This is a genomic window from Klebsiella sp. WP8-S18-ESBL-06, from assembly GCF_014169755.1.
Lineage (GTDB): Bacteria > Pseudomonadota > Gammaproteobacteria > Enterobacterales > Enterobacteriaceae > Kluyvera > Kluyvera ascorbata_B.
In genome coordinates this window covers 4,411,805-4,527,147 of sequence record NZ_AP022256.1, presented here as the reverse complement: position 1 = coordinate 4,527,147, position 115,343 = coordinate 4,411,805, and the positions used below count along the sequence as shown (strand labels likewise).

95 protein-coding genes, 4 tRNA genes and 3 pseudogenes (1 of these 102 cut by a window edge) are annotated in these 115,343 nt (G+C 53.8%); 51 read left to right on the top strand and 51 right to left on the bottom strand.

All coding sequences use genetic code 11. The features are described from left to right. The gene (locus H7R76_RS21690; RefSeq protein WP_148116659.1) for an IS3-like element ISEc27 family transposase occupies positions 1–676 on the top strand; it begins 553 nt to the left of the window's first position. Within the gene, positions 1–676 belong to an annotated coding region that runs on past the window's edge; the region does not span the whole gene. Here the strand turns inward: H7R76_RS21690 and H7R76_RS21685 are convergent. The 8 genes and pseudogenes from H7R76_RS21685 to H7R76_RS21650 all read right to left on the bottom strand — a co-directional run. After that, the gene (locus tag H7R76_RS21685; RefSeq protein ID WP_227673931.1) at positions 568–2,415 is read right to left on the bottom strand and encodes an ABC transporter transmembrane domain-containing protein; all 1,848 of its coding nucleotides are present in this window, start codon (positions 2,413–2,415) and stop codon (positions 568–570) included. The genes H7R76_RS21690 and H7R76_RS21685 overlap by 109 nt on opposite strands. 96 nt (positions 2,416–2,511) lie before the next feature. Continuing rightward, entirely contained in the window at positions 2,512–3,864 is a 1,353-nt protein-coding gene (locus H7R76_RS21680) for a TolC family outer membrane protein (RefSeq protein ID WP_106928454.1), read from the bottom strand. 126 nt (positions 3,865–3,990) lie between these two features. After that, on the bottom strand, positions 3,991–6,858 hold the full coding sequence (locus H7R76_RS21675) for a retention module-containing protein (protein WP_182966450.1): 2,868 nt from the start codon (positions 6,856–6,858) through the stop codon (positions 3,991–3,993). 580 nt (positions 6,859–7,438) lie between these two features. After that, the gene (locus H7R76_RS21670) at positions 7,439–11,362 is read right to left on the bottom strand and encodes a retention module-containing protein (protein ID WP_182966448.1); all 3,924 of its coding nucleotides are present in this window, start codon (positions 11,360–11,362) and stop codon (positions 7,439–7,441) included. Positions 11,363–11,700: 338 nt separating this feature from the next. Next, complete coding sequence (locus H7R76_RS21665; protein ID WP_106927363.1) at positions 11,701–12,042, bottom strand: tryptophan synthase subunit beta; 342 nt, start codon at positions 12,040–12,042, stop codon at positions 11,701–11,703. A gap of 20 nt (positions 12,043–12,062) precedes the next feature. Further along, the gene (gene lapD / locus H7R76_RS21660; RefSeq protein ID WP_106927365.1) at positions 12,063–14,000 is read right to left on the bottom strand and encodes a cyclic di-GMP receptor LapD; all 1,938 of its coding nucleotides are present in this window, start codon (positions 13,998–14,000) and stop codon (positions 12,063–12,065) included. 9 nt (positions 14,001–14,009) lie between these two features. Then, the gene (lapG, locus tag H7R76_RS21655) at positions 14,010–14,708 is read right to left on the bottom strand and encodes a cysteine protease LapG (protein WP_106927367.1); all 699 of its coding nucleotides are present in this window, start codon (positions 14,706–14,708) and stop codon (positions 14,010–14,012) included. Positions 14,709–14,763: 55 nt separating this feature from the next. Continuing rightward, a pseudogene (locus H7R76_RS21650) lies at positions 14,764–16,398 on the bottom strand (Mur ligase); the annotation flags it as partial. 225 nt (positions 16,399–16,623) lie between these two features. On the opposite strand from H7R76_RS21650, the gene H7R76_RS21645 reads away from it, so the two are divergent. Then, positions 16,624–18,042: a UDP-N-acetylmuramoyl-tripeptide--D-alanyl-D-alanine ligase gene (locus H7R76_RS21645; protein WP_182966446.1), complete on the top strand. Its 1,419-nt coding sequence runs from the start codon at positions 16,624–16,626 to the stop codon at positions 18,040–18,042. Between the two features lie 57 nt (positions 18,043–18,099). On the opposite strand, the gene H7R76_RS21640 is transcribed toward H7R76_RS21645, so the two are convergent. Genes H7R76_RS21640 through H7R76_RS21625 form a run of 4 tightly spaced genes read right to left on the bottom strand, consistent with a single transcriptional unit; the run spans position 18,100 to position 22,200 of the window. Next, a complete protein-coding gene (locus tag H7R76_RS21640; RefSeq protein WP_182966444.1) occupies positions 18,100–19,413 on the bottom strand; it encodes a PTS sugar transporter subunit IIC in 1,314 nt (437 codons plus the stop codon). A 6-nt stretch (positions 19,414–19,419) separates the two neighbouring features. Next, positions 19,420–20,109: a 6-phosphogluconolactonase gene (locus H7R76_RS21635; protein ID WP_182966442.1), complete on the bottom strand. Its 690-nt coding sequence runs from the start codon at positions 20,107–20,109 to the stop codon at positions 19,420–19,422. Positions 20,110–20,125: 16 nt separating this feature from the next. Then, a complete protein-coding gene (locus H7R76_RS21630; protein ID WP_182966440.1) occupies positions 20,126–21,448 on the bottom strand; it encodes a 6-phospho-beta-glucosidase in 1,323 nt (440 codons plus the stop codon). Then, positions 21,448–22,200 (bottom strand): MurR/RpiR family transcriptional regulator, encoded by a 753-nt coding sequence (locus H7R76_RS21625; RefSeq protein ID WP_106927379.1) that lies wholly within the window; start codon positions 22,198–22,200, stop codon positions 21,448–21,450. Before H7R76_RS21625 ends, H7R76_RS21630 begins: the two co-directional genes overlap by 1 nt. A 597-nt stretch (positions 22,201–22,797) precedes the next feature. On the opposite strand from H7R76_RS21625, the gene H7R76_RS21620 reads away from it, so the two are divergent. The 11 genes from H7R76_RS21620 to H7R76_RS21575 all read left to right on the top strand — a co-directional run bounded on the left by H7R76_RS21620 (position 22,798) and on the right by H7R76_RS21575 (position 37,844). Further along, positions 22,798–23,175: a hypothetical protein gene (locus H7R76_RS21620; RefSeq protein WP_106927381.1), complete on the top strand. Its 378-nt coding sequence runs from the start codon at positions 22,798–22,800 to the stop codon at positions 23,173–23,175. Between the two features lie 1,176 nt (positions 23,176–24,351). Beyond that, the gene (locus tag H7R76_RS21615) at positions 24,352–27,864 is read left to right on the top strand and encodes an autotransporter family protein (protein WP_182966438.1); all 3,513 of its coding nucleotides are present in this window, start codon (positions 24,352–24,354) and stop codon (positions 27,862–27,864) included. Positions 27,865–28,246: 382 nt separating this feature from the next. Beyond that, positions 28,247–29,617: a pyridoxal-phosphate dependent enzyme gene (locus H7R76_RS21610; protein WP_106927385.1), complete on the top strand. Its 1,371-nt coding sequence runs from the start codon at positions 28,247–28,249 to the stop codon at positions 29,615–29,617. A 10-nt stretch (positions 29,618–29,627) separates the two neighbouring features. Next, on the top strand, positions 29,628–30,773 hold the full coding sequence (locus H7R76_RS21605) for a trans-sulfuration enzyme family protein (protein WP_182968055.1): 1,146 nt from the start codon (positions 29,628–29,630) through the stop codon (positions 30,771–30,773). 163 nt (positions 30,774–30,936) lie between these two features. Then, positions 30,937–31,908 (top strand): coiled-coil domain-containing protein, encoded by a 972-nt coding sequence (locus H7R76_RS21600; RefSeq protein ID WP_182966436.1) that lies wholly within the window; start codon positions 30,937–30,939, stop codon positions 31,906–31,908. Positions 31,909–32,024: 116 nt separating this feature from the next. Then, positions 32,025–32,600 (top strand): hypothetical protein, encoded by a 576-nt coding sequence (locus H7R76_RS21595; RefSeq protein WP_106927391.1) that lies wholly within the window; start codon positions 32,025–32,027, stop codon positions 32,598–32,600. Next, the gene (locus H7R76_RS25060; RefSeq protein ID WP_286187620.1) at positions 32,600–32,731 is read left to right on the top strand and encodes a hypothetical protein; all 132 of its coding nucleotides are present in this window, start codon (positions 32,600–32,602) and stop codon (positions 32,729–32,731) included. The genes H7R76_RS21595 and H7R76_RS25060 overlap by 1 nt, the downstream gene beginning before the upstream one ends. Positions 32,732–32,827: 96 nt before the next feature. Further along, positions 32,828–33,859: an IS630-like element ISEc33 family transposase gene (locus H7R76_RS21590; RefSeq protein WP_003033020.1), complete on the top strand. Its 1,032-nt coding sequence runs from the start codon at positions 32,828–32,830 to the stop codon at positions 33,857–33,859. Positions 33,860–33,907: 48 nt separating this feature from the next. Continuing rightward, positions 33,908–35,155, top strand: coding sequence for a hypothetical protein (locus H7R76_RS21585; protein ID WP_182966434.1), 1,248 nt, complete (start codon positions 33,908–33,910; stop codon positions 35,153–35,155). Positions 35,156–35,832: 677 nt separating this feature from the next. After that, the gene (locus H7R76_RS21580) at positions 35,833–36,810 is read left to right on the top strand and encodes a hypothetical protein (protein WP_001033549.1); all 978 of its coding nucleotides are present in this window, start codon (positions 35,833–35,835) and stop codon (positions 36,808–36,810) included. Between the two features lie 56 nt (positions 36,811–36,866). Next, entirely contained in the window at positions 36,867–37,844 is a 978-nt protein-coding gene (locus tag H7R76_RS21575) for a 5'-nucleotidase (RefSeq protein WP_021544648.1), read from the top strand. Between the two features lie 335 nt (positions 37,845–38,179). Here the strand turns inward: H7R76_RS21575 and H7R76_RS21570 are convergent, their stop codons facing one another. The 17 genes and pseudogenes from H7R76_RS21570 to H7R76_RS21490 form a co-directional block, all read right to left on the bottom strand. Beyond that, a complete protein-coding gene (locus H7R76_RS21570) occupies positions 38,180–39,148 on the bottom strand; it encodes an IS5-like element IS903B family transposase (RefSeq protein WP_000654812.1) in 969 nt (322 codons plus the stop codon). A 17-nt stretch (positions 39,149–39,165) separates the two neighbouring features. Beyond that, entirely contained in the window at positions 39,166–39,432 is a 267-nt protein-coding gene (locus H7R76_RS21565) for a hypothetical protein (protein WP_227673930.1), read from the bottom strand. 221 nt (positions 39,433–39,653) lie between these two features. Next, positions 39,654–42,770, bottom strand: a complete 3,117-nt coding sequence (locus H7R76_RS21560) for an HsdR family type I site-specific deoxyribonuclease (RefSeq protein ID WP_182966433.1) — start codon at positions 42,768–42,770, stop codon at positions 39,654–39,656. Between the two features lie 116 nt (positions 42,771–42,886). Beyond that, positions 42,887–43,348: pseudogene (locus H7R76_RS21555) on the bottom strand (restriction endonuclease subunit S); the annotation flags it as partial. A 19-nt stretch (positions 43,349–43,367) separates the two neighbouring features. Then, positions 43,368–44,065, bottom strand: a protein-coding gene (locus H7R76_RS21550; RefSeq protein ID WP_089569879.1) for an IS1 family transposase whose coding sequence is annotated in 2 segments (ribosomal slippage) — positions 43,368–43,807 and positions 43,807–44,065 — 699 coding nt in all. Because the reading frame shifts where the segments join, the coding sequence is not laid out codon by codon here. Positions 44,066–44,177: 112 nt separating this feature from the next. Continuing rightward, positions 44,178–44,840, bottom strand: a pseudogene (locus H7R76_RS21545) (restriction endonuclease subunit S); the annotation flags it as partial. Beyond that, the gene (locus H7R76_RS21540; RefSeq protein ID WP_182966431.1) at positions 44,837–46,393 is read right to left on the bottom strand and encodes a type I restriction-modification system subunit M; all 1,557 of its coding nucleotides are present in this window, start codon (positions 46,391–46,393) and stop codon (positions 44,837–44,839) included. The pseudogene H7R76_RS21545 and the gene H7R76_RS21540, both read right to left, overlap by 4 nt. Before the next feature lie 203 nt (positions 46,394–46,596). Further along, positions 46,597–48,465 carry a DUF262 domain-containing protein gene (locus H7R76_RS21535; protein WP_227673928.1) on the bottom strand — a complete coding sequence of 623 codons (1,869 nt, stop codon included), beginning with the start codon at positions 48,463–48,465 and terminating at the stop codon, positions 46,597–46,599. A gap of 70 nt (positions 48,466–48,535) precedes the next feature. Further along, entirely contained in the window at positions 48,536–48,847 is a 312-nt protein-coding gene (locus H7R76_RS21530) for a hypothetical protein (protein ID WP_000582609.1), read from the bottom strand. A gap of 58 nt (positions 48,848–48,905) precedes the next feature. Then, positions 48,906–49,619, bottom strand: a complete 714-nt coding sequence (locus H7R76_RS21525; protein WP_182966429.1) for a helix-turn-helix transcriptional regulator — start codon at positions 49,617–49,619, stop codon at positions 48,906–48,908. Between the two features lie 102 nt (positions 49,620–49,721). After that, positions 49,722–50,471 carry a YaaW family protein gene (locus H7R76_RS21520; protein ID WP_000257250.1) on the bottom strand — a complete coding sequence of 250 codons (750 nt, stop codon included), beginning with the start codon at positions 50,469–50,471 and terminating at the stop codon, positions 49,722–49,724. A gap of 142 nt (positions 50,472–50,613) precedes the next feature. Continuing rightward, positions 50,614–51,000, bottom strand: coding sequence for a hypothetical protein (locus H7R76_RS21515; RefSeq protein WP_225088728.1), 387 nt, complete (start codon positions 50,998–51,000; stop codon positions 50,614–50,616). Between the two features lie 74 nt (positions 51,001–51,074). Beyond that, positions 51,075–51,233, bottom strand: coding sequence for a DeoR family transcriptional regulator (locus H7R76_RS25190; RefSeq protein WP_224688858.1), 159 nt, complete (start codon positions 51,231–51,233; stop codon positions 51,075–51,077). 59 nt (positions 51,234–51,292) lie between these two features. After that, positions 51,293–51,757, bottom strand: coding sequence for a lecithin retinol acyltransferase family protein (locus H7R76_RS21505; protein ID WP_023293479.1), 465 nt, complete (start codon positions 51,755–51,757; stop codon positions 51,293–51,295). 58 nt (positions 51,758–51,815) lie between these two features. Next, positions 51,816–52,244, bottom strand: coding sequence for a DUF2787 family protein (locus H7R76_RS21500; protein WP_026080582.1), 429 nt, complete (start codon positions 52,242–52,244; stop codon positions 51,816–51,818). A 47-nt stretch (positions 52,245–52,291) separates the two neighbouring features. Beyond that, the gene (locus H7R76_RS21495; protein ID WP_017382949.1) at positions 52,292–52,723 is read right to left on the bottom strand and encodes a hypothetical protein; all 432 of its coding nucleotides are present in this window, start codon (positions 52,721–52,723) and stop codon (positions 52,292–52,294) included. Then, a complete protein-coding gene (locus H7R76_RS21490) occupies positions 52,716–53,069 on the bottom strand; it encodes a hypothetical protein (RefSeq protein ID WP_182966427.1) in 354 nt (117 codons plus the stop codon). Before H7R76_RS21490 ends, H7R76_RS21495 begins: the two co-directional genes overlap by 8 nt. Positions 53,070–53,587: 518 nt before the next feature. Here H7R76_RS21490 and H7R76_RS21485 point away from each other — a divergent pair. The 3 genes from H7R76_RS21485 to H7R76_RS21475 all read left to right on the top strand — a co-directional run bounded on the left by H7R76_RS21485 (position 53,588) and on the right by H7R76_RS21475 (position 57,302). Beyond that, the gene (locus H7R76_RS21485) at positions 53,588–54,898 is read left to right on the top strand and encodes a site-specific integrase (protein WP_053520774.1); all 1,311 of its coding nucleotides are present in this window, start codon (positions 53,588–53,590) and stop codon (positions 54,896–54,898) included. Between the two features lie 84 nt (positions 54,899–54,982). Beyond that, a complete protein-coding gene (locus H7R76_RS21480; protein ID WP_182966425.1) occupies positions 54,983–56,896 on the top strand; it encodes a DUF927 domain-containing protein in 1,914 nt (637 codons plus the stop codon). A 49-nt stretch (positions 56,897–56,945) separates the two neighbouring features. Further along, the gene (locus H7R76_RS21475; RefSeq protein ID WP_032165636.1) at positions 56,946–57,302 is read left to right on the top strand and encodes an Arm DNA-binding domain-containing protein; all 357 of its coding nucleotides are present in this window, start codon (positions 56,946–56,948) and stop codon (positions 57,300–57,302) included. A 55-nt stretch (positions 57,303–57,357) separates the two neighbouring features. Here the strand turns inward: H7R76_RS21475 and H7R76_RS21470 are convergent, their stop codons facing one another. The 8 genes from H7R76_RS21470 to aspA all read right to left on the bottom strand — a co-directional run bounded on the left by H7R76_RS21470 (position 57,358) and on the right by aspA (position 65,986). Further along, positions 57,358–58,542, bottom strand: coding sequence for a tyrosine-type recombinase/integrase (locus tag H7R76_RS21470; protein ID WP_017382944.1), 1,185 nt, complete (start codon positions 58,540–58,542; stop codon positions 57,358–57,360). A gap of 565 nt (positions 58,543–59,107) precedes the next feature. Next, positions 59,108–59,566 (bottom strand): hypothetical protein, encoded by a 459-nt coding sequence (locus tag H7R76_RS21465; RefSeq protein ID WP_130715227.1) that lies wholly within the window; start codon positions 59,564–59,566, stop codon positions 59,108–59,110. 649 nt (positions 59,567–60,215) lie between these two features. After that, positions 60,216–60,291, bottom strand: a tRNA-Phe gene (locus H7R76_RS21460). A 128-nt stretch (positions 60,292–60,419) separates the two neighbouring features. Next, positions 60,420–60,995 carry a transcriptional regulator gene (locus H7R76_RS21455; RefSeq protein ID WP_106927395.1) on the bottom strand — a complete coding sequence of 192 codons (576 nt, stop codon included), beginning with the start codon at positions 60,993–60,995 and terminating at the stop codon, positions 60,420–60,422. A 45-nt stretch (positions 60,996–61,040) separates the two neighbouring features. Next, positions 61,041–62,732 carry a protein-disulfide reductase DsbD gene (locus H7R76_RS21450; RefSeq protein ID WP_106927397.1) on the bottom strand — a complete coding sequence of 564 codons (1,692 nt, stop codon included), beginning with the start codon at positions 62,730–62,732 and terminating at the stop codon, positions 61,041–61,043. Further along, positions 62,708–63,031: a divalent cation tolerance protein CutA gene (gene cutA, locus H7R76_RS21445; RefSeq protein WP_182928424.1), complete on the bottom strand. Its 324-nt coding sequence runs from the start codon at positions 63,029–63,031 to the stop codon at positions 62,708–62,710. The genes H7R76_RS21450 and cutA overlap by 25 nt, the downstream gene beginning before the upstream one ends. Before the next feature lie 106 nt (positions 63,032–63,137). Beyond that, the gene (locus H7R76_RS21440) at positions 63,138–64,439 is read right to left on the bottom strand and encodes an anaerobic C4-dicarboxylate transporter (RefSeq protein ID WP_106927401.1); all 1,302 of its coding nucleotides are present in this window, start codon (positions 64,437–64,439) and stop codon (positions 63,138–63,140) included. Between the two features lie 110 nt (positions 64,440–64,549). Then, positions 64,550–65,986 (bottom strand): aspartate ammonia-lyase, encoded by a 1,437-nt coding sequence (gene aspA, locus H7R76_RS21435; RefSeq protein WP_106927403.1) that lies wholly within the window; start codon positions 65,984–65,986, stop codon positions 64,550–64,552. A 339-nt stretch (positions 65,987–66,325) separates the two neighbouring features. Here aspA and H7R76_RS21430 point away from each other — a divergent pair, with 339 nt between their 5' ends. Further along, positions 66,326–66,802: an FxsA family protein gene (locus H7R76_RS21430; protein WP_106927407.1), complete on the top strand. Its 477-nt coding sequence runs from the start codon at positions 66,326–66,328 to the stop codon at positions 66,800–66,802. A gap of 155 nt (positions 66,803–66,957) precedes the next feature. Here H7R76_RS21430 and yjeH read toward each other — a convergent pair whose 3' ends face one another. Beyond that, a complete protein-coding gene (gene yjeH, locus H7R76_RS21425; protein ID WP_182966423.1) occupies positions 66,958–68,193 on the bottom strand; it encodes an L-methionine/branched-chain amino acid transporter in 1,236 nt (411 codons plus the stop codon). Positions 68,194–68,445: 252 nt separating this feature from the next. Between yjeH and H7R76_RS21420 the strand changes: the two genes are divergently transcribed. The 3 genes from H7R76_RS21420 to H7R76_RS21410 all read left to right on the top strand — a co-directional run bounded on the left by H7R76_RS21420 (position 68,446) and on the right by H7R76_RS21410 (position 70,906). Continuing rightward, complete coding sequence (locus H7R76_RS21420; protein WP_003855929.1) at positions 68,446–68,739, top strand: co-chaperone GroES; 294 nt, start codon at positions 68,446–68,448, stop codon at positions 68,737–68,739. 33 nt (positions 68,740–68,772) lie between these two features. Then, on the top strand, positions 68,773–70,419 hold the full coding sequence (gene groL, locus H7R76_RS21415) for a chaperonin GroEL (RefSeq protein ID WP_106927411.1): 1,647 nt from the start codon (positions 68,773–68,775) through the stop codon (positions 70,417–70,419). A gap of 133 nt (positions 70,420–70,552) precedes the next feature. Then, positions 70,553–70,906: a DUF4156 domain-containing protein gene (locus H7R76_RS21410; protein ID WP_106927413.1), complete on the top strand. Its 354-nt coding sequence runs from the start codon at positions 70,553–70,555 to the stop codon at positions 70,904–70,906. Between the two features lie 79 nt (positions 70,907–70,985). Here H7R76_RS21410 and epmB read toward each other — a convergent pair whose 3' ends face one another. Continuing rightward, the gene (gene epmB / locus H7R76_RS21405; RefSeq protein ID WP_106927415.1) at positions 70,986–72,014 is read right to left on the bottom strand and encodes an EF-P beta-lysylation protein EpmB; all 1,029 of its coding nucleotides are present in this window, start codon (positions 72,012–72,014) and stop codon (positions 70,986–70,988) included. A 40-nt stretch (positions 72,015–72,054) separates the two neighbouring features. Here epmB and efp point away from each other — a divergent pair, with 40 nt between their 5' ends. From efp to sugE, 3 genes are all read left to right on the top strand, one after another. Further along, positions 72,055–72,621: an elongation factor P gene (efp, locus tag H7R76_RS21400; protein WP_003855940.1), complete on the top strand. Its 567-nt coding sequence runs from the start codon at positions 72,055–72,057 to the stop codon at positions 72,619–72,621. A gap of 171 nt (positions 72,622–72,792) precedes the next feature. Further along, entirely contained in the window at positions 72,793–72,939 is a 147-nt protein-coding gene (gene ecnB / locus H7R76_RS21395; protein ID WP_106927417.1) for a lipoprotein toxin entericidin B, read from the top strand. Between the two features lie 138 nt (positions 72,940–73,077). Beyond that, the gene (sugE, locus tag H7R76_RS21390) at positions 73,078–73,395 is read left to right on the top strand and encodes a quaternary ammonium compound efflux SMR transporter SugE (RefSeq protein WP_106927419.1); all 318 of its coding nucleotides are present in this window, start codon (positions 73,078–73,080) and stop codon (positions 73,393–73,395) included. 129 nt (positions 73,396–73,524) lie between these two features. On the opposite strand, the gene frdD is transcribed toward sugE, so the two are convergent. From frdD to frdA, 4 genes are read right to left on the bottom strand one after another with little or no spacing between them, the layout of a single operon-like run. Further along, positions 73,525–73,881, bottom strand: a complete 357-nt coding sequence (gene frdD, locus H7R76_RS21385) for a fumarate reductase subunit FrdD (protein WP_182966421.1) — start codon at positions 73,879–73,881, stop codon at positions 73,525–73,527. A gap of 10 nt (positions 73,882–73,891) precedes the next feature. Further along, on the bottom strand, positions 73,892–74,287 hold the full coding sequence (gene frdC, locus H7R76_RS21380) for a fumarate reductase subunit FrdC (protein WP_106927423.1): 396 nt from the start codon (positions 74,285–74,287) through the stop codon (positions 73,892–73,894). A 10-nt stretch (positions 74,288–74,297) separates the two neighbouring features. Continuing rightward, positions 74,298–75,032, bottom strand: coding sequence for a fumarate reductase iron-sulfur protein (frdB, locus tag H7R76_RS21375; protein WP_106927425.1), 735 nt, complete (start codon positions 75,030–75,032; stop codon positions 74,298–74,300). Further along, positions 75,025–76,815 (bottom strand): fumarate reductase (quinol) flavoprotein subunit, encoded by a 1,791-nt coding sequence (gene frdA, locus H7R76_RS21370; protein WP_182966419.1) that lies wholly within the window; start codon positions 76,813–76,815, stop codon positions 75,025–75,027. Before frdA ends, frdB begins: the two co-directional genes overlap by 8 nt. Before the next feature lie 311 nt (positions 76,816–77,126). Here frdA and epmA point away from each other — a divergent pair, with 311 nt between their 5' ends. The 3 genes from epmA (at position 77,127) to yjeM (ending at position 81,064) form a co-directional block, all read left to right on the top strand. Then, positions 77,127–78,104 (top strand): elongation factor P--(R)-beta-lysine ligase, encoded by a 978-nt coding sequence (epmA, locus tag H7R76_RS21365; RefSeq protein WP_106927428.1) that lies wholly within the window; start codon positions 77,127–77,129, stop codon positions 78,102–78,104. 298 nt (positions 78,105–78,402) lie between these two features. After that, positions 78,403–79,523, top strand: a protein-coding gene (locus tag H7R76_RS21360; RefSeq protein WP_096147877.1) for an IS3-like element ISSen4 family transposase whose coding sequence is annotated in 2 segments (ribosomal slippage) — positions 78,403–78,661 and positions 78,661–79,523 — 1,122 coding nt in all. Because the reading frame shifts where the segments join, the coding sequence is not laid out codon by codon here. Then, entirely contained in the window at positions 79,520–81,064 is a 1,545-nt protein-coding gene (gene yjeM / locus H7R76_RS21355) for a glutamate/gamma-aminobutyrate family transporter YjeM (RefSeq protein ID WP_227673990.1), read from the top strand. The genes H7R76_RS21360 and yjeM overlap by 4 nt, the downstream gene beginning before the upstream one ends. 55 nt (positions 81,065–81,119) lie before the next feature. Here the strand turns inward: yjeM and mscM are convergent, their stop codons facing one another. The 3 genes from mscM to rsgA all read right to left on the bottom strand — a co-directional run bounded on the left by mscM (position 81,120) and on the right by rsgA (position 86,607). After that, positions 81,120–84,443 (bottom strand): miniconductance mechanosensitive channel MscM, encoded by a 3,324-nt coding sequence (mscM, locus tag H7R76_RS21350; RefSeq protein WP_182929605.1) that lies wholly within the window; start codon positions 84,441–84,443, stop codon positions 81,120–81,122. A gap of 20 nt (positions 84,444–84,463) precedes the next feature. Then, the gene (gene asd / locus H7R76_RS21345) at positions 84,464–85,432 is read right to left on the bottom strand and encodes an archaetidylserine decarboxylase (RefSeq protein WP_106927434.1); all 969 of its coding nucleotides are present in this window, start codon (positions 85,430–85,432) and stop codon (positions 84,464–84,466) included. A gap of 119 nt (positions 85,433–85,551) precedes the next feature. Beyond that, on the bottom strand, positions 85,552–86,607 hold the full coding sequence (gene rsgA, locus H7R76_RS21340) for a small ribosomal subunit biogenesis GTPase RsgA (RefSeq protein WP_181358009.1): 1,056 nt from the start codon (positions 86,605–86,607) through the stop codon (positions 85,552–85,554). Between the two features lie 107 nt (positions 86,608–86,714). Here rsgA and orn point away from each other — a divergent pair, with 107 nt between their 5' ends. The 4 genes from orn (at position 86,715) to H7R76_RS21320 (ending at position 87,729) form a co-directional block, all read left to right on the top strand. After that, positions 86,715–87,260 carry an oligoribonuclease gene (gene orn, locus H7R76_RS21335; RefSeq protein ID WP_106927437.1) on the top strand — a complete coding sequence of 182 codons (546 nt, stop codon included), beginning with the start codon at positions 86,715–86,717 and terminating at the stop codon, positions 87,258–87,260. 180 nt (positions 87,261–87,440) lie between these two features. Continuing rightward, a tRNA-Gly gene (locus H7R76_RS21330) sits at positions 87,441–87,516 on the top strand. Between the two features lie 34 nt (positions 87,517–87,550). Further along, positions 87,551–87,626 (top strand) — tRNA-Gly (locus H7R76_RS21325). 27 nt (positions 87,627–87,653) lie between these two features. Continuing rightward, positions 87,654–87,729, top strand: a tRNA-Gly gene (locus H7R76_RS21320). A 268-nt stretch (positions 87,730–87,997) separates the two neighbouring features. On the opposite strand, the gene queG is transcribed toward H7R76_RS21320, so the two are convergent. Next, on the bottom strand, positions 87,998–89,137 hold the full coding sequence (gene queG / locus H7R76_RS21315; RefSeq protein WP_182966415.1) for a tRNA epoxyqueuosine(34) reductase QueG: 1,140 nt from the start codon (positions 89,135–89,137) through the stop codon (positions 87,998–88,000). Positions 89,138–89,150: 13 nt separating this feature from the next. Here queG and nnr point away from each other — a divergent pair, with 13 nt between their 5' ends. The 20 genes from nnr (at position 89,151) to H7R76_RS21215 (ending at position 111,549) form a co-directional block, all read left to right on the top strand. Continuing rightward, positions 89,151–90,662 carry a bifunctional ADP-dependent NAD(P)H-hydrate dehydratase/NAD(P)H-hydrate epimerase gene (nnr, locus tag H7R76_RS21310; RefSeq protein ID WP_182966413.1) on the top strand — a complete coding sequence of 504 codons (1,512 nt, stop codon included), beginning with the start codon at positions 89,151–89,153 and terminating at the stop codon, positions 90,660–90,662. Then, on the top strand, positions 90,655–91,116 hold the full coding sequence (gene tsaE / locus H7R76_RS21305) for a tRNA (adenosine(37)-N6)-threonylcarbamoyltransferase complex ATPase subunit type 1 TsaE (protein ID WP_106927443.1): 462 nt from the start codon (positions 90,655–90,657) through the stop codon (positions 91,114–91,116). The genes nnr and tsaE overlap by 8 nt, the downstream gene beginning before the upstream one ends. A gap of 16 nt (positions 91,117–91,132) precedes the next feature. Beyond that, positions 91,133–92,488, top strand: coding sequence for an N-acetylmuramoyl-L-alanine amidase AmiB (gene amiB / locus H7R76_RS21300; protein ID WP_182966410.1), 1,356 nt, complete (start codon positions 91,133–91,135; stop codon positions 92,486–92,488). Positions 92,489–92,497: 9 nt separating this feature from the next. Further along, a complete protein-coding gene (gene mutL / locus H7R76_RS21295) occupies positions 92,498–94,345 on the top strand; it encodes a DNA mismatch repair endonuclease MutL (RefSeq protein WP_106927447.1) in 1,848 nt (615 codons plus the stop codon). Then, positions 94,338–95,288 carry a tRNA (adenosine(37)-N6)-dimethylallyltransferase MiaA gene (gene miaA / locus H7R76_RS21290; RefSeq protein ID WP_106927449.1) on the top strand — a complete coding sequence of 317 codons (951 nt, stop codon included), beginning with the start codon at positions 94,338–94,340 and terminating at the stop codon, positions 95,286–95,288. The genes mutL and miaA overlap by 8 nt, the downstream gene beginning before the upstream one ends. Before the next feature lie 149 nt (positions 95,289–95,437). Then, positions 95,438–95,743 (top strand): RNA chaperone Hfq, encoded by a 306-nt coding sequence (gene hfq, locus H7R76_RS21285; RefSeq protein ID WP_052284691.1) that lies wholly within the window; start codon positions 95,438–95,440, stop codon positions 95,741–95,743. Between the two features lie 75 nt (positions 95,744–95,818). Then, positions 95,819–97,099, top strand: a complete 1,281-nt coding sequence (gene hflX, locus H7R76_RS21280; RefSeq protein ID WP_106927451.1) for a ribosome rescue GTPase HflX — start codon at positions 95,819–95,821, stop codon at positions 97,097–97,099. A gap of 156 nt (positions 97,100–97,255) precedes the next feature. Further along, positions 97,256–98,515 (top strand): FtsH protease activity modulator HflK, encoded by a 1,260-nt coding sequence (gene hflK, locus H7R76_RS21275; RefSeq protein WP_182929601.1) that lies wholly within the window; start codon positions 97,256–97,258, stop codon positions 98,513–98,515. Between the two features lie 2 nt (positions 98,516–98,517). Beyond that, positions 98,518–99,522 carry a protease modulator HflC gene (hflC, locus tag H7R76_RS21270; RefSeq protein ID WP_106927455.1) on the top strand — a complete coding sequence of 335 codons (1,005 nt, stop codon included), beginning with the start codon at positions 98,518–98,520 and terminating at the stop codon, positions 99,520–99,522. 70 nt (positions 99,523–99,592) lie between these two features. Continuing rightward, the gene (locus tag H7R76_RS21265) at positions 99,593–99,790 is read left to right on the top strand and encodes a DUF2065 domain-containing protein (RefSeq protein WP_064546860.1); all 198 of its coding nucleotides are present in this window, start codon (positions 99,593–99,595) and stop codon (positions 99,788–99,790) included. A gap of 102 nt (positions 99,791–99,892) precedes the next feature. Next, positions 99,893–101,191, top strand: coding sequence for an adenylosuccinate synthase (gene purA / locus H7R76_RS21260; protein WP_182966408.1), 1,299 nt, complete (start codon positions 99,893–99,895; stop codon positions 101,189–101,191). A 227-nt stretch (positions 101,192–101,418) separates the two neighbouring features. Then, positions 101,419–101,844, top strand: a complete 426-nt coding sequence (gene nsrR / locus H7R76_RS21255; RefSeq protein WP_064546863.1) for a nitric oxide-sensing transcriptional repressor NsrR — start codon at positions 101,419–101,421, stop codon at positions 101,842–101,844. A gap of 38 nt (positions 101,845–101,882) precedes the next feature. Continuing rightward, positions 101,883–104,354 (top strand): ribonuclease R, encoded by a 2,472-nt coding sequence (gene rnr / locus H7R76_RS21250; protein ID WP_182929600.1) that lies wholly within the window; start codon positions 101,883–101,885, stop codon positions 104,352–104,354. 214 nt (positions 104,355–104,568) lie between these two features. Beyond that, a complete protein-coding gene (gene cuyA / locus H7R76_RS21245) occupies positions 104,569–105,573 on the top strand; it encodes a D-cysteate sulfo-lyase (RefSeq protein WP_182929599.1) in 1,005 nt (334 codons plus the stop codon). After that, positions 105,566–106,276 carry a cysteate racemase gene (gene cuyB / locus H7R76_RS21240; protein WP_106927463.1) on the top strand — a complete coding sequence of 237 codons (711 nt, stop codon included), beginning with the start codon at positions 105,566–105,568 and terminating at the stop codon, positions 106,274–106,276. The genes cuyA and cuyB overlap by 8 nt, the downstream gene beginning before the upstream one ends. A gap of 63 nt (positions 106,277–106,339) precedes the next feature. Continuing rightward, on the top strand, positions 106,340–107,347 hold the full coding sequence (locus H7R76_RS21235; RefSeq protein ID WP_182966406.1) for a taurine ABC transporter substrate-binding protein: 1,008 nt from the start codon (positions 106,340–106,342) through the stop codon (positions 107,345–107,347). Next, the gene (locus H7R76_RS21230; RefSeq protein WP_182929597.1) at positions 107,344–108,114 is read left to right on the top strand and encodes an ABC transporter permease; all 771 of its coding nucleotides are present in this window, start codon (positions 107,344–107,346) and stop codon (positions 108,112–108,114) included. Before H7R76_RS21235 ends, H7R76_RS21230 begins: the two co-directional genes overlap by 4 nt. Further along, positions 108,114–108,890, top strand: a complete 777-nt coding sequence (locus H7R76_RS21225) for an ABC transporter ATP-binding protein (RefSeq protein ID WP_106927469.1) — start codon at positions 108,114–108,116, stop codon at positions 108,888–108,890. Before H7R76_RS21230 ends, H7R76_RS21225 begins: the two co-directional genes overlap by 1 nt. 119 nt (positions 108,891–109,009) lie before the next feature. After that, positions 109,010–109,741 carry a 23S rRNA (guanosine(2251)-2'-O)-methyltransferase RlmB gene (gene rlmB, locus H7R76_RS21220; protein ID WP_106927471.1) on the top strand — a complete coding sequence of 244 codons (732 nt, stop codon included), beginning with the start codon at positions 109,010–109,012 and terminating at the stop codon, positions 109,739–109,741. A gap of 185 nt (positions 109,742–109,926) precedes the next feature. Further along, complete coding sequence (locus H7R76_RS21215; RefSeq protein ID WP_182929595.1) at positions 109,927–111,549, top strand: isovaleryl-CoA dehydrogenase; 1,623 nt, start codon at positions 109,927–109,929, stop codon at positions 111,547–111,549. Positions 111,550–111,608: 59 nt separating this feature from the next. On the opposite strand, the gene yjfN is transcribed toward H7R76_RS21215, so the two are convergent. Both yjfN and bsmA read right to left on the bottom strand, forming a co-directional pair. After that, positions 111,609–111,884 (bottom strand): DUF1471 family protease activator YjfN, encoded by a 276-nt coding sequence (yjfN, locus tag H7R76_RS21210; RefSeq protein WP_219906268.1) that lies wholly within the window; start codon positions 111,882–111,884, stop codon positions 111,609–111,611. Between the two features lie 128 nt (positions 111,885–112,012). Beyond that, positions 112,013–112,321 (bottom strand): biofilm peroxide resistance protein BsmA, encoded by a 309-nt coding sequence (gene bsmA / locus H7R76_RS21205; RefSeq protein WP_219906269.1) that lies wholly within the window; start codon positions 112,319–112,321, stop codon positions 112,013–112,015. A gap of 205 nt (positions 112,322–112,526) precedes the next feature. On the opposite strand from bsmA, the gene yjfP reads away from it, so the two are divergent. Then, positions 112,527–113,255, top strand: coding sequence for an esterase (gene yjfP / locus H7R76_RS21200; protein ID WP_182966404.1), 729 nt, complete (start codon positions 112,527–112,529; stop codon positions 113,253–113,255). On the opposite strand, the gene ulaR is transcribed toward yjfP, so the two are convergent. Both ulaR and ulaG read right to left on the bottom strand, forming a co-directional pair. Continuing rightward, entirely contained in the window at positions 113,252–114,007 is a 756-nt protein-coding gene (gene ulaR, locus H7R76_RS21195) for an HTH-type transcriptional regulator UlaR (RefSeq protein ID WP_106927481.1), read from the bottom strand. The genes yjfP and ulaR overlap by 4 nt on opposite strands. A 130-nt stretch (positions 114,008–114,137) precedes the next feature. After that, entirely contained in the window at positions 114,138–115,202 is a 1,065-nt protein-coding gene (ulaG, locus tag H7R76_RS21190) for an L-ascorbate 6-phosphate lactonase (RefSeq protein ID WP_182929592.1), read from the bottom strand. Positions 115,203–115,343: the final 141 nt, after the last annotated feature.

Sequence of the window (115,343 nt, the reverse complement as noted above, 5' to 3'; positions counted from 1 at the left end):
ACAATCAGAAACTGACGACATGGCGGTGATCAATGCCAAACGCGTATACCGCATCATGCGTCAGAATGCGCTGCTGCTTGAGCGTAAACCGGAAATACCGCCATCGAAGCGGGCGCATACAGGGAAAGTGGCCGTTGGAGAAAGTAACCAGCGGTGGTGCTCTGACGGCTTCGAGTTCAGCTGTGATAACGGTGAAAAACTGCGGGTCACGTTCGCTCTGGACTGTTGCGATCGCGAGGCACTTTACTGGGCGGCCAGTAACGGTGGATATGACAGTGAAACCGTGCAGGACGTCATGCTGGGTGCCGTGGAGCGTCGTTTCGGTAACAGCCTGCCGACATCCCCAGTTGAGTGGCTGACAGACAACGGTTCAGCCTACCGTTCTTATCAGACGCGTCAGTTCGCCAGAATGGTAGGACTGGAGCCTAAACATACGGCGGTACGTAGCCCGGAAAGCAACGGGATGGCAGAGAGCTTCGTGAAAACGATGAAGCGCGATTACATCAGCATCATGCCGAAACCCGACGGGTTAACAGCGGTAAAGAACCTTGCGGAGGCCTTCGAACATTACAACGAATGGCATCCGCATAGTGCACTGGGGTATCGTTCGCCACGGGAATATCTGCGGCGGCGAACCAGTAATGGGTTAAGTGATAAAAAGTGTATGGAAATATAGGGGCCAATCCAGTCCTGCGGCGCATAGCCCACGTTGTGGCGCACATCGTTAACGTCGAGCTGACGGGCGTCGATACCGTCGATCAGGATGGTGCCGCCGTCCGGCTGGTAGAAACCTACCAGCAGCTTCGCCAGCGAACTTTTTCCGGAACCGCTGCGGCCGATGATCCCGACCTTTTCCCCGGGCTCGATTTTTAACGAAATACCGTTCAGCGACAGGTACTGGTTTTGCGGGTAGCGGAAGCTGACGTCGCGGAATTCGATGGCGCCGGAGAGCGTTTCGCGCTTCAGCGGCACTTCGTCTTCCTGCACTTCCTGCTCAAGATCCATCATCTTATCGATGGTGGCTTTGGTCATTTTGGCGCGCTGGTAGCGGGTAATCAGGCCGCAGAGGTGGCCGATCGGCATCATCGCGCGGCGGTTGAGCAGGTAGCAGGCAATCAGGCCGCCCATGCTGAGGTTACCGGCGATAATGCTGTACACCCCGGCGACAATCAGCGTAACGCCGCTGATTTGCTGGATCCAGGCGGTAAAGTTGACCGCCACGTAGGACAGTGATTTTACCCGCAGCTCAAGCTTACTGAGCTGGCCGATGATCTGTTCCCACTGATACTGGCGCTCGCTTTGCGCGTTGTTGACCTTGATGGCATCCAGCCCGGTAATGGTTTCAACCAGCATGGCCTGGCGTTCGGTAGAGAGGCGGTAGGTTTTCTGCACCTGCGTCAGCAGCGGGCGCTGAATCATCCAGTTAACCAGTAGTGCAATCGGGTAGCAGAGCAGCGGTACCAGGGAGAGCGGGCCGCCAATAATGCCGATCACCAGAAAAATCAGTAAGGTAAACGGGAAGTCGATCAGCGCCGTCAGGGTCAGCGAGGAGAGAAAATCACGAACCGACTGATACTCCTGGAAGTGCTGCGTAAAGCCACCGACCCGCTGGGGGCGTTCTTTCATTTTCATCCCAAGCAGGCGTTCAAACAGCGCCGCTGAGACGATAAGATCGGTCTTTTTCCCGGCCAGATCGAGGCAGATGCCGCGTAATATCTTCAGGATAAGGTCAAAGATGAACGCAATTGAGATACCGATCGCCAGCACCCAGAGGGTGGCGGTGGCCTGATTGGGCACCACGCGGTCGTAGACGTTCATCACGAAAAGCGGTGTAGCTATCGCGATCACGTTGATGATAAAACTGGCAACGATAGAATCAAGATAGAGGAATTTCGACAGTTTTAACGTGTCTTTAAACCACGAACGCGTGCGAGGGATGGTTGCCGTTGGCTGGCGGTCGAACTCATGCCCCGGCTGAATAAAAATGGTTTTGCCGCTGTAGTTTTCCGCCAGCGCTTCACGCGCCAGCAGGATTTCACCGCCTTCCGTTTCGGTGGACAGCAGCCGCGCCCGGTTTTGTTCATCCCAGCCGATCAGCACCGCCGCCTGCTCATTTTTCAGCAGCACGATGGCCGGTAGCGAGAGGGCGGTGATGTTCTCCAGCGGCCGCTGTAGCACGCGCGCTTTTAGCCCCGCTCGCTGCGCGGCACGCGGAAATGCGCTTAAGGTGAGCCGGTGCGCTTCCAGAGGTAACCCGCTGGTTAGCACGTTGCGGCTAGTGATGACGTTATGCAGTTTGCAGACAATCATCAGCGAATCGAGCAGGGGATCGTCATGGTTTTGGCGCGGGTCGAGTCTGATGGTGTCATCAGTGGAAGGAGTTGCTTGCTCAAGTGGATCAGTATAAGACGCCATAGTCAGACCTTATATACCAGCGAAAAATCGCTAAGGCTAAAGAATATAAGGGGCTATCTCATCTTGTGATGAGATAGCCCGTAGGCCCAAAATCTGTTACTTCAGGTCAGGTAAGTTGCTGTGTGCGGTTTGCTGTACCTCGACCGGCTGCGCGGCAGACGGTGCCTGAATATTCAGCTGTTTTAACAGATCGCCGATGCGTGCGTTGATGCGGTAGGTGGTGAACATCTCCGTAAACTGCATCTCGACATAGCGGCGCTGGGCGTTAAATACTTCGTTTTCGCTGTCCAGCATATCCAGCAGGCTACGCTCGCCGATGCTGAACTGTTCCTGGTAGGCGGTGCGCACCACGGCGCTGCGATCGGCATAATCTTTGGCGATCGGTACCTGCTGTTTGGCGTTCTGCCAGGCGTTCCACGACAAACGCAGCTCTTCATCCAACTGGCGGAGGGCGTTACGCTTCACGTCCTGCGCTTCCTGCATTTTATACGCGTAAGATGACAGCTGAGCTTTATCGCTGCCGCCGTTAAACAGGTTGTAATTCATACGCACCATCGCCTGCCACTCCTGATCGTGGCCGCGGGTACCGTCAGTGTTGTTATCCATGCGGCGCCCCACGTCGATATCTACGCTCGGGTAGAAGCGGGATTTGGCCGCTTCGTACTGCTGGCGAGTGGCCTCAACGTCTGAGTCCGCCTGCTTCAGCAGCGGGCTGTTTTCCAGCATCTGCTTACGCGCTTCGGCCTGCGATCCCGGCAGTTTGGTTGCCATCGGCATCGACAGCCCGCTGGCTTCTTTGCCGACGACGCTGTAGTAGTTAGCCTGCGCATCTTGCAGGTTAGTTTGCTCTGTCAGCAGGTTGTTTTTCGCCTGCGCCAGACGCGCCTGCGCCTGTTCATAGTCGGCGGTACGGCCTACGCCTTGCTCGGTGCGTAAACGAATCTGATCGAAAATACGCTCGTGGCTTTTCAGGTTATCCTGCGCCAACTGCACCATCTTCTGGCGCATCAGTACGTCAAGATAGCTTTGGATAGCATCCAGCGCAGTCACTTCGCTGGTGTTCATGACCGAGAACGCGCGCGAGTTGACGGTAGCCCTCTGGCGAGCCACTTCGCTTGAGGTGGCAAAACCGTTGAACACGTTCTGGCGCAGATTGATGCTCGACTCGCTGCGGTGCAGGTTACGACGGTGGTCGTCAGCCGCACGCGTTGACGCATTGTCGGTCTGTTCCCAGCCGGTACCGGCAGACATGTCCAACGTCGGCAGGTAGCCGCCCTTTGCCGCCCGTAGATCCTGATCGGCCGAATAGCGGCTGTTAACCGACGCACTCACCTGCGGATGCCACAGCAGGCTGTCTTTGACCGCTTGTTCAAGCGTTGCCGCGCTCACGCCGTTAGCAAACAATAATGGCAGAGAGATGCCCGCTAATACCCGAATATGTTTATTCATAATGTCGTCCTTTTCTTTCCTTCATTTCCCTGACTCGTGGTCATCCGCCAGAGGCAATGTCATTAGACAAAACGTAAAATCGATGAAGATGCCATGAGTGCAACGATCGCCTCATGGCGTGATATTTCAGGGCTCGATCTCTGATTTAGCGATGAGATCGTCTAACTGAGCGCTTTCATTGGGAGCCCAGTTTTGTCCGCCTTCCGCGCCGCCGCCCTCTGCCGGAACCGGTATAACGCTATTCTGTACGTCGTTTATTTCTGGATTCTCCGTGGTTTGAATGAGGCTGGAGAGATCCTTATTTTGATCGTCGCTAATGATATCACTGAATGACAAAGGTTCATCCTGACTAATAATGGTGGCTTTAGATTCTACTTCAGCGTCATCGTTATTCAGGCTACTTTCCTCATTGGCTATTTCCGTTTCATGATGTGTCCCGCTATCGATATCTTCCAACAGCGTATCAAGGGGGTTTTCCCCTGAATGACTATTTTCGCCAACAATGACGGCGTGTTGTTCATAGTCGACGCTGTCGAGGGCAAGCGTGCCGCCTTCGACTAAGGGGTTATCAATATTTTCTGCCGCAGTATCCTCTGCGGTATCCCGCGCCGTATTATCCGTGGCATTGGCCGTGATGTTTTGCCCATGGAGATCGTTATCGTCGATATCAGGATGCGTGTCGACCATCGCCATCATGGCGCTTTCATCCCCGAGCCCGTCTGACAGTTCGGTGAGCGCCGATTCCGGGCCGTCGGCGTTATCCGCGAAGGTATATTCCACGCTTTCGCTGAATGACGCTTCGCTGTTGATATCGTCAAAGGTATGTTCGCCCGCGGTGGTGCCCACTTCCATCACGATATCGCCAATGATGTGCTCTCCATCCGGCAGGGTAATGGTCATTTTTCCCGTATAATGCGTGGTTTCCGCGTCAAAGATCAGGGTATAAACGCCATCTTTGTAGCTATAGTCCGCCAGACCGGTCCCTTTAAAATCGGCCCCTTCAGGAATTCCCGTCAGGGTGATTTGCGTGAGGGTATGATCGCCGCTGGTGCTTTCCAGTTGGATATCGAAATTGAGCGTGAGGTTCCAGGTCGCCGTCGTGTCGCCTGGGTGTTCGGACAGACCGTCGCCGTAAATAACCCCTTCAATAAAGTTACAGGTCCCGAGGATCGGCTTCCCTTCGGCGTTCAGTACATTGATAGCCGTGAGTTCGTTAATGCGACCGGTATTGGGGTCGGTCGCGCTCATCTTGTAGTCGTCGCCTGCGCCCTGCAGGAAAATATAATCTTTATATCCCGAGTCGGCGTTTATCTTGTTGCCCTGAACTTTGTTAACGGTTTCGATATTGCCATTTTTTTCGTAACCGCTGCCCTCATGAATCACGAACACATCACTGTATTTATCACCACCTTTGGCGCTGGTGTTATTCCCGTCGTAGTACATGATTTGTTTGGCGGGGTCCGCGCACTCAGGAATATCATCACCTGGGGTTATCCACACGCGGACGTTGTCGCCAATAGCAACGATTTTCCCATCAACCACATCGAATCCCAGGCCGCTCGGGTCAGAAGCACCGCCGTTGACCTGAAAAACCTTATCTTCTGCCGGTTCACCCGGGTTTTCTGATTTTCCACCTGGCGTGACGGAGACTGAGATCTTAATCTGATCGGCGTCGGCGTCGGCGTCGGCGTCGGCGTCGGCGTCGGCGTCTGCATCGGCGTCCGCATCAGCGTCGGCGTCTGCATCAGCGTCTGCATCGGCATCAGCGTCTGCATCGGCATCCGCGTCTGCATCAGCGTCTGCATCGGCGTCTGCATCGGCATCAGCGTCTGCATCGGCGTCCGCATCGGCATCAGCATCCGCATCGGCGTCGGCATCCGCGTCGGCATCAGCGTCCGCATCCGCATCGGCGTCTGCATCGGCGTCTGCATCCGCATCGGCATCAGCGTCTGCATCAGCGTCTGCATCAGCGTCTGCATCGGCATCAGCATCGGCATCAGCATCTGCATCGGCATCGGCATCAGCGTCTGCATCAGCGTCTGCATCGGCATCGGCATCAGCGTCGGCATCTGCATCAGCGTCCGCATCGGCATCGGCGTCTGCATCGGCGTCTGCATCCGCATCGGCGTCTGCATCCGCATCGGCGTCCGCATCGGCATCAGCGTCTGCATCGGCATCGGCATCCGCGTCTGCATCGGCGTCTGCATCGGCATCAGCGTCTGCATCGGCATCAGCGTCGGCATCTGCATCAGCGTCCGCATCGGCATCAGCGTCGGCATCGGCATCGGCATCAGCATCCGCATCGGCATCAGCATCCGCGTCGGCATCCGCATCGGCGTCTGCATCGGCATCGGCATCGGCATCGGCATCGGCGTCTGCATCCGCATCGGCGTCCGCATCGGCATCAGCATCTGCGTCCGCATCGGCGTCCGCATCAGCGTCTGCATCAGCATCAGCGTCCGCGTCTGCATCTGCATCTGCATCACTCTCGGTATCTATGTTCTCATCTGGATTAAGCAGAGTGAGTTCTTCCACAATATTGGTGTCTGGGAAGGTTAGCCCTTCCGTTGGGTAGCCTGCGCTGGGATCGATTCTTTCACCTGTAAGATCGAGAATGACGTGCGTATGTGCGCCGCCGACGCCGGGCTCACCGCCGCTCTCGACGACGGTTTGTGGGCCCGCCGCGGTTGCTTCCAGCGTTTCGGTCGGGTCCTGACCGTCGGCAATAGCCTGCTGTATAGCAGCAATATCGGTTGGGGGGGCTTGAGGTGTGGCGGCAGGGGCGATAAGCGTGCTGTCCCAGAGCGTATCGCGTCCCAGGTCCAGGTTCTTGCCGTTTGCCAGGCCAATGGTGACTGCGCCATCAGGGCCTGTTTCAATTTGTTCACCGGCAACGATTTTGTCTCCTTCCACCAGTAAACGACGACTTCCGTCTGGTGAAATAGCGAAGGCCTGCCCAATAATCGCTTTTATTATTCCGGTTATATCCGCCATAACGAACTCCTTTTATTTGGCTTGAACACTTCCGTTTGCTCATGGCGCATAGAATTTTTGCACGACATAGCTCTATGACCGCACCGTCAACACCAGACAAAGTCACTAATACATTTGTGTGGGCGTTGATAGTATTCCAGAGCCTATACACATAAGGCCAGGTAAATAAAATTCTGGTTAGGGTTATAACGTAATGTGCTGGAAAAAAGCTTTCTTTGATTTTAATGTCGTTTTAGTAAGAATTTTCTGTAAAGAAATTTAATTATGGTGGTTTGTATATCGTGATAAAGCAGTTGTGATATTTTTTTCGTTATATGTGATTGAAATTAATAGTCTATTATTTATTTCAATGGTGGTTTTTTATAAGTGTTTGATATTTTAGTGTGACATTTCCTGCATCCGTAAAATGTATTAGCGATCGCCGTCAGGGGGATTAATGGTCATATCTTTCTGACGTTATTCTCTTTTACCCATAGTCAGGTCAGCTCTCGGCATCCGCGGGATAGCGGATATAATAAGTGGCGTTATGTGTTAGTGCCCATCTGTAAAAAAAGGGCCAGCAAGTGCTGGCCCTTTCGTATTATGCGTCTGTATCCGGCGGTGCGATAAGATGATCCAGTTCGGCAATATCATGCGCGTTCCAGGTCTCTCCACTACCGCCACCCGAGCTTTCAGCCGGTACGTCCTGAACGTGTCCTGCCGCTGGCTCACTGCCCGATGGCCCCGTCACCTGAATGAGCGCGCTAAGATCTTTGGCGTCATCATCATGAATAATGTCGCTGAGATCGATTACGTTCTCGTGATTCGGCTCGTCTGTCTCGGACTGTGCGGATGTCGCCGCCTGTGTCTCCTCTGCCTGCGCGGTATCGGTAGCGTTCAACTGGCTATCGATATCGCCGAGCAGCATGTTGAGCGATGTTTCCGGGCTTTCGTCAGCGCTTTGCTCAAGCGGTGCGTTCTGCTCTACGCTGCTCAAATCAAGGTCATCATGATCTACCAGCAGGATGGCGCCGTCCTGATCCGCCGATGTGTGTTCATCTGCGGTCTCGGCCAGGCTGGCGTCAGCGGTGCGATCGGCTGAGCTATCATCCTCACTATGGTCTATCGCCGTTCCTTTATCGGCTTCTGTACTCTCGTCTAGCGTGTGAGCCGTACTGTCGCTGTCATCAGCGTTATTCGCTAACGCCTCTTGCTGCACGTCATCGTGAGTTTCCTGGGTATCCACGCGATCGTCGAGCGAGTGATGCCCGTCGTCCTCGATGCTCATCAGGCTTACCGTTTCGCTGTCGGCGTGGTTTTCTTCGCCGCCGGTAAGATGGATATCATGATGATCGCCGTTGGCGCTAAGATCGCCAGACGTGTGCGTTGAGCCTTCACCGTTATCGATATTCGTGATGACATCCACTTTAATCGACGTCAGATCGCTTATCTGCGTTTGCGAGGTAAAGGTCAAATCAGCTTTGAGGTCGCTCCCATCGGCTACATCAATAATAATCTGGCCCGTGTTGTCGACGGTATAGCTTTTGCCGTCATAGCTTAACGTGGCGCCCGGCGGCAGGCCGGTCAGTTTAATGGATGTGATGTGATCGCCTTCCGCCGCACCATCAAGGCTGGCATCAAGACTCAGCTTGTACTCCCAGGAGGTGTGGCTATCCGGGTGTGAAGGATCCAGGCCTTCTTTACCATCACCCGAGATCACTTCGCTCACCCGGTTGTTGCCGCCATAGGTTTTGCCGTTGATGGTGACGTTGACGCTTTCGTAATAGTTAATGCTGTTATTGACGTTCGCAGAACCGGCACTTGAGCTCCAGTTCGACGTCCCCGCAACGAAGATATAGTCGTGCGCGTCGCTGGACGTGGGTTCCCGGTTCCCATTGACGGCATTCATGGGCTGCTTATGGCCGTCACTCTGCGTGTAGGTACTTTGATCGTGCAGCACAAAGATATCGGTTTTGCCCGGCGTGCCCTGCGCGTTGCCCTGGTCGTAGACGTGGATATTTTCCGCCGGGATATTACTGGAAACGTATTTCCCTATATCGCCCGCAGAGACCCAAAGCACGACGTTTGAGCCAACGGCGGTGATAACCCCGTTGCTATCGACATCGAAACCGTTCGGATTACCGCTGCCGCCGTTCACCTGCGTGGTTTTAGTCGATTCGGAGGCGGTGAAGTCGACTTTAAGAGTGATGTCGGAATCGGCGTCCGCATCGGCATCGGCATCGGCGTCCGCATCAGCGTCCGCATCCGCGTCTGCGTCGGCGTCAGCATCTGCATCTGCATCCGCGTCGGCATCCGCGTCCGCGTCGGTGTCCGCATCAGCGTCTGCGTCGGCATCCGCATCGGCATCCGCGTCCGCATCCGCGTCGGCGTCCGCATCTGCATCAGCGTCCGCATCCGCGTCTGCGTCGGCATCCGCGTCCGCATCTGCATCAGCGTCCGCATCGGCATCCGCATCGGCATCTGCGTCTGCATCAGCGTCTGCATCAGCATCAGCGTCTGCGTCCGCATCGGCATCTGCATCTGCGTCGGCATCCGCGTCTGCGTCGGCATCGGCGTCCGCATCAGCGTCTGCGTCGGCGTCAGCATCTGCATCCGCATCCGCATCCGCATCCGCGTCGGCGTCCGCATCAGCGTCTGCGTCTGCGTCGGCATCCGCATCGGCATCGGCATCCGCGTCGGCGTCCGCATCTGCATCAGCGTCCGCGTCTGCGTCGGTATCCGCGTCTGCATCAGCGTCCGCATCGGCATTAGCGTCGGCGTCTGCATCCGCATCGGCGTCTGCGTCGGCATCCGCATCGGCATCCGCGTCGGCATCCGCGTCGGCATCGGCGTCAGCATCAGCGTCTGCATCTGCATCAGCGTCTGCATCTGCATCCGCGTCGGCATCCGCATCCGCGTCGGCATCCGCATCCGCATCAGCGTCCGCATCTGCATCAGCGTCGGCATCCGCGTCTGCATCCGCGTCGGCATCCGCGTCGGCATCCGCATCGGCATCCGCGTCGGCGTCCGCATCTGCATCAGCGTCCGCATCCGCGTCTGCGTCGGCATCCGCGTCTGCATCCGCATCGGCGTCAGCATCGGCATCGGCGTCCGCATCGGCATCAGCGTCTGCATCAGCGTCGGCATCAGCGTCGGCATCCGCGTCTGCATCAGCGTCCGCATCCGCATCGGCATCGGCATCGGCGTCCGCATCGGCATCCGCGTCGGCATCGGCGTCTGCATCGGCATCGGCATCCGCATCGGCGTCCGCATCCGCGTCTGCGTCGGCATCAGCGTCCGCATCGGCATCCGCATCCGCGTCCGCGTCGGCATCCGCATCCGCGTCGGCATCCGCATCAGCGTCCGCATCGGCATCAGCGTCGGCATCCGCGTCGGCGTCCGCATCCGCGTCTGCGTCTGCGTCGGCATCCGCGTCTGCATCCGCATCGGCGTCAGCATCGGCATCGGCGTCCGCATCGGCATCAGCGTCGGCATCCGCGTCTGCATCAGCGTCCGCATCGGCATCGGCATCCGCATCGGCATCGGCATCGGCGTCCGCATCGGCATCCGCGTCGGCATCGGCGTCTGCATCGGCGTCTGCATCGGCGTCCGCATCCGCGTCTGCGTCGGCATCAGCGTCCGCGTCTGCATCAGCGTCGGCATCGGCATCAGCGTCGGCGTCTGCATCCGCATCGGCGTCTGCGTCGGCATCCGCATCGGCGTCCGCGTCGGCATCGGCATCGGCATCCGCGTCCGCATCGGCGTCCGCATCGGCATCAGCGTCGGCATCGGCGTCTGCATCTGCGTCGGCGTCTGCATCCGCGTCGGCATCCGCATCCGCGTCGGCATCGGCGTCCGCGTCGGCATCGGCGTCAGCATCGGCATCCGCGTCTGCATCCGCATCTGCGTCGGCATCAGCGTCTGCATCGGCGTCTGCGTCGGCATCAGCGTCCGCATCGGCATCGGCATCAGCATCCGCATCTGCGTCGGCGTCCGCATCCGCGTCAGCGTCGGTATCATCCCGCTCGGCTGCGTTTTCGCTCCGATCAAGAACCGTCAGTTCTTCTTCAATGGGGGTATTCGGGAAGTCGAGCCCCTCGGTGGGGTATCCGGCCGAGGGATCGACGCGCTCGCCGGTGAGGTCCAGAATGACATGCGTATGGGCGCCGCCGGCGCCGGGCTCGCCGCTGCCGGTAGTCGTTTGTGGACCTGCTGCCGTGGCCTCAAGCGTTTGTGTCGGGTCCTGGCCGTCGGCAATTGCCTGCTGGATCGCGGCAATGTCGGTCTGGTCCGTAGCCTGCGGGGTAGCGGCAAGGCTGTGGCTGCCGTCCCAGTGGCTATCGCGGCCGAGATCGAGGTGTTTTCCGTTTGGGAGGGTAAGCGTGACGGCACCGTTTGCGCCGGTTTCAATTTGCTCTCCGGTGAGAATTTTATCGCCTTCTACAAGCAGGCGACGGCTTCCATCTGGTGAAATAGCGAAAACCTGACCGATGATCGCTTTAATTGTCCCGGCTATACCGTTCATCTGGCTCTCCCATTTATCTTGTACCGGCTTTTCCATTGCCGCTGGAGTATGTATTAGATAGGGTCTTTATCTCTGATATTCAGAGTGACAATCAGCTGTATTGATTAATAATACTGATAATTCCTTTTCGGGAATATACCTGTATTTAGTGTGAGTTCACCAATTAACGATACCCTATAACAAATTGAGAATTTATTCTTTGATTTTAATGTCGTTTTAATGCGATGGAACGATAAAAAAACCACCTAATATAGGTGGGTTAATATTAATACTTAGAACGCTAATTATATTTAAGGCAAAGTATTAACATGCCTTAAATAATCAGTTTTCTTGAGCGTTTAAATCAATCTTTCATCGTCATCGCCGATCAGTCCTTCCAGCCCGCTCAGTGCCTGACGCGCCTGAGCACGGTTCAACAGCTTGCTTTGTGCTGCTGGCGGCAGGTCGGTGATGCTAATGATACCTTTGCTCATCAGTACTTCAATCAAGTCTTCCAGTACGCGGACCATATCCAGGTCGCTCTGCTGAAGGCGCTGGAGCGTGGCTGCACGGAGACCTTCAACCTTAAGCCACTCGTTAATTTCTGCCGTGGTCTCCGCGCTTTTTTCGGTCATCCCGCTAAACTCCACGGCTTCAACCCTGACGATCCGTCCTTCACCATCGCGTTCAATAAAATGCATGGCCGTTCTCCTGAAAATGATTATAGGGTGCTGGCATCGCTAAAATAGCGGCCCATAGCGCCGTAGAGGCCAATTTTTTCCAGCACTGCCAGTTCGCCTTCGGTTTCAACCCGCTCGGCGATAAGGGGTAAATTAATCTGCCGCGTTGCCCAGTAAATGGCCTCGATAAAGAGCTTTTTGTCTTCTTCTTTATTGATTTGATGGATATAGCCGCCGTCGACTTTAATCCAGGCAAGCCCCCACTGCGGCAGGTTGCCAATCAGGTGGAAGCGGCCGCCGAAGTGCTGGAGCCCCAGGCCACAGCCCAGTTCTTGCAGTTTTTTCACCAGCAGGTTGACGCGGTCTGGTTCCGGAAGTTCGTTCTCGTCCAGCTCAAGCGTCAGGCGCGACGCCAGATGGCGTGCGGCTTTGAGCGGTTGGAGCAGCGCGTTCAGGCTGTCATCGTCGGCAACGCTTTCACCGCTGATGCTAAGCGCAAAGGCATGGCTGGTGCTTTCCATGGCGCGCAGCGTCTGTTTGAGCATGACGACGTCCATGCGACGGCCGAGCGACAGGCGGCGAACCCAGGGAATAAAGCGGCCTGCTGGGATGATTTCGCCGTCGGCGGTTTTAATGCGAGCCAGTATTTTTCTATGTAAAACAATGTGTTTAGTATTGCATTCGTAAACCGGCTGCGAGTATAGCTCGAAGGCTTCTCTGTCCAGAATGTCCGTCAGACGCTGATGCCAGTGGTGGTGATCTTCGTCGGTCACCTGCTGTGCGTTGGCGTTAGCATCGACGAACGTGCGCATGTCGGCTTCTGCCGCCACCAGGATTTGATCCGCCTGACGCAGCAGATGTTGTGGGGTATCGCCATAGTGGAAAGCGACTTGGGCAAAGTGCGCCACCGGCGTGACGTCGCTCAGGCCGGTTTCGTTCAGTGATTTTAGCTGAGTGCTGAGGGCGCTGGCGAAGCTCTCCATTTCCGTCGGCAGCACCGGCGCGGTGATGATAGCAAACTCACCGCCGCGCACGCGGGCGACGAAGCCTTCTGCGTGGAAGAAGCGCTGCTGGAGGTTGTTAAGAATATCGGCCACCGCTTTAAGCAGGGTGTCGGTGTTGGCGCCGCCAAGACGCTGGTTGAGGCCCATCAGATCCTGGACGCGCAGCAGGATCAGGTTGCCGTCGGCGTGATCTTCATCGCTCAGGCGGGTCTGGAATTTAATGTCAAAGGCGCGGCGGTTGTTCAGGCCAGTGAGGCTGTCGTTATAGGCTTCCTGACGCAGAGACTCGGTCCGTTTAGCCTGTTCGCTGAACAGTGCTTTGAGCTGCGTGACCATCATGTTTGTGGCTTCTACAACCCGGCGCAGTTCCGGCGTTTTTGGCAGCGCGGGCAGGCTCAGGAACTCGCGACGGCTGATGGCGGTGGCCTGTTCAACGATGTAGTTCAGCGGGCGCAGGCGGTTGCGCAGCAGGAACGTGGCGCCCAGAATACACAGCACGCTACAGCCGGTCAGCCACAGGAAGCTGGCGACGAGGCTGCTCCACAGGCGTGAAAGGGCAAACATCGGGTGGCTAACCACCTCCACGCGCGCGGCCTGCGTCCAGCCGCGCATGACGATGGCTTCCCCCTGGCCGGGGTTCAGGTGCACCATCCGGACAAACCAGCCCGGCACGTTAGCGCTGGGCGGAATGTTCTGGCGTTCGATAATTGGGTGGCCGGTTTTGATATCGACGACCTGAATGCGGTAGAAGTAGCCACTGTCAAAAATCGAGTTCACCATCAGCTCCGTCATGACGGGATCGTCGATGTGCGCGGTCAGCGACAGGCCGAGCGCTGTGGCGGCGTCCTGGGCATGGGCGCTCAGCTGGTTATGGTACTGTTCGCGCGAGCTTTCCAGCGTGGCGAAAAAATTCCCGCAGAAGATCGTCAGCGTAAACAGGCAGATGCCAATCAGTAGCTGTTTATAAAGGGACATGACCGCTTCCTATTCATTAATTACAAATCCTTCTGCACGCATCCTGGTGAGAAGATCCTGCCAACGAGAGAGCCTTTTGCTGTCGCCCACGCGCTTGCTGCCGCTGGCCTGTGGGATCCATAAGCCTTCCCCGTTAAAGGAATACACGGGGAGCAGATCGCTGCGGGCGGTAGCGGGTAAGATGGCGGGCTTAAGGTTATCGAGGACCAGCGGAATTGCATCCGGCGTCGAATACCAGGTGACAACCATATGTGCCTGATTTAATTGTAAGGCTTTAACATAGGTAATGCGCAGCTGGCTGGCCGGAACGCCTAATTCACGTAGGGTGAAATACTTCGCCAGCGCGTAATCTTCACAGTCTCCCGCACCTTTACGCAGCGCCTCTACCGGCGTTGCCCAATAATCTTCTTGCCCCCACACCGTCATATCATCGACGAAACGGATCCGCGAATTAAAAAACTGGTTTACGCGGTTCAGCGTGGCCTGAATATTGCCCTGCGTCGGTTGTTTTAGCAACGCCTCCCAGGCGTCAATATTACGCTGTGCGGCAGGCGTCGCCGGGCCATACAGGCGCTGAGTTCGCTGATTGATGGTATTGAAATCCCAGCCTGCGCCCAGCTCCGGAGGCACAAACAGCAGCAGCGCCAGAAACAATGAGAACCATCGTTTCCAGACAAACGGATGCGCGCGATCCCGCAGGCGCTTCATTCAGCGAACGCTCATCATCAGGAGTTTATGCCGTATAGCCATGTTGATGACGCCAGTGTTTTCGGTAAGCGACATAGCCAGACAGGTAATGTTCTACGTCGTCGATGCGTACCCGGAAGCTGTGATGTCGAATGAAAAAGCTGCCCACGATGCGGGCCGGGTTCTTGAAGAACATGGCCAGTTCTGGCCAGAAAAAGCCGTTGGCCAGGTAGCGCGCCCGTGTTTCCAGCGCGAGGTTGAACTGGTCGAGATCAAAACCGTCGAGCAGATGACGATGTTCTGACTCCGCCAGCCGGGCCAGCATACGGGACGCGGCCATCATCAGCTCAAGCAGCGTGGGGTAGGTGGTGACCCGATGCATGACGAAGTCGAGATGATCGCGCACGTTGTCCAGACCAAACTGATAGTAGCGCTCAAGCGGACGGTACAGCGTGAGCTCGTTTACACAGTAGCTTAGCCAGTGGTCGTGAGCCTGCCAGTGTTTCTGCGCGATAAAGTGATCCATGGCGCGTTCCACCATCGCCAGCCAGCGCGGCGCTTTTGTGAGCCCGTACAGACGCATCAGCGCAAAGGCGGCTTCGCCGTCATAGTAGATGATGCGGTGCTCCGCCTTCAGCGACAGGTCCGACGCGTGCAGGACGTGGTTAAAGCCGCCGGTTTCTGGTTTCTGCATAAAGCCGATGCCGTTGGCCAGCCGCTGCATTTGTGCGAGGTAGCGCTCGTCGCCGGTCAGTTCGGTATATTTCGCCATCGCGAGGATGCAAACCGCATTGCCGCCGAGTTTAATTTCACCGCCGGTGTCGATCAGGAAATCGGCGTCGCTGCCGTCCGGTAGCGTGCGGGTGGCAATCAGCTCGGTGGAGAGATCGTTCAGCGCGCGTTCAATGGCGGCAAACTGCGCGGGGGCCTGGGTAACTTCCCAGCCTTCCAGCAGTGCATAGGTTGAACTGGCATGGCGCAGGGCATTGTAGGTTGGAATCGCGCGATCGAAGCAGGGGAACCAGCCGTAATCGTAGCGCCCAGAGGGGGTGACCTGACGCGCCAGGTAGTCCGTTGCGGAGCCGATCATCGGATCGAGCGCCTCTTCCTGCCAGTGTGACAGTTGGCGATAGCCGGCGTTGCGCCCCGTTGACTCGATGGGGTAGACCCGCTCGTCGTCGCAGAACAGGCTGCGGGTCGTAAAACGCCAGATTAGCTGCTCGGGCTTTTCCGGCCAGCGTAAGACAGTGGCAAAGCGCCAGCGAGAATAGTGGGCCAGATTGGCGGCATTGGGCGTTGCAACGCCTTCTGCACCGTGGTACAGCAGCGCGTTGGCGTTAATTTCCTGCTCGAGAATCGGGCGCTGGAAGTCGGGCGTCAGGCTCAGGCCAAAGCGGAAATAATTCCGTTTGGTTTTGCCGAGCTTCTCTTGCAGCGCATCCCAGCGCAGCGTCTGAATTTTGTCGACCAGATCGGCACGTAGCCAGATAGGCTGATGCGGCTGTTGTTGCGCCCAGCGCTGTAGGTCATCCTCGGCGCGCTGCCAGGCCTCTTCCAGAGACTCGGCGCTGGCATAGGCGGTATAGCAGCGGCTCTGGCCATTCGAGGCGCTGAGAAACAGAATATAGCCCGGAAAAGGGGACGGCTGCGCGGCTGCGTTAAGCGCTTCCAGCTTAGGGCGCACATGCGCAAGTAGATGGCTCAGCGACATTTAAGCTCCTTGTCATATTGTGACGCCCTGTCTGAGATGAATCGCATTAAAATACCATTACGTATTGCGATTTATGTATTCTACATTTTTACTATATTGCTCTGAGAATAGAAAGTTACCTTACCGGGAACCGTTAATTTGGGCATAACGTATTGAATCATTACGCGTATCTTCTGCCCGTATCGCTGCGTCAGAATAAAATGTATCTGGAGTAAAAAATTAAAAATGGGTCAGACAAATGAAAAAGGAATTTTAGCGGCGAGCTGTTGGACGCGTGAATCCTTTATGGATGCCGCACCGGGGCGCTGGCTGAACCCACCGCCCGATGGTTGGCAAGCTTCGGGGGTTTCCATTTTTGCGCCCGCCATGCAGCCCGGTAATATGGTTTGCGTGCGGCCGGAGAATGAAACCGGTGGCATCCTGGCAGAACGACTCGAGACGTTGCCGTATCTCCCGACGGCCCTTATCGTCGATGATCCACAATGGCCTGTCGATGGAACTACGCCGGTTTATCTGGTTGAAGACCGAAACGAGACGCTGATGCGTTTAGGACGATACGCGCGTGACAGAATGCAGGGTAACGTCGTCGGCGTGACGGGCAGCGCAGGAAAAACAACCTGCGTCGCGATGCTGACAGCCGCACTGGCCGAGTGGGGACCGGCGCTTGGCAGCCAGCAAAATGCGAACCTGCCGCGCGGTATTGCGTGGAATATAGCGTCAATGCCGTGGAATACGCCGCAGGTGGTCGTTGAGATGGCGATTGGTCGTATGGATCTCAGCGCGCGGATGGTGCGCCCGACCGTGGCGGTGGTGACCAATATTCAGGCCGTCCACCTTCGCGATAACCAGTCGCTGCACGATATCGCGCGCACGAAGGCGATGATTTTTCTCGGTATGAAGCCCGGTGATATTGCGGTACTCAATCGCGATATGCAGGAATGGGACTGTATTTATGCGGCGGCGGTGAAGCAGGGGCTGCGCATCGTGACGTACGGCCAACGGGAAGGCTGTGATTGCCGTCTGCTGACGCACGATCCGGCAACTAACGGGGTCACGGCGCAGATATTTGGCCAGCCGTTTAGCTATGCCCTCCAGGCGGAGGGCCTGCATATGGCTCTCAACAGCGTCGCCGCGCTCGCCGTTGTTTCTGCGCTTGGCTATGACCCCAACGCTGCGCTAACAAGGTTGACGCGTTTTCAGGCGCTACCGGGGCGCGGAGAGGTGAATCACCTGACCGTGGCCGCCCACCCGATCACGGTGATTGATGATGCCTATAACGCCAATCCGGGTTCGATGATGATGGCGGTATCACAGCTCAGTGACTCTGTTCTGCCGGGGCGAAAAGTGCTGGTTCTGGGCGAAATGGCTGAGCTGGGTGATGGATACGATCAATATTATCGTGCGCTGGTGGCACATATTGCCCGCAGCAAGATTGATACCATTTATCTGATCGGTCAAACGTATCAGGACTATGCCGGCGCCATTTCCGGTGCCCAGCGTTGCATCCTGCTTGAGGGCGTTGATACGTTCAGAACCTCGTATCTGCGTGATATCCAGGACGGTGATACCGTTTTATTTAAAGGGTCGCATTCGGCAAATATCTGGAAATTAGTGAACTGGCTGAAGCTACTGGCTTCCCGTTAGCGCCTTCGCCACCGGCGGTGATTCGCCCCTCCTCCGTACGGAAAGAGGGGCGCGTTATTACAGCGGCTGTAGCACGCCGGATGCATTGACCATTTGGTGTTCTTCATGAAGATATTGTTTGTCTAAAATCTTCACGAACGGCAGATAAATGGCGGTCGCGATAATCAAATTCACCGCTTGTAAGATGACCCCGGAAAATCCGGTGGTCAGAAAGCCAGAGACAAAAATCGGCGTCGTCCACGGAATGGAAATACCGGAGGTCGGCGGTACCCATCCGAGGGCAATCACCGCGTAAGTGATCGTGCACAGAACGATCGGCGTAATCAGAAACGGAATCAGCATCAGCGGATTGAGAACGATCGGCAGGCCAAAAATAATCGGCTCATTGATGTTAAAGATGGCCGCAGGTGCCGCCAGCTTTGAGAGCTGTTTTAACCGCGTGCTTTTGGCCACCATAAAGATGCTGATCAGCAGCGCGCCGGTAAAGCCGGTGCCACCGGCGATTAAATACACGTCTCTGAACTGCTGAGTGATGATATTCGTTGCTGCCAGCCCTTCCTGCGTTTGCGCCAGATTTTGCGCGCTGAGCGTCTGCCAGATTGGCCCCATGACGGAGGTCACGATAGAGTCGCCATGGATGCCGAAGAACCAGAACAGGCTGATCATCGTTTCGGCAACCAGCTGTGAGAAGATCGAGTTGCCTAAATACAGCAGCGGTTCTTGCAGCATGACGCTGATGAATTTACCCGGCGTGCCAAAATGGGTGGCTGCAAACAGCGTTTTGACGATGATCCAGAACAACAGCACCACTAAAATGGGTACCAGTGATTTAAACGATTTCGCAATTTCGCTCGGTACGCTCTCCGGCATTTTGATGGTAAAGGCGTGGTTTTCCAGAAACTGAACCATCTTGATGGTGATGACGGTGACGATAATGCCTAAAAACATCGATTCCGAGCTGAAATCAAGCAGCGCGTAGGCATCGGCAACCAGGCCACCCGATTCCGTCGTCACGCTGCCCGGCAGCATCAGGAAGAAAATCGCCACGGGTAAAATCGCGGTACTCTGGCTGAGGTTGAGCTTGTCGACTAGTTCCTTAGAGAAGGTGATTATCACCAGCAGCGTCATCAAACCATAGCTGGCGTTGATGCCGTAGTTGAGTTTATCCAGCGTGCCTTTACCCAGCAGCGAGGTCATCAACTCGTTGTAGCCCGCAATGGGAAAATTGGTGAGCAGCAGGAAAAAAGAACCGACAATCAAAAACGGGATCAGGGCAATAAAGGCGTTCTTAAGCGCCGTCAGGTAGATGTTTGCCGAAATTCTCTCGGCCAGTGGCAACATCTTTTGTTCGAGTAGAGAGGTTATGCTCATCGCCGATTACCCTTCAAGGTTTTTGGTCACGTAATAATGAACGTGCGGGAATTGTTTTAGGTAGATAGCAGGAACCTGAGTCCGTTGAGCATCGCCGTTGACGATAGTCTGATAAATGTCTTTTTTCGCTTCGTGGTTGATGATGACAATCACCTTTCCGGCCTTAATAATTTTGTTCAGCCCTACGGTAATGCCTTCGGTGAGCGTGACCTCTGCCGAGAAATATTTCTGGCTGGCGACGCGAATTGTGACGTCGTCGAGTTGCGTTTGCAGATAATCCGCAGCAAAGGACACGCCCGGTTCGTTTAAGCCGATATGCCCGTTCATGCCCACGCCCAGAATCACATAGTCAAACTCCTGGCCCTCAAGCGCCGCCTGGTAGTGGGCAATATTTTGCGCTGTTGCAGCAAAGGGATCGAAATGCACTAACCGAACCGGATGCGCGCACTTGTGCACAAAGTCCTGATTAATCATGCTTAAGCAGCTGCCGTCAGATTCGTTGGGCACGTTCACCCACTCGTCGAGCGCAAAAAAGGTCAGGCGTTCGGCGATAGGCGTTGCCGCCAGCGCATCGTAAACCCAGCGCGGCGTGCTGCCGGAGGGGATCAGCACGCGGGAGTGCGGCTTGAGCGCGGCGAGTTCGCTGACAATCTGAGCGGCCAGCGCGGATTGGCTATCAAAAGCTGTAGAATTCATTTGTATCATCCCGCCGTTAAAGTGTCGCAATCGTGTTGGCAAACAGCGGCAGGTACTTTTTGTTGGCCCGCAGCATATCTTTGACCAGCGCAACGCCCGCGTTATCGCTGGAGCATAATGGGTTGAAAATAAACCCGGCGATAAGCGCCTGATAATCGCCGGTGGCGGCGGCTTTGACGATTTGCGCTTCGTAGTCTTTCATCATGGCGACGATGCCTTTGGCCGGAGACGGGATCTCGCCGGTGCAAATTGGCATGGGCCCATTGCGGGTCAGCACACAGTTCACTTCCACCACCGCGTCGGTCGGTAAATTGGTGATAGCGCCGTCGTTGCGCACGTTAACGGTCTGAATACTTTTATCGTCCAGGTAGATGGCGCGAATGACGTTCAGCGCTGCGGTGGAATAGAGTGCGCCGCCACGGGCTTCCAGCTCTTTCGGTTTTTCCTCAAGGGAAACATCGCTGTACTTTTTGAACAGCGCCGCTTCGATATTTTTGACGACTTCCCCGCGCGACAGCTCGGCAGCAGCCTGCTCGGCCAGCATTTCAGTGGTTTTGAGGTAGTATTTTAAATACGACGATGGGATCAGGTGGGTTGCAGCCAGCAGCTCTTTATTAAACTGTTCGTTGCTGACGTTTTTAAAACTCAGGGTGTCGACATCCGCCGCGTTGATTAACGCAATAACTTCACGCGTGCGGTCTTCGCCTTTGTGCAGAATTTTGGTAATAAAGTTCATATGGTTGGCGCCCTGAAACTCGACGTATAAATCGTCAATGCTGGCGTTCAGCAGCGCGGCAACCTGATGGGTCATGTTGATAGGGCCATTGCACAGGCCAATAACCCGACGGTTGCGGCTGTATTTGAGCACCGCTTCAGTGACCATTGAGGCCGGGTTGGTGAAGTTAATCAGCCAGGCGTTTGGGCAGATGTCGTGCATTTCATTGGCAATATCAATGATGACCGGAATGGTGCGCAAGGCTTTGAACATTCCGCAAGCGCCGTTGGTTTCCTGGCCGATAAAACCGTATGATTTTGGCAGCTTTTCATCGACGATTCTGGCGTCGATACCGCCAACGCGCAGCTGCGTGACCACGAAATCCGCATCCTGCAGGGCCGTTTTCCGCTCCAGGGTTTGGGTCACGTCGATGGCTAAGCCCGCTTTGGCCAGCATGCGTTGGGTCAGTTGGAAAATGATGTTCATTTTTTCTTTGCCCATCTCTACGTCAACGAACGCAATATGGGAGACGGGGAGCTGAGCGTGGTTTTTAATCACGCCTTCAATCAGTTCTGGCGTGTAGCTGCTTCCTGCGCCAATGACGACGAGTTTAACGGTTTTCATTAATCTTCTACCTTTGAATTAAATTTTAATGATACTTTTCTGACGTTCGATAAATGGAAAAGCATGATATCTATGATGGCTATTTGTATCGGGTAGCTAATATTTTCAAATGCCGTATCTTTAATAATGGCATTTTTATAGAGCAATACGGCATCGGCGTTCAGTGCCAGCGTTGAATTGGAACGACTGGTGATTGCCGCCACTTTTATGCCGTTTTTCCGGGCGTTCAGTATGATTTCTTCCAGCATTTCAGATTCACCACTGTTGGAGACAATCAATACGCAATCATTTTTAGTCAGAAAACGGCTGCGCACATTACAGTTGGTGTAGTCCGTTTCATTAAGAATATTAAAACCCAGCACCATCAGGTTATAGCTGACATATTTAGCTACGCTATCAGAGGTGCCATATCCCCAGGTAATAATTGTGTTGCAGTCGGACAGAAAATCACAAAATGCTTTTACTTTACTTTCAGATACTTTGGTTAAGGCGTCCTGCATCTCCTGCATGTATTCACTGATAAAAGCATTGTGTTGTTGCGAGTGGTTCGCCCTTGAGAACACATGTCGAATGTCGACCTTAAACTCTTGATAATTATTAAACCCCAGCTTTTTTACCAGTTTAGAAATGGAGGGCGCGGTGGTGTATACGCGTTCGGCCAGTTCGTGAATCTTCATCTTATAAACGTCAGCAGGGTTTTCCTGGCAGAATTTATAGATACGTAACTCATTGCTGGTTAAATCTTTTCGCATGGAGTGCACCTTTTAATATACCGTGCGGGCACGGCATTGGCTCTCGGAGGGGATCTTAACAAGGTGGTATTGGAAATAGGTTTTATGATTTAGAAATTAATTTCCGTGATCTAAGTTATAAATTTCCTTGCCGCTGGCTTTCTCCTTTGTGGATTTGTGCCAGGGCCGTGTAGCAATGACAGCCACGGGGCAGGAGAGGGGGCGAGTGTTCAGCAGAGAGAACGTCTGACGGGTGAATGTATTCGATGATTATCGGGTAGCCATTGGATGGTTTTGAGTCATTTTACCTATGGCAGGGGAGCCATCAATCTTATGATTCATAAAATAGGCGTAGAGGTCGTCTTTTTTGATGGGCTTGGCCGGTGATTTTACGTAATTTATCATATATTCTAAGGCGGATAATGCTCGCGAATACGTTAACTATGACATTAATTTACACACGACTTGCAGAACTCTAACTCATCACGACTATAATGCACCGGCGCGAAGGGACGGGCGATTTATTCAGAATTTAATAATGCCATCATCATCACTGTTCAGATGATGACGTTATTTTTAATTTAACCCATGATGCTTATATTTAAAGGACTAAATTAGATGATCAAAATATCCTTCTGGAAGGGTGTTCTGGCTTGGGTGAAGCTATCCTCACTGATGTTCTTTGCCTTCAGTGTTGTGTTGTTGTTGCCACACTTGGGTTTTGAAGACTTCAACATTTCCAAGCGTTTCCTGTCAATGAAGCTGTTTGTTATGGTCGCTATCGCCGCCTACCTGATCTACGTTTTTTCTTACGGAAAATTTCGACTGAAGCGGCGTGGATTCCTCCTTGCGGGTCTCGGCCATATTCTCTCCTGTCTGCTATTTGGGTTTATGTTCTATCCGATCGTCGGTTTTGCGATGGCCGTGTTCTACGCGATTGCGGCATATAAATTAGCGCAGACCAGGATAGGCTGTCAGTGCCATCATATGGCATAACCGGTTCACCGTCGTTTTTATCCTCTCAGTAAACGCGACGGTGCGACGTCTTGACCATGGAGGGTTGATGATGACCAGAATCGCGTTTGTTTTCATTTATTCGCTGTTGTTTACCGCTCTTATTATCGCTTTCTCAGAGGTTTACCTCTTTAAGGCACAGCATCTCGATATTTTCAGAGACAACATCAGAGAACTTAGCCAGGTCTTGGATCTGTAATCGCTACGTAAGCTGTGTGTAAATTCCAGACAAAGAAAAGCCGCGGGCTGACGTTTGTTTGATGCATAAGATACGATTCCGGCAGTGCCTTCCTTCTGGGGCTGTATGTAAACTAACCACACGTTCATGTGTGGATACGTCAGTTTTAATTATTGTTCTATAGTAATAATCTTAGCCCTGGTATTAATAATCCTATTTGAAATCGCGTTTCTTATTTTTTATAAAGAATGACGCTATATTTTGAGAGTTTTTTTTCCATTTTTATAGGGCGGATAAGATTATTGTCCTATATGTGGTAGAGCCGTTTATTGTTATGTTTATGTGCAGGGATTTCCGCCTTGACAACTTTTTATGTTGATGAAAATATAAAGTTTTCAGGGGGAGGTGGCCGCGGTTCTGCCCTACTATAGCATCGGCAAAATGAGTGATATTAAGCCGGTAGTATCCTATGGTTAGAAAAAATGATGAATACAGGCATCAATGAATATGCTGTCGTTGCCGTCGAGGGTTAATGGCTTAAGCATATATTGTAGATGCATGCATTATATAATGACAAATACGCTGTTTGTACACTGATAACGTTGCTGGTCAGGCATAGTGCTACACCTGAATTTAAGCCTCTGGGCGCGTGAGTGGCAGGATGCCAATAGGCAACACGTTAAAATAAATGGAGATTATGATGCGAGTACATTCCAGCACGCATGTTGGCGACCGCCATTGCCTTATCACCGTCAATCCTTTTTTGCTAATAGCATCGCTTACCCCTCTTATATCAAAAAACAAGTTATGCGCCGTCAATAAGTCCTCAGCACTTTTTGACTGAAAAATTAATTAATTTGGAAATATTTGGAAGGTGCAATATGCGCATGTTATTTAGTAAAAAAATTCTCGCGATGGTGATATCTACGATCCTTTTCCCTGCGACTGCGTTAGCAAACCCCATTTTGGATGGTGATACCATGACATGGGACGGTACAAGTCTGCCTGACCGTAACGATTCCATTCTTCAACAGGGTGGCTTAAGCGGTGTGCATAATCTGGTGGTAAAGAATTACAATATTATCGACTTTCAGTTAGGTAACACGTTTAAGGGGATGAATATCCCTAGCATTATTAGTCTGGGGGTAGGCAATAGCACGGAAAGCAATCCCAATTATGGCGATCTGAGTCTTACAGTATTAGATTCCGTCATTAAAGGCCGAATAGATTATAAATGGCTCTGGGGCGGTCTCTACCTGCGCAGCGACACCGATGGGTCGACCATCGTCACCACAAGCAATTCGAATATCGATCTCACGGTGAGTCAAAGCCTCGGCGGTTGGCTTCAGGGGGCGGCGATTTATACCGAACATAAAGGTGAAGAGGGGCATTCAGAGGTTGTTCTGAGTGAAGGGTCTGATATTACCTTGACGCTGGAGGCACCGGGTGTCGCTGCAGACTATAACCCGGCGGTATTGGCTTATGCGAACCAGGGCACTACGGCGGTCACCGCTGAGAAAAACACGTTAATCACGACGCAGGGTCTCGGTGCGACCGGGATTAAAACCTACTCTCGCGATGGCAGCACCATCGTACATGCTGGCACGATCAACAGCCTGGGAGATGCGGGCAACGGGATTTCTGCGCATGCGGCAGAAGATAGCAAGGGCGTCATTTCTATCGCTAATCTGGCCGACGGCGTCATCAATATGGCAGGCAATAGTTCCTCGGGGATAAGAGTTTTTAGCGCGGGAACGGGCGATATCAGCGTCTACAATGCCGGGAAGATTAAGCTCGAGCAAGGCTATACGGGCGATTACGATAATACTGAGTCCAGCGCTATCCTCATGCAAACCTATGCAGACCAGATAGCCGCTGAAAATATCACCATGACGGCGGTGAATGATGGCGAGATCGTTGTTAAGGGCGTTACCTCACATGGCATCCATGCTGAAAGTAATATGGATTCCGGGACGATGGATATCCGCAATAACGGACTGCTGACCGTTGATGGCAGCGATTCCTTTGGGATTAAGGCGATGATTGCCGAGCGTCCCAACGTGTCTGGCACTGCGGAAATGCTGATCGTCAACTCGGGAACGCTGTCGCTGGGCGCGGGAGCGGCAAATTCCACGGGTATCCTTGCCCGTAACTCAGAAATGCTGGGTGATGCGACGGTATGGAACCAGGGTGAGCTGACCATCGCGGGCAGCAACGCCGGCGCAATTTCTATGTTTGGCGGCAATAATGCCACCGTGCTCAACCAGGGGCTGATCGCGACCGCTGACGGTAGCGCGATACTGGCGGAAAGTAACCACGGCGAAACGCTGGTGGTCAACCAGGGCGATATCCTCGCGGCGTCGCTCACCGGCAGCACGCCGGTATATGGCATTAATGCCATCAGTAACTATGGCACGGCGGGCGTCTACTATGAGACCGGCACGCTGAAGGTCAGCGGTGAAAACAGCACGGCCATTGCCGTCAGCGGGTCGAACGGTCAGTCCGTTCAGCTTGCATCCGGTACGCATGTGGATGCGGCCGCCGGGTTAGGCGGGGTGGCGATGACGGGCAGCGGCGAAGGGGTGATTGCCATTGCCTCCGGGGCCACGGTTTCCGGCGGGGCAAAACAGGGTTACGGCGTGAAGTTTGCCGATACCACCTCCACGTATGCACTCGGCTCTGGCGCGCAGTATACGCTGGAAAACGCTGGCAGCATTGGCGCGCTGAGTGATTTGGCTATCGCTATTGACGACACCAACGGGCGTCAGGTGACGCTGAACAACTACGGCGATATCACCGGCTATCTGAACGCCGTCAACAGCAATACCACGCTGAACAACTACCACACCCTGAACCTGCGCAGTTTTTCCGATACCAACGGCGATGGCGAACGGGATACCAAACAGGTTGCCCTGCTGCAGTTCGGTGAGGGGGATAATCAGGTCAATAACGCGGCGGGAGCGCTGATTCAGCTGGCTGCCGTGCAGAATGCCGGTGCGGTCGATACCACCGGGATGTACAGCGCGCAGGGCACAAAATCCATCGCCACGGCGGGGATTAATCAGGCGCAGCTGCTGAACGTGGACACCTTCCACAATGCGGGCACGCTGAACCTGGCGGTGAATCAGCTGGCGGGTGACCTGCTGGCGATCACGGCGAACAGCGAACTGAGCGGCCAGTCGGCCCACGCCGGGGGGACGGTGACATCCGGGGGCGGCAGCTTCATCTCTGACGGCGGCTTCCTGCTGGTCGATACGGTGCTCAACGAAGGCGGTAGCGCCTCGCAAAGTGACGTACTGGTGGTCGACAATGCGCAGACCGGCAGCGCGGCGACGCGGATTCGGGTGAACCAGGTGGGCGGTAAAGGGGCCGTGACCAGCGAAGACGGGATCCTGGTGGTGGACGTGCTTGGGGCGTCTGAGCAGAACGCCTTTACGCTGGCGGGCGGGCCGCTGAAAGCGGGGGCCTATGAATACACGCTGGAGCAGGGCTCACTGCTGGATCCGAACAACCAGAGTTTCTATCTGCGTACCAGCCAGCAGCAGCTCAACCCGGATATCGGCAGCTACCTTGCCAACCAGGCGATGGCGACGGGGCTGTTTATGCACTCGCTGCATGACCGTCTGGGCGAGCCGCAGTACCTGGAACGCTTTAAAGGCGACGAGCGCGCTGAGCCGGGGATGTGGATCCGTGCGGTGGCGAGCAATACCAAATCGGATGCGGCCGGACGGTCGCTGAGCGTCGACAGTAATAACCGGGTGGTTCACCTGGGCGGCGATCTGACCCAGTGGGACACTGAGCATGGCGATCGTTATCACTTTGGTCTGATGGGCGCATGGGGCCGCGCGGACAGCGTCAGCCGTAGTAAAAGCACGGGGTCTTCGGCGCGCAGTAAAGTTGAAGGCTACGGCGCCGGGGCGTATCTCACCTGGTACGACAACGCGGAGCAGGCGGAAGGCTGGTACAGCGATCTGTGGAGCATGTACAGCTGGTTTAATAACAGCGCGGAAAATACGAAAGATTATCGCAGCCGCGCCTGGACCACGTCGCTGGAAACGGGCTATGCGAGTACGGTGAAGCCGTTTGAGAAATGGCGCTGGATGGTGGAACCGCAGGGGCAGATCAGCTACACGCACTACAGCGCATCGACCATTAATGACCGCAACGGCCTGCTGGTGAACAACGATGACGCCAGCGGCGTGGCGACGCGGCTGGGCATTCGTACCTACCTTCAGCCGACGGACGGCAACGAGAAGGCGCAGTTCCAGCCGTTCCTGACGGTGAACTGGTTATGGTCAGACGCGAACAACAGCATGAGCTTCAACAATACGACCTATTCAAGCGATATCCCGAAAAACCGCTTTGAAGCCAAACTGGGTCTGCAGGCGGAAGTGCGTCAGAACACCCACATTTATGGTCAGATTTCCGGGCAGGTGGGCGAGAATAACTACACGCACAAAGCGGCTCAGCTTGGGCTGCGCTACGAGTTCTGAGTGTGTTAAGGCGAAAAATCGGCGCGTTGCGCCGATTTTTTTTGCCCATTCCGCCATTGAGGGCGCTGAAAACAAACGGTGAAGGCGATCTTTGCCAACCACAGGCAGCCATAAGCGCGATGCTGACTTAGATGAAGTTCAACAATACAAAGCCGTAGGATGGCAAAAGGCGAGGCGTATAGCGCCTTTTGTGGCAGAAAATACAGCAAATTAGCGCTTTGATAGCCATCAACCCCTCTGCACGACTAAACGTCTTTCCATCCACATGGCTAAATAGCAGGTCATATTCCAATTCGCGCTAACGGGCAGATAAAGGTTCTTTATCATCCATTTTTTGCAGTCCTACACTCTGGCTATTCCCTCTATATCAGGATGAAAGTGTATGACCGTTTACCATTCCGTCACCGAGCTGATCGGCCAGACGCCGGTACTGCAGCTGCATAAGTTGGATACCGGCCCGTGTGACCTGTTTCTGAAGCTGGAAAATCAGAACCCCGGCGGCTCCATCAAAGATCGGGTGGCGCTGTCGATGATCGACGAGGCGCAAAAGCAGGGGCTGCTGCTGCCGGGCGGTACCATTGTCGAAGCCACCGCGGGCAACACCGGGCTTGGGCTGGCTTTGATCGCCGCCCAGCGCGGGTACAAGCTTATCCTTGTTGTGCCGGACAAAATGAGCCGGGAGAAGATTTTCCACCTCCGTGCCCTTGGCGCTCAGGTGGTGCTGACCCGTTCGGACGTTGGCAAAGGCCACCCAGCCTACTATCAGGACTACGCCCAGCGGCTGGCGAAAGCGCTCCCCGGCGCGTTTTACATTGATCAGTTCAATAACGCCGCCAATCCGTTGGCGCACTCGGCGACCACCGCGCCGGAGCTGTATCAGCAGCTCGACGGACAGATTGATGCCATCGTGGTCGGCGTGGGCTCGGGGGGGACGCTTGGCGGACTGCAGGCATGGTTTGCCGAACACTCACCGCAAACCGAGTTTATCCTTGCCGATCCGGTCGGATCGATCCTCGCCGATCGGGTTGAGAGCGGTCGCTATCAGGAAGCTGGATCGTGGCTGGTTGAAGGCATTGGTGAAGACTTCATTCCCCCGCTGGCGCACATCGACAGCGTGCATCAGGCATTACGTATCAGCGATCGGGAGGCCTTCACGACCGCACGCGAGCTTCTGTTGGTGGAAGGCATTCTGGCGGGCTCTTCAAGCGGCACCTTGCTGGCGGCAGCGCTGCGCTACTGTCGTGCACAGACTACGCCTAAGCGGGTGGTGACTTTTGCCTGTGATAGCGGCAACAAGTACCTGTCGAAAATGTTCAACGATGACTGGATGCGCCAGCAGGGTCTGCTCACCCGCGAAAATCGCGGCGATCTGAGCGATTTTATCGCGCTGCGTCATGATGACGGCGCTACCGTCACCGCCGCGCCGGATGACACTCTGGCCACCGTGCTGGCGCGGATGCGCCTTTACGACATCTCGCAGCTACCGGTACTGGAAGCGGGGCGGGTCGTGGGCATCGTTGATGAGTGGGATCTGCTGAGCCACGTGCAGGGCGACAGCCAGCGCTTTGGCCTGCCGGTTCGTGAGGCGATGACTCATGAGGTGGAAACCCTCGATATCACGGCCCCCGAAAGCGCGCTAAAACCGATTTTTGATCGCGGCCAGGTCGCGGTGGTCGTGGATAACGAGCGTTTTCTTGGCCTCATTACCCGCAGCGATCTTCTCACAAGCTGGCGCAATCGCCTTGCGCAGTAAGGAATAAATGATGAAAACCTTCGATACGCTGAGCGTACACAGCGGCACCTTCACCGATAGCCACGGCGCGGTGATGCCACCGATTTACGCGACCTCGACCTATGCCCAACCTGCGCCGGGACAGCACAACGGCTATGAGTATTCGCGTAGCGGTAACCCCACGCGCAGCGCGTTAGAGACCGCGATTGCCGAACTGGAAGGCGGCAGCCGCGGCTATGCTTTCGCTTCCGGGCTGGCGGCTATCTCTACGGTGCTGGAACTGCTGGATAAAGACAGCCATATTGTCGCCGTAGACGATGTCTATGGTGGGACGTACCGGTTGATTGAAAACGTGCGTCGCCGTAGCACCGGGCTGCAGGTGAGCTGGGTCAAGCCTGGCGCGCTGTCGGAACTTGAAGCCGCTATTCGCCCGGAAACCCGCATGATTTGGGTCGAAACGCCGACCAATCCATTGCTGAAGCTTGCCGATCTGGAGGCGATCGCCAGGATCGCCCGCCGCCACAATCTGATCAGCGTGGCGGATAACACCTTCGCCTCGCCGGTTATCCAGCGCCCGCTGGCATTCGGCTTTGATATTGTGGTGCACTCCGCCACCAAGTACCTGAACGGCCACTCCGATGTGGTCGCCGGTCTTGCGGTGGTGGGCGATAATCCGGCGCTGGCCGAGCAGCTCGGCTATTTGCAAAACGCCGTTGGCGGCGTGCTCGATCCGTTCAGCAGCTTCCTGACCCTGCGCGGGATCCGTACGCTGTCGCTGCGTATGGAACGTCACAGCAGCAACGCGCTGGCGCTTGCCCAGTGGCTTGAGCAGCAGCCACAGGTGGAAAAGGTCTGGTTTCCGTGGCTGGAATCTCATCCCGACTATTCGCTTGCTCGCCGTCAGATGGCGCAGCCGGGTGGGATGATCTCCATCGTGGTCAAAGGGGATGCCGAACGGGCAGCGGCGGTGATCAAAAAGCTGCGGCTCTTTACCCTCGCCGAAAGCCTTGGTGGTGTGGAAAGTCTGGTAAGCCAGCCGTTCAGTATGACCCATGCTTCTATTCCGCTGGCACAGCGGCTGGCCAACGGCATTACGCCGCAGCTGATTCGCCTCTCGGTGGGCATTGAAGGCGTGGAAGATTTGCGCGCCGATTTGCGCCAGGCGCTGGCAAAATAACGAGATTAATCGCCGTCAGTCTGACTTAAGTCTATACATCATATCGAAAATCTAAGCGACTGAAATAACGTCACTTATAATATGACATAGCGGCTGACGGCGCACCGGAACGAGTGCTACTCTGCCATCCATTCCGACGGTCAGGATGCCGAGCACACGCCCCATGAGTAAACCCATCAAGCGGCTGGAAATCATCAAGAATGCCATTGAACTGGAAGATGATGAGATCATTGCCAGTCAGATTTCACACCTGAAATACGACATTGACGATCCCGCCATTGACGCCATTATCCAGGCGCTGGAGACCCGGCGCTACGGCGAGGCGATGAACGCTATCGTCAGCTGGTTGCAAAGTCAGCGGACGATGACCCACTGGCAAGATCCGCGCATTGCGGCCAGCAAGCTGGAGCTAAAAGCGCTGGAAACGCAGCTGCAGGCGCTGATTGATGCCAGAAACGCGCGCCTGAGCAGGCTTGATGAGTTTAACGATCTCTATATGCAGCATCTGGGACATCTGATGGCCGAGGTGTTGAGGCTGCGCAAGCTCCTGGCCGAAGCCTCACTGCGCAGGCAGGCCGAAATGAACCTGCACGACGATGCCAGTGAACGCCGTGCGCGTGATGAAGCGCGCGAACAGTATGAAACCTGGCGCGATCAGCAGCAAAAAGCAGAGAAACGCCGCGAGCGTCAGGAAAATATGGCGCAGGAGGATCGTCAGGAACTCAAACGGCTGTGGCGTCAGGCAAGTAAACTTTGCCACCCCGATTTGGTGGACGATGCGTTAAAGGCAGAAGCGAACGAGATGATGGCCCAGCTCAATCAGGCTAGGCAACGCGGTGACCTCACGGCTATCCGTAATCTACTTGCCCAGCTGATGCGCCAGCACGAACCGATGATGGCGAGCGAGAGGCTCAACGATCTGACGCTGCTGCTGCGCAAAATCAGCGCCACCCAGCAGCAAATTGCCAGCCTGCAGGCCGAAATGCTCGCGCTTGAGAAGGAGAAATCCTGGCTGCTGGTATCCACGCTTGCCGATCCGCAGGCCTATTTCCGCCAGCAGGAGAAAGCGCTGTCTAACACCATCGCCACGCTGCGCAAGCGAATCATTGAGTCAGGGCTGGATGAGGTGGCTTAGCAGCCGCATGATGATGATCAACAAATCATGGCCGTGAGCGGCGTCGCTTGTGGGATATTTCGGTAAGATAAAAATAAGAGCGGATCTACGCAGAATGAAAATATCGGAGTTTTAATATGTTCCCGAGCAAGCAAGTGATTGTGGTTTATCCAGAAGATTACGAAGAGCTGGCGATTGCACTGCAGCATGAAATATCGAAGGTAGAGGGGTTTGATAGCGCAGCCTGGACCATTGAAATTTACAAACAAAATATGCCAACCCTTTCCGGACGTAGCTATGTGATATTCATTGGTGATGCGGAAGAAAATAAATTCTCAAAGATGTACCTGCCACAGATTTCCAATATTGTGAATATCAACGGTGTCTGTTTTGGGCATGATGGGAGTAAAGCCGTCGTATTCGGAATGGGTAATCTGGCACAGAAACAAGATTTTGAAGCCTATCGACATGATTTAGGTTATGGGCTAAAGCCTTCAGGAAAGATTGGCGCTTCGGTTAATGCCGCATTGCTTCTTTCCGTCCCGTTCATTCCCCTCGGCGGCGCCTTAGGCATTATTGGGTATAAAGTCGTCAATTTTTTTAAGGGCAAGAGTGAAGTAAAAGAATTGCGTTACGAGCAAACAAAGCTCGCCATTTACCATTTTGTTTTTACTGAACTGGATGCCTGGGTTGGCAATGAGGGCTGTTCATAATGACTGATTTTGCCGATGCCTATTACAGCGCGAGCCGTGATTTTTCTGGGGTAGCGGGTGCCCAGGAATCGGCAGAATTCGTCAATGATGTTCAGTCTGCGATAGATAAGGCTGTTGAAGCACTTAAATAGCTGCGCGGAATAGTAGATCACTGAAAGGGAACTCAGCCCGGATTGCGCGATCTGATCATTCGCCAAACCAACCAAAACCACCAACCGGACTGAGCGATGCCGATCATAGCACCAATACCCCGTGGCGAACGACGCCTGATGCAGAAAGCTATTCATAAAACGCGCGATAAAAATCATGCCCGCAGACTCACGGCCATGCTGATGCTTCATCGGGGTGAACGGGTCAGCGATGTTGCCAGAACTCTCTGTTGTGCCCGTTCATCCGTTGGTCGCTGGATTAACTGGTTTACGCACTCAGGTATTGAAGGCCTGAAATCCTTACCCGCAGGGCGCTCCCGACGCTGGCCTTTTGAACATATCTGCACCCTGTTACGTGAGCTGATAAAGCATTCTCCCGGCGATTTTGGTTATCAACGTTCACGCTGGAGCACCGAATTACTGGCAATAAAAATCAATGAGATAACCGGTTGCCAGTTACATGCAGGAACCGTTCGCCGCTGGTTGCCATCTGCGGGGCTTGTATGGCGCAGGGCCGCGCCAACTCTGCGCATCCGTGACCCACATAAAGATGAAAAGATGGCGGTAATCCACAAAGCGCTGGATGAATGCAACGCAGAGCATCCGGTATTTTATGAAGATGAAGTGGATATTCACCTTAATCCTAAAATCGGTGCGGACTGGCAGTTGCGCGGACAGCAGAAACGGGTAGTGACGCCGGGGCAGAACGAAAAATACTATCTGGCCGGCGCACTGCACAGTGGCACGGGTAAAGTCAGCTACGTGGGCGGCAACAGCAAAAGTTCAGCGCTGTTTATCGCTCTGCTGAAGCACCTGAAAGCCACTTACCGGCGGGCGAAAACAATCACGCTGATCGTTGATAACTACATTATCCATAAAAGCCGCGAAACACAGCGCTGGTTGAAAGCAAATCCCAAGTTCAGGGTAATTTACCAGCCGGTTTACTCGCCGTGGGTGAATCATGTGGAACGGCTATGGCAGGCACTTCATGACACGATAACCCGTAATCATCAGTGCCGCTCAATGTGGCAGTTACTGAAAAAGGTCCGCCATTTTATGGAAACCGCCAGCCCATTCCCCGGAGGAAAACATGGTCAGGCAAAAGTGTAGCGGTATTAGGCGCAGCTATTTAAAACGGAGGCTGAGCGTCGTGCCAATGTGGATGCAAACTACGTTAAAGGTCACATTGCTGAGCTCTGGCATTCGGAAACACTAAAGATTTCCGCCACGGCGAAAGGTCATGATGACATATGGGCTAACGTACCAGGGAACAATAAGACAGGCCAGGATATTCATTACGGCGATTCCGAAACCGCCTCTTACGCAGAATTAAAATACTACAAAACAGCGAAAGACACGGCCAGGGAACTGGGTGAGCCTGCCTATTCCGGCAGCCAAAAAATTGTACCGAGCGATCAGCTTGACGGTGTTATTGCAGAGTCGCAAAAACAAGCGGCGCGAAACCAGGCGATTTCCCCTGAACTGGCGGATGCATATCAAAACACGGCTGATACGGCGAGGGATCGTATTGAAGTGGATGGCATTTCGTCTAAGCCTCAAAGTGAAAATGAAGCCAGAGAAATGGCATCAGACTTTAAACGCGAGGGCGAAATTGATCCCGATGCGTACGGGCTGAATACCGAGAGTTTCATTGCGTGGTCAGATATTCTTAGAGAGTCCGGGAATGCGGCGCTAAATGCGGCCGCTTTTTCTGCGGCGTTGACTGCCGCCCCTCACGTATATCGTCTCGTGGTTCAGTACATTCAGTCCGGTCAATGGGATGCCAGGCTCATTCGTGAAGGCGCAGGTCAGGTGCTTTCCAGCTCCTCTGGCGCGGGATTACGAGGCGGTCTTGCGGCGCTCATTACGGCCTCATGCAAAACGGGGCTAATGGGACAGTCTTTTAAAGGTATCTCCCCCACTGCGGTTGGCATGGCGACCGCCATCGCGCTGAATTCCATTGAAAACTCCTGGCGATATGCTCAGGGGCAGATCACCGGCAAAGAACTGGCCTTTCAGTCCTCAAGAGATGCTGTAGCGCTTATTATGGGAAGCGGAGGGGCATTACTGGGACAGATGATTGTTCCGGTACCGGTATTGGGGGCTTTGCTCGGCAATCTGGTTGGTTCAACGCTGGGCGCAGTCAGCGTCAGCTACGCGAACAGCAAGATACTTGGAATTTGCGTTGAATCTGGCTGGACGTTTTGGGGGTTAGTCGATCAATCGTATCAGGTTCCTGAAGAGGTCCTCAGGGAGGTCGGATTCGATCTTTTTGCGCGCCAAACCTTCAAGACTCAGCGGTTCGCCATCGCGCGCTTCCATCCCCAATCTTACCAACATGCTCATCCGGGGTTTAGCGTGCTGAGGAGGGGAGTGATTTCATTTAATAATGTAGGGTATCGGTGATAAGCAGTGTATCGCCTCATTTGGCATAAGGCTGGCGTGGCATAAATGGAGAATACCCAAAAGCAAAAACCCAGCCATAGGCTGGGTTCTTTAAATAGTGGTGCCCGGACTCGGAATCGAACCAAGGACACGGGGATTTTCAATCCCTTCAAAAAAGACCAAACGATCCATCAGCACTAACAGTTTTTTACTGGTTTACCTTGAGAAAAATGTTTAAGTTTGGTTCTTCATGACTTAAGTATTGCTTAAATACGGCGTTTCGAAGCTACCATAATCCTACCATCAAATTGCCTTGGTTTAAGATGGCCCATCTTCGTATCCCAGTTCTCAACTATATTGCATTAGGTGAGAGAACTTCATAATGAGCAAGCTAAAGCAATTAGCTCTTCAGAGATTTCTGGGCTGATTCTGGTTGTTATGAGCTGCAACAGCTGACGTCCTCAGGTTAAGGTTTACTAAGATAAGTTTGTTTTCTTCGAAAGCTCTTGATGTTTCATGACATTGGCTAGATCGTGAACATATTGAAAGTTCGAGATAGTCACGGTAAACCTCACTTAAAGCAATTACAGTAACTAAGGTTACTACTACGTGGAGCAATTTTGATATAGTTGGAGAGAATAAAGAAGAGTTCTGTTGTTCCAGGCTCTTGGTCTCGTTGAAGCACAAAAGGATAGGGTGTGAACAAAATAAAAGCTGACTCAGATTTTCTTGTTAGTCATAAAACTAAAACATTGATTGGTATGACTTTGTTCGTACTTAAGGCAAGCCCTAATGTTCCGTTTACCGCCAGGCAATTGGCAATCAAAGTTTGCGAAAGCTTTCCTGAATACGCAGAAAAGAAACTTGCTTCATCAGAACATCTTTCGAGTGTTGAAGACCTAATCTCCCAGGTAGCGGCAGAGATAGGCGCCCAAAGACCTTCGCTGGTTAAGAGAAATGCTCATATTAATGTGACGGCAGGAAAACCTAGAAAGTATCTTTGGTCAGATGATGAGGCAAAGGGCATACAATTAAATAAAGATATCTTTGTCACGGATGATGCTGACGTTTCTGATCCCCATGGCGAATTTTATTCTGAGCATGAATTATATCCTCTTCTAAGCGAGTATACTTCGAGTTCATTAAATGTGCTTGTTCGTCGTGTAGATGAAAAGAAATCCAAAAAGGGAGCCTTCAAGAGTAATAAGTGGGTACATCCAGATGTTATAGGGGTCCAGGATATTGGTCATAATTGGTCGTCCTTGACTAAGGATGCGGTTTCAATTCTTGGTGGTAAACGTGCTTTTCTTTGGTCTTTTGAAGTAAAAAAATCTTTAGTTATTTCGAACGTTAGAGAGGCATACTTTCAGACCGTTTCTAACTCATCATGGTCTCACTATGGCTATCTTGTAGCTGCAAGCATTGAGAATAACTGTATTGATGAGTTAACTGTTCTGAATGCGGCACATGGTATTGGCGTTATCCTCCTCGATGTACATAATCCGTCTGAAAGTCAGATTCTTCTTCAAGCAAAAGAAAAAATAAGTTTAGATTGGCAAACTATTAATCGTCTTATTGAATTGAATCCAGACTTTAAAGAATATATTGATTTGATAAACCAATTCTCGTTAAATAAAAAACTTAAAATAAACGAATGGGGTATTGAATATGAATAGGTTTTTTCTCTTAATCAATTGTAAACGTTAACTAATAAAGGTCTTAGGAGATAGTTATGGCTTATGATTTGACTAATACTCTGGTCATTGGTATAAGTTCAACAGCACTTTTCAATATGCAGGAATCAGATAATCTTTTTAAGGAATTCTGTTCCAGCAATCCAGAAAAAGCAATTGAGCAATACAGAGACTACATGCTTTTGCATGAGAATGATGAGTTGCTTCCTGGAACTGGATTTCCCTTGGTAGAGGCTTTGCTGGGGCTAAATAAGTATAAAAAAGAAGCTGATAAATCTCCTCTTGTTGAAGTAGTGGTTATGTCAAGAAATAGTCCTGATACAGGACTTATGATACTGAACAATATAAGAAAAAAAGGAGTAGATATAACAAGGTCAGTATTCACAGGTGGTGAAACGGTGGTTGACTATCTCGAGGCTTTCAATGTGGATCTCTTTCTTACAACCAGTATTGATGATGCACAGCGCGTTATCGACTCTAATGCCTGTGCAGTTGCTATTTTAAAGGAACCGCCAAAAGAATCTATAAAATATCCGCAAGATCAGGTAAGAATTGCCTTTGATGGTGATGCTGTCTTATTCGATGAGTCGAGTGAGATTGTCTATAAAACGAAAGGAATTAACAGTTTCCATGCACAAGAAAATGCCAAGCAAAATGAACCTTTGGCGGAAGGTCCTTATGCAATGCTGCTAAAAAAAATAGCGAGATTACAAGACCGATTACCTGCAAGAGTTGATTATTCACCGATAAGAATTGCTCTTGTTACAGCAAGAAATAGCCCATCCGAGCTACGAGTTATAAAAACATTAAGAGCTTGGGGGATAAATGTTGATGAGGCATTCTTTCTAGGTGGGGTCGAGAAAACAAAAATACTTAAAGCTTTCAATCCTCATATATTTTTTGATGATCAAGATGTCCACCTTGAGCCAGCATCAGTATATGTCCCTTCAGGCCGAGTACCTTATGCTTCTCGCTCACCATTATATCAGCAAATATTGTCAATCAAGCCAGCTTAATTTATGTCAATGTCATTGCCCCGATGAGTCGGGGCGGAACTATCATCATGGTCACGAATTTTTCTCAGATGACAGTTATCTGCCGAAGATAGTCTTGCAATAAAATCTATCGTTTAAATAAACTATGGGCTTCGGTATTTTTTTGATGTAAAAATAAAAAGACAATATCATAAATGTTAAACCTCAAAATAGCCGAGCAGCAAACGCCAAAACAATAATACTGACATTACCATTAACTGTCGCGATGGTTCTGAGTCGGTCGTCTTTAAGTGTTTTACCGGCTTTGTTGAATAAATCAGATTTCGGGTAAGTCTCCCCCGTAGCGGGTTGTGTTTTCAGGCAATACGCACGCTTTCAGGCATACCTGCTTTCGTCATTTTGTTCAGCGCTCGTACCAGGGCCATAGCCTCTGCAACCTGACCATCGTAGTCACGCAGTGTCAGTGAACCCCCGAACAGCTGTTTTACCCGGTACATCGCCGTTTCCGCTATCGAGCGACGGTTGTAATCTGTTGTCCATTTCCACCGCGCATTACTCCCGGTCATTCGCTGATTAGCCACTGCACGGTTACGGTCTGCATATTCACCGGGCCAGTAACCCGCACCTTTTCGGGGAGGGATAAGCGCGCTGATTTTCTTACGCCGCAGTTCATCGTGACATAGCCGGGTATCGTAAGCGCCATCGGCGGCGGCTGACCTGATTTTCCGGTGGGTTTGCCGGATTAACCCGGGGAAGGCCTCTGAGTCCGTAACGTTGTTCAGCGACAGGTCAGCGCAGATGATTTCATGTGTTTTACTGTCAACGGCCAGATGCAGCTTACGCCAGATACGGCGGCGTTCCTGGCCATGCTTTTTGACTTTCCACTCGCCTTCACCGAAGACCTTCAGCCCGGTGGAATCAATTACCAGGTGTGCGATTTCACCCCGGGTGGGCGTTTTGAAACTGACATTAACCGACTTTGCCCGCCTGCTGACACAGCTGTAATCCGGGCAGCGTAGCGGAACGTTCATCAGAGAAAAAATGGAATCAATAAAGCCCTGCGCAGCCCGCAGGGTCAGCCTGAATACGCGTTTAATGACCAGCACAGTCGTGATGGCAAGGTCAGAATAGCGCTGAGGTCTGCCTCGTGAAGAAGGTGTTGCTGACTCATACCAGGCCTGAATAGCTTCATCATCCAGCCAGAAAGTTATGGAGCCACGGTTGATGAGGGCTTTATTGTAGGTGGGCCAGTTGGTGATTTTGAACTTTTGCTTTGCCACGGAACGGTCTGCGTTGTCGGGAAGATACGTGATCTGATCCTTCAACTCAGCAAAAGTTCGATTTATTCAACAAAGCCTGTTTTACCATCAAAAGTTGCGATGGTGCGGAGTCGATCGTCTTTCAAGGTCTTCCCATCAAATGTTGCGATGGTGCGGAGTCGGTCGTCTTTAAGGGTTTTACCGTCAAAGGTAGCGATGGTGCGGAGTCGGTCGTCTTTCAGGGCTTTACCATCAAACGTCGCGATGGTCCTCAGTCGATCATCTTTCAAGGTCTTGCCATCAAAGGTCGCGATAGTCCTGAGTCGATCGTCTTTTATAGTTACGCTCATAAGTATTCTCCTGTGATACATCCATTCAGTACTTTACCATCCAAAATCAAGCACTGGTTTCTGTAAGTTCTGGACGCTAATTGTCTGAATGTGCGTTAAAAATTCATCCAGTTAGCATTAACATTAACCAGCGCTTCATCGATCATAACAGGTCTGACGCAGTTTAAAGGATACAATCTTACCTATAAATTGCGGTGGCGCATTGTTCTTTTATCTGGCAACTAGAGGTGTCCTCCAACCCCTTTAAATTTTTCGATAAACGCCCCAATTTTCTGGAATACAGTCTGCTTTTTCGTTTTGTACTGAGGATTCAGCGGACTGAGCTTTGGTAGCGTCTCATTTAGCTCAGTGCCATTTTCGGTAGCATACTCCCGTTTGAGTGATGTGCGGATGTAACGCCTTGCAGCCTCTTCATTGAGGTTTTCTTCCTTAATCAACGCTTCCGCTTCCCGCTGCTGTTCACGCTGAGCATAGGTAAAGAATGCATCAATGATACTGGCCTTGTCCGGCATGTCATCAAGGTTAGTTTGCTGAATAAAGTCAACAATCAGACCTTCTTTGGCACGGTTGCCCAGACTTGAGCGGATTAAGCGTCTGACCTCTTCAGTCAGGGCTTCTTTACCTTTTTTCTGACGATTGTGGTCGAAAATCAGACCAAGGATGTAGTCCAGGTTAATCTCCTGCGACTTAAGCAGGTCAATTTCAAACACCACGTCATCCCAGTCTGTGGTTGATGTATCCCTGTCGTTTGCTGCTTTTTCGCGTCGCTGCCAGTCCCGGATATCATTGTATGCTGAGCGATAGTCCTGAACTTTACGTTCTGCCGGGAGACGAATGGTTTGTAATTCAGCAAATTTTTCATCATCCACATAGTGCTCTGCTTTAAAGGTTTCTACCGCTTCCGGGTCACTAATATCAACCTTCTGCAGGGCTTTCAGCGTGGCAAATTCATCATAGTTTTGCAGGATGTTTTCTGCCCGCAAATATTCACCAAACAGTTTGACGAAGGCTTTTTTCTCTTTTTCACTGTCGATACTGGCAGGGTCAGGGAAGCGCTGCTCCAGCTCCGAAACAACAGCCATAAAACCTCGTTTAGCCTCACCGGTTGCCGCATCGGTAAAGCCCTGCATGTACTCTTCGTAGCTTTTTTCCAGCACCACATTCTTGGTGTTTTTGTCGCCAAATAGTGTGATGGCATCAATGGTCGGACGCTCCAGGTCCCTGAAAGTCACGATATTGCCGAAGGTTTTGGTGGCATCATAGATACGGTTTGTGCGGGAAAATGCCTGCATCAGGCCGTGATAACGGAGGTTTTTGTCAACGAAAAGAGTGTTAAGCGTCGGGGCATCAAAGCCGGTTAAGAACATTCCCACCACGATGAGAAGGTCGATATCCTGATTTTTCACTCGTTGAGCTAAATCGCGGTAGTAGTTCTGGAAGCCGTTACTGTCGGTACTGAAATTGGTTTTAAAGTGGTTGTTATAGTCATCAATGGCTGAATCCAGGAATTCCTTTGCGCTGCTGTTCATTGCGCTGGTATCAAAGCTTTCGTCAGTAATATCACCAATGGCGCTTTGCTCTTCATTTGCAGCAAAGGAGAAGATGGTTGCAACCCGAAGGCGTTTATAGCTGCCAGATTTCTTCTCCGCTTCTTCCTGTAGCATTTTAAACGTCGTGTAATAAGCTTTTGCCGCTTCCACGCTGCTAACTGCTAACATGGCGTTAAAGCCCTTAGCTCCCGGGAAGGTTCGGTGTGTTTTCTGACGGAAGTTATTGATAATGTATTGCGTTATTTCCTGGATACGTAGTGGGTGCAGAAAGGCCTGGTGGTTTTCAGCCGCGCTGAGTTTTTTCTCATCAGTTTCCGTTTCAAGAGACTTAAACTGTGGGCGGACATCGTTATAGTCCACCTTAAACTTCAGCACTTTTTCATCACGAATCGCATCAGTAATGACGTAAGAATGTAACTCACGCCCGAACACGCTGGTTGTGGTTTCTGCTCCCAGTGCGTTTTCGGGGAAAATAGGCGTACCGGTAAAACCAAACTGATAAAAGCGTCTGAATTTCTTTTTGAGGTTTTTCTGGGCCTCACCAAACTGGCTGCGGTGACACTCATCAAAGATAAACACCACCTGCTGTTGGTAGACGGGCAGGTCAGCTTCAGATTTCATCAGGTTATTGAGTTTCTGAATGGTTGTGACGATAATTTTGTTATCGTCCTTATCCAGGTTTCTTCTGAGGCCAGCTGTATTATCCGAACCATTCACACTGTCCGGAGAGAAGCGCTGATACTCCTTCATGGTCTGGTAATCGAGGTCTTTCCTGTCGACCACGAAGAAGACTTTATCGATAAAGTCCAGCTCAGTAGCCAGACGTGCGGCCTTAAAGCTGGTCAGGGTTTTTCCTGACCCTGTGGTATGCCAGATAAATCCACCGCTTTCGGGTTTTGACCAGTTCTTCGCTTTAAAAGAGCTGTTGATTTTCCAGAGAATGCGCTCGGTGGCGGCAATCTGATAGGGGCGCATGACGAGCAGCGTCTGGCTGCTGTCAAACACGCTGTAATTAAACAGAACATTCAGCAGAGTATGCTTCTGGAAGAAAGTGGCGGTAAAGTCCTTCAGGTCCTTAATCAGAGTGTTATCCGATTTTGCCCAGTTCATGGTGAAATCAAAGCTATTTTTATCCCGTTTAGTGGTACTGGCAAAGTACCGGGTATCAGTCCCGTTGGAAATCACGAAGAGTTGCAGGTATTTAAACAGGGAGTTATCGCTGTTAAAGCTTTCCTTGCTGTAACGGTGTATCTGGTTAAAGGCTTCACGAATCGCCACGCCACGCTTTTTGAGTTCGATTTGCACCAGCGGAAGGCCGTTAACCAGAATGGTGACGTCATAACGGTTAGCGTGTGAGCCGGTCTGTTCAAACTGCTGAATGACCTGCACCTTATTGCGCAGCAGGTTCTTTTTATCTATCAGATAGATGTTTTCCAGACGACCATCATCAAACGTAAAATCACAGATATAGTCGATATGAATTTTACGGGTTTTGTCCAGGCTACTGTCAATGGGGCTGTCGAGATACTGCTCTGCGAAACGCCGCCATTCACTTTCGTTAAACACCACACCATTAAGACGCTGAAGCTGGTCCCGCACATTCGCCAGCATCGCAGTCGGTGACTTAACGGATATAAACTCATAGCCCTGATTAAGAAGGTTCTGAATCAGTTCCCGCTCAAGGTCCGATTCGCTCTGGTAGCTGTCGCCAGCATTCTGAACTTTGGAGTATTTATCAAGGACGATAAAGTTATTTGATTCAGCAATGGTGTGTGTCTGTTGTATCATGGTGCATCCTGTGCGTCATCTGGCAAAGTCCGGAAGGATATCAGAAGCGTCTTCCGGCATTCGTAAAGCCTGATACCGGGCGGGTGAGAACAAACCCTGCCGGTATCAATGGTCCGTCAGTTGCTGGCGGTTTCTGGTTTCGGGAAGCTAAACAGTAAATCACGATAGTACTCGTACTGTTTCTGGCGCAGCTCGATTTCGCGCGGGAGGCCTTCTGTGATTGAACCCGTCAATGTGTCAAATTTGTCCAGCATTTTAGCAATATATTTCTGACGCTCTATGGAAGGCACTAATAATTTCAATTCCTGCAATTTCCCCACAGCAAGACCCGGCTGTGCAGATTTCGACGCATATTGATTTAGATTCATTGTTGTTAACATATGAAATGCCCAGTCAATATCAATCCCCTGCATGGCTGAGACTACAACTGCATGTTCTGTAGCGTAGAACTGACCTTTCATTCTTTGGACATTGCCACACAGAGCACCTTGTCGCCCTATTAATAGATGTTCCCCATCATGACTTTTTTCTTTAACGTAACCACGAATACCGTTTCCGCCAAAACAAGGATATACAAAATCTGGTCGTGACGCTGATTTAGTGGTAATGGTTGATTGTCAGATACCATCCGATGACCTTATCGTGCATTTCTTCTGATTTTGAAAAGCAGATTGTCCTTCGGGTAAGGCGCTTAAGGTGAGTCCGCAGATTCAGGTTATGACGCTCTATTCGCTGGGTATATTTCTTGCTGACTACATGGCTGGCTGAGTCCAGCAACGTCCGGTATACCGGCCACGCATCGGTCATGTAGAAGGCAATATTAAATTTGCTCAGCAGTGCCAGAAGCCGCTGTAACGTCACCGCATTTCGGGGGCCAAAGACGTGAGCAAGAACCCGCTTTCGGATGCGGTCATAGGCATAAAAGAGCCAGCGTGGATTGCCCTTACAACGTACGAATGACCACTGCTCATCAGCTTCACAACAGATGACAACTTCTGCTCCGGGCTCAATGTGTTGCGCTACCTGTTTCGGCGCCAGTTTTTTAGATGGCGGAGGACAGTATTGAGGCTGATATCAAGGACTCGTGCAGTGTCACGACACCCGGCCCCATTCATTGCCATATCAATAATGGATTGATGGGTATCGGGTTTAGCGGCGTTGTACTGAAAGCTGAGCTGGAAGGTTTTCAGGCAGAGCTTGCAGCGATAGAGCTGAGCACCTGACGTTGAGTGACCATTACGGATAACCCCTTGAGTTTCAGAGCAACGGGGACAAACCACATCAATCTTTGCCATCACTTATCCAAAAGGCGAAGTATACAGCAGCACTAAGTTGGCGTCATGACCCAAAATCTCCTTCTTTCCCATCTACTATATTTCTCGCCGAAATATGCTGCCCTGCACGCATCTTCACAATCTCACCCAATGTCTTCCACTCAACCCCACCCTCTTCAAAACTCAGCAATTTATCACGATAGTAGTTGTACTGTTTTTTTCGCATGGTAAGCTCAGCTGTAAGCTCAGCTGTAAGTGCAGTAAACTTATCCAGAATCCGGACGATTTCAGACTGGATGGCAAGAGACTTTTCTGGGTTGGATGGGCAGGGAATGGGAACTTGAAAATCCAGAATAGCGGACTTACTGCCCCGAGGCATTTTTGCACCTTTGGCATGTTGCATGTTGTAAGAGAAAAATGAATTCGACGACAACAGATAGTACAGATATTCTGAACAAATACGCTTTCTATAGTCCTCAGCAATACAAACGGCTAGAACATCACCACTACACCCACCAGAATTGGTAGCCAGCCATACTTTCTTTAGGTATGGACGGATGTTCCCAAGAAGAATATCTCCTTGTTTGTACCCTGTTAAACGAGTTGTATTGGGTAGATAGCTTGCATCAATACGGCCCCCTTTATCAGCAACTAGATTATCAACACCTGTGAACGACGTTGCATCAAGTTTATCCGCATCAATTCTTGTCGTTGAGTACTCAGCAATATCCCCCAGCGCCCTCCACTCAACCTCGGCCCCATCCAGCAGCTTTTCCAGATATCTCAGTTCGCTCATGCCTTCGCCTCTCTGCCTTCGATTTCTGCCACAATCGCATCAATATCCTGACGCAACTGGTCGATTTTGCTGACGGTAGTTTTCAGCTGAGCATTCAGTTCGGTGATATCAACTATTTCACGGGTATCTTTCGCTTCGACATAGCTGCTGACAGACAGGTTGTAGTCATTGGCGGCAACGGCCTCAAGCGGCACCGTTTTCGCCAGATGGTCAGTGTCTGCCTTGCTGTCGAATACTTGCATAACCTGTTTAATGTGCGCATCAGTCAGGATATTGTTATTGGTTTCTTTCTTAAACAACCCGCTGGCGTCAATAAACTGAACGCGGGTATCTGTTTTGTGCTTGGACAGCACCAGAATGTTAACGGCAATGGTGGTGCCAAAGAACAGGTTTGGAGCGAGTGAAATCACCGTTTCAACATAATTACTGTCAACCAGATATTTACGGATTTTCTGCTCCGCACCGCCACGGTAAAAAATGCCAGGGAAACAGACAATCGCTGCACGACCTTTTGCAGAAAGGTAGTTTAGTGCATGTAGCACAAACGCAAAGTCAGCTTTTGATTTCGGGGCCAGTACGCCAGCAGGAGCAAAACGTTCATCGTTAATCAGTGTAGGGTCATCGCTGCCAATCCACTTAACTGAGTACGGTGGGTTAGAGACGATCGCGTCAAACGGTTTTTCATCGCCAAAGTGAGGCTCAGTCAGAGTATTTCCCAGTCTGATATCAAATTTGTCGTAGTTGATGTTGTGCAGGAACATGTTCATACGCGCCAGGTTAAAGGTTGTATGATTTATCTCCTGACCATAAAAACCTTCTTCAATGATATGGTTATCAAAGTGCTTCTTCGCCTGAAGCAGTAGTGAGCCAGAACCTGCGGCAGGGTCATAGATTTTGTTGACGTGAGTCTGACCGTGCATCGCAAGCTGAGCAATCAGCTTAGAGACGTGCTGAGGTGTGAAGAACTCCCCTCCAGACTTACCGGCATTTGCCGCATAGTTAGAAATCAGGAACTCGTAGGCATCACCAAACAGGTCAATCTGGTGCTCGTTAAAATTCCCCAGGTTAAGCCCTTCAACGCCTTTCAGAACGGCAGCAAGACGGCTGTTTTTGTCTTTGACGGTGTTACCCAGTCGATTGCTGGTCGTATCGAAATCGGCAAAGAGGCCTTTGATGTCGGCCTCGGACGGATAGCCGTAGGCAGAGCTTTCAATAGCGACGAAGATACTGTTTAAATCAGCATTCAGCCTGTCGTTGGTGTTCGCTTTAGCGGCAACGTTGCAGAACAGCTGGCTCGGGTAAATGAAATAGCCTTTAGTCCTGATGGCATCGTCTTTGATGTCATCGGTAATGATGCTGTCATCAAGCGCTGCATAATGTATGCTCTCATCCCCTGCTTCCATGTAGCTGGAAAAATTCTCACTGATGAAGCGGTAGAAAAGTGCACCGAGTACATACTGTTTAAAATCCCATCCATCTACGGAGCCTCTGACATCATTGGCAATGGCCCAGATTTGACGGTGTAGCTCTGCACGCTGCTGAAGGCTTGTCATTTTGTATCCTGTTGTATGATTCTTAAGTACTGCTATTGGCCCGATTTTATCGCAATTTCATATGGATGACAGGCTTTGTATGTCATACGTTGCACTGAGAGTTCGTTTGCCCGGTTGTGTAGCCAACACTCTTTCAGTCAGGCCAGTAGAAACGTCGTGCTGACGATAAATACTGAAGCCCCAATACTATCGGGGCTGAACGTTCAGTCGGTGAGAATTTCTTCATCCGTATCCATTGTGGATGGTGATGAATCTATTTTTGTTGTAAGAAATACCCGATTCAGTAGTCTTTGCTTCAGGGCGTTTCTTCGCTCATTGTAGAACTCCGGGAAGCGACTGAACTCAATATTGTCATCTGAAACTAACAGCATTGATGGCGTATAGTTGTTTGATGAATGAGATAGCCATTGTTTCAGGGATGTATCCTGTTTACTTATATTCTGAGAGTGATTCAGTAAATGAAGATTCGGTATGGTGTCCCAGTGTTCCGGATTTTCATAAAAGCTGAGCTTCTCCGGTGAATTCGCAATATAATCTAGTTTTTCAAGATATTTCTTTGAAAAATGATTTCTTGGGTGAAGGTGATCAATATGAAACACCTCGGTCGGATTCATTTCAGGGAACAGAAGATGCAATAGTGCGCGGCAACGACCTTCGCCATATCTGATATCGAGAAGGCTTTCGATGTATTCGTCGTCAAATCTGAGGTCCTTATTCGAGCCTTTATATCTGTCAATAATCTTCTCAAGAGGAAAGTGAATATCTGAAAGACTATTTTTCATTACATCTCTGATGCTCGTGAGTAGCGCATCGGCCTGGCTTCCAAAGATCCCTTTCAGAAGTACCATGTAAAACCACTGGCTAATTACTGAGCGTTCATTGTGGTTTTTATTCAGGAGGTTAATCGTTGTATATAATGGATGTCCACTGGTTTGCTTTTTGTAAAGCCAGTAGACCACAGGAATGACTGCATTTTTAGATATCAAAGACTGTGGATTGATGCCGAATCGCCTGATAAGAATAAAAGTCTCCTTGATACAGGATTTTATTTCAGACCATTGTTGTTGTATCTTACCGACCTCCTCTGAAGTGAAGTTTTTTACTTTGAACCGGACGTCAGAGTCAATAAGCATCAGGCTGGTTTTTAAGAACCAGTCTCTTTCAATATAAAAACCCATTTCATTATTCTGATAAATATTTTTTGTCAGTTCATCCAGTTCTCTTCTGAAATCCCCCTGCCAGTGCGCTACCGCTATTGACATCAGTAAGTCGGAGAACTCAAGTTTTGTCCCCCCGCTGTTCGTGCGGATGAAAACATCCAGCACATGATCAATGTCCTGACTGCTCTCATTGAAGTAGTGGATGATGTTCTCAGTTCTTATTTTTGTATAAAGTCTCAGTAATGTTTTTCTGGAAAATTCACTGGAAATGAGTCCTCTTTTTTCGAGTTCTGGTACGACAACGTTAAATAAAATATCATCAGGCGAATCATGTTGCTCGTATTTGAATATTTCGTGCAGGCAGAACCAGTGATGCTTGTTGTCTGTAAGTGAATCAGCGTATTGCTTGTCGGTCAGGAACCTGAAGTTATACTTCATCATGAGCTCATCGTCTGAATTAAGTGGCGCTGTTAAATCGACGTAAAGCTTTCTTGGCGGCAGGATGCGATCATCCTGTGCCGAAGGCCACCACACCCGGGGCTGTTTATACGCATACGTTCCACACAATCCAATATATAATGATGTGAGACGCTGCTGACCATCAATCACCGCCTTGAAATCATGAAATCCAGCATTTGTTGCTACGCAGGGGTTTTCTTCATTAAATCGCTGACAGTATTCTTTCAGGAATTCATAGAATTTGTAATCATTTTTAATACTGGCACTACGGATATCCCACATCATGAAAGAGTTTATCGGGTAGTCTCGCATGATGGAATCAAACAGCAGACATATCTGCCTGCTGCTCCAGACGAACTTCCTCTGAATTGCAGGCAGAAGATAGTGGCGTAAATTAATTGAATCTATCGCTTGTTTTATCGTTATTGCTTTTTCATACTGGCCAGCCATCATAAACCTCATATGTTATATTAGCTGGCCTATTTTAATTTAAAGCGTGTCGGTAGTACAGTCTTTGCACAAACTAATTTATGCAGTGGAAAAGCTGACGGCTCGGTTTGTGTTTTTCATTCGGGTAGACTCGCATTGCGGATGCACAAAGTGATGAAACCTGTCTTGCTATATTTTTACCGAAGTTAACAAGAAGGCCGTGCTTTATTTTTTCACCCTCTGCCCTGATGCTGATGATAAAGCTGAACTGATATACGATTACCTCAATGAGGTCATTGCCAAATGTTATAATGGCGGCGTTGTTTATTTCATGTTCATAATCCCTCAGGTCAGTGTTAAGTCTTGCGGTCGCATCTACAAGTGCGTATTCTTTATCGATAATCATAACTTTCTCACTTATCATGTTAATGTGATTTAATCATCACTAATAATATGTTGTGATTTTAATTACGATTATTCGTCTGTTTACTCCCGTAATGCATTATCTGATGAATAATGTTCATGTGGGGTAAGGCTTCCATAAAGTCAGACTGTTCAATCAGCGAAATGAGTGTGTTATCGATCTCAAACGTTGTATCCGGTAATACCTCAACCAGCCTGATTCGGGACAGGGAAATAACGAACACGCCCGATGACGTACATCCGGCAAGAAACCACTCCGCATGGCTGCAAAGCAGACGGTAGGGATGAACGGTATGGCTGACGTTTTCGTCGGTTCTGATACGCACCCGGGTCTGGTTAAGTATGGCGAGCGTCAGTCTGCTGAAATCACCGAACAGCGTGGGTTTCTGGCGCGGCTCCGGTAGCATAATCCTGTAGGGCGAGGGGCGTTCCCCGTCAAGCATCAGGCTCAGCAGTTTGGCGTCCATCGCGGGTAACAGACGGTCAAGATGCAGCAGTCTCGCCAGTATCTTCATATCCCGTTCCGTGCGGCGACGAAAGTAATGCGAAGCAAGCTGATACACGCCGTTGCTCTGTTCAATATCAAGGTACGTCAGACGGACGTTGAAATCCCGTCGCAGCGTTCGCGTCGTCACTCCAAATTCTTCTGCCAGCGTCCCGATATGCAGCTTTTCACCCTGAAACAAACGGCTCAGGATGATGGAAAGGCGGGTTGCCAGTCTGTCATGTTCGTTTTCTTGTGTTATCAGCGTCATACATCATTTCCGAATTTAGCCGGGAAATAATGCCAGCAGTAGCGGACAGGATTTGTCCGCCCTCTGAAGTTTTTTAAAGTCTGAATACCTTAAATGTAAGTGCTAAACGTCAGTATTCTCAGGTGAATAAAGATGCTTCTGGCGCATGTAGGCAATAAAAATGCAGGATGGTAGCGTCACCCGGTATGCGGGACCGGCTAAATCAATCAGCAGCCAGAGAGAACTGAGCACCCAGCCCACGGGACCGGCAAAAGCGCCCATGGTACGCGTCAGCATGGCATTTCCTGCAACGGTCAGCCCTCTGCCTAACAGGGCTTTCGCCACACCATTTGTGACAACAAGTGCCATCTGATAGGCCGCAAACCCGGATGTTTTTATCCCCGCCTGGATTGCCATGGTCAGCAACTCCGGCGTGGGGTTGCTGTAGCCTGTCTGCAATTCTTCCGCCACGGTCTTTAGCTGGTCAGGCGTCATCTTCTCAAGACTTTTCTCCAGGATCTTCATCAGCAGATTCATTTCAATGGTTTCAACACTGGATTTGTTGTTGTAGTTCACCTTCATTTTATCGCAGGCATCGGTGAGAATTTCCCGGTACAGCACCCCTTTACCCCAGCGGAGCAGCGTGGCAAAGCTGTTCGCCCCAAACGTCTGAACCTCGGCGGCAATGGCATCCCAGTAGCGCGGGTGGTTGGGCTTGTGTTTTTTATACTGAGGATCATAGGTCAGCGTTTCCGTGATGCGTGCCAGTCCGTCTTTCGGATCGCAGATAAGCACAGAAACCAGTAAATCCAGATCGTCACGATGGCAGTGGCGCAGAAACTCAAGGTCGGGGTCGTGTCGGTAGGTAGCCATATTTCACCTCATTGCAGATATTGGACCTGACAGTTTAAGGAAGCCACCGGACAGGGCTTGTCCGCCTGAAAAACAAAAAAGTAAAAAAAACCTGCCCGAAAGCAGGTTTCTGTTCACCGGATAGAGGTATAACGCGTCGGGATTACTTTCCGCGCCATTCCTTTTCCACTTTATCCGCAAAGGCATCGCACTGCCGGGCATATTCCGGGTTATACAGAAGCTCCGACTGCGAAAGTTGCATGGCGGTCATGCTGCCGTTACGGGCATTTGATTCGAGCCAGGTTCTGCCATAGGTTTTGTTCATCACCTGAAGTACCCGGTTGAATACCGGTCCGTTGAAGCGGGCATTGAGATTAACGCCTTTTACCTGAAGGCCGCTGTCACTGGTCTGGGTCAGGCGGGTGGAGTACATCGCGCAGAAGGTCGAGTTGGTTATCATCTGAGCGTCAGCCTGCTCGTCGGCGAACGCGCTGTGGCTGAAGGCGGAAAGCAGAATTGCGGCGGTTAACAGTTTTAAAATTTTCATCATGTTCCCTTATGGATTGAAAAGCGGAGACAGCCTGCCATACGGAGTGGTCAGGAGATGTCCGACAGAGAAAAAAGTCAGGGTTTCAGCGAGGGAGCCAGTCGCCAGCGGTGAGGGCCAGCGGATTCCAGCACAAAGGCCAGTTGAGCGAGGTCCCGTCTTGCTGTGCGGGGAGACACGTCAAACTGCCGGATGATGTAGCGAACAGATATTGTCTGACCGTAAAACAGCACCATGGTCAGCCGGATAAGCCGTTCTCCCTGTCCGGTGACACGTTGCCTGCAACGGCTGGCTTTCATCGTTGCCATACGCGCCATCGGTCCCCTTTCTGAAAAGAATCAAGGTGTCTGGCAAGCCAGATATCAGGGCACGAATCGCCGGTAACGCAGCGGGCAGTAAACCGGTGGCAGTTAAAGTCGAGCAGGCTATAAGGATAGCGCTGACCCACTGCCGCCTTTGCCCGTTCAGCGGCCTGCGCACAACCCTGAGGCGTCAAATCCATACAGTCGGTATACACCGAGATAGCGGAGTTCCAGCCATCGAGCCGGTCAAGAAAACCTTTAGCCTTACTTTTGATAACGGTTCCATCGCCATCAAGATGAACAATATCGCCGTTACCCACATAGATACCGCTGTGTGCGGCAAGGCCAAAAAGCAGTTCGCACTGCACGATACCGCCGTAAGCCGGTTCATCGACGCAGGACAGAATGCAGTTATCGATAAATGAATCCACGAAGTTAAGCAGCAGAAGCCGGTACATAACATTCAGTTCCTTACTATGGGGGAGAGGGGGGATGCGGGGGAAACGTAGTGAACACTCAGCTTTCCCACAACGTACGGACCGTGAAAACCCCCATATCGTGGTAAGCCATAAAGTTACTTTCCCATAGCGACCAGAACTCACGGGCGTCGACATGAGAGATATCGCCACAACGGGAAAGCCACGTGTATTGTTGCGTCCAGCTCACATCGACATCTTTTTCAAGCTCAGGCCATGGATGTCCTGCATAGTGAAAATCGGTGACGTAATCGAGCTGCCAGTCTTCTCCGGCAGGGATGAGGCGTATTTCGACCGGATGCCAGCCGCCCTTTTCCGGTGAGTATTCAGGGTCACGGAAGTTAATGGTTAATCCGGTGATGGGGTGACGATGAGGCGGTTTTTGCGCAACGATACCCAGAAGCAGTTGAGTGAACGACCGGGAGAGTGGCAGCACATAGCCGCCCTGCAATATAGCGGGTGATGACATAGTGAATTTCCTTTTTAAGGGGTATGGAACACAGAAAAAGCGGGGGATTAGTCCTGGCTGATTGCGGCAAGCTGCGTCAGACGGTGCTGCCAGTCGGCGTAGCAGCGGTGCATAAAGAGTCTGCTGCTGTCCGCTTCGATAAGGCAGATATCCGGACTTCTGAGCACAGCAGCAAGAAAACCTGCGTTATTGGTGCTGCCCTGACCAAACAGTGGGCGAAATACACGGGACGGAAAGCTGTCCTGCTGCTGTTCCAGAATGGCGTGAATCGCATCAAGCGCTACCCATTCACGGGAGAACAGGCCTCCTTCGCCATTGGCGGTTAAGCGCAGGGCAAGGCTTCCGGTTTCACCCTCTTTACCCAGCTCATACGTCAGCAGTCCCTTGCTATGGGGGCTGATTTTCTCTGCTTCCCCGCTGTAGAACACGGTATAGCTTTCGATGACGGCGGCTTCGGTAGCGATTTTTTTCTTACTCATGGTTCAGCGCCTCAATCAGGTTCTGGAGTTGAGTGATAACGGTTGTGTCCGGGAATACCAGATAGATACCCTGTCCGTTATCACAGACGATACCGAGAAGCAGATACCAGCCATCATCAAGTGCGGTGACGTATTCCGGGTTAGCCAGTGCAACTGCCAGCAGCGGGTCTTCGGGCAGCGTGTCATCATGGTTGAGATGCCAGAGCAGGGTTTCCGTTTCGTTCCAGAAGGCGGTAAACAGGTCGATATCATCGACGGGTCCAAGAATTTCATTGCTGAGGGACGCCAGTGCGGAGGCGGGCAGGTTGAGAAGGGGAAGACTGGTGGGGGTCGTGAGTTTAAACATGATTATCTCCATAAGTAATTGATTCATATTGATAATATGTTTTCAAATGACTTTTAGTTACATTTTTTTTACGTTGTTTGCTTATTTTGGATTATGTCCTTAAATTTAGTGGTGGGCTGGCGTTAAATCCCGTTTTTTTCCGATTTGCAGCATTTTGTAAGCAAATTAGCATGAGCTGTTTTAACTGAAAATGAGAGAACGCTTGCGCACAATTGCTATTGATTTTCTTACTTATTTTCTCAATCACAAAACGCCTTAAATAGTTCAAAAAACAAGCAACACCCCATAATCGATATTATTTATGGGGAGAAACGACGTTCAGGCCTGAAAGTGGGGGAGTGGCACTTTCAGGAGATTAAGGGGGCAAACAGGCCTCTTTAACGCGTGCTTTTCTCACCAAAATGTCAGAGTCGGTGATTTGCACTTCAGTATTTCTGCCAATACTATTCGCTTCATGTGCTGGCCAGCATCTAACTCAATACCCTTAATTTGTATTAATTGAGCGAGATGTATGCATTATGAAACCCGATAGTTCTTTAAACCTAATAACGCTGACAATGAAACAGAATGATGTTGATTCTGTGGATGGTCGCTTTTGTAAGTCAGCGCAAAACATCAAAACCAGCGTTGACGTTGATGATTGCTGTGTTGAACCAATGGCCCGACATCGCAGCCCAAAGAATCAAAGAGAGGCATTCACTAAAGCTTTTTTTGATGAGTGTAAAACCCGTGCAATACAAACTGGCCGGACTATCGAAGCCAGCGATACAAAATGTACCGGGCTTAAGGCTATATTCCACTCATCCGGACGCATTAAGTTTATTGTCCGCAAAAGTATTCGCGGAAAGAATGTTTACGTTTCCGTAGGAAGTTACCCTGAATTTTCCATTAATAACGCAAGGGAGCATGCCTTTAAAATAATTCAGGAGCTTAAGGCTTCCGTTGAGACTTATGGTGAGCGTTTTCTTACTCACAGTAAAATGACGTTTAATGAGCTTGTGGATGAGTATGAGAAAAGCGTACTCAGCACGGGCGTTAAGCGTTCAGCTAACACCGATCTTTCTAAGATCCGTAAATACCTGCGCCCTCTTCTCGGTGCCAAAAAGCTGGCAGGTATGACGGAGGCAGATATTCTGAGCTATCTGCATAATCTCGATCTCAAGCCTGCCACCCGCAACCGCCATCTGGCGCTCATTAAAGCGGTGTTTACCTGGGCTATACGCATGGGATACATCAGCCGCTCTCCGGCGCTTTATATCAAAGCGCTGCCTGAAGTGACGTCAGATCGCCGCGCCATGGATGACTCCCAGCTTCAGCGCTGGATGGAAGTCTGTGAGTGCTGGCGTAATGGTAAACCCGATCATGAAGCCCTTGCTCTTCTCATGTTCCTTGCCCTGACGGGGCTGCGTCTGGGGGAAACCCGTCACCTTCGTCTTGAAGATGTGGACTGGAGCCGCAAAGTTATCACCCTTCGCCACACCAAAAACGGCAAACTCCGCCGTGTACCGGTATGTGATAAGGCTTTCGTTCTTCTGACAGAACAGCGTCAGCATCTGGGTGATGAAGGCTGGGTATTTCCGGGCAAGGGGACCGACAATCCGGTTTCTGAGCCGCGTCGCCTGCAAAAACGGCTTTGTGAGGCTGCGGGTATTCCACCGTTCACCATCCATGAGATGCGACATACCTTTGCGACAAAGCTCATTGAGAGCGGGGCCGACATTCACACCGTCAAAGACTTACTGGGTCACAGCACGATAAAAGTAACGGAACTTTACTTGCACGCTTCCCCGGCGCGTTATCACGAAGTCGTTAATCGGGCGATGGGGTAACAACCTTCACTCAACGGTATGGTTTTTAACTATGGTTCTGATGCACCCGTTTTCTGACGGTGGCGTAATTTGATGGTAATACACATGAATAAAAAAGTGACAACTAATGTTCCTAAGGTTTCCGGGATTAAGCGTATTCGCGCTTTTGCTGACCGCGATAAAAATTTCAACAAAATGTCGGAAGCAATTATCAGGCGTGCTGAAAACACTGAGGTCGGTGAAGATGATATCGCTTCACTCGGTATTGGTGATGGGCTGCCACGGCATTATGTGAATACGGCTAATGGCCTTTTCTACATCGGTGGACAGAAACCTGTGCAGGTTTGCACCACGCCAGTTGTGCCTGTCGCCCTGTTTTGTGGAAAAGATAAGGAGTCCGGTCTTGGGATCAGCCTGATGACCGGTAACGGGCTGGGTAAGTATGTTAAGGCCCTGGTACGCTTTGAGGATATTGTTCAGAGCGGTGCTCAGGTAGTAGGCAAACTGGCAGATCGTGGATTTTGTGTTGGCTCCTCTCCACAGCAGTTTGCCCTTTTTGACCGTTTTCTTCAGCGCTGCCGGAGTTTACCGCTGCCTGTCTATCTGATGGCAGATGCGATGGGATTCGTTTCGGAGGATATGGCCTTTTTACATGGTTATGAGCCCGTTGTGACCTCTCTGACCGGGTTTGATTATCTGCTGCCGGGATTCCGCGTGCGTCCCGGACTGCACAAAGGTGGGGCTCTGGAGGAGTGGATTAACCTCATCCGGGAAAATGTCCATGGCTGGGCGCAGACCTTTGCGCTGAGTGCGTCCTTTGCTTCGATGCTTCTGGTTCCTGCCGGTATGGATGTGGGCATGTTTCATTTTCACGGCGTATCCACCACCGGTAAAACGCTTCTCCTGATGCTGGCTGCATCGGTCCATGGTGATGGCAGCGAGCCGGGTAGTGGGGGGAATGTAAATATTATTCGCTGGAATACCACGCCTAACGCGATGGAGCGCCTTCTCGCTGACTATTCCGGTCTGGTCGCCTGCGTCGATGAACTGGGTGCGAGTAATCATAAGCAACTTTCCTCACTGCTTTACAACATTACGTCAGGTACGGCAAAAGAGCGCCTGAACCGTGGCCTGACGGCAGATGAGCCGTTTAAATGGCGCATGTTTATTCTCTCCACCGGTGAGATGTCAATCTCCGAAAAGCTGGCTGAACAGAAAGCCGTGTTACAGGGAGGGCAGGAGCACAGGGCCATCAGTATGGAACTGTTGCCTGAGGATGCTCAAAAACCGGATGAACCGGTATCAGAAACACGTGCCCGTGCAGATGCACTGAAGACGGGGCTGGCAGAGGCTTATGGTCATGCCGGGCCTGCATTTATCGGCAAACTGTTATCCGGGAAAAATACGGCTGGCGGTCTTCGCACCTACGCAGAGTTTTCATCCTGGCTCCAGGAACAGACAGATGATTGCTGTAACGCACTGGAAGAGGCCCTGAGGGATGAGGGGCGTGATATTACCCGCGTTCAGCGGCGCGGACTGAAAAGATTTGCGCTGGTATGGCTGGCAGGAGAGAAGGCGCTGAAATATGGCCTTTTACCTTTCGAAAGCGATGCGGTGGCTGAATCCGTTATGTCCGCTGCACGACGCTGGCTGGATGATAACCAGAATCAGTATAACCCGGTGCGTAACATGCTGGAGGAGCTTCAGCTGACGCTGGTGACAAAAAGCAGCAGGCACTTTATCACCCTGCGTGACGAACATGCCCGATGCCCGGGAGATATGTGGGGATTCGTCCATTACAAAACCGGCGACTTCCTGATTTATGAATCGGTGTTTGAAAAGCTCTGTTCTGAAAAGGGACTTAAGACCGTTGATGTGGCCAGACCGTTAGAGCATTCCGGTTATCTGCTTGGCGAAAGTGCCGGACACTATAAAAAAAGAGCGCTGAAGACGATGGCGCAGTCTTACTACCAGGTCAAAAAAGCGTTTCTGAAATGCAATGTGATGACCGAATTTTAACCCTGAATAAAACCATTTTGACTGAATAACAACGAATAGAAGGTGATGTATGATTTTTGAATCAGACCAGTACTATGACGGTTTTCCTCACGCTATCAGCAGCGAAAATGAAGAAAAAACCTCATTCAATGATTACGCTCTGGTTAACACACTGGCGGAGTGCCTGTATCACGACATTTCTCGTGAAATCTTCGATGGCAGTGAGCCGGCGCTCCGGGCCGTCATTGCCAACGGTCAGATTAAATTCCTGGCTCGTTATACGCTTAGAGGGGCCTGCTATTATGAACCCCTCGGCAGGTTCCCTCGTATGTCTATTAAAGACGCGCGCGAGTGTGCTCGTGAACTCTATAACAGATATGATGATAACCGGGTGCCGGATGAAGAATATGGGGCCATCCCGTTCTGACTGATGGCTGAACAGTAAAAAAAAAGCAGGGGCACTTGCCTCTGCTTTTCTGTTATCACAAGGACGGTAGCTGAGCCGTTATCCTTTCCGCCAGTAACTGACTGGTGTTCTGTAAGCGCTGAGGATGAAGATGCGCATACCGTTGTGAAGACTGACTGCTGCGGTGCCCCAGTTGAGCCTGAACGTCATACAGTGTTCCGCCGTAGGACACGATGAGGGCGGCAACCGAATGGCGGCAGGTATGAATACACACTTCCTTGTCGAAAATTCCCGCCCGACGCACGATACGCTGAAAGGCTTTAACCGGGTTACTCAGCGGCATTCCCTGTTTTTTACCAATAAACAACCACGGATTTCCCCGCTGCGTTGGCAGCGTTCTGATTACGTCCATCGCCAGTGAGTTAAGGTGAACAATCCGTCCATAGCCATTCTTGGTTTCAGGGAGCCACAGGGTGCGTTTAACCGGGTCAACATGCTCCCACTTAGCCAGACGCAGCTCATCACGACGAAGGCCGGTCAGTAACAGCAGTTTGACATAGCGGGCCGCGACGGGGCTGGTATCGTTATCGGCGGAGAGAAAAATACGACGAATTTCGTCCTCGGTAAAATAACGCTGTCGGGCGTTGTTCTCCCTGAGTAGCTGTACCACCCTTGCCGGATGAACAGAGGTCATGCTTTGCCTTCCGGCCCATGTAAAGACGGCTTTAATGAGTACGATGACACGGTTACAGGTAGCCGCTGACAGGGAAGTACTTAACGTCTGCTGAAGGCGCAGAATGCTCGCTGGTGTGATATCGCTCAGCAGCCTCTGACCAATGGCGGGACGGATATGATCGCGGTAGCGCTGAACATCCTTTCCCCAACTGCGTTTAGCGGATTTTGCCCATGGCAGATAATGCTGATTAAAGAGTTCATCGAACGTCAGCTCCATTCTCTTGTTTTCACGCTCCTGCTTAGGGTCAGTGCCGGTGGCAAGGGAACGTTTGTGTTCTATGGCAATCTGACGAGCAAGATTGACGTCCACTTCAGGCCAGTGACCAATGGCGATGGCGCGTTTTCGTCCATGATAAAGGTAGCGTAGCAAAAACTTTTTACGACCTTCTCTTCTGCTGACCAGACACTTGAGGCCGGAAATCTCGGTGTCGCTGTATTCGGCATCGGTACTGCGTGCATCGGATGTGTTAGGGGGCAGGGATTTAATGAGCTGATTAGTAAAACGGAAGCGTTTGGGGGTGGACATATAACCTCCTGTGACTGGTGTAAAGAACGTCAGGGTTGACCCATCCCCGGCACGGCGTTGCTAATGGCTGAGTTGATTTTCTGGCGTGGCGAAGGGAATGCTGGTGCCACATGGTATGAATGAAGACGGGAAATGCAGAAGAGCAGGCTTTACGGTCTGATTCTGGTCTTAAGGGGAAAGATTGCCGTTAGGGAAGAGTTCACAGAAATAATATGTGTTTAAGTCGGATACAATTACCTGTCATCAGGGCAAGGACCGTTGCCCATATGTGGCTGGTTTTGGTGTCGGCTATGTGCCAGAAGCGGAAGTTGTTACCGGAGTTTTTCTTAGTCAACGGGGAGCAGGTCATTTGGCCCACAGTCAAACCTACCCCCACTAATGAACACATCGTAATGTTAGTAATGCTTCCGTTAGTTGTGGGGAGCATTGTCGATGTCCGCAGTTCGCTCACAGCTGACCTTTGACTCAGTTAGCTTGTCCGCTCCGTGCCAGAAGCGGATATTAAGAAAATGATGGAGTGCAAAATAGCAGTCATCACCCCAATCTTACCTGATGCCTCTTAATGCTACTCAATCCCCATGGTCAACTTATTAAATTCACCTGGAGCCAATACCCGAGCATCAAGTGTTATGAACACCTCGTTGTAAATGCATCCAGACTTTTCAACGTTGTCTTTCCCGTCCACCCTCAATAGAAGACCCAATTTCCGATCAATAAACGTTCTAACCTTGGCACGTTCATCAACAGAGAGGACATAGAATCCGCTACCCAACATTCCCGTGGTGCGTTCGTCGATGGTTGTTCCTATTGCACCAGAAAGAAGAATATTAGTGCCGTAGGCTTTAAATAAACAGTCGGTCCATCCAGCGTTGATAGTCGAATCCTTACACATCTTGGATTTCTTAAACTGCTGATATATTAGAAGCCCCTCCTTATCCAGCTTTTCGCACTGATCAGCGATACCTTTGCCTGGATAGATGGCGCAGGATAGAAGTAGAGTTGTACTGAGTAGACGCCATCTCATTTATAGGCACCACCGTGGTTAAGGTTGCGTGAGTAGTCTCAACCATAACATCGTTCGGCAAAAGTGTTGTGGTAAAAACCTTATCTTTCCTCAATTCGTACATCCGTTTGTCAAATTTCCCCTCTTCGCTCACAGCGGACACTCAGGTTTAACAGTCCAGTACGTTTAGCTTACGGATAAATCATTTTATGATGGCGTGGAGAACGGGGGATTCTGAAAAGGTAAGAAGTGAAAGGGAAAAAAGAGCTTGTTGCAGGTGGACGGACTGGTGAAGATCCCCATGAGAATGGTGGAGAGTGTATGCTGCCAAGTTTCCCCGCTTGCTATTGGGGATTTCCCCACCTTATTCCCCGCGACAAAATCACGTTAAGGACAGCGGATTAAGGCAGAATGATAATTCCCCGTTTCCCCCGTGTTTTCTACTTCATTATGAATGATCTGAGAGAAAGGAACCGTAGAGGACCGTAGAGAGACCGTAGCTGTGAGGTAAGAAAAAAATACATCAGAAGATGTTGAGGTGTCTAAAAGTAACGAACATCTGCGAAAATGGCGAGAAATCCAGCAAACAAATAACGTGTTGCAACGACCAGAAATCTACCGTAGCCAAGAAAGGAAAAAGCCCCGCTTTGCAGCGAGGCCTTATGAATATTGGTGCCCGGACTCGGAATCGAACCAAGGACACGGGGATTTTCAATCCCCTGCTCTACCGACTGAGCTATCCGGGCAACGGGGCGCATTAAACCGCAATCAGTCACGGCCGTCAACCAAATTTCGGCGAAAATGGTTCAACTGCTTACTATTACGGCAATTTTGCGGTTTCTGTCGTGGAAACGCGTAGCCATGCCCGGTGGGCTCAGGTGAGCGCGCCGCCCTGGCGGCACTGCGCGAAGCGCAAAATATCTTCCGCCAGCCGGTGGGCGGTATCAACATCGACCTGGCTACGGTTGACTAACATGCGGCTCAGGCAGCCCTCCAGTACCAGCTCCATCTGTTTCGCCACCATCGATGGGTCGTCGACTTCCAACTGGGTCAGCAGCGTATGGCTGAACTGGAATGCGGCCTGCTTCTGCTGGTTAGCGAGCTGATGAATCGGGTGCTCGGCGTCCGGGTAGAAGGTACAGGCGGCGATAAACAGACAGCCGGGATAGCGGTTTTTGGTGACGCAGTCGGTTAGCGCGCTGTAGCGGGCGAGCAGCTTCTCTTCTGCCGTCAGCGCATCGTTTAGCATCAGCTGGCGACGCCAGGTTTCCACCTGCTGACTCAGATAGCGCAGGGCGTCATACTGCAACGCTTCGCTGTCAGGCCAGTAGCGGCGCAGCTCTTCCAGCGGGCGGTCCACGCGCTCAGCAACCATCTCCAGCGTTGTGCTGGCCATCCCTTTTTGTTCAAGGAGCTGCAGAGCTTCTCCCAATACGTCTTCGCGTTGCACGGTATTCTCCTCCGTTCCCGACGGCTATTCGTCTAAAAGTGTTGTCTACGGTTGGCGATCGCGCAAATGTGCGCGGAACGCGGTGGCGTCCATAAAGCCGGTCACCCGTAAAGCGGGCAGCTCGTTGCCGTTTTCATCAAAGAAAAGGATTGTCGGCAGACCGAGTACCTGCAAATGTTTCAGCAGCGCCACGTCCCGGGCGCTGTTGGCGGTAACATCTGCTTGCAGCAGGACGGTGTTTTGCAGCGCCTGCTGTACCTGCGGGTCGCTAAAGGTGTACTTCTCAAACTCTTTGCAGGCCACGCACCAGTCGGCGTACAGGTCGAGCATCACCGGTTTACCGCGGGCGTTAGCCAGCGCGCTTTCCAGCGTTTCGACGCTGCTGATGCGGGTAAAGGCGAGGTGCGATGGGTTCTGCGCCACGGTGGTGCCAAAGGCCCAATCCTGAAGCGGGCGCACGCTAATCAGCGCGGCGGCCAGCAGGATAATTTGCCCGATGCGCTGCCAGGGTTTTTTCAAGCCGAGGCTGCTAATAAACGCCCAGCTGAAGAAGGCCACGCCGAGCATCGACCACAGCCGCAGCCCCCAGATATCGCCAATAATACGCTCCAGCAGGAACACCGGCAGCGCAAGGATCACAAAGCCAAAGGCAGTTTTGACGTGCGCCATCCACGGCCCGCTTTTTGGCAGCAGGCGGTTGCCGAACACCGTTACCAGGATCAGCGGCAGGCCCATGCCCAGCGCGTAGAGGTACAGCGTGCCGCCGCCGAGCCACAGGTTACCGCTTTGGGCGATATACAGCAGAATAGCGCTCAGCGGTGCGGTGGTACACGGCGAACAAATCAGCCCTGCAATCGCGCCCATCGCAAACACGCCGCCCACAGAGCCGCCCTGCTGGCGGTTGCTCATCAGGGTCAGACGGGTTTGCAGCGATGACGGTAGCTGGAGCGAAAAGGCACCAAACATCGACAGCGCCAGCAGAATAAAGACCGCCGACAGGCCGATCAGTACGTAAGGATGCTGCAGCGCGGCCTGGAACTGCATCCCGGCAGCGGCAACGACCAGGCCCAGCGCGGTATAGGTGAGCGCCATGCCCTGCACGTAGATGAATGCCAGCAGCAGCGCGCGGCCGGTGGCAAGACGCTGTTTGCCGCCGAGGACGATGCCGGAGATCAGCGGGTACATCGGCAGTACGCACGGAGTGAAGGCGATACCAATACCGATAAGTAAGGCCCAAAGCGCACTGAAGGGGAGGGCGGCGCTAGCATCGCCCCTTACCCCGGCGGCCTCCCCGGAGGATGGGAGGGCAGAGACCGCGTTCAGCGGTACGGTTCGGGTTTCCGGTGGGTAGCAGAAGCCCGCGTCGGCGCAGCCCTGGTAGGTGACCGTCAAGGTGGCGCCGTGGCTGGCCTCGGTCAGCGTGACGGGTATGGTCAGGCTTTGGCGGTAGATTTCGCTGTTGCCATAGAACTCGTCGTGATGCGGCTGACCTTTGGGCAACGCGAGCGGGGCGATGCTGGCGTTGGCCGGGTTAATCTTGATCTGCTGGCGGTAGAGGTAGTAGCCCTCTTTTACCTGCCAGCGGAGATTCACGTCATGCTGTTTCTGCTGAAAATCGAAGGCAAACGCCCGATCAGCGGGAACGAAATTTGTCTTGCCGGGGCCGTCAAACAGCCCGGCGGCGAAGGCTGAGGTGCTGCACAGCAGCAGAATCAGCGTAAGGATGCGTTGAGCCATGAGAGATAATCAACATCTGCGTGAGTAACGGGTAATACTAACAGTTCTGGCGTTTGGTACGGGTGGTGCGCCTTGAGGCAGTCCAGCAACGCCTGCTGGTGGGTAAGGTCGGTTTTGAGCAGCATTTGAACTTCATACTCTTGTTCGAGCTTCCCCTCCCAATAGTATAGCGATGTCGCGCCGGGTAGCAGGGTCACGCAGGCGGCTAATTTTTCCGCCAGCACTTTGGCCGCCAGATCCTGGGCGGTCGCTTCATCCGGAGCAGTACAGAGAACCACTACAGCGTCGGGAGTGCTCATTGTAAACCTCGTTATCGATGAAAAGAGGCACTATAGCACGGCGGTTGGAGCGGGTTGAGTGAATCGGGCCGCAGAGCGGCCCGACTTTAAGGATATTTACAGGCGGTTAGAGGATTAACCCACCGAAGATAAACCCAAAAATCACGCACAGGGCGATGGCAATCACGCCCGGGATCAGGAACGCGTGGTTGAAGACGTATTTACCGATACGGGTCGAGCCGGTGTCGTCCATTTCTACCGCTGCCAGCAGCGTTGGATAGGTTGGCAGAACGAACAGCGCAGACACTGCCGCAAAGGACGCAATCGCGGTCAGCGGCGTAACGCCCAGCATCAGCGCCGCAGGCATCAGGGCCTTGGTGGTCGCCGCCTGGGAATACAGCAGAGTGGCCGCAAAGAACAGCACCACCGCCAGCAGCCACGGGTAGTTTTGCAGCAGGTCGCCCGCAATACCCTGAATATCAGCGATGTGCGCCTTCACGAAGGTATCGCCAAGCCACGCGACGCCCAGCACGCACACGCAGGCGCTCATGCCGGATTTAAACGTGCTGGCGTTGAGGATTTCACCGGTGTCCACTTTACAGGTGACGCAAATCAGCGTGGCGATAGTCAGCATAAACACCACAATGGCTTCGTTACGCGGCAGCACTGGGTTCTGAATCAGACCGACGGTATCGCTGATGGCCGTTGCGTAGAACATCACCGCCACAATACCGATCAGGAACAGCAGCACCGAACGTTTAGCGTGCGGCTTCAGCTCAAACACCTTGCTGCCACGCAGGCGCACTTCGCCTTTTGCCAGACGTTCCTGGTACACCGGGTCGTCTTTCAGTTCGCAGCCCAGGAAGTTACAGACGATCGCGGTGAGCATTACGGCAATCAGGGTGACCGGAATACAGATGGCCAGCAGGGTCAGGTAGCTCACGCCCATTGGCTCAAGGATGCCGGCGAAGAACACAACCGCAGCGGAAATCGGCGAGGCGGTAATCGCAATCTGCGAGGCGACCACGGCGATAGACAGCGGGCGGGAAGGACGGATGCCCTGTTCTTTTGCTACTTCGGTGATCACCGGCAGCGTAGAGAATGCGGTATGCCCGGTACCGGCAAGGATAGTCATAAACCAGGTGACCAGCGGCGCGAGGAACGTAATGTATTTTGGGTGCCGACGCAGAAGGCGCTCGGCGAGGCTGACGAGATAGTCCATACCACCGGCAATTTGCATCGCGGCAATTGCGGCGATAACCGCCATGATGATCTCGATAACGTCAAAGGGTATCGCGCCCGGTTTAATTTGAAAAATAAGCGTCAGCACCAGCACGCCGAAGCCGCCGGCAAAGCCGATGCCTATCCCCCCAAGTCTTGCCCCTAAATAGATGGCAAGAAGCACAATGACCAGTTCTGCTCCAAACATATTAGCCTTCCTTGTTTAACAAGTTGATATGTAATTGTTGTGTTTTCGTGAATTATAGAAACAAAAAAGGCATGTCATCATGACATGCCTCAGTTTATTAGTCAGAAAGATTACTGTTCGCTTTCATCGGTATAACGTTTTGCTTTATAGGCCGGGTGCATCAGGTTCTGCGGCGAGAAAATATCGTCCAGTTCTGCCTCGGTCAACAGGCCACGTTCCAGCACTACTTCACGCACGCTCTTACCGGTTTCGGCACAAATTTTACCGACGATATCGCCGTTGTGGTGGCCGATGAACGGGTTAAGGTAGGTGACGATACCAATCGAGTTATAGACGTAGCTTTCGCAGACTTCTTTGTTCGCGGTGATCCCGTCGATGCATTTTTCCAGCAGGTTGTAGCAGGCGTTGGTCAGGATATGGATAGACTCAAACAGCGCCTGACCAATGACCGGTTCCATCACGTTCAGCTGCAGCTGACCGGCTTCGGAGGCCATGGTGACGGTGGTATCGTTGCCGATGACCTTGAAGCACACCTGGTTAACCACTTCCGGTACGACCGGGTTAACTTTTGCCGGCATGATGGAGGACCCTGCCTGCAGTTCCGGCAGGTTGATTTCATTCAGGCCAGCGCGCGGGCCGGAGGAGAGCAGGCGAAGGTCGTTACAGATCTTCGACATTTTCACCGCCAGGCGTTTCAGCGAGCTATGAACCATTACGTACGCGCCACAGTCAGAGGTGGCTTCAATCAGGTCTTCCGCCGGGACGACGGCCAGATTGCTGACTTCCGCCAGTTTCTGCACCGCCAGCTGCTGATAGCCATCCGGGGTGTTCAGGCGAGTACCGATTGCGGTTGCGCCGAGGTTCACTTCCAGCAACAGCTCCGCAGTACGCAGCAGGTTTTTGGTTTCTTCATTGAGCAGCACGTTAAAGGCATGGAATTCCTGGCCCAGGGTCATTGGCACTGCGTCCTGCAGCTGGGTGCGACCCATTTTCAGCACGTCCTGGAATTCAGCCGCTTTACGCTGGAAGCCTTCGCCCAGCTGGTGGATAGCATCAACCAGCTTAACGATAGAGGTGTAAACCGCGATGCGGAAACCGGTTGGGTAAGCATCGTTGGTGGACTGGCATTTATTAACGTGGTCGTTCGGGTTCAGGTACTGGTATTCACCTTTCTGGTGGCCCATCAGCTCCAGACCGATGTTTGCCAGCACTTCGTTGGTGTTCATGTTTACGGAGGTACCCGCACCGCCCTGGTAGACGTCTACCGGGAACTGATCCATGCACTTGCCGTTATTCAGAACTTCATCGCAGGCTGCAATGATGGCGTTGGCTACGCCTTTAGGAATGGTTTGTAATTCTTTGTTCGCCAGGGCCGCTGCTTTCTTCACCATCACCATCCCACGTACGAACTCTGGGATGTCGCTGATTTTACTGTTACTAATGTAAAAGTTTTCAATCGCTCTCAGAGTATGAACGCCGTAGTAAGCGTCAGCAGGAACTTCCCTGGTACCCAACAGATCTTCTTCGATACGAATGTTGTTTAGCATGTGAACCTTCTTTTTGCGAGCTGCCAATGATTTCACCCAAATACGCAGGATTTTTATGGTCATGCGTTTTTCTGACCGCAGATTATTTCCTTAATCGGCCCGGTGTCCATGATCATATGCTGATAATAGCGGATTGCAGTAATCTGGATCACTTATTATCAGAAGCAATGGATAAGAATTATTAATTTGTGAAATGAATCACCGCTTGACGATTGTTGACAAAAATCTCAATAACCGCTGATTGAAAAACGGCGATTAATCACCACTTCACTGTAGTGCAGAGAAACATGAATCGCTGCAGGCGCGTGATACGCGTTATTTACCTCACAGGAGATGCCAGTGCGCTGGATACCGTTAATTGCCATATTTCTCTATGTTTACATTGAGATATCCATTTTTATCCAGGTCGCCCATGTGTTTGGCGTCCTGATGACGTTGATTCTGGTTATTTTTACTTCCGTGATCGGCATGTCGCTGGTGCGTAACCAGGGCTTCAAAAACCTGATGCTAATGCAGGAAAAAATGCAGGCGGGTGAAAGCCCGGCGGCTGAGATGATTAAAAGCGTATCGCTGATCCTCGCCGGCCTGCTGCTGCTGTTGCCGGGGTTCTTTACCGATTTCCTGGGTCTGGTGCTGTTGCTGCCGCCGGTGCAGAAGCATCTGACCGTGAAGCTGATGCCGCACCTGCACTTTGGGCGCATGCCGGGGGGCGGTTTTGGCGGCGGGACAACCAGCGGCCAGACCTTCGACGGTGAGTATCAGCGTAAGGACGAACGCCCTGACCAACTGGATCATAAAGACGATAATCGCCCGTAAGTTATGGCGATAATAAAAAGCCGGAGCGCGTTAAGCCTCCGGCTTCAGATTACTGACAAACCGCCGGATGGCGTCGCAAGTGACTTATCCGGCCGACAAGGGATGTATACCCACGTAGGCCCGATAAGCGTAGCGTCATCGGGCAATGAATGCGCCTACCCACGCCTTTTTGGCAGCAGCATCCACAGTGCGGCCAGCATGACCACCGCGTACAGACTTTTCCATCCCACCATCGCCAACAGCAGCAGGCACAGCGCCACGCCAATCATCGAGAGCGCCCGGTAGCGGCCTGCCAGCAGCCGGCAACCCGCCAGCATGCACAGCAGATAAATCATGATAAAAATGCCGTTGGCATAGATGATGAGCGCATCCAGATTGATGTTCAGCCAGTAGCTGGCCAGCGTGCTGACCATGCAGCTGCCGATGACCACGCTGAGCGCGTTGCGCGGCACCAGCCCCGGCGAAAGCCGCGCCAGGAAGCTATCGGGTTTATGCTGCGCTTGCGACCACACCAGCCGGGCAAAGCTTTGAATGTAGATGTTGGTGCTGGCAAAACAGGCGAGGAAACCGACCACGCTGGCAACCCACAGCGCCTTCACGCCGAACAGCTGTACTACGATGGTTGGCAGCGACGCGGCGGCGGTGTTGGCGGCACCGTAAGCGTGAAAATGCAGCACCAGCACCGTACAGGCCCAGTAAACCATGCCCGCCAATAGCAGCCCAATCATCAGCGCGCGGGGAAAATCGCGTTCCGGGTGGCGAAACTCAGACGCCATGTGGGCGAACGCCTCCAGGCCGACAAAACACCAGAACATGACGGAAAGCGCCGCGAAAAGTGGCGACATTTCGATATCTGCCAGCGCCGGGAAGGGAATTTCCTTCACGGCGATATCGCCGTACACCCAAACGGCGGCCAGCAGGGCGACGATCAGCACCGCGACCAGGGTTTGTAAGTTAGCGCTCGAGCTGGCGCCGCGCAGGCCCAGCCACCAGATGACGGCGAGGGTCGCCATCTCGGCCATGAGCAGCTGCCAGCCGTGCCAGCCGAACAGCGCCTGGGTAAAACCAGAGGCAATATGTAACGCAGCGGGCAGGCCCACCGGAATGACGGAGAGAAAGAGCCAACCGGTGACGCGCGCCAGTCTTGGGCCAAAGGCCTGCTCTACAAAGTGTGCCACGCCGCCCGCGCTGGGGTAGTGTCTTCCCAACAGCGCGAAGACAATCGCGACCGGGAAAACCAGCACGATCAGCGCTGGCCAGGCCCACAGACTGTTATCTCCGGCAACAATCGCACCCAGCGCCGGAACGGCAAATACGCCGGTGCCCAGCAGCGATGTCGACAATAACCCAACGCCCTGAGCCAGCCCCAGCTCCTGTTTCAGACCTGACATGACATGCTTCCATACCCTTGCAAAGAGGCGAATGTTACCACACCAGCACGGTGCATGGCCCCGCGTCATTGTGCTGTTCTCAGCCGCTATTTCAGCGATTTATCGCGATTAACGGCGTGCGAAAAATTTTTTTTAGGGTGCCCCCTTGAAGGCCAAAATAACCATCCCCATCTCTCTGGCACTAGCCGGAAAACCCTACGTGGCCCGGCGTCACCCATAACTGATAATGACTTTCTCGAAGGAGAGCTATCAATGAGTATTCGTCCGTTACATGATCGTGTGATCGTCAAACGCAAAGAAGTTGAAACTAAATCTGCTGGCGGCATCGTCCTGACCGGTTCTGCGGCAGCAAAATCAACTCGTGGCGAAATCATCGCTGTCGGTAAGGGCCGCATCCTGGAAAACGGGACCGTGCAGCCGCTGGACGTTAAAGTTGGTGACATCGTGATTTTCAACGATGGCTACGGCGTTAAATCTGAGAAGATCGACAATGAAGAAGTGTTGATCATGTCTGAAAGCGACATCCTGGCAATTGTTGAAGCGTAAGAAACGCGCGAACGAATTTGAGGAATAGAAGAAATGGCAGCTAAAGACGTAAAATTTGGTAACGACGCACGTGTAAAAATGCTGCGCGGCGTTAACGTACTGGCAGATGCAGTTAAAGTGACCCTGGGCCCGAAAGGCCGTAACGTTGTTCTGGACAAATCCTTCGGCGCGCCGACCATCACGAAAGACGGCGTATCCGTAGCACGTGAAATCGAGCTGGAAGACAAGTTCGAAAACATGGGCGCACAGATGGTGAAAGAAGTTGCCTCTAAAGCGAACGACGCTGCAGGCGACGGTACCACCACCGCAACCGTACTGGCTCAGTCCATCATCACTGAAGGTCTGAAAGCCGTTGCTGCGGGCATGAACCCGATGGATCTGAAACGTGGTATCGACAAAGCTGTCGCTGCTGCCGTTGAAGAACTGAAAGCGCTGTCCGTACCGTGCTCCGACTCTAAAGCGATTGCTCAGGTTGGTACCATTTCCGCTAACTCCGACGAAACCGTAGGTAAACTGATCGCTGAAGCGATGGATAAAGTCGGTAAAGAAGGCGTGATCACCGTTGAAGACGGTACCGGTCTGGAAGACGAACTGGACGTGGTTGAAGGTATGCAGTTCGACCGTGGCTACCTGTCCCCGTACTTCATCAACAAGCCGGAAACCGGTGCTGTTGAGCTGGAAAGCCCGTTCATCCTGCTGGCTGACAAAAAAGTATCTAACATCCGCGAAATGCTGCCGGTTCTGGAAGCCGTTGCGAAAGCAGGCAAACCGCTGGTTATTATCGCTGAAGACGTTGAAGGCGAAGCGCTGGCTACTCTGGTGGTCAACACCATGCGCGGTATCGTGAAAGTCGCTGCTGTTAAAGCTCCTGGCTTCGGCGACCGTCGTAAAGCGATGCTGCAGGATATCGCTACCCTGACCGGCGGTACCGTTATCTCTGAAGAGATCGGTATGGAGCTGGAAAAAGCGACCCTGGAAGACCTGGGCCAGGCTAAACGCGTTGTGATCAACAAAGACACCACCACCATCATCGATGGCGTGGGTGAAGAAGCGGCAATTCAGGGCCGTGTTGCTCAGATCCGCAAACAGATTGAAGAAGCCACTTCTGACTACGACCGCGAAAAACTGCAGGAACGCGTAGCGAAACTGGCTGGCGGCGTTGCCGTTATCAAAGTCGGTGCTGCTACCGAAGTTGAAATGAAAGAGAAAAAAGCACGCGTTGACGATGCCCTGCACGCGACCCGTGCTGCGGTAGAAGAAGGTGTGGTTGCCGGTGGTGGTGTTGCCCTGGTTCGCGTTGCAGCGAAACTGTCTGGCCTGACCGCTCAGAACGAAGATCAGAACGTCGGTATCAAAGTTGCGCTGCGCGCAATGGAAGCACCGCTGCGTCAGATCGTCCTGAACGCCGGTGAAGAACCGTCTGTTGTGGCTAACGCGGTGAAAGCCGGTGAAGGTAACTACGGTTACAACGCGGCGACCGAAGAATACGGCAACATGATCGACTTCGGTATCCTGGACCCAACCAAAGTGACCCGTTCTGCTCTGCAGTACGCGGCTTCCGTTGCGGGCCTGATGATCACCACCGAGTGCATGGTGACCGACCTGCCGAAAGGCGACGCGCCTGATTTAGGTGCTGCTGGCGGTATGGGCGGCATGGGCGGTATGGGCGGCATGATGTAATCGTGCGCTATACCCCATAGAAATAAGAAACCCCCGGGCAGAAATGCTCGGGGGTTTTTCTTTTGGTCATCTTTTTAGTATAAGGTTTACACACGGACGACATGCGTCCAGCTCATTGATTATGGGGAATAACATGCAGGTAAAATATTTAGCAGGGATTGTCGGCGCAGCGCTGCTGCTTGCGGGCTGTAGCTCTACGACCGAGCTGACCGCATCGGGGCAGAATGTTCGCTTTGTTGAAGACAAACCGGGCGCTGAGTGCCAGCTGTTGGGGACGGCTAACGGCGCGCAGAGCAACTGGCTTTCCGGCCAGCAGGGCGCCGAAGGCGGCTCCATGCGCGGTGCGGCCAATGCACTGCGTAACCACGCGGCCGAAATGGGCGGCAACGTCATTTACGGCGTCAGCAGCCCAACGCAGGGTATGCTCTCGAGCTTTGTGCCGACCGACAGCGAAATGAACGGCCAGGTTTATAAATGCCCGAACTGATTGCTTTTGCCGGATAGCGTCTTGTTTATCCAGCGAACGGATTCTGGCCCAGGGCAGGCCGCTGCCTGCCCTGGGTCGCTTACCGTTGACGCAGCTGAAGATCCAGCGGCGTCTTACTCGGTTCCCCGCCGATTTCACGCGCCAGCTTCGGCACCATATAGCCGGATACCAGCGTCAACAGTTCCCGCATAATTTCCCGCGCCTCATCGTCGCTGACGAGGAAGTGGGCCGCGCCCTGAACTTTATCCAGCACGTGCAGGTAATACGGCATGACGCCGGCATCAAACAGCGCGTTGCTAAGGTTCGCCAGCGTTTGCGCATTATCGTTCACGCCGCGCAGCAGCACGCTCTGGTTGAGCAGCGTGACGCCAGCGCGGCGCAGGCGTGACATCGCCTGGCAAAACGTTGCGTCAATCTCATTGGCGTGATTGATGTGGTTCACCAGCAGAATTTGCAGTGAGGATTGCTCGAAGCGAGCGACCAGCGTATCGGTAATGCGCGCTGGGATAACGATCGGCAAACGGCTGTGGATGCGCAGGCGCTTAATGTGCGGGATAGACTCCAGCTGGCTAAGCAGCCAGTCCAGTTCGTGGTCTTTGGCCATCAGCGGGTCGCCGCCGGAGAAGATGATTTCATCGAGCTCCGGATGTGCGCTTACGTAGTCGAGCGCCGCCTGCCAGTTACGCTTATTGCCCTGGTTTTCGGCATACGGGAAGTGGCGGCGGAAACAATAGCGACAATTTACCGCACAGCCGCCTTTCACCAGCAGCAGCGCGCGGTTGTGGTACTTGTGCAGTAAACCGGGCACAACGCTGTGCTGTTCTTCCAGCGGATCGGTGGAGAATCCCGGTGCAGCGATAAACTCTTCCTGCGAGGTAAGTACCTGACGTAAAAGAGGATCGTTCGGGTTGCCTTTCTCCATTCGCGCCACGAATGCGCGCGGAACGCGCAGGGCGAAAAGGCGCTTAGCGTCACGGCCTGCGAGCAAATTTTCATCGGCGTCTATATTCAACAGACGGAATAGTTCATCCGGATCGGTGAGAACATCGGCAAGTTGCATCAACCAATCTTCTCTGGATGGGGTATTTAGGGTTACAATATGCGCCATTTTGTGGCTTAGCTACCATTTAACAATTTCAGAGGGCCTTATGGCGACTTACTATAGCAACGATTTTCGTGCTGGTCTTAAAATCATGATGGACGGCGAACCGTACGCGGTCGAAGCCAGTGAATTCGTTAAACCGGGTAAAGGTCAGGCATTCGCACGCGTTAAGCTGCGCCGCCTGCTGACCGGCACTCGCGTAGAGAAAACCTTCAAGTCTACTGACTCCGCTGAAGGCGCTGACGTAGTGGATATGAACCTGACTTACCTGTACAACGACGGTGAGTTCTGGCACTTCATGAACAACGAAACCTTCGAACAGCTGTCTGCTGATGCGAAAGCGATCGGTGACAACGCGAAATGGCTGCTGGATCAGGCTGAGTGCATCGTCACCCTGTGGAACGGCCAGCCGATCGCCGTGACCCCGCCGAACTTCGTTGAGCTGGAAATCGTGGAAACCGATCCAGGTCTGAAAGGCGACACCGCAGGTACTGGCGGCAAGCCGGCAACCCTGTCCACTGGCGCTGTGGTTAAAGTTCCGCTGTTCGTTCAGATTGGCGAAGTGATCAAAGTGGATACTCGCTCCGGCGAATACGTATCCCGCGTGAAATAATTCGTGCGTTGATCCGTTCGGCGCAGCAGCGATGCTGCGCCAGCCTACCTTCTGATTTGCTCCCACCCGCTTCGTCTTCGTCTGAAAAAAATCGCCGAGATCCCGCATCCTGTATGAAGTTGTCTATGCTTATGAAGCAAGATAACGATAACTGACACAAAGGATGACATTATGGTGAAAAAAGCGATTGCAGCGTTTTTTACAGTTCTGGCGCTTTCCTCTGTACTCACGGCCTGTAATACCACACGCGGTATTGGGCAGGATATTTCGGACGGCGGTAGCGCGATTTCAGGGGCAGCGACGAAAGCGCAGCAATAAATCCGGACCGACGGTATGGCGCTCTGTTGTACCGTCGTTTTTTGTCACCTATACTGACGGCATTTCATTTCAACACCTTGCGGGACGACCCGTAAGCGTATCGCATCCGGGGACGGCCCCATGATTATGGAGCCTGTTATGCCTTGGCTAATTCTGTTTATTGCCGGCCTTCTCGAAGTCGTCTGGGCCGTTGGCCTCAAATACACCCATGGTTTTAGCCGCCTGGTACCAAGCGTTATCACCGCTGTGGCGATGATTGCCAGCATGGCGTTGCTATCGTGGGCAATGAAAAGCCTGCCGGTGGGGACTGCCTATGCGGTGTGGACGGGGATTGGCGCGGTGGGTGCGGCGATTACCGGCATTTTGCTGTTAGGCGAATCCGCCAGCCCAATGCGCATTGCGAGCCTCGCGTTGATTGTGCTGGGAATTATTGGCCTGAAGATGAGTGCACATTAACAATCAACAGGCCCCGGAGAGAGGGGCCATGTAGGCCGGATAAGGCGTAGCCGCCATCCGGCAATGTGCTCTGCGTGCCTGATGGCGCTGCGCTTATCCGGCCTACAAGCCCCGCACAGCGCCAATGGGTTAAATAAACAGTACGCCGACCAGCGTAACGACCGTCAGAATGGCCGCCAGACCGTAGAATACCAACTTACCGTTCGGCACATGGATTTTCAGGTCGTGCATTGCGTGGTGAATACGGTGTAAACCGCACCACAGCGGCAGAACAATCATCAGGAACAGAAACGCGCGGCCAATCAGGCTATGCGCGAACGCGTACACGCGTTCATAGGTGAAGGCGTCGCCAGAGGCCATCAGCGGCAGCAGAATGCCCACCAGCAGCACCATGACCGGTGCGACAATTGCGCTCCACATACCGCCCGCGCCGAACAGGCCCCAGAATACCGGCTCATCGGAACGTTTTGGATTAGGGTTAATCATGCCAGTCTCCTTACCAGAACAGGGCGATAAACAGAATCACCACGCTGACCACCGCGGTCACCACCCAGAGCCCCTTGATAATTGGCTCCGGCCCCATTTTTTCGCCTTTCACGATGATATTGGCGGCTTTAGGCGCCAGCTCAAACCAGGTTTTAGTATGCAGCAGCGCGGCGGCCAGGGTAATCAAGTTCAGCACAACCACGATCGGGTTTTGCAGAAAACCGACGTAGCCGGCCCAGCTTTCGGCGCCGTGCTTAAGCGCAAACAGGCCGTAAATCAGCACGATGCTGAACCACACCGTTGGCACCGCGGTGCCTTCACGCAGCATATAGAAGCGATAAAACGGCAGCTTTTTCCACCAGGTGGACGGCATTGGCCGTACATAGGGTTTGCGTTTAGTCGTCATCATGCACTCCTTAGCGTGGTTTCAGGGTTGCGATAAGAAAGTCTTTCGAGCTTTCTACTTTACCCTGCTGAATAGCGGCGGCCGGATCGACGTGTTTCGGGCACACTTCGGAGCAATAGCCGACGAAGGTACAGGTCCAGACGCCATTCTGGCCGTTCAGCTGCGCCATACGTTCCTTCTTGCCGTGGTCGCGGCTGTCTTCGTTGTAGCGATGCGCCAGGGTAATCGCCGCTGGGCCAATGAACTCTGGATTCAGGCCAAACTGCGGGCAGGCGGCATAGCACAGACCGCAGTTGATGCAGCCGGAGAACTGGTGGTACTTCGCCATCTGCGCCGGGGTCTGGGTGTTTGGCCCCTGATCCGGCGTGCGCGGGTTGCCGATGATGTACGGCTTAATCGCTTCCAGACTCTCGATGAAGTGGGTCATGTCGACCACCAGATCGCGCTCGATAGGGAAGTTCGCCAGCGCCTCGACCTTGATTCCTTTGGTGTATTCACGCAGGAAGGTTTTACAGGCGAGCTTCGGCACCTTGTTGACCATCATGCCGCAGGAGCCGCAGATAGCCATACGGCAGGACCAGCGGTAGCTCAGGTCCGGCGCGAGGTTATCTTTGATGTAGCCCAGCGCATCGAGCAGCGAGGTCTGCTCATCGTAAGGCACTTCATAGAAGGCGCTGTGCGGTGCGCTGTCCACTTCCGGGTTATAGCGCACAATCTCAATTTTTAAATTCTTCATCTCAGCCATTCGCCGTCTCCTTCTTCTCGGCCGCTTCAGCTTCTGCGCCGTACACGCGTTTTGCCGGTGGCAGGGTCGTGATCTTCACATCGCTGTAGTCGAGGCGAGTGGTGCCGTCGGCGTCGCGGAAGGCGAGGGTATGCTTGAGGAAGTTAACGTCGTCACGCTCGGTGCAGCCTTCGTCCAGACGCTGGTGCGCGCCGCGGGACTCTTTACGCGCCATGGCGGAATGCGCCATACATTCGGCAACGTTCAGACCGTGGCCCAGCTCGATGGTGTAGAGCAGGTCGGTATTGAACACGCTGGAAGTGTCGGTGATGCGTACGCGCTTGAAGCGTTCCTGCAGCTCGGCCAGTTTATCGATGGTTTTCTGCATCAGCTCTGGCGTACGGTAGATACCGCAGCCTTCTTCCATCGACAGACCCATTTCGTCGCGTATTTTCGACCAGTTTTCATTACCTTCCTGGTTCACCAGCGCTTTCAGGCGGTTTTCGATGTCGCTGACCTGCGCGTCCAGCGCGCTGCCGTTGGCTTCACCGACCGTGGCCGCGCGGGCCATCGCCTGTTCACCGGCCATGCGGCCAAACACCACCAGCTCCGCCAGCGAGTTGGAGCCCAGACGGTTGGCGCCGTGCAGACCCACGGAGGAACATTCGCCGACGGCAAACAGCCCTTTGATGCGGGTTTCGCACTGCTGATCGGTTTCGATGCCGCCCATGGTGTAGTGCGCGGTTGGACGTACCGGAATTGGCTCTTTCACCGGATCGACACCCACGTAGGCTTTCGCCAGCTCGCAGATAAACGGCAGACGCTCCAGCAGCTTTTTCTCGCCAAGGTGACGCAGGTCGAGATAGACCACATCGCCGCGCGGCGTTGGGATGGTGTTGCCTTTGCGCCATTCGTGCCAGAAGGCCTGGGAAACTTTGTCGCGCGGACCCAGCTCCATATATTTGTTCTTCGGCTCGCCCAGCGGTGTTTCCGGGCCCATACCGTAGTCCTGCAGATAGCGGTAGCCATTCTTGTTGACCAGAATACCGCCTTCACCGCGGCAGCCTTCGGTCATCAGGATACCGGAGCCCGGCAGGCCGGTCGGGTGATACTGAACGAATTCCATGTCGCGCAGCGGTACGCCGTGGCTTAATGCCATGCCCATACCGTCACCGGTGACGATGCCGCCGTTGGTGTTGTAACGGTACACGCGGCCTGCGCCGCCGGTCGCCATGACCACCGCGTTGGCGCGAATCTGCACCAGCGTGCCTTCCATCATGTTCATCGCGACCAGGCCACGGGCCTGACCGTCATCGACCAGAATGTCGAGGACGAAGTGTTCGTCAAAGCGCTGAATTTGCGGGAACTGTAAGGAGGTCTGGAACAGGGTGTGCAGCATGTGGAAGCCGGTTTTATCGGCGGCGAACCAGGTACGCTCTATCTTCATCCCGCCGAAGCGGCGGACGTTCACGCTGCCGTCGGGACGACGGCTCCACGGACAGCCCCACTGTTCAAGCTGGGTCATTTCTGTCGGGCAGTGGTGAACGAAGTAATCAACGACATCCTGTTCGCAAAGCCAGTCGCCGCCGGCGACGGTGTCGTGAAAATGGTAGTCGAAGCTATCATGATCCTGTGCGACGGCAGCGGACCCGCCTTCAGCAGCAACCGTGTGGCTGCGCATAGGATAGATTTTTGATATCAAAGCAATTTTGGCTTTCGGGTTGGCCTGAGCGGCTGCGATTGCAGCGCGTAGTCCCGCTCCGCCTGCGCCTATAATGGCTAGATCGGCTTGAAAGGTTTGCACGACATTCCTCCAGATTTTTGTTATTTCACAACACGCTACGTGGGGGGATATCACGTGGCCTGCGCAAAAACGTTTCCACTGCTCCTTTATGGGTAAGGCAGTATACCCGTCGGGTTAATAAGGAAATTTGATGTGTTCGATTTTTTTGTCGTTAAGTGCGGTTTATTTATCACTGTAGCTGATGAATTAGGTTCTCGAATTACATAAAAAAATCTTCTTTCCTGCTCGACGAGAAATTACTGAGCAATATTTGTGTCGTGTGCGGCTTGCGGGTAGACTTCGTGCCCTTGTCTGTAATCGGAGAAAAAACCATGAGCGAGACGGCAACCTGGCAGCCGAGCGCATCCATTTCTAACCTGTTGAAGCGTGCGGCACTGATGACGGAGATCCGTCGTTTCTTTGCTGACCGCGGCGTGCTGGAAGTGGAAACGCCCTGTATGAGCCAGGCGACGGTGACTGACGTACATCTGGTCCCGTTTGAAACGCGTTTCGTCGGTCCGGGGCATTCTCAGGGAATGAACCTCTATCTGATGACCAGCCCGGAATATCATATGAAGCGCCTGCTGGCAGCAGGATGCGGCCCCGTTTTCCAGCTGTGCCGTAGCTTCCGCAATGAAGAGATGGGCCGTCACCATAACCCTGAATTTACGATGCTGGAGTGGTATCGTCCGCACTTCGATATGTATCGACTGATCAACGAAGTTGACGATCTGCTGCAGCAGGTGCTCGAGTGCCAGCCGGCGGAAAGCCTCTCTTATCAGCAGGCCTTCCAGCGTCATCTGGAAATTGACCCGCTATCGGCGGATAAAACCCAGCTGCGTGAAGCCGCGGCGAAGCTCGACCTGAGCAACGTGGCTGATACAGAAGAAGACCGCGATACCTTGCTGCAACTGCTGTTTGCTTTCGGCGTAGAGCCGCACATCGGCAAAGAGCGTCCGACGTTTGTCTACCACTTCCCGGCGAGCCAGGCATCGCTGGCACAGATTAGCGCTGAGGATCACCGTGTGGCCGAGCGTTTTGAGGTTTACTTCAAGGGAATGGAGCTGGCTAACGGCTTCCACGAGCTGACCGATGCCCGCGAACAGCAGCAGCGTTTTGAGCAGGATAACCGTAAGCGCGCCGCGCGCGGCCTGCCGGTGCAGCCGATCGATCAAAACCTGCTGGACGCGCTGGCGGCTGGCCTGCCTGACTGCTCCGGCGTGGCGCTGGGCGTTGACCGTCTGGTCATGCTGGCGCTGGGCGTTGAAACCCTGGCCGAAGTCCTGGCGTTTAGCGTCGATCGGGCATAAGTCTGATTTTGTACTTTTTTACAAAATAAAATGGCGCTAAATGCGCCATTTTCCAATTTTATATCCACAAACCACTCTTCTAGCCACAATATTTGTCTGGTTGTTTGCTATCATCCGGCCCGCATTTCTACGCGTCGATTTTCCGCTGCCTTGTCGCTGACGAGCTCGCAGCGCGCTGTCCTGTCGACGGGAAAAACGATTCAGAGTTAGGGAAGGTTACATGACCCTGACCTGCTCCCCGTTGATTAGTACACCCCGATGTTAGTAATGTCTTCATAAGCCACATGAGGACATCCCCATGAAGAAGCGTTTTTCCGACGAACAGATCATCAGTATTCTCCGCGAAGCCGAAGCTGGGGTACCCGCCCGTGAACTCTGCCGCAAGCATGCCATTTCCGATGCCACGTTTTACATCTGGCGTAAGAAGTATGGCGGTATGGAGGTGCCTGAAGTTAAGCGCCTGAAGTCGCTTGAGGAAGAGAACGCCAGACTCAAGAAGCTGCTTGCCGAAGCCATGCTGGATAAAGAGGCGCTTCAGGTGGCTCTTGGGCGAAAGTACTGACGACAGACCAGAAGCGGGAAGCCGTGATGTTGATGTGTGATGCGACCGGTCTGTCGCAACGTCGTGCCTGCAGGCTTACAGGTTTATCCCTGTCGACCTGCCGCTATGAGGCTCACCGTCCGGCTGCTGATGCGCATTTATCAGGGCGCATCACTGAGCTGGCACTGGAGCGCAGGCGTTTTGGCTACCGTCGTATTTGGCAGTTGCTGCGCCGTGAAGGGCTTCATGTTAATCATAAGCGCGTGTACCGGCTTTATCACCTCAGTGGCCTGGGCGTAAAACGCAGAAGACGTCGTAAAGGGCTGGCAACAGAACGTCTGCCGCTGCTCCGTCCGGCGGCGCCCAATCTGACCTGGTCGATGGATTTCGTCATGGACGCACTTTCCACCGGTCGCAGGATCAAGTGTCTTACCTGCGTCGATGATTTCACAAAGGAATGCCTGACGGTCACTGTTGCCTTTGGGATTTCAGGCGTTCAGGTCACGCGTATTCTGGACAGCATTGCACTGTTTCGAGGCTATCCGGCGACGATAAGAACTGACCAGGGGCCGGAGTTCACTTGCCGTGCACTGGATCAATGGGCCTTTGAGCATGGTGTTGAGTTGCGCTTAATCCAGCCGGGCAAGCCAACGCAGAACGGATTTATTGAGAGCTTTAACGGACGATTTCGCGATGAATGTTTGAATGAGCACTGGTTCAGCGATATCGTTCATGCTAGGAAAATTATTAATGACTGGCGGCAGGATTATAACGAATGCCGCCCGCACTCCACGCTGAATTATCAGACACCGTCTGAATTTGCAGCGGGCTGGAGAAAGGGTCATTCTGAGAATGAAGATTCCGACGTTACTAACTGAGTGTTGTATCTAATCGTGGGGGCAGGTCAACCCAATCAATAAAAAAGATGAGCCTGATGGGCCTCATCCTGATGATATTTACTTCAGTTTTTGGTTTCGCTAATAGTCCGTCAGCGTTTTATCTGATGGGCTATAGCGCGATCGCCTGGTATATTTTTTCCGCCTTATTATTCTTCATTCCATTTGCCTTAATGATGGCTGAAATGGGCTCCGCCTATCGCAAAGAAGAGGGCGGCATTTATTCCTGGATGAATAACAGCGTCGGGCCGCGTTACGCCTTTATCGGCACGTTTATGTGGTTCTCTTCGTACGTTATCTGGATGGTCAGCACCTCGGCAAAAGTGTGGGTGCCGTTTTCAACCTTCCTGTTTGGTGCGGATATGACGCAGCGCTGGAGCATGGCCGGCCTGCAGTCGACGCAGGTGGTCGGGCTGTTGGCGGTGGTATGGATGGTGCTGGTGACCACGATCGCGGCGAAAGGGATTAATAAAATCGCGCGTATTACCGCCGTTGGCGGTATTGCCGTGATGTGCCTGAATCTCGTTTTACTGTGCGTCAGTATCGCGATTTTGTTATTAAACGGCGGCCAGTTCGCTCAGCCGCTGAATTTTACCGCGTCACCTCACCCGGGCTATCAATCCGGTCTGGCGGTATTGTCGTTTGTGGTGTTTGCTATTTTCGCGTACGGCGGTATTGAAGCCGTTGGCGGGCTGGTGGATAAAACCGATAAACCGGAAAAGAACTTCGCAAAAGGCATTGTCTTCGCCGCGATCGTCATTTCGATTGGCTATTCGCTGGCGATTTTCCTGTGGGGCGTAAGCACTAACTGGCAGCAAATTCTCAGCGACCGCTCGGTGAACCTTGGCAACATTACCTACGTGCTGATGACCAGCCTTGGCTCAACGCTGGGTCAGGCGCTGAACCTGCCGCCGGAAGCGGCGGCTGCCGTGGGGGTATGGTTTGCCCGTATTACCGGCCTGTCGATGTTTCTCGCCTATACCGGAGCGTTCTTTACGCTGAGCTATTCGCCGTTGAAGGCGATTATTCAGGGCACACCGAAGGCGCTGTGGCCGGCATCCATGACTCGCCTGAACGAAAACGGGATGCCGTCAACGGCGATGTGGATGCAGTGCGCGCTGGTGAGCCTGTTCATCCTGCTGGTGTCGTTCGGCGGTGATACTGCCTCGGCGTTTTACAACAAGCTGACGCTGATGGCGAATGTCTCGATGACCCTGCCGTATCTGTTCCTGGCGCTGGCCTTCCCTTTCTTTAAAGCCAGGGCCGATCTCGAACGCCCGTTCGTGATTTTCAAAACCCGGCTGTCGACCCTGCTGGCCACGACCGTGGTGGTCCTGGTGGTGAGCTTTGCGAACCTGTTTACCGTTATTCAGCCGGTAATCGAAGCCGGAGACTGGAGCAGCGCGCTGTGGATGATTGGCGGGCCAATCTTCTTCTCGCTGCTGGCGATGAGTATCTATGAGCGCTATAGCCGCCGCGTGAACGGCCAGCCGAGCCTGGCGGAATGCCCAACCAGCGAATAAGCACCTAATGGCCCCCTCACCCTTAAAAAGGGAGAGGGGGAGACTGAACCCGCTGTTACAAGCTTCCCGGCTTGCGGCTAGCGCGGCCAGTGGAGGTCAGAGTGGTCGATGACTTCTTGCCGTTCATGCTCTCCAGACGCATCTGGAACGGTGGGAACGGCATATCAATACCGTGCTCGCGGAAGCCTGCCAGAATCAGCTGATGCAGCTCGTGGCGCAGCGGCATGCGGTGGCCCATCTCGGCGGCGTAGATACGCAGCTCGAAAATCTGAATTCCCTGCTGTAAATCCACAAGGAACGCTTCTGGCGCAGGTGTATCAATCACCAATGAACAGCGGTGCGCGGCGGTTAGCAGAATCTGTGCTACCTCCTCACTGTTGGCGTCCGACGGCGCAGGGATGCTTAGCACCACGCGAGTTACCGAATCCGACAGCGACCAGTTGATGAACTGTTCGGTGATAAAGGCCTTGTTCGGCACGATAATCTCTTTGCGATCCCAGTCACTGATGGTGGTGGCGCGGGTGTTAATACGCGTGACGCTGCCGGTTAAATCACGAATCGTCACCGTGTCGCCGATACGAATCGGTTTCTCAAACAGGATGATCAGGCCGGAGATAAAGTTGGCAAAGATCTCCTGTAAGCCAAAGCCGAGACCGACACCGAGCGCGGCGACCAGCCACTGTAGTTTCGACCATTCGATTCCCAGCAGCGAGAAGCCCATCAGGCCGCCAATCATCATCAGAATATACTTGGTGATGGTGGTAATAGCGTAGCCGGTGCCCGGCGTCAGCGACAGGTGTTGCAAAATAGCCAGTTCCAGCAGCGCTGGCAGATTGCGCACCAGCTGAGTCGTGATGATAAGCACCAGAATGGCAATCAGCACGGCGCCCAGAGTGATCGGCTCAATGCTCTCTACGCCTTGTACCGTTGAGGTAACGTCCCACAGCGAAATATTTTCCAGGAAGCCAAACGCCGAGTGGATTTCAGACCACAGGATAATGACCGAGACCAGCGCAACCAGCATCAGAATCGAGCGTACCAGGCGCAGCGACTGTTCGCTGATGGTATCGAGGTTGACTTCGCTCACCTCCATCTCGGCCGATCCTTCGAGGCTGGTTGCATGCGGTTCTTCTTCCCCACGGGCGCGGTGCGCCAGCATCTCCGCGCGCTTGTGCTTAGCACGATCAAAGGCCAGACGACGGCGCTGAATCAGCATCCAGCGGCGGATGACGTGATAAATGACCAGCAGCAGGAACCAGATAGCGACCGAGGTTTCCAGTCGCGCCAGCAGAGCCTGAGCGGTTGCCAGATAGCCTACGGCGGCGGCGAAAATGGCGACCAGCGGGGCGCCGATCATCAGGTTCCACAGCAGCAGGTTGATACGGTTTTCGCCGCTGCCTTCTTTGTCGAGATACAGTGGAATTCCGGCGCGCTTGAGGCTCAGCGTGACGATCGCCAGCGCGCCGCAGATCAAGATAAAACACAGCCTGCCGAGCGATGCGGAGAATTCACGATCGTTGAGATTATCGAACATGATCAGCGCCATAATCAGCGGCACGATAAAGCCGATGCTCATCAGGTAGTAGCGCATAGCGCGCGCGACGCGGTGCTGTGGCCAGCCAAAGTGCACGATAAACAGGCCGTTGGTGCGGGCAAAGGCGGCGCAGATCATGACAACCCACAGCAGCGGGACGGTGGCGGTGACGCCGTCGCCAATCGCTACGGCGAGCGGATAGGGCCACGCCTCCTGAAGGCCGTAGCCGAGCGTAGCCCACAGCACCGGCAGCGGCGAGGCGACCAGAATCGACCAGAATACCGTGCGCATGGTCAGCCAGAAATGGTCCTGAGTGACTTTCCCGACGCGGGCGCTGGAGCGCTCGAGGAAACGCGTGAAGTGCTTTCTGGAGCTGATACTAAAGCCAACCAGCAGCAGCGCGGCAAACAGTGGGATCAGCGTCTGACGGCTGGTGAGCATCATCATGCTGGCTTTGCCTAACTGGCTGAAGGTATCCAGTGAAATCAGACGCCGCAGGTCCTGCACGATTTCAAGCGGCCAGTTGAAATCGATCGGGCGGACGTCGGAGGTCCAGAACAGATAGCGGTGGGTGGCTTCGTTGACCTCTTTCAGCGCGTCTTCCAACTGGCTGTTGGAGACTTTCAGCTTGGTCAGTTCGAGAATCAGCGTATCTCCGCCCTGAAGCAACGAGTTCAGCAGCTCGCGCTGGGTCCGCAGCTGGGCTTCGAGAATACGGTTTTCTTCAGTGGTCAGCGGCTGACCGTCGGCCTGGCGAATTTGCCGCAGCTGCGGCTGTTTGTTAAGGAGATCCTCGTAGCGCAGGCGGTGGACACGCAGCTGCGCCATTTCCGTATCGAGCTGCTGAGGTTTAGGCATCTCTGGCAGCCTGGCGACCTGCGCGCGCAGGGCTTCGCCCAGCAGGTTTGATGAGCCCAGCCATTGAGACTGCTCGCGCAGCGTGTTCAGCGCCTGACGCACCTGTAGCGTCTGGTTAGCGGCCTGGCGTTGCTGAGAGGCGACCAGGTCCATTCGCTGGGCCTGCTGGTTCAGCGCCTGCGACAGCTCGCGGTTAATTCTGAATTGCTCCACGATACCGGCTGGCAGATTTTCGCTGTTTTCCGCCAGCAGTTCGGTGCTTTCCAGCGCGCGCTCGGCTTCACGCTGGCGCTGGCTGTTGAGCTGGTTACGTAGCGCCTGCAGATAAGCATCGAGCTGCTCGCTTTGCTTCTGTGCGAGCTCGGAGCGCATTCGCGCGAGTTCCTGGCGGTTGTTGGCGGACAGCTGCGCCAGCTCCAGTTCATCGACCAGCGCTTTAAGCTTGCTGGCGTCGGCCTGCAGGCTAAGGGCTTGCGCTTGCGCCAGCGGCGTATTGCCGGTCTGCGTCCCCATACGGCGCTCCACATCGTTCAACTGACGGCGTGCGTCGGTCTGCTGTTGCGGCAGCTGGTTTAGGGAGTCGGCGATATCGCGGGCGCGTTCCTGCTCCTGCTGGGCCAGACGGCTCTTCTCCAGCAACTGGCTGCTGATCTGTAAAATTTCCTGATTCAGCGCGTCGGTGGTGATGCCTTCCGGCACCTGGCGCGGGTCATCGCGCAGGTTGTTGAGCTGATTGCGCAGCGTCTGGGAGAGCTTGGGAAAGTTGTCGATAACCTGCTGGTACTGCGCGGCCCGCTCGCGCGAGCCTTTTTGCTCTTCAAGCGCGGTGAGGGCGCTTTGCAGCGCCTCGACGGTTTCAGGCTGGGCGGGCTTAGCCGCCTTCGCCTGTTCTAATTCCTGGGCAATTTGCCGGGCGTTGGGGGCCGTCGCTGCGTACGCCCCCTGGCTGAGGCACCAGGCCATCAGTAAAGTGATAATCAGGCGCACGTCAGACCCTTATTCAGTAATTAGCTTTTTTCTTGCGTATCGTCGGCCTGCGGCACAACGTCCTGCTCAACCACCGTTTCGACGACTGGCTCAGCGACCACCTCAGCGGCGGGCTCAGCGACGGCTTCGGTCGAAACGGCCAGCGGCTCACCCAGACGGGTGACGGAGAGGTTTTGCAGATGTTCAACCAGCGTCACTTTGCCCGGCGCGAACAGGTTAATCACCGTTGAGCCCAGCTTGAAGCGACCCATTTCCTGGCCTTTGAGCAGCGCGATGGAGCCTTCCCGATCGCCCGCTGGATAGGTCCAGCGCTTGATGATGCCGTCACGCGGCGGGGTCACGGTGCCGGACCAGACGGTTTCGATGCTGCCGACGATCGTCGCGCCGACCAGAATCTGCGCCATCGGGCCAAATTCGGTATCGAACAGGCAGATAACGCGTTCGTTGCGGGCAAACAGATTCGGTACGTTCTGCGCGGTCAGGTGGTTCACAGAGAACAGATCGCCCGGTACGTAGATCATTTCACGCAGGATACCGTTGCACGGCATGTGGACGCGGTGGTAGTCACGCGGCGACAGGTAGGTGGTGGCAAACGTGCCGTTACGGAACAGGTCGGCCATGATGTAGTTACCGGCCAGCAGCGCTTCCAGCGTGTAGTCGTGGCCTTTCGCCTGCAGAATTTTGTCGCCTTCAATCGCACCCAACTGGCTGATGGCGCCGTCGGCCGGCATCACCAGCACGCTTGGGTCGGTGTTGATCGTGCGGACATCTTCACGCAGCGGGCGAACGAAGAAATCGTTAAAGGTGCGATAGCTGGCGGTATCCGGCTTCTGCGCCTCTTTCATATCCACCTTGTAGAACTTCACGAACAGATCGATAACCAGTTTGGTCAGCCATCCCGCTCGTTTGCTCGCACCCCAGCCTGCGAGACGCGTAAGCCACAGTTTAGGCAGAATGTATTGCAGTGAAAGTTTAAACGAGTTTAACAAGGTAGCCTCCAGGCCATTATGTGTCGATCCTGATCCAACGCCAGGCGTTGGATCTTTCAAGAAAAGCGGCCGATTCTAGCGAGTGTTGACGAAAATGTCAGTCGGCAAAATCATAGTTCTCAATTATCTATGTCTGAAAAGTTTTTACGCGTTTTTACCTGCGCCATGGTTTCCAGAATGCGGTGATAATTTTCAAAACGCGTCTCGGCGATCTTTCCTTCCTCTACGGCCGCACGGATGGCGCAGCCCGGGTCTGTGTCGTGCTTGCAGTCGCGATATTTGCAATGACCAAGGTAGTCATGGAATTCGACAAACCCGTTGGTGATTTGTTCCGGGTCGAGGTGCCACAGGCCAAACTCACGCACGCCGGGGGAGTCGATCACGTCGCCGCCGTGCGGGAAGTGATACAGGCGCGCCGCCGTAGTGGTGTGCTGACCCAGGCCGGAGACGTCGGAAACGTCGTTAGTCAGAATACGGTCATCGTTCAGCCCCAGCAGGGCATTCAGCAGGCTGGACTTGCCCACCCCGGACTGCCCGGCAAAGATGCTGATGCGGTTGGTCAGGGCTTCTTCCAACGGCTTTAAGCCATCCTGGGTATGGCTGGACGCCATCAGGACGGTATAGCCAATCTTACGATAGATATCCATCTGCTCGTTGACGAACGCCATGCCTTCATCGTCCAGCAGGTCGATTTTATTCAGCACCAGCAGCGGCTCAACGTTGAGCGTTTCGCAGGCGACGAGATAGCGGTCGATAATGTTCAGCGAGAGCTCGGGTAAAATGGCCGAGACAATAACGATTTGATCGATATTGGCTGCGATCGGCTTCACGCCGTCGTAGAAATCCGGGCGGGTCAGTACCGAGGTGCGCTCGTGCACCGCTTCGACAATCCCTTTGACGTTGACGCCTTCTGCGGCGGCTTTACCCGGACGCCAGACGACGCGGTCGCCGGTGACCAGCGAACGGATGGTGCGGCGAATGTTGCAGCGGTGGGTTTCGCCATCGGCGGACTCCACGTCGGCATGCATACCAAAGCGGCTGATGACGATACCTTCGGCGGCTTCGCCAAACAGGTTATCGTCGTAATCTGGCTTCTCCGCGGCCGTCGTGAGGCGGCGCTGGTGGTTGGCCTTAACGCGGCGCTGCTGACCTTTGGAGAGTTTATTTTTACTCAATCGTGCTGGCTCCTGGTCGCCCATGTCGGGCAAAACCTCTATGATACACGCTAATTAATACTAGTTAACCTACCGCGGCAGGTATGACAAGAAGGGTGGAAAATAGCATGAGTGCAGATGAAAACAACCTGATTTGGATCGATCTGGAGATGACGGGTCTGGATCCCGAGCGCGATCGCATTATTGAAATCGCCACGCTGGTGACCGATGCACAGCTGAATATTCTGGCAGAAGGGCCGACCATTGCCGTTCACCAATCCGACGCGCAGCTGGCGCTGATGGATGACTGGAACGTGCGTACCCACACCGGCAGCGGCCTGGTAGAGCGCGTGAAGGCGAGTACCATGGGCGATCGCGAAGCCGAGTTGGCGACGCTGGAATTTCTCAAGCAGTGGGTGCCGGCAGGCAAGTCACCCATTTGCGGTAATAGCATCGGCCAGGACCGCCGTTTCCTGTTTAAATATATGCCGGAACTGGAATCCTACTTCCATTATCGCTATCTGGATGTCAGCACCCTGAAAGAGTTGGCGCGTCGCTGGAAGCCGGAAATTCTGCCGGGCTTTAAAAAACAGGGTACGCACCAGGCGATGGACGACATCCGCGAGTCGGTAGCGGAACTGGCTTACTATCGCGAGCATTTTATTCAACTTTAAGGTGAAATGAGAATGAATCGGCGTTAAAGTAATCAACCTGCCGATTTATCCAGCAGTTGAACGAAATTTTTAAAAAATCGCTTCAGGGGGGGTTGCAGGAAAAAAGAATTCTCGTATAATGCGCCTCCCGTAACGAAGCAGAAATGCGAATTACGACAGCAACAAAAATTGCCAGATTTTGCGGGAATAGCTCAGTTGGTAGAGCACGACCTTGCCAAGGTCGGGGTCGCGAGTTCGAGTCTCGTTTCCCGCTCCAAAAATTTGAAAGCAGTAGTAGTCGACATACCCAAGCGGGAATAGCTCAGTTGGTAGAGCACGACCTTGCCAAGGTCGGGGTCGCGAGTTCGAGTCTCGTTTCCCGCTCCAAAATTTGAAAGCAGTAGACACACCCAAGCGGGAATAGCTCAGTTGGTAGAGCACGACCTTGCCAAGGTCGGGGTCGCGAGTTCGAGTCTCGTTTCCCGCTCCAAATTTTCTTCCAAAACAAAATCACTTCCACAACGCAATCGCCGTTGAGGTCGTTTTTTTCGTTCCTGAAATACTCTTGTAAACAGACTTATCCACAGGCTGTCGTCCGTTTCTTCGCACGCTAACTTTTTTGAGATTTTTACATTATTTTTTATCTCTATGATTTATAAAGAGATATATCATTTCAAAATGTTAGCAAGATCGCTTGACGAACTTTGGCGTGTTGAAACGCAATGCCTTTTTATTTTTACTCACAGGCTGTGAATATATCAGGCATCGCGCGGCAGGCCTTTTTCTACCACCCTGACCAGGCGCTGTTTCTTCGGTAGCTGGACCTCTACGGCCCCCTCTTTTCGCCGGGCAAGCTGCTGCGCAACCGCCCACGTAATGTGTTCGTCGAGAAGTGGGTGCTCACCTCGGCGACTTTCCAGCGCATTGAGCGCGGCTTCGCTCCACGGTGCATTGCCCAGCGCAACGGCAATATTTCGCAGCCAGCGCAGGTGGCCAATGCGGCGAATGGCGGACCCTTCCGTCACTTTCAGAAAATGGGCTTCGTTCCAGGCAAACAGTTCAATCAGGTCTGGGGCGTGGAGCGCCTGACGCGGGCTGAAGTCGGCTTCGTCGGTGAGCTGAGAGAAGCGGTTCCACGGGCAGATCAGCTGACAGTCGTCGCAGCCGTAGATGCGGTTGCCGAGCAGCGGCCGAAATTCTTCGGGAATAGCGCCTTCCAGCTCAATCGTCAGGTAAGAGATACAGCGACGCGCATCGACGGTATAGGGCTCTACGATGGCACCGGTGGGGCAGATGGTCATACAGGCGACGCAGCGCCCGCACTCCTCGGCGACGGGTTGGTCGATGGGCAGGGGGATATCAATCAGCAGTTCGCCGAGAAAAAAGAACGATCCTGCGTCGCGGTTAAGGATAAGTGAGTGCTTACCTGTCCAGCCAATACCCGCTTTTTCCGCCAATGGCCGCTCAAGAATAGGCGCAGAGTCGACAAACGGTCTAAAATTCAGCGAGACGCACTGTTCCTGAATCATTTCGCCGAGCTTTTTAAGGCGGTTACGCAATAGCTTATGATAATCACGCCCCAGGGCATAACGGCTGACGTAACCCAGCTCGGGGTTTTTTAGCGTGCGGGCAAAGGCCGCATTGGCGGGAAGGTAGTTCATACGAACGCTAATCACCCGGAGCGTTCCGGGCTGCAGTTCGTGGGGGCGCGCACGCATCATGCCGTGACGTGCCATCCATTCCATCTCGCCGTGGTATTGTTTATCCAGCCATGCCTGTAGCTTGGGCTCGGAGGCGCTGAGATCGGTATCGGTAATGCCGACCTGCTGAAAGCCCAGTTCAGTGCCCCATTGTTTGATTTGTTGCGCTAATTGATTGAGATCGAGGGGCTGTGACATGACGGACCATACATTGACAAGAAACCTCCACAGTATACCACACTCCATTTGGCCTGCGGATGCGCTGCGCCGTGCGGAAAAAACGGCGGCGCAAAGCCTCGGCATCTCCCTCTACGAACTCATGCAGCGTGCCGGTAAGGCGGCATTCGATGTGGCTCGTGCGGCATACCCTGCGTCACGCCACTGGCTGATTCTCTGCGGTCACGGTAATAACGGCGGCGATGGCTATGTGGTGGCACGCCTTGCGCAGGCGGCAGGTATTCGCGTCACGCTGCTGGCGCAGGTAAGCGACAGGCCGCTGCCGGAAGAGGCGTATACCGCACGCGCGGCCTGGCTTGAGGCCGACGGCGTCATTCAGTCGACGGACATGCCGTGGCCGCAGGATGGCGATCTGATCATTGACGGCCTGCTGGGAACCGGCCTGCAGAATGCGCCGCGCGATGACATGGCCAGCCCGATCGCGCGGGCGAATCGTTACCCGGCACCGATTATCGCGCTGGATATTCCCTCTGGACTTAACGCCCAGACCGGTACGACGCCGGGCGCGGTTATCCACGCGGCGCATACCGTCACCTTTATTGCCCTGAAGCCGGGGCTACTGACCGGTAAAGCGCGTGATGTGGTCGGAACGCTGCATCACCATGCGCTGGGATTAGAGTCCTGGCTGGCAGAACATCCTACCGCTATTCACCGACTGGATGCCTCACAGCTGGCACAGTGGCTGCCTCCGCGCCGCCCGACCTCGCACAAAGGCGATCACGGTCGCCTGGTGGTGATTGGCGGCGACCATGGCACCGGCGGGGCTATCCGTATGGCGGGTGAAGCCGCGCTGCGGGCAGGCGCGGGGTTAGTGCGCGTGCTGACCCGTGCGGAAAACGTCGCGCCGATCGTTACCGCGCGGCCGGAACTGATGGTGCACGAACTGACGCCGCAGTCGCTGGAGGATGCTCTGGCGTGGGCGGATGTGGTGATCATTGGCCCCGGGTTGGGTCAGGCTGAATGGGGGAAGCAGGCGCTGCGTAAAGTGGAAAACATCCGCAAGCCGATGCTTTGGGACGCCGATGCGCTGAACCTGCTGGCATTCAATCCGGATAAACGTCACAATCGCGTGATCACGCCGCACCCCGGCGAGGCCGCGCGTTTGCTCAACTGCCCGGTGGCAGAAATTGAGAACGATCGCTTACTTTCTGCACAGCGTCTGGTACAACGGTACGGTGGCGTGGCGGTGCTGAAGGGGGCGGGAACCGTGGTGGCCGATAAACAGGGCACCCTTAGCATCATTGATGCCGGTAACGCCGGTATGGCCAGCGGCGGAATGGGCGATGTGCTGTCGGGTATCATCGGCGCATTGCTGGGGCAGGCCTTATCGCCGTATGATGCTGCGTGCGCGGGCTGTATCGCCCACGGCGCGGCGGCTGACAGGCTGGCCGCGCGCGAGGGTACCCGCGGAATGCTGGCGACCGATCTCTTTTCCACGCTGCGGCGTGTTGTTAACCCGGATGTGATTGACGTAGACCATGATTAATCGAGTAATTCCTTTACCAGACGAGCAGGCAACCCTGGACCTTGGCAACCGAGTGGCGAAGGCCTGCGCAGGGGCCACGGTCATCTATCTGTACGGCGATTTAGGCGCGGGTAAAACCACCTTCAGCCGCGGCTTCCTGCAGGCGCTGGGCCACGGCGGCAACGTCAAAAGCCCGACCTACACGCTGGTCGAGCCATACCAGCTCGATAGCCTGATGGTTTATCACTTCGATCTTTACCGTCTTGCGGATCCTGAGGAGCTCGAATTTATGGGGATCCGCGATTATTTTGCTAACGATGCCATTTGCCTGGTGGAATGGCCGCAACAGGGCGCAGGTGTTCTGCCCGAGCCGGATATCGAAATACACTTAGATTACCAGGCGCAAGGGCGTGAGGCGCGCATTGCCGCGGTCTCCTCATTAGGTGAGTCTCTTCTGGCGCGGTTGGCCGGTTAATTTAAGGGATCCCAGGATGATTTTTCGCGCAAAAGGGTGGTTGATGGCGGCGCTGATGCTGATCGGCGCACCGGCAATGGCGGCGAGTTTGTCCGATATTCAGGTGGCTAACAGTGAAACGCAGGCGCGGATCACCTTTAGCTTTATGGGCGACCCGGAATACAATTTTAGCCAGGATGACAAACGCAGCGTGGTGCTCGACATCAAGCAAACGGGCGTTATTCAGGGGCTGCCGCTGCGCTTCAGCGGCAATAACCTGGTCAAAGCGATCCACGCAGGCACACCGAAAGACGATCAGTCGCTGCGGCTGGTGGTCGATCTCACTGAAAATGGTAAAACCCGCGCGGTGAAACAGCAAAACGGCGCTAACTATACCGTGGTGTTTACCATCAACGCCGATGTTCCGCCGCCACCGCCGCCACCGGTGGTGGCTAAGCGTGTCGAAGCCCCCATCGTCACGCCCGCGCCGGTGCCGAGTCAACCCGCGCGTAATCCGTTTAACAGCAGCAGCGGCGGCGGCGCCAGTCATGAACGCCAGCCGGCGATAGCCAGCAGTACCGCCCCCGCGCCGCGTCCGGCGGCCCGCGCGCGCAGCGTTTCCGGCGACAAGGTCATTATCGCTATTGATGCGGGGCACGGTGGTCAGGATCCTGGCGCTATTGGTCCGGGCGGGACCCGTGAGAAAAACGTCACTATCGCGATTGCGCGTAAGCTGCGGACGCTGCTTAACGACGACCCGATGTTCCGTGGCGTACTGACCCGCGACGGCGACTATTTTATTTCGGTAATGGGGCGCTCTGACGTGGCGCGTAAGCAAAATGCCCACTTCCTGGTGTCGATTCACGCCGATGCCGCGCCGAACCGGGATGCCACCGGTGCTTCGGTGTGGGTGCTGTCTAACCGTCGTGCCAACAGCGAAATGGCGGGCTGGCTGGAGCAGCATGAGAAACAGTCTGAGCTGCTGGGCGGCGCGGGCGACGTGCTGGCGAACAGTCAGGCGGACCCGTACCTCAGCCAGGCGGTGCTGGATCTGCAGTTCGGCCATTCCCAGCGCGTAGGGTATGATGTGGCGACTAACGTCATCAGCCAGCTGCAGCGGGTGGGCAATCTGCATAAACGTCGCCCGGAACACGCCAGCCTCGGCGTGCTGCGCTCGCCGGATATCCCGTCGATTCTGGTCGAGACCGGCTTTATCAGCAATAGCGGCGAAGAGCAGTTGCTGGGCAGCGATGACTATCAGCAGAAGATCGCGGAAGCCATTTATAACGGTTTACGTAACTATTTTACGGCGCATCCGATACAATCCGGCCCGCGTGACGAACAGTCGCAGACCGCCAGCGCCGCGTCATCAGACAGGACGCTCGTTAACTAAGGAGTTTTCATGCCGATTCAGGTTTTACCGCCGCAGCTTGCGAACCAGATTGCCGCGGGTGAAGTGGTTGAACGGCCTGCATCGGTAGTGAAAGAGCTGGTAGAGAACAGCCTCGATGCGGGCGCCACCCGCATCGATGTGGATATCGAACGCGGTGGGGCCAAGCTTATCCGCATTCGCGATAACGGCTGCGGTATCAAAAAAGACGAGCTGGCCCTCGCGCTGGCCCGCCATGCCACCAGTAAAATTGCTTCGCTCGACGATCTGGAAGCCATTATTAGCCTCGGCTTTCGCGGCGAAGCCCTGGCGAGTATCAGTTCGGTATCCCGCCTGACGCTCACCTCACGCACGGAGCAGCAGCAGGAGGCCTGGCAGGCCTACGCGGAGGGGCGCGATCAGGATGTGACCGTTAAACCCGCGGCGCATCCGGTCGGCACCACGCTGGAAGTGCTGGATCTGTTCTACAACACGCCGGCGCGCCGCAAGTTTATGCGCACCGAAAAAACCGAATTTAATCATATCGATGAGATCATTCGCCGCATCGCGCTGGCGCGCTTCGATGTGAGCTTCAACCTGACCCATAACGGCAAAATGATCCGCCAGTATCGTGCGGTGGCAGAGGGCGCTTCAAAAGAGCGTCGTCTGGGAGCCATCTGCGGTACGCCGTTCCTCGAACAGGCGCTGGCCATCGAATGGCAGCACGGCGATCTGGCACTGCACGGCTGGGTGGCAGACCCGAAACATACCACCGCGGCGCTGGCGGAGATTCAGTATTGCTACGTTAATGGCCGCATGATGCGCGACCGGTTGATTAATCACGCCATTCGTCAGGCCTGCGAAGACAAGCTCGGTGCAGACCAGCAGCCGGCGTTTGTGCTGTACCTGGAGATCGATCCGCACCAGGTGGATGTCAACGTTCACCCGGCGAAGCATGAGGTTCGTTTTCATCAGTCGCGGCTGGTACATGATTTTATCTACCAGGGGGTACTGAGCGTGCTGCAACAGCAGTTGGACGCGCCGTTACCGCTGGCTGAAGACGATGAGCCCGCCCCGCGCGCGCTGCCGGAAAACCGCATCGCGGCCGGGCGTAACCAGTTTGCCGAGCCCGCGACGGCGCGTGAACCGGAGGCTCCACGCTATCCCTCCGCTACCGGAGGCAGCGGGCGCAGCGCGGGCGTAAGCTGGCCGAATGCGCAGCCGGGCTATCAAAAGCAGCAAGGGGCGCTTTATCGCCAACTGCTTGATACGCCGGCCAGCCGACCAGAGCCCGTTAAGCCGACCTCCGAGAACCTTGCCGGGCATGCTCAGAGCTTTGGCCGCGTGCTGGCAATCATTGACGATTGCTGTGCGCTGCTGGAGCGTCACGGTAAACTGAATCTGCTGTCATTACCGGTGGCGGAGCGCTGGCTGCGTCAGGCTCAGCTAACTCCGGGTGAAGCAACCATCTGCGCTCAGCCGTTGCTGATTCCGCTGCGGCTGAAAACCGCTGAGAATGAACGTAAAACCCTTGAAAATACGCGGGAAATGCTCAGCCAGTTGGGCATTGAAATCCTGCTTGAAGGGCAGCATGTGACGATTCGCGCGGTGCCTTTACCCTTACGACAACAAAATTTACAAATCTTGATACCTGAACTGATAGGCTACTTGGTGGATAAATCTCAGGTTGATGCTGAGGACGTGGCACAGTGGTTAGCCCGTCATCTGGCAAGCGACCACGCGCAGTGGAATACCGCGCAGGCCATCGCGATGCTGGCAGAGGTTGAACGTCTTTGCCCGCAGCTGGTCAAAGCTCCGCCGGGTGGTTTGTTACAACCCGTTGATTTAGATTCTGCGATGAACGCCCTGAGACATGAGTGACGTAACCGAGGCAAGCCTGCCTAAGGCAATTTTTTTAATGGGGCCAACCGCTTCGGGCAAGACGGCGCTGGCCATTGCGCTGCGTAAAGTTTTGCCCGTAGAGTTGATTAGTGTGGATTCCGCCCTCATTTATCGAGGGATGGACATTGGCACCGCTAAGCCGAGCGCGGAAGAGCAGCGCGCTGCGCCGCATCGGCTGCTGGATATTCTTGACCCTGCGCAGGCCTATTCGGCGGCGGACTTCCGCCGCGATGCGCTGGCGCATATGGCGGAGATCGTCGCAGCAGGGAAAATTCCACTGCTGGTCGGTGGAACCATGTTGTATTTCAAGGCGTTGCTTGAAGGTTTATCACCGCTGCCGTCGGCAGACCCGGACGTCCGGGCCAGGATAGAGCAGCAGGCAGCAGAGCACGGATGGATGGCGCTGCATCAGCAGCTACGGGAAATTGACCCCGTCGCCGCAGAGCGCATTCATCCGAATGATCCGCAAAGACTTTCCCGAGCACTGGAAGTTTTTTTCATTTCGGGTAAAACTTTAACGGAGCTGACGCAAACGTCAGGAGACGCTCTGCCCTACAAGGTGCATCAGTTCGCCATCGCCCCGGCGAGCCGTGAACTGCTCCATCAGCGCATTGAGCAGCGTTTTCATCAGATGTTGGCTTCGGGTTTTGAAGCAGAAGTGCGGGCGCTATTTGCCCGTGGAGATTTGCATACGGATATGCCTTCCATTCGTTGCGTGGGATACCGCCAGATGTGGTCATACCTCGAAGGCGAGATTTCATACGATGAAATGGTTTATAGAGGAGTTTGTGCCACGAGACAGCTAGCCAAGCGCCAGGTGACGTGGTTACGCGGTTGGGAAGGGGTTCATTGGTTAGATAGTGAACAGCCGGAGCAGTCGTTTAACCAACTATTACAGGTAGTGGGTGCTAGTGTAGACTGAATGTGTACAATTGAGTCGTATCGTGCGCAATTTTCGGAATCGTAAGGTTCATACGCAACATCGTTCGAGCTGAATCAAAGCAGATAACGCAGAAGTGGCTTGAGGGATGACGTGTATAAGTACAAATAAGCATATAAGGAAAAGAGAGAATGGCTAAGGGGCAATCTTTACAAGATCCGTTCCTGAACGCACTGCGTCGGGAACGTGTTCCAGTTTCTATTTATTTGGTGAATGGTATTAAGCTGCAAGGGCAAATTGAGTCTTTCGATCAGTTCGTGATCCTGTTGAAAAACACGGTCAGTCAGATGGTCTATAAGCACGCAATTTCTACCGTTGTTCCGTCCCGTCCGGTTTCCCATCACAGCAACAATGCTGGCGGCGGCACCGGTAGCAACTACCATCACGGTAGCAACGCGCAGGGTTCTGCACAGCAAGACAGCGAAGAAACCGAATAAGTTTGGTGGCTGTCTATCCATGTCGGGGAGCCGGAGTATCCGGGTTCCCCGCTGGTATTTCAGGAGATATAACGCTTGTTTGACCGTTATGACGCCGGTGAGCAGGCGGTGCTGGTACACATCTATTTTACGCAAGACAAAGATATGGAAGACCTCCAGGAGTTTGAATCTCTGGTCTCTTCCGCTGGTGTCGACGCAATGCAGGTGATTACCGGTAGCCGTAAAGCGCCGCACCCAAAATATTTTGTTGGTGAAGGTAAGGCTGTCGAAATTGCGGAAGCCGTTAAAGCGACAGGTGCTTCCGTTGTGCTGTTTGATCATGCACTAAGCCCAGCCCAGGAGCGTAACCTTGAAGCCCTGTGTCAATGCCGGGTTATCGATCGTACCGGTCTGATCTTAGACATTTTCGCCCAACGTGCGCGTACCCATGAGGGTAAGCTGCAGGTTGAGCTGGCGCAGCTTCGCCATCTGGCGACGCGCCTGGTGCGCGGTTGGACGCACCTTGAACGACAAAAAGGCGGTATCGGTTTGCGCGGCCCGGGTGAAACCCAGCTCGAAACTGACCGTCGTTTACTGCGTAACCGTATTATGCAAATCCTCTCGCGCATTGAGCGCGTGGAGAAACAGCGCGAGCAGGGGCGCCGCGCCCGCGTGAAGGCCGATGTGCCAACGGTATCGCTGGTGGGCTACACCAACGCCGGGAAATCGACGCTGTTTAACCATATTACGCAGGCGGAGGTCTACGCCGCTGACCAGCTGTTTGCGACCCTCGACCCAACGCTACGACGTATTGACGTAGCGGATGTCGGGGAAACGGTGCTGGCCGATACCGTAGGCTTTATTCGTCACCTGCCGCACGACCTGGTTGCGGCGTTTAAAGCCACATTGCAGGAAACCCGTGAAGCCACGCTGCTGCTGCACGTGATTGACGCAGCGGATGTGCGCGTGCAGGAAAATATCGATGCAGTGAATACCGTTCTCGAAGAGATCGACGCGCACGAGATTCCAACCCTGCTGGTGATGAATAAAATCGATATGCTGGATGATTTTGAGCCGCGTATCGATCGTGATGAAGAGAACAAACCTATCCGGGTGTGGCTGTCCGCGCAAACCGGGGTAGGGATACCACTCCTTTTTCAGGCGTTGACCGAACGACTGTCCGGCGAAGTGGCGCAGCACACGCTGCGTTTACCTCCGCAGGAAGGGCGTTTGCGTAGCCGCTTTTATCAGCTTCAGGCAATCGAAAAAGAGTGGATGGAGGAAGACGGCTGCGTCAATTTGCAGGTTCGTATGCCGATTGTCGACTGGCGTCGCCTCTGTAAACAAGAACCGACACTGGCAGACTACGTCGTCTGACCGTGCAGCTTGCCTGAAAACATTAGCCCTTTGGGCACCCAGCGGTTCAGGTCGCCTCCGCGCGACCGCGACAACCAGGACGGCGTCGCGGTTATCAGCCAAATGATCTGGACTGGGAAAAGGTATATCACCGCATAACAAATATGGAGCATAAACATGGCGTGGAATCAGCCCGGTAATAACGGACAAGACCGCGACCCGTGGGGAAGCAGCAATAATCAAGGCGGCAACTCCGGGGGGAATGGAAATAAAGGCGGTCGCGATCAGGGGCCGCCGGATTTGGATGATATCTTCCGTAAGCTGAGCAAAAAGCTCGGTGGTTTTGGGGGCGGTAAAGGCGGTTCCGGCAGCGGTTCGTCTCAAGGGCCGCGTAGCCCGATGGGCGGGCGCATTGTCGGTATTGCAGCGGCTGCCGTGGTCGTCATTTGGGCGGCCAGCGGGTTCTATACCATTAAAGAAGCCGAGCGTGGCGTTGTGACGCGCTTTGGTAAGTTCAGCCACCTGGTTGAGCCGGGCCTGAACTGGAAACCAACCTTCATCGACGAAGTGACGCCGGTGAACGTAGAAGCCGTACGCGAACTGGCCGCGTCTGGCGTGATGCTGACTTCCGACGAAAACGTCGTGCGCGTTGAAATGAACGTGCAGTACCGTGTGACCGATCCGCAGCGCTACCTGTTTAGCGTGACCAGCGCCGACGACAGTCTGCGCCAGGCCACCGACAGCGCCCTGCGTGGCGTCATCGGTAAATACACCATGGACCGTATTCTGACCGAAGGTCGTACCGTTATTCGTAGCGATACCCAGCGCGAGCTGGAAGAGACCATCCGTCCGTACAACATGGGCATCACCCTGCTGGACGTCAACTTCCAGGCCGCTCGTCCGCCGGAAGAGGTGAAGTCTTCCTTCGATGATGCGATTGCCGCACGTGAGAACGAGCAGCAGTACATCCGTGAAGCGGAAGCGTACACCAACGAAGTTCAGCCGCGTGCTAACGGTCAGGCGCAGCGTATTCTGGAAGAAGCGCGTGCGTATAAGACTCAGACCGTTCTGGAAGCACAGGGTGAAGTGGCGCGCTTTGCCAAGATCCTGCCGGAATATAAGGCCGCACCGCAGATTACCCGCGAGCGTCTGTATATCGAGACCATGGAAAAAGTGCTGAGCCATACCCGCAAAGTGCTGGTTAGCGACAACAAGAATGGCAACCTGATGGTACTGCCGTTGGATCAGATGCTGAAAAGCGGCAATGCGCCGGCAGCAAAGAGCGATAGCAGTGGTGCCAATAACCTGTTGCGCCTGCCGCCTGCGTCCTCTTCCAGCAGTAGCGCGAGCAACACCTCGTCTGCCAGTCAGGGCAATATCATGGACCAACGCCGCGCTAACGCGCAGCGTAACGACTACCAGCGTCAGGGGGAATAACGATGCGTAAGTCAGTTATTGCGATTATCATCATCGTGCTGGTAGTGCTGTATACCTCTATCTTTGTGGTTAAAGAAGGCGAGCGCGGAATTAAGTTCCAGTTCAGCAGCGTGGTGCGCGACAGCGATAAGAAACCGTTGATTTATGAGCCGGGCCTGCACTTCAAGGTGCCGTTCATTCAGTCGGTGAAAATGCTTGATGCCCGTATCCAGACCATGGATAACCAGGCCGATCGTTTCGTCACGAAAGAGAAGAAAGACCTGATCGTCGACTCTTACATCAAGTGGCGCATCAGCGACTTCAGCCGTTACTTCCTGGCGACCGGCGGCGGCGACGTCTCCCAGGCCGAAGTGCTGCTGAAACGTAAGTTCTCTGACCGTCTGCGTTCTGAGATTGGTCGTCTGGACGTGAAAGACATCGTGACCGACTCCCGCGGTCGTCTGACCCTGGAAGTTCGCGATGCCCTGAACTCCGGTTCTTCCGGCGCGGAAGATGAAGTGGCTACGCCGGCAGCCGATAGCGCGATTGCGGAAGCCGCAGAGCGCGTAGAGCAGCAGGCAAACATCAAAGGGCCAACCATTAACCCGAACAGTATGGCGGCGTTAGGGATTGAAGTGGTCGATGTGCGTATCAAGCAGATCAACCTGCCGACCGAAGTCTCGGAAGCGATTTACAACCGTATGCGCGCTGAGCGTGAAGCCGTTGCCCGTCGTCACCGTTCTCAGGGTCAGGAAGAGGCAGAAAAACTGCGTGCGACCGCCGACTATGAAGTGACGAAGACGCTGGCAGAAGCGGAGCGTCAGGGTCGTATCCTGCGTGGTGAAGGCGATGCCGAAGCAGCCAAGCTGTTCGCCGATGCGTTTAGCCAGGATCCGGACTTCTATGCCTTTATTCGTAGCCTGCGCGCTTATGAAGCCAGCTTCGATAGCAACCAGGACGTGATGGTCCTGAGCCCGGATAGCGATTTCTTCCGCTACATGAAAAACCCGGGGACCACCGCTCGCTAAGCGCGCGGTAGCCTGATAAAAACCACCGCCTCCTTTGGGAGCCGGTGGTTTTCTTTTATAAGGATGAAAAATGAATTCGACGATCTGGCTGGCGCTTGCGCTGGTGTTAGTGCTTGAGGGTCTGGGGCCGATGCTTTATCCGAAGGCCTGGCGCAAGATGATTTCTACGATGACCCAATTACCGGATACGATGTTGCGTCGATTTGGTGGCGGTCTTGTGGTTGCTGGCGTTGTCATCTACTACATGTTGACGAAAACGATTGGCTGATTAAAAAGACAGCGTTAAAGCGCCATTTTGTGGTTAAAAAGTGCTGTATATCTGAAAAAGCGATGGTAGAATCCATTTTTAAGCAATCGGTGATTTTGAAAAATGGGAAACAACGTCGTCGTACTGGGCACCCAATGGGGTGACGAAGGTAAAGGGAAGATCGTCGATCTTCTGACTGAGCGTGCAAAATATGTTGTTCGCTATCAGGGTGGCCACAACGCGGGCCATACTCTCGTAATCAACGGTGAAAAAACCGTCCTCCATCTTATTCCATCAGGTATTCTCCGTGAGAATGTTACCAGCATCATCGGTAACGGTGTTGTGCTGTCTCCGGCTGCGCTGATGAAAGAGATGAAAGGCCTGGAAGACCGTGGTATCCCGGTTCGCGAACGTCTGCTGCTTTCCGAAGCATGCCCGTTAATCCTCGACTATCACGTCGCGCTGGATAACGCTCGCGAAAAAGCACGTGGTTCTAAGGCTATCGGTACTACCGGTCGTGGTATCGGCCCAGCTTATGAAGATAAAGTGGCTCGTCGCGGTCTGCGTGTGGGCGATCTCTTCGATAAAGCGACTTTCGCTGAAAAACTGAAAGAAGTGATGGAGTATCACAACTTCCAGCTGGTGAACTTCTATAAAGTCGACGCGGTTGACTACCAGAAGGTGCTGGACGATGTGATGGCCGTTACCGACATCCTGACCGGCATGGTGGTTGACGTTTCCGACCTGCTGGATCAGGCGCGTAAACGCGGTGACTTCGTGATGTTCGAAGGCGCGCAGGGTACGCTGCTGGATATCGACCACGGTACCTATCCGTACGTGACCTCTTCCAACACCACCGCAGGTGGCGTAGCAACCGGTTCTGGCCTTGGCCCGCGCTATGTTGACTACGTGCTGGGTATCATCAAAGCTTACTCCACTCGCGTGGGCGCCGGTCCGTTCCCGACCGAATTGTTTGATGACACCGGCGAGTTCCTCTGCAAGCAGGGTAACGAATATGGCGCGACTACCGGCCGTCGTCGTCGTACCGGCTGGCTGGACTCCGTTGCCGTGCGTCGCGCTGTACAGATCAACTCCCTGTCTGGTTTCTGCCTGACCAAGCTGGACGTTCTGGACGGCCTGAAAGAAGTGAAAATTTGCGTGGCTTACCGCATGCCGGACGGCCGTGAAGTGACGACGACCCCGCTGGCGGCGGATGATTGGGAAGGTATTGAACCAATCTATGAAACCATGCCGGGCTGGTCTGAAACCACCTTTGGCGTGAAAGAGCGTAGCGGCCTGCCGCAGGCGGCGCTGAACTACATCAAGCGTATTGAAGAACTGACCGGCGTACCGATTGATATTATTTCAACCGGCCCGGATCGTACTGAAACCATGATTCTGCGCGACCCGTTCGACGCGTAATTCTGGTTCAAGGTGCAGCGCCCTGTGGCGCTGCGCTTATCCGGCCTACTCGCTTTGTAGGCCGGATAAGACGCAAAGCGTCGCTATCCGGCTTTATCGTGCGTTAAACCCTCGCTTTTTCCCTTCTCGAAAGAAATAAATTAGCGGCTCACAGGCTGGCTGGTTTATCATCAATATAATTAATATCAACAGGCTCACCCTGTTTTCCCCTTTTCCTTGAGGTTGATGTGCAGTTAACAAGTTTTACCGATTATGGACTCCGCGCGCTGATTTACATGGCGTCACTGCCGGAAGGCAATATGACCAGCATCTCGGAGGTGACCGAGGTCTACGGCGTGTCGCGTAACCATATGGTTAAAATTATCAACCAGCTGAGCCGTGCCGGGTACGTAACGGCCGTGCGCGGGAAAAATGGCGGTATCCGGCTGGGGAAACCCGCGAAGGATATTCGTGTGGGGGACGTGGTGCGCGAACTCGAACCGCTATCGCTGGTGAACTGCAGCAGCGAATTTTGCCATATTACGCCGGCCTGTCGTTTGAAACAGGCGCTTTCTCAAGCCGTGCAAAGTTTTCTCAAGGAGCTGGATAACTACACACTGGCCGATTTGGTTGAACACAATCAACCACTATACAAATTATTGCTGGTGGAATGACGAATATCTCCACCAGAGATGACAACGGAGGAACCGAGATGTCACAAGATCCTTTCCAGGAACGCGAAGCAGAAAAATACGCTAATCCTATCCCTAGCCGGGAATTTATCCTCGAACACTTAACAAAACGCGAAAAGCCGGCTAATCGTGAAGAACTGGCCGTCGAGCTGAACATTGAAGGCGAAGAGCAAATCGAAGCGCTTCGCCGCCGCCTGCGCGCGATGGAGCGCGACGGGCAACTGGTCTTCACTCGCCGCCAGTGCTACGCGCTGCCGGAGCGTCTGGACCTGCTGAAAGGCATGGTTATCGGGCACCGAGATGGTTACGGCTTCCTGCGCGTTGAAGGGCGTAAGGACGATCTGTACCTGTCGAGCGAGCAGATGAAAATGTGCATGCACGGCGATGAAGTGCTGGCGCAGCCGCTGGGCGCAGACCGTAAAGGTCGCCGTGAAGCGCGCATCGTGCGCGTGCTGGTGCCGCGTAACGCGCAAATTGTCGGCCGCTACTTTATGGACGCGGGCGTGGGCTTTGTGGTCCCGGACGACAGCCGTCTGAGTTTTGATATCCTCATCCCGCCTGAATCGCTGATGGGCGCGCGCATGGGCTTTGTGGTGGTGGTTGAACTGACCCAGCGCCCAACCCGCCGCACCAAAGCGATCGGTAAAATCGTCGAAGTTCTCGGCGATAACATGGGCACCGGCGTGGCCGTTGAAATGGCGCTGCGCACCCATGAAATTCCTCATGTCTGGCCGCCAGCGGTAGAAGCACAGGTTGCCGGATTGAAAGAGCAGGTGCCGGAAGAGGCGAAAATCGGCCGCGTTGACCTGCGTGATTTACCGCTGGTCACCATCGACGGCGAAGACGCCCGCGACTTTGATGATGCGGTCTACTGCGAGAAAAAACGCGGCGGCGGCTGGCGCCTGTGGGTGGCCATTGCCGACGTCAGCTACTACGTTCGTCCGCCGACGCCGCTGGATAACGAAGCCCGTAGCCGCGGGACGTCGGTATACTTCCCAACGCAGGTAGTCCCGATGCTGCCGGAAGTGCTCTCTAACGGCCTGTGCTCGCTGAACCCGCAGGTTGATCGTCTGTGTATGGTCTGTGAAATGACCGTCTCAACCAAAGGGCGTTTAACCGGCTTTAAATTCTATGAAGCGGTTATGAGCTCGCATGCGCGTCTGACCTACACCAAAGTCTGGCACATGCTACAGGGCGACCAGGAGCTGCGTGAACAGTACGCACCGCTGGTCAAACCTATCGAAGAGCTGCACAACCTTTACAAAGTCCTGGATCAGGCGCGCGCCGAGCGCGGCGGGATCTCGTTTGAAAGCGAAGAAGCGAAATTTATCTTCAACGCCGATCGCCGGATTGAACGTATTGAACAGACCCAGCGTAACGATGCGCACAAGCTGATTGAAGAGTGCATGATTCTGGCCAATATCTCGGCGGCCCGTTTCGTTGAGAAAGCCAAAGAGCCGGCGCTGTTCCGTATTCACGATAAGCCAACCACCGAAGCGATCACCGCTTTCCGTTCCGTTCTGTCTGAACTGGGGCTGGAACTGCCGGGCGGCAATAAGCCGGAGCCGCGCGATTACGCCGAGCTGCTGGAATCCGTTGCCGATAGGCCGGACGCGGAAATGCTGCAAACCATGCTGCTGCGTTCGATGAAGCAGGCTATCTACGATCCGGAAAACCGCGGTCACTTTGGTCTGGCGCTGCAGTCCTATGCGCACTTCACCTCGCCGATTCGCCGCTATCCTGACCTGTCGCTGCACCGCGCCATCAAGTATCTGCTGGCGAAAGAGCAGGGGCACAAGGGTAACAGCACGGAAACCGGCGGCTACCATTATTCCATGGAAGAGATGCTGCAGCTGGGCCAGCACTGTTCAATGACCGAACGCCGCGCCGATGAAGCGACGCGTGACGTTTCCGACTGGCTGAAATGCGACTTTATGCAGGATCAGGTGGGTAACGTCTTTAAAGGCGTGATTGCCAGCGTGACCGGTTTTGGCTTCTTCGTGCGTCTGGACGAACTGTTTATTGACGGCCTGGTGCACGTTTCCTCGCTGGATAACGACTACTACCGCTTTGACCAGGTTGGCCAGCGTCTGATTGGCGAATCCGGTGGCCAGACTTATCGCCTGGGCGACCGCGTAGAAGTCCGCGTGGAAGCGGTGAATATGGACGAGCGTAAGATCGACTTCTCGCTGATCTCCAGCGAGCGCGGCCCGCGCAACGTCGGTAAAACCGAGCGCGAAAAATCGAAGAAAGAAGCGAACGGCAAACCGGGCGGCGGCAAACGTCGTCAGGTTGGCAAGCGCGTAAACTTCGAGCCAGACAGCGCCTTCCGCGGCGAGAAGAAAGGTAAGGCGAAGGCCAAACCGGCTTCTGGCGAGAAGGGCGGTGAGAAAGGCGGTGCGAAGAAGGCCAAAAAGCCTTCCGCTAAAACGCAGAAAATCGCCGCCGCAACCAAAGCGAAGCGGGCCGCGAAGAAAAACGCCGACAAGTAATACACTGCGAATAACCCCTTCCAACTGGAAGGGGTTATTCTTTTTTGACGTAAGACATTCCGTAACCGCATAGATATTCTCGTTTTATCCCCTTGTTCCCTGCTTAGTTATTTTTGGGAAATCCTTATTTGTTCTATTTGATTAGCCATATTCCGCAGATGTGTATAGTGAATCCCACGATTCAGATTGCCCTCTTATTGAGCAAGGAGCATATATGCATTTGGCCCGCTTTCCGAGAGTTTCTCTTGGTCATTTCCCGACGCCGCTGGAGCCATTAAATAATTTAAGCAAGCTGCTGGGCGGCCCCCAAATATGGATCAAACGTGATGACGCAACGGGGCTGGCGAGTGGAGGAAATAAAACCCGTAAGCTGGAGTTTTTACTGGCTGATGCGCTAGAGAAAAATGCCGATGTGATCATCACCCAGGGGGCGACGCAGTCAAACCACGTGCGTCAGACGATAGCCGGCGCGGCGCGTCTGGGGCTGAAAGCCAAAGCGCTGCTGGAAAAGCGCGTTTCTGATTTTGGCGATGATTATCAGCATAATGGCAATGTCCTGCTCGATACGCTGCTCGGTGGCGAAATTGTTGCCCATCTGCCCGGCGGCACCGACATGCAGCAGGCGATGGAAACCTATGCCGATACGCTTCGTGAACAGGGGCATCGTCCCTATGTGATTCCTGGCGGCGGCTCTAACCCGATTGGTGCGTTAGGTTACGTTGCCTGCGCCGAAGAGCTGCTGTATCAGTCTTCGCAACACCGTCTGCGTATTGACCACGTTGTACATGCGACCGGCAGCACCGGCACACAGGCGGGTCTGGTCGCGGGCTTTACCGCAACCAACAGCCGGGTTCCCGTGCTGGGCATTAGCGTCCGGGCGCCGAAGGTTAAGCAGGAAGATAACGTCTGGAACCTGGCATCAAAAACGCTGGCGCTGCTGGGCGTCTCCGGCGAGCTGCCGCGAGATGCGGTCGTGGCGAACAGCGGCTATGTCGGTGATGGCTACGGCCTGCCGACGGCCGGTACGCTGGAGGCGTTGACGCTACTGGCGCGCCACGAAGGCATTCTTCTTGACCCGGTTTATTCCGCAAAAGGCATGGCGGGGCTGATTGACCTTATTCGTCAGGGACATTTCCGCAAGGATGAAAACGTCGTGTTTATTCACACCGGTGGTTCGGCGGGGCTGTTTGGCTATCGCCAGGTGCTGGAACATGTCTGAGACGTTTCTGCTGGGCATACTCGGTGGTATGGGGCCGCTTGCGACGCTCGATTTTCAGCGCCGCTTGCTGGAGGCGACTCCGGCACAGAGCGATCAACAGCAGCTGCCGTCGGTGGTGTGGAACGTGCCACAAATTGCCGACCGGCAGAAGGCGCTGGCGGGAATGGGGCCATCGCCTTTACCGCAGCTGATTTACGGGATTAAAAAACTCAACGAGGCGGGGGCGAGCCATATTGCTATTCCCTGCAATACCGCTCACCACTGGTATGACGCGCTTGCGGAGGCCAGCGATGCGCCCATTGTGCATATCGTGGATGCGACGCTGGATGCACTGGCTAAGCAGGTGACTCGCCCGCAGCGGGTAGGGATTATCGCTACGGAAGGGACGCTTAACGCAGGCTGGTATCAGCAAAAGCTGGCCGCTCATGATATTGAATCGCTGCTACCGACGGCGGATGAGTTGCGGGAATGGTTTGTCCCCGGCTGCTACGCCGTCAAGCGCGGTGCGCTGCGCGAAGGTGGCAAGCTGCTGGGGCATCAGGCAAGCGCGCTGTTTGCGCGCGGCGCGCAGAAGCTGGTGCTGGCGTGTACCGAAGTGCCGGTAGCGCTGGAGGCTGTGCGCGCACCGTTTCTTCATTTGACCTACGACCCGTCGCAAGCGCTGGCGGAGCGATGTTCGTCTTTATGGCAGGCCTATCAATAAGATTTTCGTAACTGACTTTCCGACCCGGCATCGGGTTAATAAATTCTTAAAAGGATAAATAAAATGAAAAAAGCACTCAGCTTATTAATCGCTGCGGGTGGGCTATGGGCCAATTTCAGCTTTGCGGATAATCCGGCGGAAGTCCGCGTTGCCTATAGCGGTGGTTCCCAGGTATTAATGCTGGCAAAAGCCGACGGCTCTTTAGATAAAGCGTTAAACAGCAAAGTGAAATGGGTGCAATTTGCCTCAGGCGCCGATGCATTAAATTATTTCGCCAGTAATGCTATTGATATTGCTAATTTTGGTTCGAGCCCGGCAACCGCCGGTATCGTACGTAAATTGCCGGTGGAGATTATTGGCGTGTCCGGCGTGATTGCCAGCTATGAACGGCTGATTGGTAAAGAAGGCATCATGAGTATCAAGGATATTGAAGGTAAACGCGTGGCTTATCCGCCAAATTCCACGGCGCAATATGCGCTGGAAGCCGCTATCAGCGTGAACAAATTAGACCGCAGCAAAATTACGCTACTGCCGCTGCGCCCGGCGGAAATGGTCGCGGCATGGAAACGCGGTGATATTGATGCGGGCTACGTCTGGGCGCCGTTTGCTCAGGAGCTGGAAACGTCCGGCGGCCATCAGGTGTTTGCCACCAAAGACCTGCAGAAAGATGGCTATCTGATTTACAACAACTACGTCGTGCGCAAAGCCTTTGCCGAACAGTATCCGCAGGCGGTAAGCGCGTTCCTGCGAGTGCATCAGCAGAAGGTTGATGAATTCAAAAAAGATCCGGAGCGCGCGGCGGCTATTGTGGCAAAAGAGGTGGGGGCACCGGTAACCACCGCAGCGAACACGCTGGGCGGCCTGGAATACCCGACGCTGGTGCAGCAGGGCACCGCCGACTGGCTGGGTAATGGTACTCAAACCACCAACAGCGGCATCGGTAAAGCGTTGACCAAAACATCACACTTCCTCGCGGGTATTGGTGAACTGCGCCAGCGCGATATTCCGGCAAACTGGGATAGCGCCATTAACTCCCGCTACATTCGCGATGCAGCGGTGGCGGCGCAATGAGATTAAGTCAGCACATCGCCATCAGCGTGCTATCGGTGGCGGTCTTTTTTACCCTTTGGCAGGTGGCGGCCATGCGGCAGTGGGTTGACCCACTGCTGTTGCCTTCGCTCACTGATATTGGGTTGACCACGGAAGAGCTACTGGCGGATGGCTACCGCCAGGTGCCGCTGTGGGAGCATGTCGCCGTGAGTTTAGCGCGCGCGCTGAGCGCTTTTGCGGCAGCTATTATTATTGGTATTCCGCTCGGGCTGCTGATGGGGCTGTCAGAAGGGCTCTCGGCCGTACTGAATCCGTTCGTTCAGTTCCTGCGCCCGCTGCCGAAGATAGCCCTTATCCCGCTGGCGGTCGTCTGGCTGGGGATCGGTGAGTCGTCGAAATTTTTCCTGATTTTTATCGCCACGTTTTTGAGCGTCGTCGTGGGCGCTGCGGCCGCGGTAGAGAGAATCGGGCGTGCGCGCATTCGCGTGGCCCAAACGCTGGGCGCATCTCGTCAGCAAATTTTCCTGCGCGTGGTGATGCCGGACGCGTTACCGGACCTCTTTACCACCGTCAGGCTCTCTATTGGTATCGGCTGGACATCGCTTATCGCGGCTGAAATGGTGGCCGCCAGCTCCGGTCTGGGCTGGATGGTGATCAACGCCAGCGCCTATCTGCGAACCGATATTGTGATGCTGGGTATTCTGCTGCTGGGCGGCATTGGTTATCTCCTGGATCTGCTGCTTCTCGGGCTGCAGCGTCTCTTTGTACCCTGGGCGGGGAAAGAATAATGAGCGCGATTACGCTGGAAAACGTTTCACTGACCTTTGCGGCAAAGCCGCAGCCGTTTACGGTGCTGGAAGATATTAATCTTTCCCTCAATCAGGGGGAGTTTGTGGTGCTGCTGGGGCCATCTGGCTGCGGAAAATCGACCATTCTCAACCTGGTCGCGGGATTTAATAAACCGGATCGCGGGCGCGTGGCGGCCGGCGGGAAAACGGTGCGCCAGCCCGGCCCCGATCGCGGGATGATTTTCCAGCAGCCGAATCTGTTTCCGTGGCTATCGGTGCTGGAGAACGTCACCTTTGGTCCACGACTGGGTAAACACCTCAAAGAGGAAACCAACGCCGAGGCGCAAACGTGGCTTGAACGGGTAGGCTTAAAAGGCTTTGAGCATCACGCGCCCTGGCAGCTTTCCGGAGGCATGAAGCAGCGCGTCGCCCTGGCGCGAGCCTGGCTACCGGGCCCGGAAGTGCTGCTGCTGGATGAGCCTTTTGGCGCGCTGGACGCGCAGACGCGTTTGATGATGCAGGAGCTGCTGCGCGAAGCCTGGCTCTCTACCGGCACTACGTTGCTCTTTGTGACGCACGACGTGGAAGAGGCGCTGTTCCTGGCCGATCGCATTCTTATCATGTCGGCAAAACCGGGCAGGATCGTCGAAGAGATCGTGCTGCCATTTGGGCGTGAACGGGACATTGAAACGCTGGCGGAACACCCGCAGTACAGCGATATTAAACATCGGGTTCTGCATCGGGTGAGGCAGGAGGCGAAGCGTCATTTGGGTTAATTGCCCGTGGGGGGCGGACAAAAGTCGATTTGAACGCTTTGTCGGTTATAATAGGCGCAAGTGACCTCGATTCACGGCCTAATTAACCCGGCGCACACCGCCACAAACGAGTATGTTCAATGAGTGAAATGATTTACGGCATCCACGCAGTGCAGGCACTGCTGGAGCGCGCGCCTGAACGTTTTCAGGAAGTGTTTATTCTGAAAGGCCGCGACGATAAGCGTCTGATGCCGCTGATCCATGCGCTGGAAGCGCAGGGCGTGGTGATCCAACTGGCGAACCGTCAGTACCTCGATGAGAAAAGCGAAGGTGCCGTGCACCAGGGGATCATTGCGCGCGTTAAGCCGGGGCGTCAGTATCAGGAAAACGATCTGCCGGATCTGCTTGCTTCGCTCGACAACCCGTTCTTGCTGATTCTTGATGGCGTGACCGACCCGCATAACCTGGGCGCCTGCCTGCGTAGCGCCGATGCGGCGGGCGTGCACGCGGTTATCGTGCCGAAAGATCGCTCTGCCCAACTTAACGCTACGGCGAAAAAAGTCGCCTGCGGCGCGGCGGAAAGCGTACCGCTGATCCGCGTGACCAACCTGGCGCGCACCATGCGTATGCTGCAGGAAGAGAACGTCTGGATTGTCGGTACTGCCGGTGAAGCCACGCATACCCTGTACCAAAGTAAAATGACCGGCTCCATGGCGCTGGTGATGGGGGCGGAAGGTGAAGGCATGCGTCGTCTGACTCGCGAACACTGCGATGAGCTGATCAGCATTCCGATGGCGGGCACCGTGTCGTCGCTGAACGTCTCCGTAGCAACCGGCATCTGCCTGTTTGAAGCGGTACGTCAGCGCAGCTAACCGCCTGATGGCGCTACGCTTATCAGGCCTACAAATTCTGTAGCCCGGCCAAGCGAAGCGCCGCCGGGTTCTGCGTCAAACCACGCTCTGTATGACCTAAGCCACCCTTTCGGGTGGCTTTTTTATTGTGCATCTCCCCCGACCGTCCATACTTAAAAGGTTGCCCATTGACGGAGGGAGACACAATGAACTGGCAAACACATACCGTTTTTAATCAACCTATTCCCTTAAATAACAGTAACCTGTTTTTATCTGACGTTGCGCTACGTGATGCGGTGACCCGCTATGATGCTGGTTGGGACAGCGAGCTGCTGGCGAGCATCGGCCAACAGCTTGGCACCGCCGAATCGCTGGAGCTCGGCAGGCTCGCCAACGCTCATCCCCCTGAACTCTTACGCTATGATCCGCAGGGCCAGCGGCTGGACGATGTGCGCTTTCATCCCGCCTGGCATCTGCTGATGCAGGGGCTGTGTGCGAACCGCGTGCATAACCTTCCCTGGGACGTGGAGGCACGCAGCGGCGCATTTGTGGCGCGCGCCGCACGCTTTATGCTCCATGCGCAGGTGGAATCCGGGTCACTGTGCCCGATTACGATGACCTTTGCCGCGACGCCGCTGTTGCTCCAGGCGCTGCCGACGGCGTTTGCCGAATGGCGAACGGCATTATTGAGCGATCGCTACGATCCGCATCAGCAGCCAGGCGTGCAGAAACGCGGGCTGTTGATTGGCATGGGCATGACCGAAAAGCAGGGCGGTTCCGATGTGTTGAGCAACAGTACGCGCGCGGAGCGTCTTGCCGAGGGAAACTACCAGCTTACCGGACATAAGTGGTTTTTCTCGGTACCGCAAAGCGATGCTCATCTGGTGCTGGCACAGGCTCGCGGTGGGCTGACCTGCTTCTTCGTCCCGCGCTTTCTGCCCGATGGCTCGCGCAACGCCATTCGTCTTGAGCGTTTAAAAGATAAGCTCGGCAATCGCGCGAACGCCAGCAGCGAAGCGGAGTTTCAGCAGGCGCTGGGCTGGGCGGTTGGTGAAGAGGGCGACGGTATTCGCCAGATCCTGAAAATGGGCGGTCTGACGCGTTTTGACTGTGCGTTGGGCAGCCATAGTCTGATGCGCCGCGCGTTTTCGGTGGCGCTATATCACGCTTTCCAGCGTCAGGCGTTTGGCCATAATCTGGTTGACCTGCCGCTCATGCGTCAGGTGCTGGGCCGAATGGCCCTTCAACTGGAAGGGCAGACGGCGTTTATGTTCCGCCTCGCCAGCGCCTGGGGCCAGCCGAACGTGCCGCAGGAGGCGCTGTGGGCGCGGCTGTTTACGCCTGCCGCGAAGTTCGCCATTTGTAAGGCGGGGATTCCGTTTGTCGCTGAGGCCATGGAGGTGCTCGGGGGTGTAGGTTACTGTGAAGAGAGCGAGCTGCCGCGGCTGTACCGTGAGATGCCGGTGAACAGTATCTGGGAAGGCTCCGGTAATATTATGTGCCTCGATGTGCTGCGCGTACTGATGAAGCAGCCGGATGCCGTCGCGCTGCTGGCCGCCGAGTGTGCAGACGTGAAAGGCCAGGACCGTCATTTCGACCGCCACTGGCGTCAGCTTCAGCAGCGGCTACGTCGGCCTGGTGAAGCGCAGGGCCGGGAAATCACCGGTCAGCTTTATCTGCTGGGCGTGGGGGCACAAATGCTACGCTATGCGTCGCCACCGATGGCTCAGGCCTGGTGTCGAATGATGCTCGATCCGCGCGGCGGGGTGCTGCTGCATGAACAGGTGATAAGCGAAGTATTACATCGGGCAACGGGCGGGGGAAGGTAAACCATTGGGGGAGTGGAAGAGGCGTGACACAATAACGCATCTTCCACTATAGGCTGGTCTCAGGCATAGATAATCGCCTGTGCACGCCAGTTATCCGGCTGGGGTTCTTCGTACATCTGAACAATGCGATACCAGGATGCGCCCTGTTCATCCGCTTTGCGGGCGATCACCTGTTCGACGTCTTCCAGGCTTCCGGTCACGTTGTTCACCGAAATCAGCCCGATCTCATTGAGCCCGGTGACACAATCTGCGCTGGCGAATTCTGCTGATTGCGCCGCAGCAGCGTGCGAAACGCCCGGCAAAAGCAGGGTAGATAAGGTAAGTGATTGTTTCATCGTCAGCTCCATTTCACATAACCCAGTAGGGCAGTCCATAGCAGACGCATATCCTGTTTTTCGATAGCGGCGTCATTGTGCATCAGGGAAACGTGAAACGGTGCAAACCAATGTAAAACTGCTCAAGGTTACTTACGGTAGAGGATGGCCTGGGAGTACCACTGCCCCGGCACGACGGTATCGTCTATCATCACGATCACGTAGTAATCCGCTTTCTGCGCGGCGACTTTCGCCTTAATCGTCTCTTCGACGTCCATCGGCGAGCCGTAGACCAGTGCGCTAACCGTGCCCATGCGCTGCAAACCTTCCGTCTGGTTGCGGCGAATTTCCTGCGGGTGGTCGGTGACCGGAGGCGGCGCTTCAGGCGAGCCTTCCAGTAAACTACAACCGCTCAGCAAGAGCGCCAGCAACAGTGGGATTAACCGTTTTATCGCCATTTCCCGTTTCCTGATAGCCATAGTGTAGTGGGGAAAAATTTCCCTTTTGGGTTAATGTTCCTGATTTGTTAACCATAGCGCTATTTTCGAATGAAAATATCACGAAACCGTAACCGGGTTCTCAATGTTATCAATCAGGGGTATTGTCGTCATATTAGTGCATCAATTTTCGTATCATATCTCATCATCGTTAAAGGAAGCCCCCATGATTGAACTGGAAACGCGCACCCTGGCCGGGCAACAAATTCTGCATGCTTACCCTAAGGGATGTGCAGAAAAAGCGTTGCCTACCATCGTGTTTTATCACGGTTTTACGTCCTCTAACGTGGTGTATAGCTATTTTGCCGTCGCCCTGGCACAGGCGGGTTTTCGGGTGGTCATGCCCAACGCGGCCGAGCACGGCGAGCGTTTTAACGGCGATAGCGCGGGGCGTTTGCAGCGTTTCTGGCAGATTTTGCTGCAGAATTTTAACGAGTTCTCCCCGCTGCGTGATGGGCTGCTGACCAGCGGACTGGTCAGCGAGGGGCGTCTGGCGGTCGCCGGGGCGTCAATGGGCGGTATGACCGCATTGGGGCTGATGGCGCAGCATCCCGAGTTAAAATGCGTGGCCAGCCTGATGGGCTCGGGCTATTTTACGTCGTTGGCAACCACGCTCTTCCCCGCGCCGGAGGCACAGCAGGCACGCCTGCAGCCGCTGCTGGCGAAATGGGAGGTGGGTCACCAGCTGGCGGCTCTTGCCGACCGTCCGCTGCTGCTGTGGCACGGCGAAGAGGATGATGTGGTTCCCGCCGGGGAAACCTTCCGCCTTCAACAGGCGCTGCGTGAGGCCGGGCTGGATGCGCGATTAACCTGCCTTTGGCAGGCCGGCGTGCGGCATCGTATTACCCCCGAGGCGCTGGACGGCGCAGTGGCGTTTTTCCGCGAGCGGCTTTAAACGCGAATCACCTGAACGCCCTGATCCTCAAGCTTTTTGAGGATCAGGGCGTCAGCCTGCTTACCGGTAATCAGCAGATCGATCTCCTCGGCGCGGCTGAACAGCATGCCCGCGCGCTCGCCAACCTTACTGCTGTCAACCAGTACCGCCAGCTTGCCGACCACGTTCAACATTTTCTGCTCTGCCATCGCCGTCAGCATATCGGTTTTATAAAGCCCTTCTGCCGTCAGCCCCTTGCCGCTGGTGAACATCCAGTGCCCGGCATAGAGGCTGTTCTCGCTGCCCTGCGGGCTGAGCGTAATGGCGTGGCTGCGATTATATTGCCCGCCCATAATAATGACGCTGTCGTGCTCTTTGTCGATGAGGTAATTCGCCAGCGGCAGATAGTTAGTAATGATCTGTACCGGTTTGCCGCAGATCTCCTGGCCGACCAGAAAGGCGGTCGATCCGCAGTTGATCACCACGCTTTCGCCCGGCATGACCAGCTGAGCAGCCGCTTTGGCAATACGTACCTTCTCGTCGTGATTCTGCGCCTGGTGAATGTTCATCGGCGACCAACGCGGTGCCTGCTGGCTGATGGCTTCGGCGCCGTTGCGCACTTTCTTCAGCTTGCCGCTTTCATCCAGCTTATTGATGTCCCTGCGTGCCGTCGCGGGTGAGATCCCCAGACGGGAAATCACCTGCTCTACTGTAACAAAGCCCGCTTGTGCCAGAAGTTCCAGTAGAATCTGATGTCTTTGCGCTTCCGTCATGAGCTAATCCGAAAAAAAATGATGAGTAAAGATGATATTTGAAATGTCGCTAAAATACTAAAACTATTGTCTGGGTGGCGGATAACGGCGTCTCACCGTGGCGGGAGACGCCGGGAAGTCACTGCGCTAATTACAGGAACGATTTGAACGGCAGGTCTGGTTCAAGGGTAAAACAGTCGTCAAAGCCGCGCGGGTAGTGGTATTCAAAGTTGTCTTTATCCAGCGGCCAGGTGAATTTGCCGCCAACCTGCCAGATGAAAGGTTTGAACCCGTACTTCAGGCGATCTTTCTTCATTTCCCATAGCACCCGAATTTCCTGCGGGTCGGCCTGGAAGTTTGACCAGATATCGTGGTGGAAGGGGATGACGACTTTGGTGTTCAGCGCTTCACCCATACGCAGAATATCGGCGCTGGTCATTTTATCGGTAATGCCTCGCGGGTTCTCGCCGTAGGAGCCCAGCGCGACGTCAATCTGATGCTCGTTGCCGTGTTTTGCGTAGTAGTTGGAGTAGTGGGAGTCGCCGCTGTGATAAAGCGTACCGCCCGGCGTTTTAAACAGATAGTTCACCGCGCGGGCGTCCATGCCGTCCGGCAGCACGCCTGCGGCTTTTTGATCTGCCGGCAGCGTGATCAGCGCGGTGCGGTCAAAGGCGTCAAGCGCATGAATTTCAATGTCTTTCACTTTCACCACGTCGCCCGGTTTGACCACGATGCAGCGTTCTTTTGGCACGCCCCAGCCGATCCACAGGTCAACGCAGGTTTGTGGGCCGATAAACGGCACGTCGCTGGCGCAGTTCTGCATGACGGCGGCGGCAACGTTCACGTCGATATGATCGTTATGGTCATGCGTGGCCAACACGGCATCAATCTGGCGAATAGCAAAAGGATCCAGCACAAAAGGCGTGGTGCGAAGGTTGGGCTGTAATTTTTTGACCCCTGCCATGCGCTGCATCTGGTGGCCCTGTTTCATCAATGGGTTACCATGACTTTGTTTCCCGGTGCCGCACCAGAAATCGACGCAGATATTGGCACTGCCTTCTGATTTCAGCCAGATTCCGGTACAGCCCAGCCACCACATGGCAAAGGTGCCTGGTGCGACCTGTTCTTGCTCAATTTCTTCATTCAGCCAGCTTCCCCACTCCGGAAACGTGCTCAGGATCCAGGATTCTCGCGAGATGGTCTCTACTTTGCTCATCGTGTTTTCCTCTTGAATATGTCATTTGTGATCATTTGGTGATTTATTGTGATTGATAATCTCACCGTTTTTTCACGATTGCAATGGGGTGTTTTCAGCGGAAGAGACGTTTTACCACCGCCAGCATCACTATAGAAACTG

Bases quoted from the DNA above. Each gene is read 5' to 3' on its own strand.
- H7R76_RS21465 (WP_130715227.1), bottom strand. From the start codon at position 59,566: ATGAGATGGCGTCTACTCAGTACAACTCTACTTCTATCCTGCGCCATC.
- H7R76_RS21225 (WP_106927469.1), top strand. From the start codon at position 108,114: ATGAGCGCGATTACGCTGGAAAACGTTTCACTGACCTTTGCGGCAAAG.
- H7R76_RS21575 (WP_021544648.1), top strand. From the start codon at position 36,867: ATGGCTTATGATTTGACTAATACTCTGGTCATTGGTATAAGTTCAACA.
- miaA (WP_106927449.1), top strand. From the start codon at position 94,338: ATGAGTGACGTAACCGAGGCAAGCCTGCCTAAGGCAATTTTTTTAATG.
- H7R76_RS21675 (WP_182966450.1), bottom strand. From the start codon at position 6,858: ATGGCGGATATAACCGGAATAATAAAAGCGATTATTGGGCAGGCCTTC.
- bsmA (WP_219906269.1), bottom strand. From the start codon at position 112,321: ATGGCGATAAAACGGTTAATCCCACTGTTGCTGGCGCTCTTGCTGAGC.
- frdC (WP_106927423.1), bottom strand. From the start codon at position 74,287: ATGACGACTAAACGCAAACCCTATGTACGGCCAATGCCGTCCACCTGG.
- H7R76_RS21475 (WP_032165636.1), top strand. From the start codon at position 56,946: ATGATTTTTGAATCAGACCAGTACTATGACGGTTTTCCTCACGCTATC.
- H7R76_RS21410 (WP_106927413.1), top strand. From the start codon at position 70,553: ATGCAGGTAAAATATTTAGCAGGGATTGTCGGCGCAGCGCTGCTGCTT.
- H7R76_RS21595 (WP_106927391.1), top strand. From the start codon at position 32,025: ATGTTCCCGAGCAAGCAAGTGATTGTGGTTTATCCAGAAGATTACGAA.
- amiB (WP_182966410.1), top strand. From the start codon at position 91,133: ATGATTTTTCGCGCAAAAGGGTGGTTGATGGCGGCGCTGATGCTGATC.
- H7R76_RS21640 (WP_182966444.1), bottom strand. From the start codon at position 19,413: ATGAGCATAACCTCTCTACTCGAACAAAAGATGTTGCCACTGGCCGAG.
- hfq (WP_052284691.1), top strand. From the start codon at position 95,438: ATGGCTAAGGGGCAATCTTTACAAGATCCGTTCCTGAACGCACTGCGT.
- ulaG (WP_182929592.1), bottom strand. From the start codon at position 115,202: ATGAGCAAAGTAGAGACCATCTCGCGAGAATCCTGGATCCTGAGCACG.
- H7R76_RS21230 (WP_182929597.1), top strand. From the start codon at position 107,344: ATGAGATTAAGTCAGCACATCGCCATCAGCGTGCTATCGGTGGCGGTC.
- lapG (WP_106927367.1), bottom strand. From the start codon at position 14,708: ATGAAGCGCCTGCGGGATCGCGCGCATCCGTTTGTCTGGAAACGATGG.
- sugE (WP_106927419.1), top strand. From the start codon at position 73,078: ATGCCTTGGCTAATTCTGTTTATTGCCGGCCTTCTCGAAGTCGTCTGG.
- H7R76_RS21615 (WP_182966438.1), top strand. From the start codon at position 24,352: ATGACATGGGACGGTACAAGTCTGCCTGACCGTAACGATTCCATTCTT.
- tsaE (WP_106927443.1), top strand. From the start codon at position 90,655: ATGATTAATCGAGTAATTCCTTTACCAGACGAGCAGGCAACCCTGGAC.
- ulaR (WP_106927481.1), bottom strand. From the start codon at position 114,007: ATGACGGAAGCGCAAAGACATCAGATTCTACTGGAACTTCTGGCACAA.
- H7R76_RS21480 (WP_182966425.1), top strand. From the start codon at position 54,983: ATGAATAAAAAAGTGACAACTAATGTTCCTAAGGTTTCCGGGATTAAG.
- yjeH (WP_182966423.1), bottom strand. From the start codon at position 68,193: ATGTCAGGTCTGAAACAGGAGCTGGGGCTGGCTCAGGGCGTTGGGTTA.
- H7R76_RS21525 (WP_182966429.1), bottom strand. From the start codon at position 49,619: ATGACGCTGATAACACAAGAAAACGAACATGACAGACTGGCAACCCGC.
- H7R76_RS21605 (WP_182968055.1), top strand. From the start codon at position 29,628: ATGAAAACCTTCGATACGCTGAGCGTACACAGCGGCACCTTCACCGAT.
- H7R76_RS21635 (WP_182966442.1), bottom strand. From the start codon at position 20,109: ATGAATTCTACAGCTTTTGATAGCCAATCCGCGCTGGCCGCTCAGATT.
- H7R76_RS21485 (WP_053520774.1), top strand. From the start codon at position 53,588: ATGAAACCCGATAGTTCTTTAAACCTAATAACGCTGACAATGAAACAG.
- hflK (WP_182929601.1), top strand. From the start codon at position 97,256: ATGGCGTGGAATCAGCCCGGTAATAACGGACAAGACCGCGACCCGTGG.
- rlmB (WP_106927471.1), top strand. From the start codon at position 109,010: ATGAGTGAAATGATTTACGGCATCCACGCAGTGCAGGCACTGCTGGAG.
- rnr (WP_182929600.1), top strand. From the start codon at position 101,883: ATGTCACAAGATCCTTTCCAGGAACGCGAAGCAGAAAAATACGCTAAT.
- aspA (WP_106927403.1), bottom strand. From the start codon at position 65,986: ATGCTAAACAACATTCGTATCGAAGAAGATCTGTTGGGTACCAGGGAA.
- cuyA (WP_182929599.1), top strand. From the start codon at position 104,569: ATGCATTTGGCCCGCTTTCCGAGAGTTTCTCTTGGTCATTTCCCGACG.
- H7R76_RS21420 (WP_003855929.1), top strand. From the start codon at position 68,446: ATGAGTATTCGTCCGTTACATGATCGTGTGATCGTCAAACGCAAAGAA.
- hflC (WP_106927455.1), top strand. From the start codon at position 98,518: ATGCGTAAGTCAGTTATTGCGATTATCATCATCGTGCTGGTAGTGCTG.
- H7R76_RS21565 (WP_227673930.1), bottom strand. From the start codon at position 39,432: ATGAGCGTAACTATAAAAGACGATCGACTCAGGACTATCGCGACCTTT.
- H7R76_RS21590 (WP_003033020.1), top strand. From the start codon at position 32,828: ATGCCGATCATAGCACCAATACCCCGTGGCGAACGACGCCTGATGCAG.
- H7R76_RS21610 (WP_106927385.1), top strand. From the start codon at position 28,247: ATGACCGTTTACCATTCCGTCACCGAGCTGATCGGCCAGACGCCGGTA.
- H7R76_RS21540 (WP_182966431.1), bottom strand. From the start codon at position 46,393: ATGACAAGCCTTCAGCAGCGTGCAGAGCTACACCGTCAAATCTGGGCC.
- H7R76_RS21215 (WP_182929595.1), top strand. From the start codon at position 109,927: ATGAACTGGCAAACACATACCGTTTTTAATCAACCTATTCCCTTAAAT.
- ecnB (WP_106927417.1), top strand. From the start codon at position 72,793: ATGGTGAAAAAAGCGATTGCAGCGTTTTTTACAGTTCTGGCGCTTTCC.
- queG (WP_182966415.1), bottom strand. From the start codon at position 89,137: ATGTCACAGCCCCTCGATCTCAATCAATTAGCGCAACAAATCAAACAA.
- H7R76_RS21625 (WP_106927379.1), bottom strand. From the start codon at position 22,200: ATGCGAAAAGATTTAACCAGCAATGAGTTACGTATCTATAAATTCTGC.
- H7R76_RS21530 (WP_000582609.1), bottom strand. From the start codon at position 48,847: ATGATTATCGATAAAGAATACGCACTTGTAGATGCGACCGCAAGACTT.
- H7R76_RS21450 (WP_106927397.1), bottom strand. From the start codon at position 62,732: ATGGCTCAACGCATCCTTACGCTGATTCTGCTGCTGTGCAGCACCTCA.
- purA (WP_182966408.1), top strand. From the start codon at position 99,893: ATGGGAAACAACGTCGTCGTACTGGGCACCCAATGGGGTGACGAAGGT.
- H7R76_RS21265 (WP_064546860.1), top strand. From the start codon at position 99,593: ATGAATTCGACGATCTGGCTGGCGCTTGCGCTGGTGTTAGTGCTTGAG.
- H7R76_RS21505 (WP_023293479.1), bottom strand. From the start codon at position 51,757: ATGTACCGGCTTCTGCTGCTTAACTTCGTGGATTCATTTATCGATAAC.
- H7R76_RS21630 (WP_182966440.1), bottom strand. From the start codon at position 21,448: ATGAAAACCGTTAAACTCGTCGTCATTGGCGCAGGAAGCAGCTACACG.
- H7R76_RS21235 (WP_182966406.1), top strand. From the start codon at position 106,340: ATGAAAAAAGCACTCAGCTTATTAATCGCTGCGGGTGGGCTATGGGCC.
- H7R76_RS21680 (WP_106928454.1), bottom strand. From the start codon at position 3,864: ATGAATAAACATATTCGGGTATTAGCGGGCATCTCTCTGCCATTATTG.
- H7R76_RS21600 (WP_182966436.1), top strand. From the start codon at position 30,937: ATGAGTAAACCCATCAAGCGGCTGGAAATCATCAAGAATGCCATTGAA.
- cutA (WP_182928424.1), bottom strand. From the start codon at position 63,031: ATGAGCACTCCCGACGCTGTAGTGGTTCTCTGTACTGCTCCGGATGAA.
- H7R76_RS21490 (WP_182966427.1), bottom strand. From the start codon at position 53,069: ATGTTTAAACTCACGACCCCCACCAGTCTTCCCCTTCTCAACCTGCCC.
- mutL (WP_106927447.1), top strand. From the start codon at position 92,498: ATGCCGATTCAGGTTTTACCGCCGCAGCTTGCGAACCAGATTGCCGCG.
- epmA (WP_106927428.1), top strand. From the start codon at position 77,127: ATGAGCGAGACGGCAACCTGGCAGCCGAGCGCATCCATTTCTAACCTG.
- H7R76_RS21515 (WP_225088728.1), bottom strand. From the start codon at position 51,000: ATGATGAAAATTTTAAAACTGTTAACCGCCGCAATTCTGCTTTCCGCC.
- H7R76_RS21500 (WP_026080582.1), bottom strand. From the start codon at position 52,244: ATGTCATCACCCGCTATATTGCAGGGCGGCTATGTGCTGCCACTCTCC.
- H7R76_RS21440 (WP_106927401.1), bottom strand. From the start codon at position 64,439: ATGTTTGGAGCAGAACTGGTCATTGTGCTTCTTGCCATCTATTTAGGG.
- frdB (WP_106927425.1), bottom strand. From the start codon at position 75,032: ATGGCTGAGATGAAGAATTTAAAAATTGAGATTGTGCGCTATAACCCG.
- H7R76_RS21520 (WP_000257250.1), bottom strand. From the start codon at position 50,471: ATGGCTACCTACCGACACGACCCCGACCTTGAGTTTCTGCGCCACTGC.
- H7R76_RS21670 (WP_182966448.1), bottom strand. From the start codon at position 11,362: ATGAACGGTATAGCCGGGACAATTAAAGCGATCATCGGTCAGGTTTTC.
- H7R76_RS21665 (WP_106927363.1), bottom strand. From the start codon at position 12,042: ATGCATTTTATTGAACGCGATGGTGAAGGACGGATCGTCAGGGTTGAA.
- yjfP (WP_182966404.1), top strand. From the start codon at position 112,527: ATGATTGAACTGGAAACGCGCACCCTGGCCGGGCAACAAATTCTGCAT.
- frdD (WP_182966421.1), bottom strand. From the start codon at position 73,881: ATGATTAACCCTAATCCAAAACGTTCCGATGAGCCGGTATTCTGGGGC.
- H7R76_RS21685 (WP_227673931.1), bottom strand. From the start codon at position 2,415: ATGGCGTCTTATACTGATCCACTTGAGCAAGCAACTCCTTCCACTGAT.
- lapD (WP_106927365.1), bottom strand. From the start codon at position 14,000: ATGTCCCTTTATAAACAGCTACTGATTGGCATCTGCCTGTTTACGCTG.
- epmB (WP_106927415.1), bottom strand. From the start codon at position 72,014: ATGGCGCATATTGTAACCCTAAATACCCCATCCAGAGAAGATTGGTTG.
- H7R76_RS21495 (WP_017382949.1), bottom strand. From the start codon at position 52,723: ATGAGTAAGAAAAAAATCGCTACCGAAGCCGCCGTCATCGAAAGCTAT.
- yjfN (WP_219906268.1), bottom strand. From the start codon at position 111,884: ATGAAACAATCACTTACCTTATCTACCCTGCTTTTGCCGGGCGTTTCG.
- H7R76_RS25060 (WP_286187620.1), top strand. From the start codon at position 32,600: ATGACTGATTTTGCCGATGCCTATTACAGCGCGAGCCGTGATTTTTCT.
- orn (WP_106927437.1), top strand. From the start codon at position 86,715: ATGAGTGCAGATGAAAACAACCTGATTTGGATCGATCTGGAGATGACG.
- efp (WP_003855940.1), top strand. From the start codon at position 72,055: ATGGCGACTTACTATAGCAACGATTTTCGTGCTGGTCTTAAAATCATG.
- groL (WP_106927411.1), top strand. From the start codon at position 68,773: ATGGCAGCTAAAGACGTAAAATTTGGTAACGACGCACGTGTAAAAATG.
- H7R76_RS25190 (WP_224688858.1), bottom strand. From the start codon at position 51,233: ATGGTGCTGTTTTACGGTCAGACAATATCTGTTCGCTACATCATCCGG.
- cuyB (WP_106927463.1), top strand. From the start codon at position 105,566: ATGTCTGAGACGTTTCTGCTGGGCATACTCGGTGGTATGGGGCCGCTT.
- H7R76_RS21470 (WP_017382944.1), bottom strand. From the start codon at position 58,542: ATGTCCACCCCCAAACGCTTCCGTTTTACTAATCAGCTCATTAAATCC.
- H7R76_RS21620 (WP_106927381.1), top strand. From the start codon at position 22,798: ATGATCAAAATATCCTTCTGGAAGGGTGTTCTGGCTTGGGTGAAGCTA.
- H7R76_RS21645 (WP_182966446.1), top strand. From the start codon at position 16,624: ATGGGTCAGACAAATGAAAAAGGAATTTTAGCGGCGAGCTGTTGGACG.
- H7R76_RS21535 (WP_227673928.1), bottom strand. From the start codon at position 48,465: ATGATGGCTGGCCAGTATGAAAAAGCAATAACGATAAAACAAGCGATA.
- H7R76_RS21560 (WP_182966433.1), bottom strand. From the start codon at position 42,770: ATGATACAACAGACACACACCATTGCTGAATCAAATAACTTTATCGTC.